The 114,701-nt window shown below is 67.6% G+C and carries 113 protein-coding genes and 1 pseudogene; 76 read left to right on the top strand and 38 right to left on the bottom strand.

What is annotated here, in order from left to right:
• Positions 1–249 precede the first annotated feature (249 nt).
• Entirely contained in the window at positions 250–618 is a 369-nt protein-coding gene (locus ACFY12_RS25210) for a 6-pyruvoyl tetrahydropterin synthase family protein (protein ID WP_390718152.1), read from the bottom strand.
• Between the two features lie 58 nt (positions 619–676).
• Positions 677–3,358, bottom strand: a complete 2,682-nt coding sequence (locus ACFY12_RS25205) for an AAA family ATPase (RefSeq protein ID WP_390718151.1) — start codon at positions 3,356–3,358, stop codon at positions 677–679.
• A 225-nt stretch (positions 3,359–3,583) separates the two neighbouring features.
• Between ACFY12_RS25205 and ACFY12_RS25200 the strand changes: the two genes are divergently transcribed.
• The 5 genes from ACFY12_RS25200 (at position 3,584) to ACFY12_RS25180 (ending at position 8,361) form a co-directional block, all read left to right on the top strand.
• Positions 3,584–4,018: a hypothetical protein gene (locus ACFY12_RS25200; RefSeq protein WP_390718150.1), complete on the top strand. Its 435-nt coding sequence runs from the start codon at positions 3,584–3,586 to the stop codon at positions 4,016–4,018.
• Between the two features lie 226 nt (positions 4,019–4,244).
• Positions 4,245–6,368, top strand: a complete 2,124-nt coding sequence (locus tag ACFY12_RS25195) for a tetratricopeptide repeat protein (RefSeq protein WP_390718149.1) — start codon at positions 4,245–4,247, stop codon at positions 6,366–6,368.
• Positions 6,365–6,547 (top strand): DUF397 domain-containing protein, encoded by a 183-nt coding sequence (locus ACFY12_RS25190; RefSeq protein ID WP_390718148.1) that lies wholly within the window; start codon positions 6,365–6,367, stop codon positions 6,545–6,547. Before ACFY12_RS25195 ends, ACFY12_RS25190 begins: the two co-directional genes overlap by 4 nt.
• A 102-nt stretch (positions 6,548–6,649) precedes the next feature.
• Entirely contained in the window at positions 6,650–7,363 is a 714-nt protein-coding gene (locus tag ACFY12_RS25185) for a hypothetical protein (protein WP_390718147.1), read from the top strand.
• Between the two features lie 305 nt (positions 7,364–7,668).
• The gene (locus ACFY12_RS25180; RefSeq protein ID WP_390718146.1) at positions 7,669–8,361 is read left to right on the top strand and encodes a hypothetical protein; all 693 of its coding nucleotides are present in this window, start codon (positions 7,669–7,671) and stop codon (positions 8,359–8,361) included.
• A gap of 113 nt (positions 8,362–8,474) precedes the next feature.
• Here the strand turns inward: ACFY12_RS25180 and ACFY12_RS25175 are convergent, their stop codons facing one another.
• Both ACFY12_RS25175 and ACFY12_RS25170 read right to left on the bottom strand, forming a co-directional pair.
• Positions 8,475–8,867 carry a DNA-binding protein gene (locus ACFY12_RS25175; RefSeq protein ID WP_390718145.1) on the bottom strand — a complete coding sequence of 131 codons (393 nt, stop codon included), beginning with the start codon at positions 8,865–8,867 and terminating at the stop codon, positions 8,475–8,477.
• Positions 8,867–9,118, bottom strand: a complete 252-nt coding sequence (locus ACFY12_RS25170) for a hypothetical protein (RefSeq protein ID WP_390718144.1) — start codon at positions 9,116–9,118, stop codon at positions 8,867–8,869. Before ACFY12_RS25170 ends, ACFY12_RS25175 begins: the two co-directional genes overlap by 1 nt.
• 103 nt (positions 9,119–9,221) lie before the next feature.
• Between ACFY12_RS25170 and ACFY12_RS25165 the strand changes: the two genes are divergently transcribed.
• Genes ACFY12_RS25165 through ACFY12_RS25150 form a run of 4 tightly spaced genes read left to right on the top strand, consistent with a single transcriptional unit; the run spans position 9,222 to position 17,508 of the window.
• The gene (locus ACFY12_RS25165) at positions 9,222–10,910 is read left to right on the top strand and encodes a TIGR02677 family protein (protein ID WP_390718143.1); all 1,689 of its coding nucleotides are present in this window, start codon (positions 9,222–9,224) and stop codon (positions 10,908–10,910) included.
• Positions 10,907–12,091 (top strand): TIGR02678 family protein, encoded by a 1,185-nt coding sequence (locus tag ACFY12_RS25160; RefSeq protein ID WP_390718142.1) that lies wholly within the window; start codon positions 10,907–10,909, stop codon positions 12,089–12,091. Before ACFY12_RS25165 ends, ACFY12_RS25160 begins: the two co-directional genes overlap by 4 nt.
• Positions 12,088–16,236, top strand: coding sequence for a TIGR02680 family protein (locus ACFY12_RS25155; RefSeq protein WP_390718141.1), 4,149 nt, complete (start codon positions 12,088–12,090; stop codon positions 16,234–16,236). Before ACFY12_RS25160 ends, ACFY12_RS25155 begins: the two co-directional genes overlap by 4 nt.
• Positions 16,237–16,239: 3 nt before the next feature.
• Entirely contained in the window at positions 16,240–17,508 is a 1,269-nt protein-coding gene (locus ACFY12_RS25150; protein ID WP_390718140.1) for a TIGR02679 family protein, read from the top strand.
• On the opposite strand, the gene ACFY12_RS25145 is transcribed toward ACFY12_RS25150, so the two are convergent.
• Positions 17,495–17,662 (bottom strand): hypothetical protein, encoded by a 168-nt coding sequence (locus tag ACFY12_RS25145; protein WP_390718139.1) that lies wholly within the window; start codon positions 17,660–17,662, stop codon positions 17,495–17,497. The genes ACFY12_RS25150 and ACFY12_RS25145 overlap by 14 nt on opposite strands.
• A 470-nt stretch (positions 17,663–18,132) precedes the next feature.
• Between ACFY12_RS25145 and ACFY12_RS25140 the strand changes: the two genes are divergently transcribed.
• A complete protein-coding gene (locus tag ACFY12_RS25140) occupies positions 18,133–18,927 on the top strand; it encodes a DUF5131 family protein (RefSeq protein ID WP_390718138.1) in 795 nt (264 codons plus the stop codon).
• Between the two features lie 84 nt (positions 18,928–19,011).
• The gene (locus ACFY12_RS25135) at positions 19,012–20,139 is read left to right on the top strand and encodes a three-Cys-motif partner protein TcmP (protein ID WP_390718137.1); all 1,128 of its coding nucleotides are present in this window, start codon (positions 19,012–19,014) and stop codon (positions 20,137–20,139) included.
• A 1,432-nt stretch (positions 20,140–21,571) separates the two neighbouring features.
• Here ACFY12_RS25135 and ACFY12_RS25130 read toward each other — a convergent pair.
• The gene (locus ACFY12_RS25130; RefSeq protein WP_390718136.1) at positions 21,572–21,802 is read right to left on the bottom strand and encodes a hypothetical protein; all 231 of its coding nucleotides are present in this window, start codon (positions 21,800–21,802) and stop codon (positions 21,572–21,574) included.
• 262 nt (positions 21,803–22,064) lie between these two features.
• Here ACFY12_RS25130 and ACFY12_RS25125 point away from each other — a divergent pair, with 262 nt between their 5' ends.
• Positions 22,065–24,449 carry a WD40 repeat domain-containing protein gene (locus tag ACFY12_RS25125; RefSeq protein ID WP_390718135.1) on the top strand — a complete coding sequence of 795 codons (2,385 nt, stop codon included), beginning with the start codon at positions 22,065–22,067 and terminating at the stop codon, positions 24,447–24,449.
• An 86-nt stretch (positions 24,450–24,535) separates the two neighbouring features.
• On the opposite strand, the gene ACFY12_RS25120 is transcribed toward ACFY12_RS25125, so the two are convergent.
• Entirely contained in the window at positions 24,536–24,901 is a 366-nt protein-coding gene (locus ACFY12_RS25120; protein WP_390718134.1) for a hypothetical protein, read from the bottom strand.
• Between the two features lie 280 nt (positions 24,902–25,181).
• Between ACFY12_RS25120 and ACFY12_RS25115 the strand changes: the two genes are divergently transcribed.
• The 12 genes from ACFY12_RS25115 to ACFY12_RS25060 all read left to right on the top strand — a co-directional run bounded on the left by ACFY12_RS25115 (position 25,182) and on the right by ACFY12_RS25060 (position 40,593).
• Complete coding sequence (locus tag ACFY12_RS25115) at positions 25,182–25,460, top strand: hypothetical protein (RefSeq protein ID WP_390718133.1); 279 nt, start codon at positions 25,182–25,184, stop codon at positions 25,458–25,460.
• Positions 25,461–25,621: 161 nt separating this feature from the next.
• Positions 25,622–26,977: a type VII secretion integral membrane protein EccD gene (eccD, locus tag ACFY12_RS25110; protein WP_390718132.1), complete on the top strand. Its 1,356-nt coding sequence runs from the start codon at positions 25,622–25,624 to the stop codon at positions 26,975–26,977.
• Between the two features lie 52 nt (positions 26,978–27,029).
• A complete protein-coding gene (locus tag ACFY12_RS25105; protein WP_390718131.1) occupies positions 27,030–28,250 on the top strand; it encodes a MinD/ParA family protein in 1,221 nt (406 codons plus the stop codon).
• A 36-nt stretch (positions 28,251–28,286) separates the two neighbouring features.
• Positions 28,287–32,261, top strand: coding sequence for a type VII secretion protein EccCa (gene eccCa / locus ACFY12_RS25100; protein WP_390718130.1), 3,975 nt, complete (start codon positions 28,287–28,289; stop codon positions 32,259–32,261).
• 82 nt (positions 32,262–32,343) lie between these two features.
• Positions 32,344–33,771, top strand: coding sequence for a DUF6177 family protein (locus ACFY12_RS25095; protein WP_390718129.1), 1,428 nt, complete (start codon positions 32,344–32,346; stop codon positions 33,769–33,771).
• Between the two features lie 205 nt (positions 33,772–33,976).
• Positions 33,977–34,309 carry a hypothetical protein gene (locus ACFY12_RS25090; RefSeq protein WP_390718128.1) on the top strand — a complete coding sequence of 111 codons (333 nt, stop codon included), beginning with the start codon at positions 33,977–33,979 and terminating at the stop codon, positions 34,307–34,309.
• A 50-nt stretch (positions 34,310–34,359) separates the two neighbouring features.
• A complete protein-coding gene (locus tag ACFY12_RS25085; RefSeq protein ID WP_390718127.1) occupies positions 34,360–34,671 on the top strand; it encodes a pore-forming ESAT-6 family protein in 312 nt (103 codons plus the stop codon).
• Positions 34,672–34,801: 130 nt separating this feature from the next.
• On the top strand, positions 34,802–35,254 hold the full coding sequence (locus tag ACFY12_RS25080) for a DUF6507 family protein (protein WP_390718126.1): 453 nt from the start codon (positions 34,802–34,804) through the stop codon (positions 35,252–35,254).
• Positions 35,251–38,049 carry a hypothetical protein gene (locus ACFY12_RS25075; protein ID WP_390718125.1) on the top strand — a complete coding sequence of 933 codons (2,799 nt, stop codon included), beginning with the start codon at positions 35,251–35,253 and terminating at the stop codon, positions 38,047–38,049. The genes ACFY12_RS25080 and ACFY12_RS25075 overlap by 4 nt, the downstream gene beginning before the upstream one ends.
• Positions 38,046–38,909: an immunity 49 family protein gene (locus ACFY12_RS25070; protein WP_390718124.1), complete on the top strand. Its 864-nt coding sequence runs from the start codon at positions 38,046–38,048 to the stop codon at positions 38,907–38,909. Before ACFY12_RS25075 ends, ACFY12_RS25070 begins: the two co-directional genes overlap by 4 nt.
• Before the next feature lie 59 nt (positions 38,910–38,968).
• Complete coding sequence (locus ACFY12_RS25065; protein WP_390718123.1) at positions 38,969–39,760, top strand: immunity 49 family protein; 792 nt, start codon at positions 38,969–38,971, stop codon at positions 39,758–39,760.
• Between the two features lie 14 nt (positions 39,761–39,774).
• Positions 39,775–40,593 carry an immunity 49 family protein gene (locus tag ACFY12_RS25060; protein WP_390718122.1) on the top strand — a complete coding sequence of 273 codons (819 nt, stop codon included), beginning with the start codon at positions 39,775–39,777 and terminating at the stop codon, positions 40,591–40,593.
• 101 nt (positions 40,594–40,694) lie between these two features.
• Here ACFY12_RS25060 and ACFY12_RS25055 read toward each other — a convergent pair whose 3' ends face one another.
• Positions 40,695–41,426 carry a hypothetical protein gene (locus ACFY12_RS25055; protein ID WP_390718121.1) on the bottom strand — a complete coding sequence of 244 codons (732 nt, stop codon included), beginning with the start codon at positions 41,424–41,426 and terminating at the stop codon, positions 40,695–40,697.
• A gap of 417 nt (positions 41,427–41,843) precedes the next feature.
• Between ACFY12_RS25055 and ACFY12_RS25050 the strand changes: the two genes are divergently transcribed.
• A complete protein-coding gene (locus ACFY12_RS25050) occupies positions 41,844–42,761 on the top strand; it encodes a transporter (protein ID WP_390718120.1) in 918 nt (305 codons plus the stop codon).
• A gap of 94 nt (positions 42,762–42,855) precedes the next feature.
• Here ACFY12_RS25050 and ACFY12_RS25045 read toward each other — a convergent pair whose 3' ends face one another.
• A complete protein-coding gene (locus ACFY12_RS25045; protein ID WP_390718119.1) occupies positions 42,856–43,605 on the bottom strand; it encodes a DNA-methyltransferase in 750 nt (249 codons plus the stop codon).
• A 610-nt stretch (positions 43,606–44,215) separates the two neighbouring features.
• Between ACFY12_RS25045 and ACFY12_RS25040 the strand changes: the two genes are divergently transcribed.
• The 25 genes from ACFY12_RS25040 (at position 44,216) to ACFY12_RS24920 (ending at position 64,700) form a co-directional block, all read left to right on the top strand.
• Positions 44,216–45,349: a C40 family peptidase gene (locus tag ACFY12_RS25040; RefSeq protein ID WP_390718118.1), complete on the top strand. Its 1,134-nt coding sequence runs from the start codon at positions 44,216–44,218 to the stop codon at positions 45,347–45,349.
• A 97-nt stretch (positions 45,350–45,446) separates the two neighbouring features.
• Positions 45,447–45,755: a DUF6112 family protein gene (locus ACFY12_RS25035; protein WP_030068283.1), complete on the top strand. Its 309-nt coding sequence runs from the start codon at positions 45,447–45,449 to the stop codon at positions 45,753–45,755.
• On the top strand, positions 45,755–46,444 hold the full coding sequence (locus ACFY12_RS25030) for a hypothetical protein (RefSeq protein WP_390718117.1): 690 nt from the start codon (positions 45,755–45,757) through the stop codon (positions 46,442–46,444). Before ACFY12_RS25035 ends, ACFY12_RS25030 begins: the two co-directional genes overlap by 1 nt.
• A gap of 31 nt (positions 46,445–46,475) precedes the next feature.
• Positions 46,476–47,861, top strand: coding sequence for an ATP-binding protein (locus ACFY12_RS25025; RefSeq protein WP_390718116.1), 1,386 nt, complete (start codon positions 46,476–46,478; stop codon positions 47,859–47,861).
• Between the two features lie 95 nt (positions 47,862–47,956).
• On the top strand, positions 47,957–49,426 hold the full coding sequence (locus ACFY12_RS25020; RefSeq protein ID WP_390718115.1) for an SCO6880 family protein: 1,470 nt from the start codon (positions 47,957–47,959) through the stop codon (positions 49,424–49,426).
• A 41-nt stretch (positions 49,427–49,467) separates the two neighbouring features.
• Complete coding sequence (locus tag ACFY12_RS25015; RefSeq protein WP_390718114.1) at positions 49,468–49,923, top strand: DUF6238 family protein; 456 nt, start codon at positions 49,468–49,470, stop codon at positions 49,921–49,923.
• Between the two features lie 18 nt (positions 49,924–49,941).
• Positions 49,942–51,450 (top strand): ATP-binding protein, encoded by a 1,509-nt coding sequence (locus ACFY12_RS25010; RefSeq protein ID WP_390718113.1) that lies wholly within the window; start codon positions 49,942–49,944, stop codon positions 51,448–51,450.
• A 93-nt stretch (positions 51,451–51,543) separates the two neighbouring features.
• Positions 51,544–51,738 (top strand): hypothetical protein, encoded by a 195-nt coding sequence (locus tag ACFY12_RS25005; protein ID WP_390718112.1) that lies wholly within the window; start codon positions 51,544–51,546, stop codon positions 51,736–51,738.
• An 85-nt stretch (positions 51,739–51,823) separates the two neighbouring features.
• Complete coding sequence (locus ACFY12_RS25000) at positions 51,824–52,537, top strand: hypothetical protein (RefSeq protein WP_390718111.1); 714 nt, start codon at positions 51,824–51,826, stop codon at positions 52,535–52,537.
• 27 nt (positions 52,538–52,564) lie between these two features.
• Positions 52,565–53,335 (top strand): hypothetical protein, encoded by a 771-nt coding sequence (locus tag ACFY12_RS24995; RefSeq protein ID WP_390718110.1) that lies wholly within the window; start codon positions 52,565–52,567, stop codon positions 53,333–53,335.
• A gap of 36 nt (positions 53,336–53,371) precedes the next feature.
• Positions 53,372–53,869, top strand: coding sequence for a hypothetical protein (locus tag ACFY12_RS24990; RefSeq protein WP_384093913.1), 498 nt, complete (start codon positions 53,372–53,374; stop codon positions 53,867–53,869).
• Between the two features lie 18 nt (positions 53,870–53,887).
• Positions 53,888–54,394, top strand: a complete 507-nt coding sequence (locus ACFY12_RS24985) for a hypothetical protein (protein ID WP_384093910.1) — start codon at positions 53,888–53,890, stop codon at positions 54,392–54,394.
• A gap of 34 nt (positions 54,395–54,428) precedes the next feature.
• A complete protein-coding gene (locus tag ACFY12_RS24980; RefSeq protein ID WP_390718109.1) occupies positions 54,429–54,854 on the top strand; it encodes a hypothetical protein in 426 nt (141 codons plus the stop codon).
• 96 nt (positions 54,855–54,950) lie between these two features.
• A complete protein-coding gene (locus ACFY12_RS24975; protein ID WP_390718108.1) occupies positions 54,951–56,744 on the top strand; it encodes a type IV secretory system conjugative DNA transfer family protein in 1,794 nt (597 codons plus the stop codon).
• A gap of 110 nt (positions 56,745–56,854) precedes the next feature.
• On the top strand, positions 56,855–57,103 hold the full coding sequence (locus ACFY12_RS24970) for a hypothetical protein (protein ID WP_390718107.1): 249 nt from the start codon (positions 56,855–56,857) through the stop codon (positions 57,101–57,103).
• Entirely contained in the window at positions 57,100–58,287 is a 1,188-nt protein-coding gene (locus ACFY12_RS24965) for a DnaB-like helicase N-terminal domain-containing protein (protein WP_390718106.1), read from the top strand. The genes ACFY12_RS24970 and ACFY12_RS24965 overlap by 4 nt, the downstream gene beginning before the upstream one ends.
• Positions 58,284–58,892, top strand: coding sequence for a hypothetical protein (locus tag ACFY12_RS24960; protein WP_390718105.1), 609 nt, complete (start codon positions 58,284–58,286; stop codon positions 58,890–58,892). Before ACFY12_RS24965 ends, ACFY12_RS24960 begins: the two co-directional genes overlap by 4 nt.
• A complete protein-coding gene (locus ACFY12_RS24955; protein WP_390718104.1) occupies positions 58,882–59,175 on the top strand; it encodes a DNA cytosine methyltransferase in 294 nt (97 codons plus the stop codon). The genes ACFY12_RS24960 and ACFY12_RS24955 overlap by 11 nt, the downstream gene beginning before the upstream one ends.
• Complete coding sequence (locus ACFY12_RS24950; RefSeq protein WP_390718222.1) at positions 59,168–60,019, top strand: DNA cytosine methyltransferase; 852 nt, start codon at positions 59,168–59,170, stop codon at positions 60,017–60,019. Before ACFY12_RS24955 ends, ACFY12_RS24950 begins: the two co-directional genes overlap by 8 nt.
• Before the next feature lie 90 nt (positions 60,020–60,109).
• Positions 60,110–60,721: a DUF4913 domain-containing protein gene (locus ACFY12_RS24945; RefSeq protein WP_390718103.1), complete on the top strand. Its 612-nt coding sequence runs from the start codon at positions 60,110–60,112 to the stop codon at positions 60,719–60,721.
• Position 60,722: 1 nt separating this feature from the next.
• Positions 60,723–61,529, top strand: coding sequence for a hypothetical protein (locus ACFY12_RS24940; protein WP_390718102.1), 807 nt, complete (start codon positions 60,723–60,725; stop codon positions 61,527–61,529).
• Positions 61,526–62,002, top strand: coding sequence for a type II toxin-antitoxin system RelE/ParE family toxin (locus ACFY12_RS24935; RefSeq protein WP_390718101.1), 477 nt, complete (start codon positions 61,526–61,528; stop codon positions 62,000–62,002). The genes ACFY12_RS24940 and ACFY12_RS24935 overlap by 4 nt, the downstream gene beginning before the upstream one ends.
• A 79-nt stretch (positions 62,003–62,081) precedes the next feature.
• Positions 62,082–62,867 carry a winged helix-turn-helix transcriptional regulator gene (locus ACFY12_RS24930; RefSeq protein WP_390718100.1) on the top strand — a complete coding sequence of 262 codons (786 nt, stop codon included), beginning with the start codon at positions 62,082–62,084 and terminating at the stop codon, positions 62,865–62,867.
• Between the two features lie 100 nt (positions 62,868–62,967).
• Positions 62,968–63,813 carry a DUF317 domain-containing protein gene (locus tag ACFY12_RS24925; protein WP_390718099.1) on the top strand — a complete coding sequence of 282 codons (846 nt, stop codon included), beginning with the start codon at positions 62,968–62,970 and terminating at the stop codon, positions 63,811–63,813.
• A gap of 29 nt (positions 63,814–63,842) precedes the next feature.
• Complete coding sequence (locus tag ACFY12_RS24920; RefSeq protein WP_390718098.1) at positions 63,843–64,700, top strand: DUF317 domain-containing protein; 858 nt, start codon at positions 63,843–63,845, stop codon at positions 64,698–64,700.
• 27 nt (positions 64,701–64,727) lie between these two features.
• On the opposite strand, the gene ACFY12_RS24915 is transcribed toward ACFY12_RS24920, so the two are convergent.
• Entirely contained in the window at positions 64,728–64,916 is a 189-nt protein-coding gene (locus ACFY12_RS24915) for a hypothetical protein (RefSeq protein ID WP_390718097.1), read from the bottom strand.
• 207 nt (positions 64,917–65,123) lie between these two features.
• On the opposite strand from ACFY12_RS24915, the gene ACFY12_RS24910 reads away from it, so the two are divergent.
• The 4 genes from ACFY12_RS24910 (at position 65,124) to ACFY12_RS24895 (ending at position 66,509) form a co-directional block, all read left to right on the top strand.
• Positions 65,124–65,498, top strand: a complete 375-nt coding sequence (locus ACFY12_RS24910; protein WP_390718096.1) for a DUF317 domain-containing protein — start codon at positions 65,124–65,126, stop codon at positions 65,496–65,498.
• A 14-nt stretch (positions 65,499–65,512) separates the two neighbouring features.
• A complete protein-coding gene (locus ACFY12_RS24905; protein WP_390718095.1) occupies positions 65,513–65,806 on the top strand; it encodes a hypothetical protein in 294 nt (97 codons plus the stop codon).
• A 62-nt stretch (positions 65,807–65,868) separates the two neighbouring features.
• On the top strand, positions 65,869–66,093 hold the full coding sequence (locus ACFY12_RS24900; protein ID WP_390718094.1) for a hypothetical protein: 225 nt from the start codon (positions 65,869–65,871) through the stop codon (positions 66,091–66,093).
• Between the two features lie 152 nt (positions 66,094–66,245).
• The gene (locus ACFY12_RS24895) at positions 66,246–66,509 is read left to right on the top strand and encodes a hypothetical protein (protein ID WP_390718093.1); all 264 of its coding nucleotides are present in this window, start codon (positions 66,246–66,248) and stop codon (positions 66,507–66,509) included.
• A gap of 33 nt (positions 66,510–66,542) precedes the next feature.
• Here the strand turns inward: ACFY12_RS24895 and ACFY12_RS24890 are convergent, their stop codons facing one another.
• Positions 66,543–66,683, bottom strand: a complete 141-nt coding sequence (locus ACFY12_RS24890; protein ID WP_390718224.1) for a hypothetical protein — start codon at positions 66,681–66,683, stop codon at positions 66,543–66,545.
• Between ACFY12_RS24890 and ACFY12_RS24885 the strand changes: the two are divergent.
• Positions 66,654–67,271, top strand: a pseudogene (locus ACFY12_RS24885) (phosphotransferase family protein); the annotation flags it as partial. The gene ACFY12_RS24890 and the pseudogene ACFY12_RS24885 overlap by 30 nt on opposite strands.
• 168 nt (positions 67,272–67,439) lie before the next feature.
• Here ACFY12_RS24885 and ACFY12_RS24880 read toward each other — a convergent pair.
• The 11 genes from ACFY12_RS24880 to ACFY12_RS24830 all read right to left on the bottom strand — a co-directional run bounded on the left by ACFY12_RS24880 (position 67,440) and on the right by ACFY12_RS24830 (position 75,760).
• A complete protein-coding gene (locus ACFY12_RS24880) occupies positions 67,440–68,183 on the bottom strand; it encodes a hypothetical protein (RefSeq protein WP_390718092.1) in 744 nt (247 codons plus the stop codon).
• A complete protein-coding gene (locus ACFY12_RS24875; protein ID WP_390718091.1) occupies positions 68,183–68,506 on the bottom strand; it encodes a PadR family transcriptional regulator in 324 nt (107 codons plus the stop codon). Before ACFY12_RS24875 ends, ACFY12_RS24880 begins: the two co-directional genes overlap by 1 nt.
• A 219-nt stretch (positions 68,507–68,725) precedes the next feature.
• Positions 68,726–69,145 (bottom strand): hypothetical protein, encoded by a 420-nt coding sequence (locus ACFY12_RS24870; RefSeq protein WP_390718090.1) that lies wholly within the window; start codon positions 69,143–69,145, stop codon positions 68,726–68,728.
• Positions 69,146–69,206: 61 nt separating this feature from the next.
• Positions 69,207–70,955: a relaxase/mobilization nuclease domain-containing protein gene (locus ACFY12_RS24865; protein ID WP_390718089.1), complete on the bottom strand. Its 1,749-nt coding sequence runs from the start codon at positions 70,953–70,955 to the stop codon at positions 69,207–69,209.
• A 2-nt stretch (positions 70,956–70,957) separates the two neighbouring features.
• Positions 70,958–71,308 carry a plasmid mobilization protein gene (locus ACFY12_RS24860; RefSeq protein WP_390718088.1) on the bottom strand — a complete coding sequence of 117 codons (351 nt, stop codon included), beginning with the start codon at positions 71,306–71,308 and terminating at the stop codon, positions 70,958–70,960.
• Between the two features lie 269 nt (positions 71,309–71,577).
• The gene (locus ACFY12_RS24855) at positions 71,578–71,802 is read right to left on the bottom strand and encodes a hypothetical protein (RefSeq protein ID WP_384093845.1); all 225 of its coding nucleotides are present in this window, start codon (positions 71,800–71,802) and stop codon (positions 71,578–71,580) included.
• Between the two features lie 103 nt (positions 71,803–71,905).
• Positions 71,906–72,916, bottom strand: coding sequence for a DUF2637 domain-containing protein (locus ACFY12_RS24850; protein ID WP_390718087.1), 1,011 nt, complete (start codon positions 72,914–72,916; stop codon positions 71,906–71,908).
• Positions 72,913–73,512, bottom strand: a complete 600-nt coding sequence (locus tag ACFY12_RS24845; protein ID WP_384093839.1) for a WhiB family transcriptional regulator — start codon at positions 73,510–73,512, stop codon at positions 72,913–72,915. Before ACFY12_RS24845 ends, ACFY12_RS24850 begins: the two co-directional genes overlap by 4 nt.
• A gap of 102 nt (positions 73,513–73,614) precedes the next feature.
• On the bottom strand, positions 73,615–74,400 hold the full coding sequence (locus ACFY12_RS24840; RefSeq protein WP_390718086.1) for an ATP-binding protein: 786 nt from the start codon (positions 74,398–74,400) through the stop codon (positions 73,615–73,617).
• Positions 74,400–75,419 (bottom strand): hypothetical protein, encoded by a 1,020-nt coding sequence (locus tag ACFY12_RS24835; protein WP_390718085.1) that lies wholly within the window; start codon positions 75,417–75,419, stop codon positions 74,400–74,402. The genes ACFY12_RS24840 and ACFY12_RS24835 overlap by 1 nt, the downstream gene beginning before the upstream one ends.
• 2 nt (positions 75,420–75,421) lie before the next feature.
• Positions 75,422–75,760 carry a hypothetical protein gene (locus ACFY12_RS24830; RefSeq protein WP_390718084.1) on the bottom strand — a complete coding sequence of 113 codons (339 nt, stop codon included), beginning with the start codon at positions 75,758–75,760 and terminating at the stop codon, positions 75,422–75,424.
• A gap of 838 nt (positions 75,761–76,598) precedes the next feature.
• Between ACFY12_RS24830 and ACFY12_RS24825 the strand changes: the two genes are divergently transcribed.
• The 7 genes from ACFY12_RS24825 to ACFY12_RS24795 all read left to right on the top strand — a co-directional run bounded on the left by ACFY12_RS24825 (position 76,599) and on the right by ACFY12_RS24795 (position 82,524).
• Positions 76,599–77,015 carry a helix-turn-helix domain-containing protein gene (locus ACFY12_RS24825; RefSeq protein WP_390718083.1) on the top strand — a complete coding sequence of 139 codons (417 nt, stop codon included), beginning with the start codon at positions 76,599–76,601 and terminating at the stop codon, positions 77,013–77,015.
• A gap of 213 nt (positions 77,016–77,228) precedes the next feature.
• A complete protein-coding gene (locus tag ACFY12_RS24820) occupies positions 77,229–77,609 on the top strand; it encodes a hypothetical protein (RefSeq protein ID WP_390718082.1) in 381 nt (126 codons plus the stop codon).
• Complete coding sequence (locus ACFY12_RS24815) at positions 77,606–78,733, top strand: MAB_1171c family putative transporter (protein ID WP_390718081.1); 1,128 nt, start codon at positions 77,606–77,608, stop codon at positions 78,731–78,733. Before ACFY12_RS24820 ends, ACFY12_RS24815 begins: the two co-directional genes overlap by 4 nt.
• Positions 78,734–78,794: 61 nt before the next feature.
• The gene (locus ACFY12_RS24810) at positions 78,795–79,982 is read left to right on the top strand and encodes an amidohydrolase family protein (protein ID WP_384093818.1); all 1,188 of its coding nucleotides are present in this window, start codon (positions 78,795–78,797) and stop codon (positions 79,980–79,982) included.
• 101 nt (positions 79,983–80,083) lie between these two features.
• A complete protein-coding gene (locus tag ACFY12_RS24805) occupies positions 80,084–80,677 on the top strand; it encodes a transposase family protein (RefSeq protein ID WP_390718080.1) in 594 nt (197 codons plus the stop codon).
• A gap of 301 nt (positions 80,678–80,978) precedes the next feature.
• Positions 80,979–82,187, top strand: coding sequence for a PP2C family protein-serine/threonine phosphatase (locus tag ACFY12_RS24800; protein ID WP_390718221.1), 1,209 nt, complete (start codon positions 80,979–80,981; stop codon positions 82,185–82,187).
• Between the two features lie 88 nt (positions 82,188–82,275).
• Positions 82,276–82,524: a hypothetical protein gene (locus tag ACFY12_RS24795; protein WP_390718079.1), complete on the top strand. Its 249-nt coding sequence runs from the start codon at positions 82,276–82,278 to the stop codon at positions 82,522–82,524.
• 208 nt (positions 82,525–82,732) lie between these two features.
• Here ACFY12_RS24795 and ACFY12_RS24790 read toward each other — a convergent pair whose 3' ends face one another.
• Positions 82,733–83,281 (bottom strand): DUF5994 family protein, encoded by a 549-nt coding sequence (locus tag ACFY12_RS24790; protein WP_390718078.1) that lies wholly within the window; start codon positions 83,279–83,281, stop codon positions 82,733–82,735.
• A gap of 185 nt (positions 83,282–83,466) precedes the next feature.
• Between ACFY12_RS24790 and ACFY12_RS24785 the strand changes: the two genes are divergently transcribed.
• Entirely contained in the window at positions 83,467–84,009 is a 543-nt protein-coding gene (locus ACFY12_RS24785; RefSeq protein ID WP_390718077.1) for a transposase family protein, read from the top strand.
• Positions 84,010–84,187: 178 nt separating this feature from the next.
• On the top strand, positions 84,188–84,748 hold the full coding sequence (locus tag ACFY12_RS24780; RefSeq protein WP_390718076.1) for a DUF5994 family protein: 561 nt from the start codon (positions 84,188–84,190) through the stop codon (positions 84,746–84,748).
• Here the strand turns inward: ACFY12_RS24780 and ACFY12_RS24775 are convergent.
• From ACFY12_RS24775 to ACFY12_RS24755, 5 genes are all read right to left on the bottom strand, one after another.
• Positions 84,745–84,870 (bottom strand): hypothetical protein, encoded by a 126-nt coding sequence (locus tag ACFY12_RS24775; RefSeq protein WP_390718075.1) that lies wholly within the window; start codon positions 84,868–84,870, stop codon positions 84,745–84,747. The genes ACFY12_RS24780 and ACFY12_RS24775 overlap by 4 nt on opposite strands.
• Positions 84,871–85,484: 614 nt before the next feature.
• A complete protein-coding gene (locus ACFY12_RS24770) occupies positions 85,485–86,537 on the bottom strand; it encodes a phosphotransferase enzyme family protein (RefSeq protein ID WP_390718074.1) in 1,053 nt (350 codons plus the stop codon).
• A 288-nt stretch (positions 86,538–86,825) separates the two neighbouring features.
• Entirely contained in the window at positions 86,826–88,352 is a 1,527-nt protein-coding gene (locus tag ACFY12_RS24765) for an amino acid permease (RefSeq protein ID WP_390718073.1), read from the bottom strand.
• A gap of 79 nt (positions 88,353–88,431) precedes the next feature.
• A complete protein-coding gene (locus ACFY12_RS24760; protein WP_390718072.1) occupies positions 88,432–89,376 on the bottom strand; it encodes a hypothetical protein in 945 nt (314 codons plus the stop codon).
• A gap of 164 nt (positions 89,377–89,540) precedes the next feature.
• Positions 89,541–89,735 carry a hypothetical protein gene (locus ACFY12_RS24755; RefSeq protein WP_263270154.1) on the bottom strand — a complete coding sequence of 65 codons (195 nt, stop codon included), beginning with the start codon at positions 89,733–89,735 and terminating at the stop codon, positions 89,541–89,543.
• Between the two features lie 345 nt (positions 89,736–90,080).
• Here ACFY12_RS24755 and ACFY12_RS24750 point away from each other — a divergent pair, with 345 nt between their 5' ends.
• The 3 genes from ACFY12_RS24750 to ACFY12_RS24740 all read left to right on the top strand — a co-directional run bounded on the left by ACFY12_RS24750 (position 90,081) and on the right by ACFY12_RS24740 (position 93,031).
• Positions 90,081–91,586, top strand: coding sequence for a helix-turn-helix domain-containing protein (locus ACFY12_RS24750; RefSeq protein ID WP_390718071.1), 1,506 nt, complete (start codon positions 90,081–90,083; stop codon positions 91,584–91,586).
• Entirely contained in the window at positions 91,583–92,302 is a 720-nt protein-coding gene (locus ACFY12_RS24745; RefSeq protein ID WP_390718070.1) for an HAD family hydrolase, read from the top strand. Before ACFY12_RS24750 ends, ACFY12_RS24745 begins: the two co-directional genes overlap by 4 nt.
• A 69-nt stretch (positions 92,303–92,371) precedes the next feature.
• Positions 92,372–93,031 (top strand): HAD family hydrolase, encoded by a 660-nt coding sequence (locus ACFY12_RS24740; RefSeq protein WP_390718069.1) that lies wholly within the window; start codon positions 92,372–92,374, stop codon positions 93,029–93,031.
• A gap of 165 nt (positions 93,032–93,196) precedes the next feature.
• Here ACFY12_RS24740 and tyrS read toward each other — a convergent pair whose 3' ends face one another.
• The 6 genes from tyrS to ACFY12_RS24710 all read right to left on the bottom strand — a co-directional run bounded on the left by tyrS (position 93,197) and on the right by ACFY12_RS24710 (position 100,080).
• Positions 93,197–94,465: a tyrosine--tRNA ligase gene (tyrS, locus tag ACFY12_RS24735; RefSeq protein WP_390718068.1), complete on the bottom strand. Its 1,269-nt coding sequence runs from the start codon at positions 94,463–94,465 to the stop codon at positions 93,197–93,199.
• Positions 94,466–94,600: 135 nt separating this feature from the next.
• A complete protein-coding gene (locus ACFY12_RS24730) occupies positions 94,601–95,743 on the bottom strand; it encodes a glycosyltransferase (RefSeq protein ID WP_390718067.1) in 1,143 nt (380 codons plus the stop codon).
• A 4-nt stretch (positions 95,744–95,747) separates the two neighbouring features.
• On the bottom strand, positions 95,748–96,701 hold the full coding sequence (locus tag ACFY12_RS24725; protein ID WP_390718066.1) for a phosphotransferase family protein: 954 nt from the start codon (positions 96,699–96,701) through the stop codon (positions 95,748–95,750).
• Complete coding sequence (locus tag ACFY12_RS24720) at positions 96,698–97,762, bottom strand: hypothetical protein (protein WP_390718065.1); 1,065 nt, start codon at positions 97,760–97,762, stop codon at positions 96,698–96,700. Before ACFY12_RS24720 ends, ACFY12_RS24725 begins: the two co-directional genes overlap by 4 nt.
• Complete coding sequence (locus tag ACFY12_RS24715) at positions 97,759–99,441, bottom strand: pyridoxal phosphate-dependent decarboxylase family protein (RefSeq protein WP_390718064.1); 1,683 nt, start codon at positions 99,439–99,441, stop codon at positions 97,759–97,761. Before ACFY12_RS24715 ends, ACFY12_RS24720 begins: the two co-directional genes overlap by 4 nt.
• A gap of 39 nt (positions 99,442–99,480) precedes the next feature.
• Positions 99,481–100,080 (bottom strand): DUF4254 domain-containing protein, encoded by a 600-nt coding sequence (locus tag ACFY12_RS24710; protein WP_390718063.1) that lies wholly within the window; start codon positions 100,078–100,080, stop codon positions 99,481–99,483.
• Positions 100,081–100,419: 339 nt separating this feature from the next.
• Between ACFY12_RS24710 and ACFY12_RS24705 the strand changes: the two genes are divergently transcribed.
• On the top strand, positions 100,420–101,070 hold the full coding sequence (locus ACFY12_RS24705; protein WP_390718062.1) for an HAD family hydrolase: 651 nt from the start codon (positions 100,420–100,422) through the stop codon (positions 101,068–101,070).
• 12 nt (positions 101,071–101,082) lie between these two features.
• Positions 101,083–101,952 carry a DUF1932 domain-containing protein gene (locus ACFY12_RS24700; protein ID WP_390718061.1) on the top strand — a complete coding sequence of 290 codons (870 nt, stop codon included), beginning with the start codon at positions 101,083–101,085 and terminating at the stop codon, positions 101,950–101,952.
• Between the two features lie 25 nt (positions 101,953–101,977).
• Here ACFY12_RS24700 and ACFY12_RS24695 read toward each other — a convergent pair whose 3' ends face one another.
• Both ACFY12_RS24695 and ACFY12_RS24690 read right to left on the bottom strand, forming a co-directional pair.
• Positions 101,978–102,529: a guanylate kinase gene (locus ACFY12_RS24695; protein WP_390718060.1), complete on the bottom strand. Its 552-nt coding sequence runs from the start codon at positions 102,527–102,529 to the stop codon at positions 101,978–101,980.
• Entirely contained in the window at positions 102,526–103,536 is a 1,011-nt protein-coding gene (locus ACFY12_RS24690; protein ID WP_390718220.1) for an AAA family ATPase, read from the bottom strand. The genes ACFY12_RS24695 and ACFY12_RS24690 overlap by 4 nt, the downstream gene beginning before the upstream one ends.
• Positions 103,537–103,987: 451 nt before the next feature.
• Here ACFY12_RS24690 and ACFY12_RS24685 point away from each other — a divergent pair, with 451 nt between their 5' ends.
• Entirely contained in the window at positions 103,988–104,206 is a 219-nt protein-coding gene (locus tag ACFY12_RS24685) for a helix-turn-helix domain-containing protein (RefSeq protein ID WP_390718059.1), read from the top strand.
• 136 nt (positions 104,207–104,342) lie between these two features.
• Here the strand turns inward: ACFY12_RS24685 and ACFY12_RS24680 are convergent, their stop codons facing one another.
• Positions 104,343–104,597 (bottom strand): integrase, encoded by a 255-nt coding sequence (locus ACFY12_RS24680; RefSeq protein WP_265885299.1) that lies wholly within the window; start codon positions 104,595–104,597, stop codon positions 104,343–104,345.
• 90 nt (positions 104,598–104,687) lie between these two features.
• Between ACFY12_RS24680 and ACFY12_RS24675 the strand changes: the two genes are divergently transcribed.
• The 5 genes from ACFY12_RS24675 (at position 104,688) to ACFY12_RS24655 (ending at position 110,102) form a co-directional block, all read left to right on the top strand.
• On the top strand, positions 104,688–105,326 hold the full coding sequence (locus ACFY12_RS24675) for a helix-turn-helix domain-containing protein (RefSeq protein WP_390718058.1): 639 nt from the start codon (positions 104,688–104,690) through the stop codon (positions 105,324–105,326).
• A gap of 2 nt (positions 105,327–105,328) precedes the next feature.
• Entirely contained in the window at positions 105,329–106,984 is a 1,656-nt protein-coding gene (locus tag ACFY12_RS24670) for a tyrosine-type recombinase/integrase (protein WP_390718057.1), read from the top strand.
• Between the two features lie 112 nt (positions 106,985–107,096).
• Complete coding sequence (locus tag ACFY12_RS24665) at positions 107,097–107,522, top strand: hypothetical protein (protein WP_390718056.1); 426 nt, start codon at positions 107,097–107,099, stop codon at positions 107,520–107,522.
• 8 nt (positions 107,523–107,530) lie between these two features.
• The gene (locus tag ACFY12_RS24660; RefSeq protein ID WP_390718055.1) at positions 107,531–109,867 is read left to right on the top strand and encodes a tetratricopeptide repeat protein; all 2,337 of its coding nucleotides are present in this window, start codon (positions 107,531–107,533) and stop codon (positions 109,865–109,867) included.
• 31 nt (positions 109,868–109,898) lie between these two features.
• Positions 109,899–110,102: a DUF397 domain-containing protein gene (locus ACFY12_RS24655; protein WP_390718054.1), complete on the top strand. Its 204-nt coding sequence runs from the start codon at positions 109,899–109,901 to the stop codon at positions 110,100–110,102.
• A gap of 154 nt (positions 110,103–110,256) precedes the next feature.
• On the opposite strand, the gene ACFY12_RS24650 is transcribed toward ACFY12_RS24655, so the two are convergent.
• Positions 110,257–112,671 carry an ATP-dependent RecD-like DNA helicase gene (locus tag ACFY12_RS24650; protein WP_390718053.1) on the bottom strand — a complete coding sequence of 805 codons (2,415 nt, stop codon included), beginning with the start codon at positions 112,669–112,671 and terminating at the stop codon, positions 110,257–110,259.
• 171 nt (positions 112,672–112,842) lie between these two features.
• On the opposite strand from ACFY12_RS24650, the gene ACFY12_RS24645 reads away from it, so the two are divergent.
• On the top strand, positions 112,843–114,282 hold the full coding sequence (locus ACFY12_RS24645) for a competence protein CoiA family protein (RefSeq protein WP_390718052.1): 1,440 nt from the start codon (positions 112,843–112,845) through the stop codon (positions 114,280–114,282).
• Positions 114,283–114,701: the final 419 nt, after the last annotated feature.

Here is a 114,701-nt window from a genome sequence, read left to right as displayed (position 1 = left end):
CAAAGGCGTCTGCGCTCCCCTTGCGCTCCCCTGACAGCGGCCTGTTTCTCAATCCTGCCTGACAGTGGCTTACTGCCCCGCGTCTCAGACACATTGTCGGTTCCGGACAAATGAGTTGAGGGCGCCCAGGGCCGGAGCGCGGTCATGTCATTGGTCCTGCCGCTTCCATCGCTGCCATCCGCTCTGACCTGCGTCAACGCCGTTCCACCTCCCGCCGTCACGTCTCAGCTCGCCAGGCAGCGTGGCCGCTCAGTCCGGTCGGTACTCAGCCCATGTCTTGGGAGTTTCGGAGACCTTTACCGCGGTGAGTTCGGGAAGCTGGCCGGTCCAGAGATCGAAGATCCAAACGGCCAGATTTTCTGCCGATGGGGAGGCACCCCCCCCCATTGCCTCATTCAAGTGACGGTGATCAAGGGTCTCATCCATCCACTTCTTGAACGCATCCAGTTCCCGGTAGTCCCGGACGAAGCCCACCTCGGTGAGATCCTCGCGACGGGCGGAGAGTTCCAGCACCACGATGTAGTTGTGACCGTGCATCCGGGCACAGGGGTGCCAGCTGGGCAGCCGGTCCAGGACATGGCTCGCCGAGAAGTGGAACTCCTTGGTGATCGTCAGCATGGCAGAACCAGTCTCCCATTCCCCTGTCGAACACCGTACGGCAGCTGAGCAGCGCACATCAGTCGATCGCCTCGCCGTTCTGAATGGAGCGGTTGAGGGGAACATCAGCGAGAAAGCGCCGCCGCATGGCGTCGTCGGTGATCAGGTCCGCTTTGCGAGCGACCACTGCACGTGCTCTGCCCAGCAGAGCTTCCGCCTCCTCCTGGGCGCCGCGCGCGCGAAGGACGACGGCGGCGCGGTACAGCACTTCCTCCGTGCGCAGGGCCGGCATGTCTCCGACCTCGTCCAGGATGCGGAGTGCTTCCCGGGCATGTTCCTGGGCGGCTGCCCCGTCGTCCTTCCGCTGAAGGATGAGACTGCACAGCGAGTGGGCGGCGATCTCGCTGCGGATCATGCCGCTGCGCTGGGTCTCGGCGCACGTGTCGATGGCGAGGCGGTGCGCCTGGTCCAGTGCTTCTCCGGGGGCTTCCGCGGTATGGAACAGCACCTCGGCATACAGGTTGCGGACGATCGGCACGAGGTTAGCCAGCCAGGTGCGCTCGGTCTCCGCCCATGCCTCCTCCATCAGGTCAAGGCCTTCGCCGCGACGGTCGGGCTCCTGGACAAGGAGATGGGCCAGGAGCGCCGCGTTGTAGGCATGCCATCCGCTGTCGCCGCCCCGGCCTTCTTCGAATGCGAGGGCTTCACGCAGCGCTTCCTTAGCCTCCCGGTACGCCCCGAGTCCCGCACATACCTGGGCCAGGTAGTTGAGCGCGATCGGCAGCTCGGCCTGTAGTGATTCCGTACGCAGCCGCTCGGCGCAGCGGCGGAGCCGGGTGAGCGCCTCGCTGAGGTTTCCGCTGTCGAAGAGGGTGATGCCGAGTTGCATCTCACCGAGGTTGCGGGCGTGCTGTAGCACCGGGTCGTCGCTGCCGCCGAGGCGCGGGTCGGAGGCATACATCCGCTCGGCCTCCCGCAGCTGGGCCAGTCCGTCCGCCAGAGTGCGCTTGGAGACCTGCCGTCCGTATTCGACGCGAGCCACGAAGAGCGCTACCGGGTCGCCGTGCTGCTCCGCCATCTCCACGGCGTCGCGGAGCTTGGTGAGTGAGGGGACGAGCCCTTGCGTCGCCAGCAGCGTCTTGCCGCGCAGCAAAGTGGTACGGACCATAAGCTCCGGTACCTGGCAGCGTAGGGCCGCTGCTTCGGCCTCGGCTGCCAAAGCGTCGATATCCGGGCCGCCTGCGGGATGGTTCTGCCCTCGCCAGCGCACCTCGGTCAGCGACAGCAGCAGCTCGATGGCCTGGATCAGTCGCTGGTCCCTGCCCTCGCCCTGCGGCAGGTCCCGGGCTGCGTTGATTGCCTCTTCGCAGTGCTGCTCAGCCTCGGTGAACGACAGGCCTTCCATCGCGGCATCACGGGCCAGCGCGTAGTGAGCGTGGGCCGATTCCGACAGGCACCCGGGACCACCGTGCCGAAGGTGGTGTGCAATTTCCAGTCGCCGCTCCAGCGGCGAGTCCTGTGCTCCACCGAGGGTGAGCGCGGCTGCGATGCGGGCATGTCGCGACCGCATCTGCTCGGCGCTCTGCTGCGCATAGACCACGCCCCACAAGGCGCGGTGCTCGAAGCGATAGCAGTCGGATGCCTCCAGCCGGGCCCACCGGGGAAGCGTCTCAGGAACGATCAGCCGATGGTCTGTTGCGATGCGCCGCAGCCGTTCCATCACCTCGTCGTGTGGTGCGCCCTTGACTGCGGCGACGGTACGCGACAGGAACGTCGCTCCTTGGGCGGCGCCGATGGCAAGTAGCTCGCGGTCCTGCTCGGCGAGCAGTCGCAGGCGGCCCTCCACCACGCGCGAGAGGCTGGCCGGCAGCGCGACACGTGCTCCGTCGTCGGGGCGCCACTCGTCCAAGCAGAGGGTGACGAAGATGGGATGCCCCAAGGTCACCTGGTTGAGCTGCTGGGACAGTGCTGGTGGCGCATCCGGGTACCGGTGCTCGACCAGTTCGGCCACCGCGTCCTCGGGTAGCCCGGTGAGTGCTCGCCGCTGCAGCAATCCTTCGGACGCCCAGCGGTGCAGCAGTTCCTCCACCATGGCACCCGGGCCGTCCCCGTGAGTGCCGTCGGTCGTGTGGCTCAGCACGACTCCGACCTGCGCGCCGGGAAGTCTGCGCAGCAGGTGGTCGAGTACGAGCAGGCTGCTGGGATCGCTGTGCTGAAAATCGTCGATCACCAGGATGGTGGGTGGCCCCTGCTGGAGCAGGTCGAGAAGTCCATCGACGATACGCACCGCGGCTCCCTGCTGGAAGGGCAGGAGGCTGTCGAAGGGCATGGATCCTGAGGCGAGCGACGCTTCGGTGACTTCCCTGCCCATGGTGAACAGCGCGCCCAGGCCGGGCACGATCGCGGAGAGCACTTCCGGGGCGGAGCGAACCACGCCACGTCCGGTGAGGCTCAGCATCCGCCGGAGGACGCTGGGCTGCTTGACCTCTTGGCCCAGTTTGAGGAGAAGGTCGACGACCGGGCCGTACATCAGCCCCGACCCGATCCGCGGATGACACTGCGTCGACACGACTCGACATGCCACCAACTCCGGCATGGCGGCGACTTCCTGTGTGAACTCCTTCAGAAGGGCGGACTTCCCCATCCCTGAGACGCCGTCGAAGGCGATCGCCTGGCCGCCTCGCCTCTCTGCCACTGCTGATACCAGCGAGCGCAGCTCGGCCATGTTCTCCACGCGGTCAACGAACTTGGTCGACACCACACGTCCCCATCTCATCCTCGGTCGACGCCCCCTGTGCCAATGTGGGCACTTGTGGCTCCACGGTAGATCAACCGATGCTTCGGTCGGCTCCGTTCATCACTGACTGCACCGGCGAAATCCAGCGCGGCTGACGTCGCACCAAACTCGCCGGCCCGGCAGGGGAGATGGGGGTCGGGATCTACAATTCGGGGTTACGCCCGTTCGGGGCGGCGGCCGATCGGAGGTATGGGGTTGATGGATCCGCAATTGGCGCAGCTCGCGCAGACCGCCGGGACGACCGTCGTCGCTCTGATGGCCACCGAAGCATGGCGGTCTACGCGGGATGGCGTGGTGACGCTGTGGCGGCGCGTCTTCCCAGCCCGTGCCGACGAGGTCGAGGCCGCGCTGGACGACACCCGTGCCGATATCGTCCTTGCCCGCGAGCAGGCCGATGCGGATGCCGAGGAAGCCCTGGCCGCCGAGTGGAACGGACGACTGCGTCGGCTGTTGGCTGCCCAGCCGGAGGTAGCCCAGGAACTGGATCAGCTACTCCGGGAAGCCCACGGACGGCTGTCGGCCGGCGAGCAGTCACTGATCGGCACCGTGCGGCAGTCGGCGCACGCAACCGGCCACGGGCGGATCTATCAAGCCGGGCGCGACCAGCACATCACCGAGCGATGAGCGCGGAGCCACGTCCGCGGTCCTTTGATGCCTCCGTATCCGGAGAGGGCCGCGCGTTTCAGTCCGGACGGGATCAGCACGTCACCGAACACCACCATCACTATGCAGGACCGGCCGCAGGCGACTGGCTGGGTCCGGTACGCATTCGGTACGAGTCCCGCTGGCGGCACCTCTGGTTTCCGCGCTGCGTGACCGGGCGGAACTCCGCGACACATTGTTCGTTTCCGTGGCGAGCGGTGAAGGAGGAACCCACGTCCTGCACGGTATGGCAGGCTGCGGAAAGACTGCCCTGGCCCGTTATGTGTTCGCAGAGGTGGTGGACAACGGAGATGCCGTCGGCTTCTGGATCGACGCCTCGTCCGCAGCCTCCTTGCGCTCCTACATGATCGGAGTCGCAGCCGACCGCGGCGCGACGCCGGACGAACTGGAAGCCGCCCACTCCGGCCGGCGCCCCGCGGCCGACCTGGCCTGGGAGTACCTGTCACGGTCCACCGAGCGGTGGCTTCTCGTGTTCGACAACGCTGACGAGCCTCGGCTACTGCAGGAAGGCGGCTGGCTACGCCACAGCACGCGCGGCACAGTGCTCGTGACCACCCGCGACACCACTTCACCGGTATGGCACGGCACACAATGTCACCCGGTGGGTGTCCTGCCGCTCGCCGCGGCCGCCCAGGTGCTGCTCGACCTCGCACCCGATGCCGGCGAGCCACAGGACTTCGAACGACTGGCACAGCGGTTGGACCGCCACCCGCTGGCGCTCCTGCTGGCCGGAAACCACCTGCGCCGCCAACTGCTGGAGAGATGGACCGTGAACGACTACATCGAACGGCTCCCCGAAGACCCCAGCGAACTGCTCGACCAAGGCTCCGACGCCACCGAGAGCCATACGCGCACCCGATTCAGCAGCACCTGGCAGCTATCGCTCGACGCTCTGGCTCGTCAGGACCTGCCGGAGGCCCTCACCCTGCTCCGGCTGCTCTCGTGCTTCGCCCCCATGCCTGCGCCCTTACCGCTGAGCCTGCTCACTCCTGCCAGGCTGGATGCCACCCGCCTATCCCAGCTCGATCCTCCCCTCACCGGCGCTCGGGCCGACCGAGCACTCCAGGGGCTGATCTCGACATCGCTGGTCAGTCTGCTGGACGCGCCTGGCGATCGAGGCAGGCGGCCGGTGCTCAGCCTGCAGACACATGGACTGCTGCTGGACACGGTGGCCGCGCGAGTGCCCGACACCGACCATGCCCCCTTGCTGCACTCCGCCATCGCGCTGCTGGACACGGCACTCTCCGACGCCCCCGATGACCAGGACCTACGGCTCTTCACGCCACACGCGACCGCGCTGCTGCGCCGGGCAGCCGCGGGCGACCCCCGCATCGCCGCAGGCCCGCTCAAGCTCGTACGTCGTCTGCGGGCTCTGCAGTACGAGCGCGGCCAGTTCACCGCAGCCCTCGAACTGGCCGAGGCAGCCGCGCGGTTCACCACCGAGTCACTCGGAGCCGAACACCCCGACTCGATCGATGGTGCCTACGAAGCGGCTCGTGCCCACACCGGAACCGGCCGCTTCACGACAGCCGAGGAGCTGCTCCGCCAGGTGGTCGCAGCCCGGGAGCGGCTGCTCGGGATCGACGACCCACGCACCCTCGACAGCGCCCATGCGCTGGGGCTCGCGCTCTACGGCCTCGGCCGCTGGGCCGAGGACGAGCAGGTGCTGCGCCACACACTGAGCGGACGAGAACACATACTCGGGACCGACCACCCGGACACGCTCGATACCCTCGGCCGCCTCGCGGAAGCCGTCGGAGAACAAGGGCGCTGGGAAGAAGCAGAGTCGCTGGCACGAACGACGCTAGAACGCTGCGAGTCCGTCCTCGGGGTCGGCCATCAGAAGACCGTTCTGAGCCGCATCGCCCACGCATGGGCCGTGGCCGGTAACGAACAGTGGGAGCGGGCGGAGCCACTTGCCAGCCGTACGGTCATGGACAGCGCTGCCGCCTTCGGCTCGCATCATCCGCGCACACTCGCCGCGCAGCACCTCCACGCCACCGTCCTGGCCCGGCTGGGCCGCTGGGACGAAGCGGAAGCCGCGCTGCGCGACGTCATCGCCGCCCGCGGCAAGATGCTCGGAACTGAGCATTCTCATACGCTGTCCGCCAGCACGGACCTCGCGGCTCTCCTCACCGCTTCCGGCCGCGCCCGTGAGGCAGTCGCCGTGGCGGCTGCGGCCTATGACGGATACGTCCGCACACTGGGCTCCGGACACCCGCGCGCCGCCCGCTGCCACACCGTACTGCGTGAGGCCCACGTTGCCCTCGGCGCCGCATCAACCACACCCCCTGGAGAGGAATCACCGTGAACGAGGCCGCCCCCTTCCGCTGGCACAAGAGCAGCTACAGCGGAGAAACCAACGGCTGCCTGGAAATACGTACCCCCCCCCCCAACGCGGAAAGACACGCATACGTGACTCGAAGGATCTATCCCAAGCAATCATCATCTGCACTGTTCAGTCCTGGTCAGAGTTTATCGGTGCAGTAAGCACCGGGGAGTTGGGGCCAATCGAGAACCCATCCCCGTGAGGCACCTCTACATCAGCCACGGAAGACAGCAGGGCCGATTCGCGGAGACGAGGCACTCACCATGAAACCGGATCAGTCCGGCGCGCCCTTGCGCTCTGCCTTCGCCGTCCACGACGAAGGCCGCATCTTCCGTGCCGAGCGCGACCAACACATCACGGAGTACCCGAAAACCGTCTACGGAGATCTGTCCGTCTCGCATCCCGCGACTGTGGTGAACAGGGTGATCAACCAAGCCAGATCACTGAGTATCACAACAACCGCGTTCAGGATCTTGGCCTCGCTTGTGGGATGTGCGACCGTCGCCGGAACCTGGCTCGGCGGCACCCCTCTCCACGGTGCAGCTCACATATGCAACTTCTTTGCCATCCCAGCGGCTTGGACAATTCCCGCCGCCGCCTGGATCGCAGAGCGCGCCGAGCCCATCGGTTTTCTCGCCACGCTCATGGTCGCCCTCGGCCTCTTCGCAACGCCGAGGCCGCGGCAGCTCAGTAGAGACCTTGGCGAAGCCTTGGAGTGGCGCGGACCATCAACGACTGTGTTGGCGCTGGCACTCGTCATGCAGAGCGACTACCTGGGACGATCACTGGTAACGCTCGTCCCACTAGCAGCTTTCGGAATCTGGGCAGCCGGCCGGAGTGGCCTTGCCGGCGACAGCAGACCAGGCCGAGTGGGAGTCGCTTTCATCGGTCTCGTTCTCGCCGTACTGTTCGTACCGCTCTACGTATTCGGCTGGCTCTACGGCCGCGAGGCACGCAACACAAACCACGAGCCCTAACGGGCTTCTGCAGGGCGCGATATCGGCCGCAACGTCAACAATTACCGGGCATCAGCCGTGTCCGCGCGGCAGTCACGGTCGATCATCATGTGCTCCCGAACTCGTGACGGCCCCCGACCAGCCACACATCTGACGAACGGACAAGGCATGCACTTGCATACACGCCTCCTGTTCCCTCAGCGCTACCACGCTCGGATGTACGTTGGGCGGAGCTCCCTCCCTCCGGCACCACCATGTAATTCAACGTCCCCCTACCAGCGATATTTCCACTTGCGCGGGGACCAGGTGCGGCAGAAGCCCCTGTCATGAACGAAGTGATAGCTGCGGTACTCGGCGCCCTGGTAGGCGGTGTACTCACTTACGCCGGAGCCAGATCGCAAGCCCGAGCTGCCATCGCGCAGGCCGAAAGTCAACGAGGCATAGCGGTCGAACAGCTCAACGCAGTCCGCCAACAGTGGGCCCAGTCCAGTCGGGCGCACGCCTGTGCAGAACTGCTCCAGGCCTCCTTCGAGTTCGAGGAAGAGATGACGCTCATCATCGGATTGCCTGACCAGGAGCCGATTCCATGGCGCTTCCTCATCCCCAGCCCCCGGCATTGGAGCCCGGCATCATGGAGCCTGCTCCTCTACCGCATCCGCGCTCATGCCAACCGCCGCCTCCGACGACACTCGTACCAGCGCAACGAAGACCGTCAACTCTTCTACAAGCTCTGCCAGCTGGCCAGGCCGATCGAGCGCTTGGAACGAGCATGCTCGTTCGCTCAGCTATACGGCCCTACTCCTCTCGCACACCAGGCTGAAGAACTTCTGCAGTGCTGCAAGGCGATCGAGGACCAAGCGGCGACCTTCGTTCAGGACTACACCGGTCCACGCGGGAATTGGTTCATCGGATACCGCGAAAATGATCTACGCCCGCACATCCCCCGGGTCCAGACTGCACGTCACCGATTCGCCGAAACAGCCCGGCATTACCTCGACGACATCAGCCCAGCCCCCTAACCGCCGCCAGCACTCCCGTTTCTCCAGCTCTGGCCGCAGAACCTGCCAACCAGGCAGGACGACCAGCCACAACCATGGCCGGAGCACTATGTGATGCAGTCGGCGCCTTGTGCTCAGACCTTGGTGACCACGACGGCAGGCCCGCACAGCAAGGTGATGTCATCGGGATCTGACGTGAGGATGGTGACGGGAGCCGGCGCGGCCCGTGCGATAGCGGCGAGGACGGCGTCGATCGCGTACTTGTGGCCGTGGAGGTGGTGGCCGCGCAGCAGCGCGGCGGCCTGGTCCGCCACGCTCTTGGTGACGTCATGGACGTCGATACGGGACAGCACCCACCGGATGCGGGCCGGATGCACGCGCTCGTAATCAGCCTCCAGGGTGGTCATCGCGGTCGTGGCCACCCGTATGCCCTCCTCCAGGGCACCCTGTACGAGGGTCACGACGATGCGGTCTTTGAGGTAGAGCTTCGACAGGCCCTCACTGTCCAGCAGCAGTGTGCCGGACATCAGGCGGCGGCTCCGCCCACGCCGCCGTGGTCATGCCGCAGCAGGGCGCGGGCCGCTTCGACCTCGTCCCGGGAGAGCGGGTCGTTGTCGGTCTCGAAGTCGGCGACGATCTCGCGGAGCTTGTCCATGGCCACCCTGTGCTCCAGGGCTTCGGCCACATAGGCGGAGAAGCCGCCCGGGCCGACATGAGCACGTACGGTCTCCGCGAGGTCTTCGGGGAGACTGATCGAGTACTTCTTACTACCAGCCATGCACCTCATGCTACCACCGGTGGGAACCCGTGGGTCACCGTTCCCAGCGGCCGGTTTCCGGTTCGCGCCCGCATTGTCAGACCGGTCTGAGAGCCTGGGACGCGTGTCTGTGAAGTCCAGTCCGAAACTCGGCGAGAAGTCCAGCGCTTCGCCGCCTCAGCCCTTCGCCTACCTGCAAGCGCCGAACGCAGCCCTGTACGGCCGAGTCCTGGACGTGTTCGCCAAAGCCAGAGAACGGTTCATCGTTCATCTGCGGCCCGAGGACGTCGCCGCGGAGCTGCGGTCCGAAGTGGACGGGGCGCCGGTGCCGGTCGAGACGATCGGCGGCGCACTGGACCAGCTGGTCGACTGGGGCAATCTCCGTGCGGACCCCGACACCGGCCGGGTGACCTCGGTTGAGGACTTCCACCGGGCGCGCTTCCTGTACCAGCTCACCCGTCACGGCCAGGCCGCGCTGCAAGCGGTCGCGGTCTACGACGAGGCGCTGGGCCGGCGCGGCCAGCTGCAGTCGGTGGCCCTGGCGGACACCGCCGAGCAACTGGCCGCGCTGCTCGCGCTAGCCCGGGAGAAGGACCCTGACCCGGCCAAGGCGCATCTCGCGCTGCTTGCCCTGGCCGACCGGTTCGGCAGCCTCGCCGACAACGCCCAGGCGTTCATGGCCTCACTGCGCCGCACCATCGACTTCCAGGACGGTGACGAGGAGGCGTTCATCGCGTACAAGGACCGGCTGGTGGAGTACATCGAGCGCTTCATCGCCGACCTGGCCAACCGCGGTGCGCAGATCGCAGACTTGCTCACCCAGCTAAGCACGGCAGGTGTGGACCGCCTGCTGCTGGCCGCCGCGCAGCGGGAGGCCGGCGACGCCGTGCCGGAGGCGGGAGCGGACGGGCAGGAAGCGGAACGGGCCCGGCTGGCTGCCTCGCAGGCCGCGCTGACCTCCTGGGAGAACCGCTGGCGCGGCCTGACCGACTGGTTTCTCAGCCGGTCCAGCCGACAGCCGTCGCAGGCGAAGCTGCTGCGCGGTGCGGCGGTCAGCGCGATCACCAGCCTGGTCAACACGGTGGCCACGCTCAACGAACGGCGTGGCGGTCGCTCCGATCGGTCGGCCGACTTCCGGGCGCTCGCCCGCTTCTTCGCGCAGGCCCCGGATGACGACGCAGCGCACCGGCTGTGGCGGGCGGCCTTCGCCCTCACCTCGGCCCGCCATCTGACGGTGGACGCCGAGACCGAGGCGGCATGGCAGGACGCGGATCTGCCGGGCACCACGCCATGGGCACAGGCGCCACCACTCGAGATCAGTCCCAGACTGCGCGAGACGGGTTCGTACGAGCGGCGCGGGCGGCCCACCCGGGTTGCCGACCGTTCCGCGGCGCGGCAGGTGCTGGCCGAGCAGGTCGAGCGCGAGGCCACCCAGACCGCCGCGGCCCGTGCCCGACTTGCTACGGGCGGCCCTGTCCTGCTGTCCGAGCTGGCCGGCCGCGACGGGCTCGACCCGCATGCGTTCCGGCTGTTCCTCGCGATGCTCGGAGACGCACTGTCCGCGCGGGCGCCAGGTGAGCATGAGTCCTCGGCAATCACTGGCGACGGCACCATGGAGGTCCGGCTGAAGCTGGTGGACCCCGACGCGGTGGTCCGGATCCCGACGGTGGACGGTGTGCTCTCCGGTCCTGAGCATGTGATCGAGATCATCGACCTCGTGTCCGAGAGCAGCGCAGGAGGGAGCGAGCCGGCCTCAGTACGTTCGATGACGCCTCCGATCACGGCCGACACCGCCGGAGGGACGAGCCGATGAGCACTGCTCCCGTCGCCGCTGCGCAGGAGGAGCGCCGCCGGGCGGCCCGCGCGCTGCTGGCCTCACCGCTGCTGACCAGTGGCAGTGAGGAGTTCAGGCTGGTCCGTAAGCACGGGGGCGAGCTGGCGTCCTGGTTCACCCACGAGACCGGCTGGCGGCTGGTGGTCGATGCCGAGACCGCCCGGCTGTACAAGACCCCCGCGCGGTTGGACGACGCGACCAGACCGGCCCGCGCACCGCGCACCAAGGTGCCGTTCACCCGGCGCCGCTACGTTCTGCTGTGCCTGGCGCTGGCGACGCTGGAGCGGGCCGACGGACAGACCACCCTGGGCCGGCTCGCCGAGGGGGTGCTGACCGGAACCGCCGACCCGGTGCTCGCGGACGCGGGAATCGTTTTCCGCATGGAGCGCCGGGAAGAGCGCTCCGACCTGGTGGCGGTCGTCCGGCTGCTGTTGGAGTGGGGTGTGCTGCACCGGGTCTCCGGCGATGAGGAGGCGTATCTGTCAGAGGCGTCCAACGATGTGCTCTACGACGTGCGCCGGCGTGTCCTTGCTGCGCTGCCGGCCGCCACCCGCGGCCCGTCCACCATCGAAGCAACGGATCCGGACCAGCGGCTCAGCGCGCTCACCTCAGAAGTCGCCCCCGACACCGAGGAGTTGCGGCTGCGAGCGCTGCGCCACCGGCTCACCCGCAGACTGTTGGACGACCCTGTCGTGCACTACGCCGAACTGCCCGAGGACGAGCGCGCCTATCTGGTTTCCCAGCGCTACGCGATCACGCGCAAGATCACCGAACTCACGGGTCTGGTGTCGGAGGCGCGGGCGGAGGGCGTCGCGATGGTGGACCCGGACGACGAACTCACCGACCTCCGCATGCCCGAACAGGGCACCGACGGGCACGTCACGCTACTGATCGCCACCCACCTGGCCGAGGCCGAGGGTCCACACGACGAAGAACAACTCAACGCGCTCATAAAAGAGTTGGCTGTACAGCACCGTTCCTACTGGCGTAAGTCCGCCGCCGAACCCGCGGCCGCCGCTGAGCTGGGGGCCCAGGCCCTGGACCGGCTCGCCGCTCTCGACCTTGTCAGCCGGAACGGCGGGACCGTCACAGCCAAGCCCGCCCTGGTCCGCTACGCCCTGGCCGCACCGACCATCCGAAAGGCCCGCTCCCGCGCATGACCGCCGCGCCGTCCACCGCTTCCGCCGCCCTGCCCGAGCCCGCCCGCAGCCGCTGGCAGCCGCTGCGCGCGGGGCTGACCGACATCTTCTACTACGACGCCGAGGAGTTCCGCTTCCACGACGGGCGGCTGCTGTTGCGCGGCAACAACGGCACGGGCAAGTCCAAGGTCCTCGCGCTCACGCTGCCGTTCCTCCTCGACGGCGAACTCGCCGCCCACCGCGTCGAGCCGGACGGCGACCGCGCCAAGCGGATGGAGTGGAACCTGCTGCTGGGCGGCAAACACCCGCACGACGAGCGCACCGGTTACACCTGGCTGGAATTCGGGCGGATCGGCGAGGACGGCCGGGCTCAGTACCGGACCATCGGCTGCGGGCTGAAGGCAGTCAAGGGGCGAGGCATCGCCAAGCACTGGTTCTTCACCACCGGCCTGCGGATCGGTCCCGGCCTGCCGCTGATGTCCGCCTCCCGGGTTCCCTTCACACGGGAACGGCTGCGTGAGGCACTGCAGGGGAACGGACTCGTCCACGACACTGCCGCCGAGTACCGCAGGGCCGTGGACGAACAGCTCTTCGGCCTCAGCCAAGAGCGCTACGAGGCGCTGGTCGGTCTGCTCATCCAGTTGCGTCAGCCGCAGCTGTCGAAGCGGCCCGACGAGAAGCTGCTGTCCAAAGCACTCACCGAGTCACTGCCACCGCTTGATCCGGCGTTGATCGGGGAGGTCGCCGAGGCGTTCCGCGGTCTGGACGACGAGCGACACGCGCTGGCCGCGCTCACCGAGGCATCCACGGCCGCCACCGCCTTCCTCACCCACTACCGCCGTTACGCCCAGATCGCCGCCAAGCGGCAGGCCGCCGTCCTGCGCGTTGCCCACAGCCGGTACGAACACCTTGGCCGCGATCTCACCGAGGCCGAGGCCGAACACGCTGGGGCGGAAGAGCGGTTGGTAACGGCAGAAGCCCGGCTGGAAGAGCTGGCGGACGCCCGGGCGGCGCTGACTGCCACCCGGGACGCGCTGAACCGCAGCCCCGAGATGGACGCCGCCCGCGAGCTGGAACAAGCCGGCAAGACAGCCGAGGCGCTGCGCGCGGTCGCCGATGACCGCGCCTCGGCCGCCCGGACCGCCCAGCGGCTCGCCGACGACTGGCGGCGCCGGGTCGCCGACGCGCAGGCTCGCAGGGATGCCGACCGGTCGACGTTCGCCGAAGCCGGCGAAGCGGCCCGACAGGCCGCTGAGACTGCCGGAATCGATCATGCTCCGGTGGCCGCGTCGTTGGACGGCGAGGACGCCCCGTTTCCGGAGTCCCGTAGGACAGGCGAGCGCGCCATTGAGCGGCGCCGGCAGGCCGTAACCGGTCTGACCCGGCTGCTCACCGACGCCGAACGAGCCGACGAGCGGGCGCGTACGGCGCAGACCGAAGCGGCCCGCGTAGGCGCGGATGCGGAAGCCGCGCAGGAGCGTGTTGCCGAGGCCGGGCAGGTCGTCAGCGAAGAGGCAGCCGGTCTCGTCGCAGCGTGGCACGCGTGGGAGGCGGGAGCGGTCGAACTGCGCCTGTCCGATCCCGACCGGGCCATCGCAGAGTTGGAAGCGTGGACGGACACCCTGGACGGTCCCAACCCGGCCGCCGAGGCCGCCGCCGAGGCCTACCGCGCGGCGATCGGCACGCTCACCCGCCGGGAAACGGAGCTCGACACCGAGCACGCCGCCGCACTGCGAGAACTCGCCGAGGCTGACGAGGAGATCACCCGCCTGGAGTCCGGCGGTCATGACACCCCGCCCCCGGCGTACACCCGAGATCCGCGCGCCCGCGTCGACCGTCCCGGCGCGCCGCTGTGGCGGGCCGTCGACTTCGACGACGCCGTGCCGGAGGCCGATCGCGCCGGGCTCGAAGCGGCACTGGAGGCCGCCGGACTCCTCGATGCCTGGATCGCACCCGACGGCACGCTGCTCGACGCCCATACCCACGACGCGCTGCTGCTGCCGGGTTCCGTTGCCGCCCCCGGCACCAGCCTGACCGCCGTACTCCGCCCAGCCGTGGACCGGGCAGACCCCCAGGCCTGCGCATTGGACGACGGCGCCGTGCATGCCGTCCTGGCCGGGATCGGCCTCGGCGCGAGCCCAGACCACCACACCTGGGTCGCCGCTGGCGGGAGCTACCGGATCGGCACCCTCACCGGGCGCTGGGCCAAGCCGTCCGCCCGCTTCATCGGTGAAGGCGCCCGGGAAGCGGCCCGGCGCGCCCGCCTCGCCGAACTGGCCGCCAGGCGCGCTGAACTCGGCGCAATGGTCGACCAGTTGGACCAGCGGCGCCGCGCCCTGCGGGAACGGGCCACGACCCTCACCGCAGAGCACCGCGCCCAGCCGCCCGACCAGGCGCTGCGCGAAGCACATGCCCGCATCGGCCATGAGGCCGAGTCCGCCCGCCGCCTGGCAGAGCGACGGGCGGAGGCCGAGCAGGACGCGGCCACGCGCCGGGAGGAAGCCGAGAGGGCGCGCCAAGAGGCCGAGGAGTACGCCTCGGACACCGGGCTGACCGCCACCCGCGAGGCACTGGACCAGATCCGCGACGCGATCTCCGGCTACGCAGCCGCCCTCGCCGCGCTCCTGCCGTCCGCCGCCGCCCGGGCGCGTTCCGCCGCCTTCGCCGCCGACGCTGCCGCAGAGGCGGAGATCGCAGCGGGTGCGCAGGCCGAGGCCGACGAGGCCGCCACCGTCGCCCGCCGGGGTGCCGACGCCGCCACCGAACGCCATCGGGTGCTGGACGACACCGTCGGGGCGAGCGTGGCAGAGCTCCACCGCCGGCTGGCCGAGACCGACACGGCGCTCGCCGCACGGGACGCCGAGGAGAAGGCGACCCGGCACGCTCGCGATGCGGCCCTGACCGCCCGGGCCCGGGCCGAGGGCCGCCGCACCGAGATCCGCACCCGCATCGAGGAGGCGACCGGTGAACGCGACCGCACGGTGGCCGCCCTGCGCTCCTTCGCGGCCACCGGCCTGCTCGCCGCCGCACTGCCCGCCCTCACCGTCCCGCCGCTGGACGAACCATGGGCCCCGACGCCCGCCGTCGCGCTGGCCCGCACCGTCAACACCGAACTCGCCGCAACGGACGACTCCGACCGCCGCTGGGAACTGATCCAGCAACGGATCTCCACCGAGCACAAGATGCTCACCGATGCCCTCGGCCGCCACGGCCACTCCGTGGGCATGACCCTGCACGACGGCATCATGATCGTTGACGTGGTCTTCCAGGGACGCACCCACGACGTTCCGGCCCTCGCCGACTCACTGCGCGAGGAGGTCGACCAGCGCGACCGGCTGCTGTCCGCCAAGGAACGCGAACTACTGGAGAACCACCTGGTCGGCGAGGTCGCCGGAGCCTTGCAGGAACTGATCGCCGCAGCCGAGGAGCAGACGGCCGCGATGAACCAGGACCTGGCCGCCCGTCCCACGTCGACCGGCATGACCCTGCGCTTGCAGTGGCAGCCCGCCCAGGCAGCCCCCGAGGGTCTGGAGGCCGTACGGGCCAGGCTGCTGCGCCAGTCCTCGGACGCCTGGTCGCCGGCCGACCGTGCCCAGGTAGGAGGGTTCCTCCAGACCAGAATCGCCCAGGACCGCGAGGACCACCCCGGGGACTCCTGGGTCGACCAGCTCACCCGCGCCCTGGACTACCGCGCCTGGCACGCTTTCACCATTCAGCGGCGGCAGGACGGCCAGTGGAAGCCGGCCACCGGCCCCGCTTCCGGCGGCGAACGGGTGCTCGCCGCTTCGGTCCCGCTGTTCGCCGCGGCCTCCTCGCACTACTCCTCCGGCAGCCCGCACGCCCCGCGGCTGATCGCGCTGGACGAGGCGTTCGCCGGTGTGGACGACGACTCCCGCGCCAAGTGCCTCGGCCTGCTCGCCTCGTTCGACCTCGACGTGGTGATGACCAGCGAACGCGAGTGGGCCTGCTACCCGACCGTTCCCGGCATCGGCATCGCCCAGCTGAGCCGGCGCGAGGGGATCGACGCCGTCCTGGTCACCCCCTGGCGCTGGGACGGCAGCTCCCGCACCCGCCACCAGCGCCCCGCCCCTTACGTCCCCATCCCCGCCCAGATGGCCATGGCCGCCGACGAACCCGCGCAGCCGTCTCTCCTGGAGGGCGAGTAACCCGTGCCGGAGACCGACCTGCCACGGCTGCGCCGCCTGCTCGGCACGCCCGAAACCGCCTGGCTGCTGGAACGCGTCCGAGACCGGATGGCCGCCGGGCGCACACTGGACACCGCCGTCACGCTGAAGGCCGCCACCGCCGAACAGCGCCGCGCGATCGAGCTGCTGCTCGGGCGACGACTGCGCTCGGGCGCTTCGCTCACGGTGCCGCTGACCGAGGTCGACCGCACGCTGCGCGAGTCGCTCACCTGCCCGGACGGCCTCGCGGCAGCGGTAGTGACACTGACCGGCCCCGTGACCAATCGACGCGCTCAGCACGCCGCCGAGGCCGTCGCCTGGCATCAGGCACTGGCCGAGTTCAACGTACCGGCAATCACCGGGCGAGCCGACCTGGCATCCTGGCGAGCCGAGCTGGAGGCGACCGGCCTCCTCAAACGCCTCTCTGGGGGCGACCCCGTGGCGGCCCGCACACTGGCCGCCGAGGCGGTACACGTGCTCTCCCAGCTCCCGGCAACCAATAGCGTTGGCCTCCCCGTCCTCGCCGCCCGCACCCTCGGGGACGCTCACGCACTGGACGAAGGCCGCCCGCTGGCCGCGCTCGTCTTCTCCGCTGTCCGTTCACTTGCCGCTCTCCCCGCGGGCGCGGCGTCCGATACCGAAGGCCGCCGGGCCGCCTGGGCGACCGTAGGGGTGGCCTTGGACGAGCTCTCCTCACGCGTCCTCGTCCTCGGCCTGCCCGGCTCTCCCCGCAGTACCACCGGCCGCATCCTCGCCGCCGCGCACGAAGGAGGCGAACCCTGCCTGCTGACGCTACGTCAGCTCACTAGGGAACCATCCGACCTCGGAGTGGCGGGACGCAAGATCTGGGTCTGCGAGAACCCCGCCGTACTCGCCGCCGCCGCTGACGAGCTGGGCCCCGGCTGCTGCCCACCGCTCGTCTGCGTCGAGGGCAACCTGTCCCTCGCCGCACGTGCCCTGCTCACCCAACTCGCCGACTCCGGCTCCCCGATCGCCTACCACGGAGACTTCGACTGGGGCGGCGTCCGCATCGCCGCAGGCGTCCTGCGCCTGCCCGGCGCCGCACCGTGGCGCTACAACGCCCCCGCCTACCTGACCGCCGTCGGACGCGGCCTCGGCACACCGCTCACCTCCGGTGCTCCGGTCCCCACCCCCTGGGACCCGGCACTCGGTGAGGCCATCGCCGAGCACGGCATACGGGTCGAGGAGGAGCATCTGCTGGACCAGCTGCTCGCGGACCTCAGCTCGGGGTGAGCGTGAACTCCTCGACACCATCGAGCGGATGACCGCCGAACCACTCCCGGAACCGGGCCCGGCGCACGCGTCCCTCGCCGCCCCGGACCAGGTCACCGTACGCGACCCCGCAGGGTGCCCCGACGCTGTCCTCGATGACCGTCTGCAACGGCACCAGCGACGATTCTCTCGTGGAGAAGGCTCTGCTGCATTTCGCCTCCTGTGCGTACCGCCGTGGCGTGTCCTTCACCGACGCACTGAAACGCCACTCCGCCCCGCAGAGGCCGAAGCGATCAGCGCAAGCGCCACGCTGACGAGCAGCAACGACGCGAGCAGGCAGCGCCGCAGCCCCACCCAGTCCACCACCCGCCCCGCCACCGGTGACAGCAGGCGGCAGCCCCGGACCCGCCGTCTACCCCCACGCCGCGTAGGCGGTAGACGCGTACGCCCGTGACCTCGCGCCTTCCTGAGCCACATGAAGCCGTGGCCACCCTCTTGCGCTCCAGCGGCTTTCGACAACACCACCCCCTATGCAGAACAAAAGTTCGACATGGATGATAGGCGGATCGCGTGCCAGTTCGGTACGCCGCTCGTTACGCAGGACGGCCGAGCCGAACACCGAACGCGAGCTGAGGCTTTCGTCTCATGGCAGGAAAGGAAGCGATGGGTGATCGCAGTTCGATCGAGTGGACAGAGGCCACCTGGAATCCCACGACGGGGTGCGATCGGATAACGCCAGGATGCGACAACTGCTACGCCTTGACGTTATCCCGTCGCCTCAAGGCCATGGGAGCGGCCAAGTACCAGAACGACGGTGACCCTCGCACCTCGGGCCCCGGGTTCGGTCTCACACTTCATCCAGACGCTCTCGACGTGCCATCGCAGTGGAGAACACCGCGGATGGTCTTCGTCAATTCCATGAGCGATCTCTTTCACGCCAGAGTCCCGCTGGCCTTCGTCCAGCAGGTCTTCGAGGTGATCGCTGACACTCCCCAACACACCTACCAAATGCTCACCAAGCGCTCCCTTCGCCTCCGCCGCCTCGCCGGGCAACTGGACTGGCCACCGAACCTCTGGATGGGGGTCTCCGTCGAGAACGCCGACCAGCTCGGCCGAGTCGATGACCTGCGCCACATTCCTGCTGCCGTGCGTTTCCTGTCGTGCGAACCGTTACTCGGACCGCTCACGGGGCTGGATCTCGGCGGAATCGGCTGGGTGATCGTCGGAGGCGAGTCAGGGCCTGGCCACCGCCCGGTGCGGGAAGAATGGATCACCGAGATCCGGGACCTCTGCAACGTCGTTGACGTCCCCTTTTTCTTCAAACAGTGGGGCGGCCACACACCGAAATCCGGCGGTAGGAAACTCGCCGGTGAGACGTGGGACCAAATGCCGAAGAAGATCCCCGCCACGGCGTCACGAACAGTGGTATCCGGCCATTGAAACCAGGCGGTCTGGTGCCCCCAGAGCGGACCATGTGACCCTCTCCCCTGAGCTGCGGTGTTCGGGTGGAATGGGGGAGCAGAAATGGCCGTGCCAAAAAACACCGTGTGGCCACGGGATCCGCACACAGCCGCCAAGCACGACCTGCTGAAGAAGTATCTGCAGCCATGGGCTCCGATCCTGCTGTCACGCAACGAGACCATTACCTACGCGGAAGGCTTCTCAGGCCCCGGCATCTACACGGAAGGGGAGCCCGGCTCGCCGATCGTCGCTTACGAGGCTTTCGTCGCAGCTCTTCGACACCGCCCGAAGAACATCCGGATGGTGCTCGTGGAAGGAGACAAACGCCGGGCAGCAGAGCTGCAGGAGCAGATCGCCCGTGCACGGGAACGGCACCCGGAAGAGGTCAACCGCCGCATCTCGGTGCAGTCCTTTCACGGAGAGTGCCACCCGACTCTCCTTGACAGGCTCCGGATATCCGGGGCTCTCCGGCAGCCCCTGTTCGTCCTTCTCGACAGTTACGGCGGCCCCGACATCCCGTTTGCCCTCCTCCAGCAACTCGCCGCGCACCGCAGCACGGAGGCCATGGTGACCTTCGCGCCGGCCTTCCTCACACGGTTTGCGCAGAAGAACGACGGGCACCGCGAAGCGGGCAATGCCGCGTTCGGGGGCAGTGAGTGGCAGGCCGTCTTCGATCAGCGCTCCGGCGACAAGTTCACCTTCCTGCGCGACCAGTACCGCGAGACCCTGCGTCGCGCCGGCTTCACGCACACGCTCTACTTCGAGATGGTCGACGAAGGCGGACGCGTGCTCTATCTGATCTTCGGCACCAGCCATGAAAAGGGGCTGGAGAAGATGAAGGAGGCCATGTGGAGCGTGGACTCCGACCACGGCGTGCGGTATCGCGACCCACGGGACGTACAACAGCAACAGCTCGCCCTTGAGCTCGAACCCAACACCGAGCCTCTCCGTCGCATCCTGCTCGAATACATCTCGTCATGTCCAAGGGGACGGTCGGTTGCAGAACTCAGGCATTACACCCTGCTCGACACCGTCTACAAGCCCACCCAAGTCACCGCCCTGGTACGCCAGATGCGTGATGCGAAAGACGTCTCCACGGAACCCCACAAGGTCACGGGCGAAACACGAGTACTGCCCTACACACCGCACCCAGAGGCCGGTCCCCGCCATGACCAGGGCGCACTCTTCTGACCTCTTCTTCAACGCGTGCCCTGCCGTCAGTGTTCACAAGGCACCACCCCTCGACCGCGGTCCAGCCCCCCTCCCCCAGCGCAACAAACGACGGCCGTCGCCTGGAGGAGGGTGAGGTTGCCGCGTAAGGACGCCGGCGAGGACCGCGATGTGGATTAGGCACAGGGGTGAACCGAGCCGGGAATCAAGGTGGCCACCAGCATCGCCCGGCTGACGGAGGGTCAGTGCGCATGGCCTGATTGCCTGCGAGTCGGCTCCAGGACGCAGCGCTGGCGTAGTCGGCTTCGGTGCAGGCCCAGGCCACTGCCACCGTCGCGCTGGAGGGGGCCAGGTGGCGGTAAGGGAGCCTGGTGGCGCCGGCCGCATGCGGTGCCAGGGTGCGGGGCGGCGCGGCGAGCCGGTGCAGGCGGCGCTGTGTGCCAAGGACGCCGGGCTGACGCGCTCAAGCCGCGGCGAACCACCCGCCTCGGAACGCTTCCCGGCAGTCAGGCGCCGAGCGGCAACCGCAATCCGCATCAGCGTGCTTCCTGGCCTTCACGTGAAATCCCGCAATCGTCGCCTCTCCGGGCTGAGTGAACCCGTTCGGCTCGGCCGGCTCATCCCACGAGCGACGGCGAAGATCGACGGCCAGGGGTCGGATCAGACGGAGCCGGGCGGGCTGCACTCACCAGCCACGTGCAGCGCACGTTGTCGTACCTCAACAAGGCCAAAGCAGCCTCAGAGAACCCTTGTTGGTGCCGCGGAAGCCCCCTCTGGTCGCGGCTTCCGCACAGCCCCTGCACTGATGCGCTCCCCTCGCGCTCCCCTGGCCTGCATGGTCCTCACGCCTCACGTGGGAAGGCTCGCAGAAACCGCAGCTCAGAGTCTGTTTTCTCGCCCATGGATACTGGCTCGCCTCGGAGTGTGAAACCTCAGACCTACGTATCCGAATACGTAGGTCATCAGGCGTCCCGACCCTAACGCTCCATGGTCAACAAAACGAAGAAACCCCAGGTCAGATACCTGACCTGGGGTTTCACCTCGGAGCCGCCTTCGGGATTCGAACCCGAGACCTACGCATTACGAGCACACTAGGGATCAGGTTGAGCTGTGCTGCGGAGTGTTGCCAGATCCCGTTTTCGCAGATCAGAGCACATGTCGCGGTCCCGTTGTTCGCGTCCCGTGTTGCACCGTCCAAAGGCGTCCGCGCTCCCCTTGCGCTCCCCTGGTCGCCTCCCGTGACACACCAGTCCCGGACAGCGACCACAGCTACCTGCCTGCAGCCGTGTTGTCAGCATCAGACAATGCAAACCAGGGGCTCACGCCGACGCCGAACTCGGCCGACGTCGACACAGAGTCAGCCGACAGCAACCCGCCGCCGAGTAACTTCCGGAGTCGACCGCTTAAGCCGGGCCCCAGGTACAGCAATCCGGAGTGCTTCGTTGATCATCACTCACCGGACGAGCGAGCGCAGCACCGGCACACTGGCGCCAGCAGCAGTCAGCCCGGCCGCGACAGCACCAGCGGCCGACGTGCCTGCGAGGGCCGTGAGGCAGCCGAGCACAATGCCGATGACAGCGGCGGCGAGCAGCACCACGGTGGTGTGCAGGGACAAGAACGGCGGATCCGGCTCCGGCGGCTGGGACGGCGGGTGGGTCGGCTGGGCGTTCTGCGTGTTCGTCATGCCTCGACTCTGACCGCCTGCACCCCGTTGACCTGCGTAGATCGAACGAACCTGCAACAAGCTGATCAGTAGAGCACGATCGTTCAGGGGAAGCGAAGTTCAACCGAACACCGTCTGTTCGGCCCTGTTCAGGAAAGTTCACCCGTCTTACGCCGGCAACGGCCTAACCTGCAGAGCACCACTCAACGGGGCAAGGGACATGTCGCTACAAGGGATAACAGAGGGCAGTTACGAAGACGCGCTCGCGGACTTAGGGAACCGTTTGACGCGGCTCAAGGCGCAACGAGGCAAGCCGTCGCTGCGTGCGATCGAGGCTCGCGCGAAGCAGCTGTTCGGCGCGAAGGCGGCGTTGCCGATCGCAACCCAGAGCGCCGCCTTCAACGGTCGGCACGTCAACATGGACAACCTAATCCTGATGGTACGTACCCTGATGTCTTGGGATGAATATGGCGAAGAGTGCATACCGCCCGAACGTCGAGCACCAGAGCTCGACGAATGGCGTACCTGGTGGACCGCCGCGGTAGCCCTGCGGCCGAGGCGTCGGCAGCCCTCCGCGGCCGTGAGACCCGCCCTTGCTACACAGGTGGAGGAGCACCGAGCCCCGGAGCCTCCGCTCCCCCCAAGTACTGAGGTGACATCGCCATACGCCGCGCCCATCCGCATCCGCGACAAATACGGCCTGCCGGTACCTGCCGACAGCCGCGCGGACTATGGCGTGGCTTTCTCTCCGGACGAGATTCTCCTGGCAACTTGCAGCGCAGACGGGAGGATTCAGCTATGGGACACCAGGTCGGTGCGAGGCGGAGGCGAGTTACAACCTTTCCGGGACCCACTCATTGGTCACGATGGGCCGGTCTACGGAGTGGCCTTCTCCCCGGAAGGGCGCTACTTGGCTTCTTGCGGCGCAGACGGCACGGTACGTCTGTGGGACGCCTACACGCGGGAGCCAGTCGGCGATCCAATCACCGGGCACAAGGGGGCGGTCTACACCGTGGGGTTCTGGGGCAGTGGAACCCGCGTGTTCACCGGCGGTGCAGATGGGGTGGTGCGGCAGTGGGACACCTACACCCTGGCTCCAGCTGGTGAGGCACTCCAAGGGCATGGTGGGCCGGTGATGGCGCTGGCATTCCCTGGTGCATACCTTGCAGTCGGCGCCGCTAACGGGTCTGTAAAATTGTGGGATCGGCCAGTGGGTGGGCCCGCCGAGACGTTCTTCACCGAGCACGGCCCCGTATACACGATGGCGAGCACTGCATTCACCCTCGCTGTCGGGCATGCGAACGGCGCGACATATCTATGGGATGTACGGAAGCCGCATACCGAAACGACTCAGATCAGCGCGAGCGGCAGCGCTGTCTACACGCTGGCACACGGAACCCCTAATAAGTCCCGGGCACTGGCAGCGGGCAGCCCTGATGGGACGCTGCGGCTGTGGCATCAGAGGCATGGCGAGCCGACGACGCTCGCCGAGGCGCCCGAATCCCACGAAGGCCCAATCTTCGCGGCAGCGTTTTCACCGGAGGGTAGTTTCCTCGCAACCGGTGGAGCCGATGGAGAAGTTGCCCTGTGGCACCCGACCGCATTGGACTTTCTCGGCGCACCAGGTGCGGCGGCGAGGGAGCCGAGCATGCCGCCTCTCTCGCTTGAGAACGATGAACCGAGCCCGGAATCATCGCTTGCCGCGAAGGCGGTGCACTACACCTTGCAGCGGGGGCACCACGTCTCCCTGCCACCGCTCGTTTGTGGACAGGGCGCCCGAGCGGTTGCCTTCTCACCGGACGGCCGGTTGTTGGCCACCGGCGCAGATGACGGGGCGGTTCAGCTATGGAACCCCGTCACGCGCGAGCCCATCGGAGGCAGACTCACAGAGCGTGGCGGCATGATCAGGTCGCTGGTCTTTTCGCCAGATAGCAGCCTGCTGGCTGCCGTCGACGCCGGAAAACCGGTGCGGATGTGGGATACCGCGACTTGTAAGCCCGTCGGTGACCTGAGTGGCGTCCTCACTGGGTCAATCAGATCGGTGGCCTTTTCGCCAGACAGCAAAGTGCTGGTCACGGGTGGGGACGACAGTACGGTACGCCTTTGGGACACGGCCACACAGGATCCTGTCCGCCTACCGCTCAGCGGTCACGGTGCAAAGATCGTGTCGGTGGCGTTCTCGTCAGATGGGCTTCTGGCTGCGATCGAAGAGGCCCGGAAGGTATGGCTCTGGGAATTGGCCGATGATGAGAACGACCTGAGCCTTTTCTCCAATGCCGGTTCCTCTGCCACTGCCATAGCGTTTTCACCGAACGGCAGTGTGCTGGCCGTAGGTGGGATTCGAGGCGAGGTGTGTCTCTGGAGTGCGGACACTCTCGAACACACTGAGGCTGAGCACCCGTTCACCAGCATCGGCGGCCCAGTCAGAGCTCTTGAATTTTCACCGGACGCGTGCTCGCTGGCCGTTGGAGGAGAAGACCAGACCGTATGGCTGACGCGAGACGACGGTAGGAACGAGCCGATCAGCATCGCACTCACCGGCCATTGCGACGCGGTCAGTGGGGTGGCGTTCTCGCCGGACGGCTCGCTGCTCGCGACCGCGTCCAAAGATCGGACAGTACGGCTCTGGACAGTCCCCGTTGACGGCTCGGCAACGGGTAGAACGTGATTTCAGCTGAAGCTGGTCGGCACGGCTCCGGATCTCGGAGACCGATCGCACGAACGTGGGCGGTCATCTGCGGCGCATTCTGCTCGTCAGCGCTGTGGGCGGCGGAACCAGTCGCCGGACTGACGCTGGGAGAGCGTTGCCACGATGGCAATCCCCAGGCCCAGCTGGATGGTGCCGGCTGGTATGCCGCGTCCCAAGGCGCCGAGGCCAAAAAGGATCATGAGCGATGCGAAGACGATCGCTGTGACCTTCGCGCCGTTTCCGGACCTGGCAAAGCGCAGCGCGCAGATGAAGACGCCGATGACCGGTATCGCAGAGCCCAGTGCGGCACCCGCCCCGGCAGGACCCGCCATCGCCCCGGCGACCACCGTTCCGAGCCCGGCGAGCCCCGCCGCGACATACGCCAACACCCGTGCGGCACGCACCGATCCCGGCATGGGCAGCTGGGCCATGGGATACGACTGGTAGGAGCCAGGAGGGTACGGCGGCATACCCTGCTGGGGGTTGGGCGGCGCGTTCCAGCCAGGCTGATTCTGATACGACATATTTAGCAAAATACCCTGTGAACAGTGTGTCTTCGTGCCCAGACTGGCTGCGCGACGACGGACGCAGAAATGCGCCATCATGCGAGGCGGAGGACCCCGGAGCAGCGGCCAGCGTGCGGCCGCTGACGGCCGAGGGTTCATCGGCCGTGACTGATGCGGCGGACGACTGAGGCGACGGGGCGAGGGAATGGCGCGGGATTACGACAGTCAGCTGCTGGAGTCGGTGGCGGTACGCCGCCGCAGGTTGCGGGATGCCCTGTTGTTCGGTGCGCAGCGGGGGCGACGCACGGCGGACGAACGGCTGGGGAAGGTCTTCGCGGGCATCGCGATCACGGCTGTCCTGTGTGCGGGGTGCGTGGGGTGGTCGTTCCTTCAGCACACGCTGGCCACACAGAAGGCTGAGCAGGAGAAGCAGCAGCGTCAAATGCAGCAATACGAACAGCCAACGAGGTCGGCGACACCCTAGAAGCCCCGCGGATCAGATTCGGACAGAGTTTGCTGCATTCCTGGGGAATGCGCGAAGAGCTCCCCGTGGCGGGAAGAGGGTTCCCTGACCCTGAGCCAGGGTGGGAGCATGTCCAGTTTGACCAAAATTTTCGTCAACCTCGCGATGATAGGTTCCGGTAAGTGGTGAGCAGAGCAGCGAGTTCCCTGGGGCAACTGAGCCGAGTGACGTTGGTCGGCGAGCGACGCCGGGCCGATGTCGTCCTGCTCTCCGACACGCCAATAGGGCAGCTGATACCGGATGTCCTGCCATTGCTGGGCGATCGGCCCGCATCGAGGCCCACAGCACGGCAGTTGATTACGTCCGACGGCTCCGTCCTACCGCACGACAGCACGCTCGCGTCGGCCGGGATAGCCGACGGCGCCGTGCTCCGGCTCGTCACGACGCACTCTGCGCCGCCCGCTCCCGTTGTGCACGACGTGACCGACCAGGTGACTGACGACCTTGACTTGCGTGCTTGGCGCTGGCGTCCCGCTGCGCGCCGGGCCACTGCGGGTGTGGCGACCGTCGCCTTCGCCGTGATCGCCGCGCTGCTCGCCCGCCGTGAGTTCCCGCTCGGCGCCCTCGTTGGTGCACTGTCAGTCGTATCGCCTGTGCTCCTGGCTGCCGGTGCGCTCGTCGCCAAGATCGGACGTGGAAACCGGGGACTGGCGACCGCGCTCCTACTCGCCGCCGGCGGGCTTGGTGTTCTCACCGCGTGGACGGCTGCCGATGCGTTCGGCTGGCCGGGCACCGCTCGGCTTGCTGCCGTCGCGGGCGCACTGGTCGTGACTCTTATGTCCCTTGGTTACTTCTCTCCGCTGGGCAAGGGTGGGCTGGTTGGTGCGGTGACCACTGCCACGCTCGCCATTGCGTGGGAAGCAGTAGCCGCTGTTCAGGGTGATCCGGCCCGGCTCGGTGCCGTCATGGCTGTCTTCTCGCTGGTAGTGCTTGGTCTGCTGCCTCGGCTCGCTCTGATGGCGTCGGGGCTCACCGCGCTCGATGACCGCCGCTCGGGTGGCGTCTCGGTCAGCCGTCACCAGGTGGGTACCGCGCTTGCGGCGACGCACCGCGGCCTTGCCCTCTCGACGATCGTCACCGCGCTTTCGGCAGCCTCCGCCGGCTGGCTCCTCACCCTGGCTGAGCAGCCGACCGTATGGACCGTGGTGCTGGCAGCACTCGTTGTCGTGGTGCTGGTGTCGAGGGCGCGAGCGTTCCCGCTGGTCGCTGAGGTTGTTGCGCTCTTCGCTGCCGCGTCGTGCCTGGTGGTGCGCCTGGTGACGTGGTGGATGGAGCAAGCGGGGGGCGTCGGGCCACTGGCTGTGTTGTGCGTGGCTGCGGTGCTGCCATTGGCCGTTTTGGCGGTGAAGGTGCCCGAGCATGTGCAGGTGCGGCTGAGGCGCGTGGGCGATCTGGTCGAATCCATCGGGATGGTGGGGCTCTTCCCCCTCGCGTTTGGTGTGTTCGGTGTATATGGGCAGCTGCTCAACCAGTTCTGAATCGATGTGCAGGCGCTCCGGGCGGGGCAGCAGTTGGGGGTGAGAGGCAGGCATGCCGAGCGGAGACGGCTGGCAGGGTGACGTATTGCGCGACCTGAGAGGCGGTGCCCACCAGGGTGCGCAGGGCCCCGATGGGCAGGCGTACCGCCCTCCCCCGCAAGGAACCCAGGCGCCAGGCACCGCCCACGGCGGTGGCGCGCCGCAGCAGGCCGGCTACCCGTACCGGGGGCAGGAGCAACAGGCGGGTCATCCGGGCAGCTGGCCACAGCAGGCTGGGTACCAGGAACAGCGGAAGGAGCAACAGACCCCGGCTGCGTACGCCCCGGGCCCCCAGCCCCAGAGCGCTCCCGGTTCCCGCCCCGTGGTGGACGAGGGCCTGGTCGGCACGCTACGCAGCAAGCCGCGGCACGGCGAGTCGTTCGCGGCGCGTGCCGCACGTGCCCTGCGCCGTACGCTCTCCTCGTCAGCCGCGCGAGAGGTCGCCGAGATCACCCGCACCGCTGCGGTGCTGCAGCAGCCCGTGACGACGGGTCGGCAGATCGCCGTCACCTCCATCCGGGGCGGCTCTGGAAAGTCGACCGTCGCCGCGCTGCTCGGTACCACGTACGCGCACTACCGGCAGGACCCGGTCCTCTTCCTGGAAGCCGATCCGGCGCTCGGCTCGCTGCCGCTGCGGCTCGGCGCCCAGACGCTGCGCTGGACCACCAGCGAGATCGCGGACATCGTCAAGCCGGACATGTCGCTGCTCGACGTCACCGGTTATCTCGTCCAGCTGCCCAACAACGCCTGGCTGCTGCCCGCGAGTCAGGGTCAGATCGGCGTGAAGCTGGACAGCCGGGCGTACGAGCGGGCCGTGGTCGCGCTGCGGCGCTACTTCGGTGTGATGGTCATCGACTGCGAGACGCTGCCCGCCGAGGTCGCCCGGGTCGCACTGGCCGCCGCTCATGGCCGTGTTCTGACCACGCCCGCCACGCCTGAAGGCGTCACCAGTACGTTCTCGGTGCTGCAGTGGATGCAGGGGCTGCCGCGGCATGTGATTGCCGGCACGGTCGTCGTGCTCACCGAATTGGTACCCCACTCGGGAGTCGACCTTGGCGAGGCCGTCCAGAGGCTCACGTCCACCGGGGCAAGCGTCCAGGTTCTGCCGTATGACCGGCACTTGGCAGCCGGTGGGCCAGTCCATCCCGAGCTGCTGGCTCACCCGACCAGGGAAGCCGCCGCCCGCCTCGCCGCGGACGTCTTCCAGCTCTCCCTCTCCCAGCAGCGCCACTGACCAGATGCCGAGCCCGATCGTGAATGACGGACGACGATGAGTACCCGACTGATACACCGCCCGGCCAGGGCCACCCGGCCTCCGGCCGCCTCCGCGGCGCGCGTCATCGAGGCCCCGCCCAACCTCCCCGAGGGGAAGGCGGGCAACATCGCGATGTCGCTGCTGCCCGTCGCTGGCGTCATGTCGTCCGTGGTGATGATGACGGTGGTGCGCAACAGTCAGTTCGCGGGGCTCGGGGCGATCATCCTCGTCGTCACCGTCATGGGCTCCGTCGCGCTGGTCTTCTCGCAGCGTGGCAAGGCGCAGCGCACCCGCCGCACTCAGCGCGAGGCGTATCTCGCCTACCTAGAGGATCTGCGCGAGGAGCTCTCTGCCGAAGAGCGCCAGAGGCGTGAGCGCGCCGACGTCCTCAACCCTCCCCCGCCCGCCCTGTACGACATCGTGCGCGATCCGGCTCGCCTGTGGGAGCGCCGCCGTGTTGATGGGGACTTCCTGCGCGTGCGGGTCGGCACCGGTGAGATGCCTGTGCGCGATTTGCAGATTGCTCAGCAGGGGTCGTCGGTCCTCACTCCGCCCGACCGGTTCATGCTCAATGAGGCGTCGGCGCTGATGGCCCGCTTCCGTACCGGCACCGAACTCCCGCTGACCGTCCCGCTCGACCGCGTCGGCAACGTCAGCGTCATCGGCCCGCGCGAGGACTGTCTGCGCGTCGCACGCGCCCTGCTTGTCCAGGCCGCCGCCACGCACGCTCCCGACGACGTGGCGATGGCACTCGCCGTGCCCGGGGACCGGCTCGACGATTGGGCGTGGGCCAAGTGGATGCCGCATCTGCTCGACACAGAGCAGTACGACGGTCCCGTCGCCGCTCGCCGTATCGCCCCCTCGACTCTCCAGCTCGCCCGGCAGATCGGCCCTGAATTGCGCCGGCGCGCCTCCTACGCGGCCGAGGTGCGCCGCGGACTGTCCGGCGATGATGCTCTGTCCATGACGTCCCGGCTACTCGTCGTCGCCGACGGGCATGGTGAGGACGCCGTCGACCTGCCGCGCCCTGACGAGGCGGTCGGCCTTCGGGAGATGGGCGTGACCGTCCTGCACCTGCTCGAACATCGGGTCCAGGAGCCGGGACATGTCGGCGTCCGGATCACCGTCCACGGCGATCAGGTATTCATCGAGGACTTGCGCCAGCAGGAGCCGGTCAGCGCCCACGGCGTCGTGGACGAGGTCAGCATCCCGTTCGCCGGGGGCCTTGCCCGGATGCTGGCACCGCTGCGTCTGTCTGCCGAATCGCTCACCGACGCCCCCCTGACCGGGCCCGTCGACTTCGCCGAGCTGCTCGGCGTCGACGACGTGGCGCAACTCGACCTCTCGCATCTGTGGGCGCCGCGCGGCGAACGTGCCTTCCTGCGCGTACCCATCGGCATCAACGACTCGCACGAGCCGGTGCTGTTGGACCTGAAGGAGTCGTCGGAGCTCGGCATGGGCCCGCACGGTCTGTGCGTCGGCGCCACCGGCTCGGGGAAGTCGGAGCTCCTGCGCACCATCGTCCTCGCTCTGGTGGCCACCCACCCGCCTGAGGACCTCGCGCTGGTCCTGGTCGACTACAAGGGTGGTGCGACCTTCGCGCCGTTCGCGGACCTGCCTCACGTGGCCGGTGTCATCACCAACCTGGAGAACCAGGCCGGTCTGGTCGAGCGCGTCCACGCCTCGCTCGCCGGCGAGGTCAAGCGCCGCCAGCAGGTCCTCAAGGACGCGGGCAACATCGCAGACATCGGTGACTACGCCGCGCTGCGCGCCAGCCGTCGGCCCGATCTGGAGGCGCTGCCGCACCTGTTCGTCGTCATCGACGAGTTCGGTGAACTGCTCACCGCCAAGCCTGACTTCATCGACCTCTTCCTGTCCATAGGCCGCATCGGCCGCTCGATCGGCGTGCACCTGCTGCTGTCCAGCCAGCGCATCGAGGGCGGCCATCTCAAGGGCCTGGACACCTACCTCTCCTACCGGCTCGGCCTGCGCACTTTCTCCGCCGATGAATCCCGTACGGTTCTGGACACTGCGGACGCCTTCCACCTGCCGCCGCTGCCTGGATTCGGTTACCTCAAGGTCGACACCAGCCACTACGACCGTTTCAAGGCGAGCTATGTCTCGGGCGCCTACCGCGGCCCCGTGCACCGCGAGGACGACGAGGACGCAGGGCCCCTCGCCCTGCCCTATGACACCTTCAACACCCTTTCCACCGAGGAGGATGTGGACGCGCAGGAGCCTGCGGTGCGGCGCCGCGAGATGGGGCCGACCGAGCTGGGCGTCATGGTCGAGCAGCTGGCGCGCGCCGCTGGTCCGGTGCGCCGCATCTGGCTGCCCCCGCTGCCCGACGCGATCGCCCTGGACAAGGTCGCCGGCCCTCTGGACGTCGGGGCGCGCGGTATGCAGCTCGCGGGGCGCCGCGGCCCACTGGAGGTGCCACTCGGCCTGCTCGACGATCCGGCTCGGCAGTGGCAGGGCCAGTGGTACCTGGACCTGACGGTGGCGGGTGGTCACGCCGCCGTCATCGGCGGCCCGCAGTCCGGCAAGACGACGCTCCTGCGCACCCTCGTCCTCTCGCTCGCGCTGACCCACACTCCGCAGGAGGTCGGCGTCTACGGACTCGACCTGGTCGGCGGCGGCCTGGCGGCCCTGTCGAGCCTGCCGCACGTCGGGGGTATCGCGGGCCGCGTCGACCGTGAGCGGGTGGCGCGCACAGTCGACGAGGTACGGCACATGCTCGCGGCCCGTGAGGACCTCTTCCGCGCGCATGGCATCGACTCCGTCGAGCAGCTGCGTGCCCTGCACGCGGCGGGCCGGCTGCCGCAGCTGGCCTCCGCCGAGATCGTGCTCGTCATCGACGGGTTCGGCGCGCTGCGCGACGACTTCGAGGAGCTGGATGACGCCGTTGCCGACATCCTTCAACGCGGCAGTGGTTACGGCATCCACGTGGTTGCGGGCATGCTCCGCTGGAACGACGTGCGCATCGCTGTCCAGTCGAACTTCGGCACCCGCGTCGAGCTGCGGCTGAACGACCCCAGCGAGTCCAGCATCGACAGCAAGCTGGCAGCGACCCTTTCGCCCGACGAGCCCGGCCGCGTCCTAACCGGCGGCAAGCTCTTCGCGCAGGTCGCGCTTCCCCGTACGGACTCACTCGCCGACACTGCAGACATGGGGGCAGTTCTGAAGCGTGCGGCCCGGACGATCCGCGCCACTTGGTGCGGCGAGGTCGCCCAGCCGGTCCGGGTGCTGCCGCACCTCCTGGAGCCCCATCTCCTGCCAGGCACGGTCGCCGAACCCCAGCGGGTGCCGATCGGCCTGGACCAGACGGCCCTCGACCCTGTTCTGCTCGACCTGTTCCAGCATGACCAACACCTGCTGGTCCTCGGCGACAGCGAATGCGGCAAGACGAATCTCCTGAAGACCATCGCCGGCGGCCTCATCGAGCGCTACAGCCAGGACGAGCTGGTCTTCGCCGTCATGGACCCCCGGCGCAGCCTGCGCGGCGCGATCCCCGAGGAGTTCAACGGCGGCTACGCGTACAACGCCAAGCTGTGCGCGGGCCTCGCCGCTGGTATCAGCACTGTCTTGGACAAGCGGTTGCCCGATGACAGTGCGCGCCTTGAGGACCTGGAGCCGGGCAGCTGGGGCGGCGGTCCGCGGATCGTGGTCCTCGTCGACGACTACGACATCCTGACCACGGCCGGCCAGGAACCGCTGGCTCCGTTCCTGCCGTACATCCCGTCCGCGGTGGACATCGGCTTGCACTTCGTCCTCACGCGCCGCGTCGCAGGCGCCTCACGCGGCATCTACGAACCCCTGGTCCAGGGCCTGCGCGAGTCGGGCTCCTCAGCGCTCCTCATGGCAGGAGACCGCGGCGAAGGCCAGCTGTTCCCCGGCGTCTATGCCTCCCAGCAGCCGCCAGGTCGCGGTGTCCTCATCCGCAGGGGCCAGCCCAACCGCCTGATCCAGACCGTGTACACCGCCCAGTGACGTACTAGGGAGAGTCCTCCCCGCACACGCACACGAGAGCCGCGGCATCCATGCCACGCCAGACGAAGGACCAGACGAGAACATGACCAAGGACGTCATCGCCCTCACCCAGCGCATGCCCAACCCAGCCACCATGCTCGCGGGCCTGCTCTCCGGCGGCCCCGACAATCTCGTCGACACGACCGGCGAAGGAGCCGTCATACGCCTGTGCGACGAGGAGGGCCGGCCACTCGTCTGCGTCGAGGCCCCACTACTCGTCCACGTCCCCGGCGAAGCCGAACGGCTCCTCGGCGCCACCCCACCCGCCGTCCCGTATTGGTGGACGGAGGCTCGCGCCACCACCGGCGTCGAGCACGCCGAACGCCTCGCGGGTACCTTCGCCGCCCGGCTGGCCACCTTGGCCGATGGCTCCGCCTGGCCCCCCGAAGCCGCCCGCAACCTGGCCGTGGTCAAGACCGACGGCGTAAGCGTCGCACCCACCCCCGCCGACCCGGCCGCTGGTCAGGCCACCGTCGACGTCCTTACCGAAAAGATCGCCGTCGTCATCCAGGACCGCCCCGTGGTCGCCATGACAGCCTGGCTCTCGCACGCGTACCAGACAGCCGCCAACGCCGAGCTCGGCCTGCAGATCGTCACCCCACCCGGAACCACACTCTCCCCTGCCATACGCGACAGCCTGAGCAACTGGCCCTCCCGCTGGGTCCTACAGGATGAGCGCGACGGCTACTACGACGGGCTGAACGGAGCCGTACTGTCCTGGCAGGACGGCATGTTCGCCCCCGTAGCGTCGCCCGACGCCACCGCCGACGCCCCCAGCACTCTGCTGGCCGCCTCCTATCAGGAAGTCACCGTCACCGGTGAGCGCCAGCTGGCCATCACCTTCCGCACCACCCACCCCGCGGAAGAACGCCTGGTACTCGGCGGCGCGCTGGAAGCGATATGGCGCGAACTCACCGGCGAGCCCCCGGCCGGATGGGGTACCGCGGAACCCGCCACCCTCCCCTGGTCACCACGCCAGCTGACCGACATCGCCTACGAGCGGGCACCTGCGCCGACCTGGTTCGTGGTGGTCGGCAGCCCGGACCGGCCCGGCCTCGCCACCATCCGCGTCAAGCGCACGAAGGCAGGCGTGGAGGAATACGTCACGCTGACCTTCGGTTACGGGCCCGACGAAGAACCTCCGCTGGACGCCCTGCCCAGGGCCGCGGAACTGCTCGCCACCCGCCACCGCCTCACCTCGATGCTCATACAGATCCGCAAAGCCCGCCGCGACCTGGCCGTGCCGCCCCACTTCGAAGGACCCGGCGTCCCCTTCGCCTTCGTGCTCGGCGCGGAGGAAGTCCACCAGATGCCCGGCGACCGCGCCCGGCGCACCCCCCTTTCTCAGCCGCCCGTCCCCCTCGGCCCCAAGGCCCGCCCCGCGCTGTACTATCCCCTGCCGGGCGATCCCTCGGACCTGTCGGGCTGGCAGGACTTCGAACGCCTGATGCGGCACTTGAAAGGCGAGTGAGAGCGCCTGGTCGCTCGGACCGGCACCGTGGAGGGATGCTTCTCCGCGCTCAGCACATCGCCGCAGGTGACGGGTGTGGCTCCCGGCAGCTTTGAGCCATTGTCACACCCTGCTCATAACATAGTGATTGTGAATTGCACCGGCCATGACCCGGTTGATAGGCATGACCGTACATACGATCGTCAAGGCTGGCAGGGGGAGTCCGATGAAGTTCGACATGGGAGCGCAGACGCTCTCGACGCTTCGGTCGAAGTCGCAGGGGTCGGGTACGGAACTGGGGACTTTGATCCACCAGCTCGTGCAGGCAGCGCAGCCGCTGGAGGGCAAGTTCAACGGCGCGGGCAAGGCGGCGTTCGACTCGTTCAAGTCGAATGCGGACGAGATCACGGCGGCGCTGAACAGCGCGCTGTCCGCGATTGTGGGCGGCCAGTCGGGCATGGAGACGGCGTTCGGCTCGGGCGTGCAAGAGCAGGCCGACAACGCCCGGCAGCAGATGGCGGCGGCGAACTTCGACGCCGCCCGCTTCTCAGGCCGCTGACAGCCCGGTAGCTGCGGAAGTACACAGATCTTTGAGGGGGAGTGATTGTGATGACTGCTGGCATGGACCGTCGTTCGTACGACTCGGGTGCATCGGCGGAGGCACAGGGCAACATCCAGGCGGTGATCGGCCGTCTGGAGCAGGTGATCACGGCGCGTGATGCGCAGGTCAAGGCGGCGATGGCGGATTTCACCGCGGATGGTGTCGCCGAGGAGTACCACAGCAAGGAGCAGCGCTGGAACCGCGCCTCGCAGGAGGTCCGGAGCATCATCCAGCTGCTGAAGACGACGCTGGAGAAGAACGACTCCACCGCGCACCAGACACTCGCACGCGCAAAGGCCGCAGTCGACAACATCGGCTGAACCAGCCCCAGCGCAGCAGACGGAAACACTACTTTGCGGTGCGCCCATGGGTTGTCGGCCTCCATGGAGGCGGCGGTGTCGCGCGGGTCGTGGTGTGTGGATGCAAGAGAGAGGAATGCGGGGGGCATTCATGACGTCATGGGATATTCAGCCGCAGGGAGTGCAGGGCCAGTTGAAGGTCGTCGGCACGCACGCCGAAGACCTCGGCAAGACCCTCAACACACTGCTCGCCGACATCCAGGAGGCAGCCCAGGCAGCCGGTACGGCCGTGCCGGGCACACAGGCCCAGACGATGCCGAACGGGATGGTGGCGCCGCCGGGGTACAAGCCGGTGGGACCGGTGGCCCCGGAGCTGTTGCCTCACAAGGCAACGGGCCCGGTCGCCGCCGCGCTGGTCGAGTACGTGAACGGCCGCCGCAAGGCCATGAAGGGGATGGCCGATCGCTGCCAGGCCGCCGTCCTGGGCGCCGCCAAAGCCACCAATGAATACGTCCAGGGCGACCTGGAAGCGGCCAAGAACGCCCAAAGCGCTGCCCACGCCGTGCGGCTGGAGGCTCTCAAGGACTTCGGGGGGAAGAAGTGAGCGGCGGACCGGTCCACCCGGACGACGTACCGGTCTTCACCGGTAATCTGCACGTTCTCGAATCCAAAGTAAAGGCGCTCTCCCGCGGCGGCTCCGCGCTCGAAACCGCGGGCTCGGACGTCCACAAGTCCTTCGGCGGGCTTGCCGCCTTCTACAAGGCACCCGAGGCGGAGCAGCTGTTCGGCGTCACCAAACCAGTGGCGGACACCGCGCATGAACTCGGCGAGGACATGCGCGTCATCGCCAAGGCGCTGGGCACCTACGCCCGCGAGATCACCCCGCTGATCGAGAAGTTCAAGCAGCTGAAGAAAGAGGCTGCCGACTTCCAAGCCAACGAGGCCGCCGAAGACGACTGGAGCGAAGACGGCGACCTGACCGACGAGAACCTGGCCCGCCGCAACAAGATCGCCGAAGTCTGGACCGCGTTCCAGGAAGCCGAACGCAACTGCTACACCAAGATCGTCGGCCTGGTCGGCGGCAAGGCGCTCCACGTCATCGACGCTACCCACAAGACGGGTTACGGCTACAACGCCGAAGACCTCAAGCAGGCCAAGAGCCTGCCCTGGGGCGACGCGGTCGAGGAATCCATTCCCGGGTGGCAGGTGTGGGAGCACGCCTGGGAATTCGGCAAGGGCTTCGTCGTCGATGGCGGGTTGGCTGGCGCCAAGGCGCTGAAGACCCTGTTCGGCGGGTACGGAGGGGATGCCGCCGGCGAGGCGTGGCTCGGTCTGGCCAAGCTCTCCACCGGCATCACAGTCACCACCACCATGCCCTTCCTGGCCCCCGCCTTCTTCGCGACACCCGGGGACATGCTTCCCTCCTGGCTGCGGGAATCGCGTACCGCGATGGTCGAGACCGGCAAGGCGTTCGTCGCCTGGGACCAGTGGGGGACGAACAACGCTCGGGCTGCCGGCGCGGTCACCTTCAACGTCCTGAGCGCCGTCATCACCCGGGGCGGCGGCAGCGCCGTGGCGGGCGTGGGTAAGGCCGCCACGGCAGCCAAGGTCATCTCCGTCGGCAGCAAGGTGGCCCAGGCCATCGACCCGATTACCTACGTCGCCAAGGGCGCAGGCTTCGGCCTGACGAAGCTCCGCGGCGTAATGGTCGGCCTCAAGGACGCCGGCCACCTTGAGGTCCCGAAGATCTCCGACGGCGCCTTCAGCCTGCCCGAAGGTGCCCAAAAGCTGCCGGACGGCACGATCCAGCTGCCCAAGGACGCCGCCATCCCAGAAGGGGCGACCAGGCTCTCGGGCGGCAGAATCAAGCTGCCCGAAGACACGGTCGCCCTCCCGCCGGGCACGGTGGAGAGCCCATTCGATGGCCCGGGGAAGTACGTGGGCAGCGATGGCTCTCTGTACAGGGAGGACGGGAGCCTCCTCCAGAAGGGCGATGAGGCCAGGAAAGAGAATGTCCCCGACCCGAAGGCGGGCGCGGACAATCCACGGACCGAGAACCCATCCCACCAGAAACAGCCAGCCTTGGCCGGCGTCGGCGGACGTGGCGACGACGTCACACGCGTCGGCTCGGAGATATCCGACCCGGGCCACGTCGGCGAGAACGCGGGCCACCGCGACGTTGGTTCGGGTGACAACACTTCCCGGAGCCGTGCTGGCGACCACAGCGCCCCGGGCAACCACACGCCCAGCAACAGCCTGGACAACAACCCGACGGGTGGCCGCCCGGGAGACAACACCCCGACCACAGGCGGTGGCCGCGACCTACCAGGCAGCTCCGCCACCGACCACGGTGTCCGCGGCGGCTCTATGGCCGACACCCACCTGTCGGGCAGCTCCGGCCACCCCGAGCCTCGGGGCGGCGCTGGCGGCGATATGCACCCGTCAGCCGGAGATGGCGCTGGCGCTCCGCAGCACAATTCTGCACCGCGTCCCAGCTTCATGCGCGAAGGCGATAACCCCTACGGCCCCCGCGGTTCGCTCACGCACGAGCAGATACAAGAAATTCAGGTCTATCGCGCCAATCACGAGCCGGGGTACCGCGAGCACTACTACAGAAAGGATGGAACGCGCAGAGACCTGGATTTGTACGATGAGAGCGGGCAAACTCCGCCTCAACTCACGCGACTGTCAGAAAACGCCCCGTGGATCCGTGCCAAGGATGCCCCCGAGCCCCCAAAACCGCATTTCCTTGACCGGGATTACATCAGCGTGGGGGCGGACACTGTCACAAGCCCGGCCAGGCGAGAGATTTTGGAAGAGGCTGCACGAGAACGCCATTTCGCCGTCCAATGGGACAATATCGTAAGCGACTGGAAGGCGGAGACCGGAAAGGCTCACGAGATCCACGGCACCCCCGAAACAGCCGCACATTGGGGAGAAGCTAGGGGTACGTACAAGGAATCCCACACCGCAATGGGTGACGCTACCGAGGCATTCGGCGAGAAGGCGGCCGAATACCACTACGTCGCCGAAAAATACCCGGACTTTGACAAGCAGACGCTCCTCGGCCCAAAGAACGGAAATGACCAGTTCGACCAGGTATGGAAACATGAGGATGGTCGAATAGTCGTAGTCGAGGCCAAGAGTAGCGCTGATACCGAGCTGGGAGGTCGCACCCTCCCGAACGGTAGGAAAGTGTCCCAGGGAAGTAGAGAGTACTTCTTCGACATCCTCAAGGCGATGGAAAAGCGAGGCGAAGACGATCTAGTCGATGCCCTGGAAAAGGCGCTCGATGAGGGCAAGCTAGACTACGTCGTCGTCAAGGGAGAGAAAAACACAGGAAAGTACACTGGCTACCAGTATCGACGGTTCGACATCAGCAAGGGGACTCTTCCGTGACCGTGACTGTTGCCCGGCATGAACTCCCAGCAGGACCCGACGCCGAGCGGTTCGCGGAGCGGCTTAGCAAGCGAGTGACCAGGCGCATTGACAACCTTGAGGAGTCAGCAGGCTCGATCGACTTCGCGTTCAGCACCGCCGTCATGGCGCTACGCGCTCGCTGCGTCATTGACCCACGCGCAGCGAAGGTGGAGACCTGGGAGGCCACGGTCAACGCGATGCAGCTGGGTTCAGCACTTTTCGCCGTGACAGGTGCAAGTGAGGGAACCGTCGAATGCCGCATCGACCGGAAGCTGCGAGCTATCCGGGCGATCGGCCCGCTGTCGTCTGCCGACGCGGGGAATTGGCTGACGGCGTTCTGGCTGGCCGTCATTTGCCGTGAACAGCAGCGGATGACGCAGCTGTGCGAGATCCCGTTGGAGCGCCTTCGCGCCCCGGAAGGGCAGTACGACGAGTACATCTACCACTGGGTGGACACCCTGCAGACGTACTGGCTGCGGCGGCCGGGCCTGGTGGAGAAGCTCACCGCCGCGCTCCAGACGTCGCATCCCGAAGTGGCACGGACCGCCCCGCGGGACCTGCTTCAGGGTTTGCTCTATCCACCGATCAACCTCTTCTACCACTTCGTAACCAAAGACGAAGCCGGCTTCAGCCCCGCCCTAGCAGAGGCACTGAAGCTGCACCAGACATACTGGACGCTGACCGAGGAGCGGAAGGCCGACATCGACGGCAGCATCGCCCTGGGCCCTCTTGCGATCGCCTGCCTGGCCTTCGACGGGGAACTTCCGATCGAGGTCGAATCCGAGTACCTGCCCAAGCATCTCTTGCACCACGGTTGGCTCGGCGAGTTCCCCACGTGAGCCATACGAGCGTTTCCCGCCACCCCTTTCCCACGGGGAACGCGGAAGAGGGCCTCGCCGTGCTCCAGAACAGCGCACAGAAGCTGATAGACGGGCTGGAGGCGCGCTCCACCAGACTGGGCGATGCCCTGGGCACCACACTCACGCTGGCCAAGGCGCACTGCCTGATGGACCCGAGGGCGGCGATCTTCCCCACGTGGGATGCCTGGGTGAATGCGATGCAGGTCGGCTCCGCAGTGTTCGCTGCCGCGACCACGACCGAAGCGCGAGTTGAGTGCCGCATTGCGCACAAGGATCGGATGCTCCAGGCCACCGGCCCGCAGTGGTACGTGCACCCGAACACCTGGCTCACCGCCTTCTACCTGGCCGTGGTGTGCCGGGAACGGGACAGGATCACGGCCCTGAGCCAGGTGCCGCTGTCCCTGCTGCGCGAGAACGGCTCGCGTTTCGACGAGTTCCAATTCGCCTGGATCGACACCCTCCAGACCTACTGGCTCGGCGGCCCCGACCTCGGCCAGAAGCTGGTGGCCGCGGTGGACGGCACGGACCCGGAAACCGTCACCGATCCGGAGACGGTGGGCAAGCTGATGTACCCGGCCATGGAGATGTTCCACCGGATCGTCCGCAAGGACCATGTCGGCTTCAACCGTGCACTCGTCGCCGCCCTCCAGTGGCACAAGGAGTACTGGACCGAAGAGGACCGAGCCGCCACAATTCCGGGCCTCGTCGCGCTCGCCCCCCTCGCCATGGCCTGCATCGCCCACGACGCGGGCATCCCCATCGAGGTCGAGTCTGAGTACCTTCCCGCCGTCCTCATCAAACGCAACTGGTGCGGCGAGTTCCCCACGTGAGACACCTGGAACAGATGGCAGCCGTGGTTCCCGTCATGGAGGAGTCACTGTCCTATTCGCTGGAGAAGATCGAGACCTCGCACAACTCCAGGTCGGAAGCGGTCATGGAATCGCTGAACGTCGCCCTCGTCCGCTGTGTCGGGGACCCCACTGCCGGCATGTTGGAGACCTGGGAGTCCTGGCTGCTGGCCATGCAGGTACATTCGGCCGTCTTCGCCGCCGCCGATCCCAACCGGGAAACGGTCACGTGCAAGATCCGCCATGAGGAGCGCCACCTCGCCACCACCGGGCCGCAGACCTACCTCAACGCGAACACCTGGCTCAATGCCTTCTACCTCGCGGTCATCTGCCGTGAAGCAGCCCGCCTCGACATGCTGGCCCGGATCCCGGTGTCCCTTCTGCGCGACTTCGGCGGCGCCCTGGACGAGTACACCTACGCCTGGGTGGAAACCCTCCAGAGCTTCTGGCTCCACCGAGACGACCTGCGCACGCACCTGGTGCGCGCCGTGGACCTGAGTGCTCCCGAGCACGCCCGAGTCGTCGACGCGGAGACAATGATCAAGCTCAAGTACCCGCCGATCATGATGCTCTACCGCTACCTGCGCAACGACGTCGCCGGCTTCAACGACGCCCTTGCCGACGCCATCCGCTGGCACAAGGCGTACTGGACCGCTGACGAAGACCGCACCGAAAACATCCTCGGGATCGTGGCCCTCGCTGCACTGGCCATCGCCAGCCTCGCGAAGGCCAACGGCATCCCGGTCGAGGTCGAGACCGACTACCTCCCCAAGGCCCTCCTCGACTTCGCTTGGGAAGGCGAATTCGACGCGTAGCCCGTAGCGAAGGCCCCTAGATCTGGGAGAGCAGCCGGCTCTGCGCGCTGATGATTCCGCGGAAGCCCAAATCACGGGCCCCCTTCGCTTCGGGCGGCGGCTCATTTGCCTGGGAACAGCAGCGGGTAGAGGAACGCAAGGACGCCGAGACCAGCCATGGCTGCCCTGCGATACACCAACGCTGCCGCGATCACTGTGCTGGCGACGGCGATCTGGTTGGGCAAGTTCATCGCCTTAGCGATCAGAGCGAGCCCTGCAACAAGACCAACAGCGAATGAAAGCCGTAGCGCCTCATGCCGTGGCTGTGGGTCTGGAAGGTCACCTGGGTCGAGCAGGGCACCGACCTTCCCCTGTGCATAGCGCTCACTGATCTTCAACATCATGCGGGCGAGATTCCGCGCAGCCTCCTCCGGCTCCACGTCAAGCCCAGCCTCGGCAGTCCGTAGCGCCATCACCACGCGTTCGGCATGTTCCTTCGCCTTACGGCGCCGCCAGGACGATCCGATGGTGTTTCGTGCCCAACATGCGCCACGTACCCGCATGACCGGAATACGCAAGGACAGGGTGCGTAAGTGGTCGTCCCGGTCACGGCCTGATCGGACTATGTCTGCACACTCGCGGATGACGGCCGCCCACTCTGCGACGCGCAGAAACGTCCAGGCCCGCAAGTCGAATGCGTACGTGATGGCGCGCAGAGTGACCCGCGCAACCAGCCCAAGCGTGACGATGAAGATCCAACTGCTCGCGAACTGCAACCATGCTGCACGAGTTGTCAGCATTGCGTTACGTTCAGCAAGATCGCTCAGCAGCCATGACGGTGCGTGGGCGTGCAAGCCCCATTTCATAAGCCGCCCGACGAGCCACCACTCGGCCACAACGATGGGTATCAGAACGGCCCACATTGGGAGTGCTGTTTGATAGCGCACCCGGAGCGCTACCCGTACCGGTCCTGGCACCGGACCAAGGTCAAGCACTGTGGACGCTTCGCATAGCTTGCGTATCGCTTCGTCGGCCTTCTTCCTTTGCCGACGGGTTAGTTGGCCCCGTATGCGTTCGATCACCCATTGAGGATGACAGCCAGCGTCGGCACATGTGTCGTCTGCAAGGTTCTGTATAGCTGAGCGCGCTGTTTCAGCCCTGGCGAGATGTGCTCACGGTTTGGTGGGAAGGCAGCGAGGTCCTGCCGGAATAAATGCCTCCTGGGCTCGATTGTTCGTTCGCAGTGATCGAGGTGGAGTCGGGGGTGGCGTATGAGCAACTTGAAGGTGTTCCGGGTGCGCGGCGGGCAGGCCACGGAGATTGCGGGCTCGTCCATGGCGCTGGAGCGCCAGTTGCAGACGCTGGTCGAGGACAACATGGAAGCGATGCTCGGCATCCGTTTCCTGGCGAGCGAGTACGCGACGGGTCGACATCGGGGCCGGATCGACTCTCTGGGTCTGGATGAGAACGGGACGCCGGTCATCGTCGAGTACAAGCGCTCCCGTGACCAGAACGTCACGAATCAGGCGCTGTCGTATCTGTCGTGGCTCCATGACCACCACCACGAGTTCGAGAGCCTGGTCAAGGAGAAGCTGGGCACCGAGGCGGCCGAGATGATCGACTGGAGCAATCCCCGGCTCGTATGCGTCGCTGGGGACTTCACGCACCATGACACGGTGGCCATCGAGATGATCGGCCGCCGCATCGACTTGGTGAGCTACCGGGTCTTCGACGATGTGCTGACGCTGCAGCTGGTCGCCTCCGTTGCCGGCTCCGCCTCTCCGGCTCGGGGAAAGTCACCCACCACGTCCCGAGTCGCCAGTGCGGCTTCGCCGAAGTCGGTTCAGCAGTACCTGGACGAGTCGCCACAGGTCCTTCAGGATCTGTACGCGGACCTCGACGACATTCTCCTGTCGCACGAGGAACTGCAGAAGGAGACCCAGCTGCACTACATCGCGTACCGACGGATCAAGAATGTCGCCACGGTGCGCGTCCAGCCGCGGAACCGCATGCTCGTGGTCAACCTGAAGCTGGATCCGGATGCTGTGGAGCTGGAGGAGGGTTTCTCTCGGGACGTCCGCGGGCTGGGGTGCTTGGGAATCAAGGACGGCGTCGAGGTGCGTATCAGATCGCGCGAGGATCTCGCACGAGCCGGTGACCTCATCCGGCAGAGCGTCGAAGCAGGCTGATCTCGAACGTCAAGGGCGGTTGCGTCATCGGGTATTCGATGACGCAACCGCCCTTCTTCTGTGTTCTGGCCCGGTCTTCCGGGGCGTGTCGCTCTCACTCTTCGGGCCCGGCGAGTGCGAAGTCGTCCTGGGTCAGGATGTTGCGGAGGCGTTGTTCGGCGATGTTGGCGTAGTGGTCGGAGAGTTCGACGCCGACGAAGTTGCGGCCTTCCTTCAGGGCGGCGATGCCGGTGGAGCCGGAGCCGGTGAAGGGATCGAGGACGGTGCCGCCTGGCGGGCAGACCTGGACGAGCTGCTGCATAACCTCCACTGGCTTCTGCGTGATGTGGACGCGGTCCTTGCGGGGCTGGGAGGCGATGAAGTGGCCGGGCAGGTAGAGGTCGCGGGTGTTGTCCAGGGTGCCCTTGACGCCCCAGAGAATGAACTCGGAGTCCTGCTTCGGTCCGCCCTTGCGGGGCCGTGAGGCCGGCTTGATCCACGGCATCTTCCCGTGCCAGGTCCAGCCGGCCATCTGCAGGGCATCGGACGTGGTGGGGTCCTGCCTCCAGTCAGAGAAGACCATGACGACGGCGTGTTCGCGGCTGGCTCGGTATGCCTCGGTGAGCAGCTCGGTCAGCCAGGCGCGGTAGGAGCGTTGGTCGCGGTTTTCGCCAGGGAAGTTGGCGAGGTCGTGGCGGGCGTCGCCGCTGGTGTACTTCGCTCGTGCGGTGCGGGCGGTGCGTTCAGAGCTGGTGCGCCCGCCGGAGTTGTAGGGCGGGTCGGTGATGACGGCATCGACGCTCTCGTCCGGCAGGGACTTCAGGACGGTAAGCGCGTCGCCTCGGTGCAGGGTGTACGAGGACATTCGGCGGATCTCTCTTTCTGGAAGACGACTACATGCACGCACTCGTGGACCGGAATATGCGTGCAAGTACTGCTCGGGGCAACCGCGCAGGTGGCTGACCGGGCGGGCAGTGGGCTGGAGGTTAGCGCCTTTTTCCGGCCGCACCCAATGGCGTGATCTTGCCGGTCCCTTTTCATGATCGCGGCTCGTTTGGTGCGGCCGGATTTTGTCTCTACAGTCTCGCCGTGTTCGCAGGACGGGTCCTAGCCCCGGCCCTGTTGAGCTGTGCTGATGCGTGTTGCCTCGTCCATTCGGCAGCCCGTTCAGCACCCGTGAAAGACCTTGACGAATGCGTGGGAGACGAATTCATCGTGTGGCGTCTGAGATTACGAGCGCGGCTGGCTGCCGTGTTGCGATAAAGGGTCCGGCGCTTCGGAGTTAGCAGCTCTGAAGCGCGCGGCCCTCCCTTCGGGGACTTTCGAGTGTTTAACCGGTGTGGTGCCGGTGGCCTTTTCGACGAGAACGCCGGCGCCACGCTGCCTACGAGTAAGGAGCTGCTGATGCAGCATGCCCAGGCACGCCCCTCGCCCGAGCCGGATATTTGGATACGCCGAGCGTCCGGTGGTCGGCTGTGAAGAAGGTGGCTGCGATAGCCGGGGGCGTCGTCCTCGCCCCAGTGCTGCTGATCGCGCCCATCGCGGTCGCCCTGGCCGGTGCCAGCAACGCCCAGGCTGCCTGCGGCGAAGCCGGTGGTGGCGGTGCGGTGGATGCCAAGGCCGTGGCCGAGCAGGTGGAGTCGATCCTCAAGGGCGGCGGCAAGGGTTCGGCGTCCGTTGCGGGGCTGGACAACCCGAAGGAGCAGATACCGAACGCCAAGGAGATCCTGGCCACCGGCGTCGCGATGAAGGTGCCTGCGCGCGGGCAGGTCGTTGCGCTGGCGACTGCTTTGCAGGAGTCGGGGCTGCGGAACTTGGACTACGGCGATCGGGATTCTCTCGGTCTGTTCCAGCAGCGTCCCAGTCAGGGCTGGGGCACCGCGCAGCAGGTCCGGGATCCGGTGCACGCCTCGACGAAGTTCTACGAGGGGCTGTTGAAGGTCTCGGGCTGGCAGTCGATGACCATCGCCCAGGCCGCGCAGGCGGTCCAGGCGAGCGGGTTCCCGGACGCCTACGCCAAGTGGGAACCGCTGGCCACGGCGCTCCAGAAGGCCATCGCCAAGAACCTCCCCGCCAAGGGCGGTTCCAGCAAGGACGCCGGCAAGGACGCCCAGCCGGAGGTCTCCTCTAGCCGATGCGGGACGGGAGGCGATGGGAGCGGGTTCGGCCCGATCCCGGCCGGGTCCGTCCCCAAGGGCTACAAGATCCCGGCCGACGCGCCCAAGCCCGTTCGTACGGCGATCCGTTGGGGGCTCGGTCAGCTTGGCACTGCGTACCAGTGGGGTGGCAGCTGCACCGATCCGCACGGCCAGGACCCGATGGGCCGGTGTGATTGCTCGTCGCTGATGCAGGCGTCGTACAAGGCCGGTGGGGTCTCGATCTCCCGGACCACGTACACGCAGGTCAAGGAGGGCAAGGCGGTCAGCGTCGGTGCCCTCAAGCCTGGCGATCTGCTCTTCACCCGCGGCACAGCAGCGGTGCCGGAACACGTTGGGATGTTCATCGGCGAAGGGCTGATCTTGCAGGCCCCCAAAACCGGCGACGTGGTCAAGATCTCGACCCTCGCCTCGTGGCGGCCGGACATCCTCGCCGCCCGCCGAGTCGCCTGACCGGCCTCTCCCCCTCCCCCTCCCCTCCCCCTCACTCCCTCTTCTCTCTTCCTCCCCTTCCGGGCCTTCGCATGCCCAAATTCGCACTGGAGTTCCCATGAAGCTCATGCAGCACGCCCAGTACCTGGCTTACAACCCCGGCGTTACGCCGAAGCAGGGCGGGCTCCCCGGTCTCGATGTCCTGAAGAACGTGATAGGCAGCATCAACCTGTTCGGCATCATCGCCACGGTCGGCGCCTTGGTCATCTCCGCAGTCGTCTGGGCCTGGGGCCACCACAGCGGCGGCCACCAGGCCGAGCAGAACGGCAAGAAGGGCACGGCCATCGCCGCTGGATGCGCCCTGCTGCTGGGTGCCGCAAACGGCATCGTCGCGTTCTTCTCCGCCATGGGAACGCAGGTCCACTGATGCCGAAGAAACGTCTCCGCAATGCTGAGGAGCGCACGTACGGAGAACCGACCTCGGTCCTGCGGCGCTCGCTGATCGGCGGCATCATCCTCGCCGTGCTGCTGGCCGTCGCCGGTCTGGTCGCGTATCTCAACCGTACGGACAGCCCGGCCTCGGCCAAGCCCTCCCCACCATCGACGTCCGCCCAGGAGCCGTCACCCTCACCCGAGGCGACTGACGGCAATCGTGTCGCTGTCGCGGATCCTCCGAAGACGAGCGATCCGATCGTGTTCGCCAAGGAAGCCACGAAGGTTCTTTGGACGTACGACACCCGCCCCTTCTCCCAGACCGAGCACCTGGCCGGCCTGAAGCGGTGGATGACCGGCGAGAAGAAGTACGCCGACTGGAAGTCCATCACCGACCAGGTGCCCAGCCCGGTGCTGTGGTCGCGGATGCACGACAACCACCAGCACGCGAGCGCCACCGTCGGCGAGGGCCACTTCCCGCAGGCGTTCAAGACCGCGCTGGCCCAGGATCCCGGTGCGATCACCCAGGCGTACGTCTACGCCGTCACGGTCACCGGCAACCAGACCCTCGCCTGGAAGGGCTCGGGAGCCGGGGCCGAGGCCCGCTCGATGACCCTCGCCGTCCAGTGCCGGCCGCACCAGAACTGCGCGCTGGCCGCCGTCCTGCCCAACGCCGCGCCATGAACGCCCTGATTCCGGATAAGGAGGTGCCCTGATGGGAGCCTGCGACCTTCCTCTGATGAATACGGTCTGCGACGCCGTCGGTGGCGTCGTCAGCTCCACCGGCAAGGCGGTCACCGACGGCATCGGTGCCTGGATCGCCAAGTCGATGGGCGAGGTGGCCCAATCAGCTGCCGACCTCGCGTCCAAGGCTGTCGATCAGACCACCGCCATCGATCTGAACGCCGAGTGGTTCCGCAGCAACTACGAGCTGCTGTTGCCGATCGGGTTGATCCTGACGGTTGGCACGTTCTGTCTGCAGCTGACCCGTGCTGCCTGGCGCAGGGACGAACGTGCCCTTGCCCAGGCCGCGTTCGGGACCATGGTGGGCGTCTTCTTCGCCTTCGCCGCCATTGCTTGCACCACCGTCGCGATCACTGTGGTCGATGCGCTCAGTGCTGGTCTGTTCAAGGCCGCCAACAGTTCCGTCGATGATGCGGTCCGTCGCATGATCAAGGTGAACGAGTTGGGGGCGATGTATGGCCTGGGCTGGGGTGTTCCGTCGATCATCGCGCTCGGCTGCGCGATCGGGGCGTTCTTGTACTGGGCCGTGATGGTGGCCCGCAAGGTCGGCATCCTGGTCCTGGTCACGCTGGCGGTCTTCGCCGGGGCCGGCGGGGGCTGGGAGGTGGCCCGGCGCTGGCGCCGCGGCTGGGTCGAGGCCACGGCCACCCTGGTCGTCAGCAAGTTGCTGATGACGATCGTGTTCTTGCTGGGTGTGTCGGCCATGGGCAAGTCCGACTCGCACGGTGGGCTCGCTGCCCTGTCGGATGCGATCGCGGGCATCGTCGTGATGGTCCTGGTGATGCTGTGCCCCTACGCCACCTACAAGTTCATCCACTGGGCCGCTGACGGCGGCGGCCACGATGACCTGCACCGCACCGGCGTCGCCGGTATGGCGGTGGCGGCGGGCGCGGCCAAGACCGCAGGCCAGCTCGCCATGCAGGCGGGCACCGGGACGCCTGCTCCGCAGGGTCCGTCGAAGGTGCCGGGCCAGGGCACGGATGGCGTCGCCTCCGGTATCGATCCGACCGGCGGTGCGAGCGGTGGCGGGAAGCCGAAGCAGACCCGATTCCGCTACGGCGAGGACCCCAACGCCACGGGCGACAAGGGCCGGCCGCTGATCCAGCGGCCCCCCACGGACGGCGACCGCGGCCAGCCCCTGATCCAGCGCCCCGGCCAGGCGACCGCCTCAGGCGCGGCGGCAGCTTCGGCGCCGGTTTCGTCCACGCCGGGCGCCTCGGCTGCGGCGGGTACGCGGATGGATCCGCCGGCGCCACGGCCCAGCGGGCCGCCACCGGCGAGTGGGCCTCCGCCCCAGGGCGGCACCACGCCGCAGCGGTGGATCTACCCCAAGCCACCGGGTGGATCGGGCTCGTAGCCCTCATCTGACGGGGGCGGGCGCCTGCCTCGCTCGGCCCGCCCGCCCCCGTCTCCCCTTCCTTCTTTTCACCACGTTCCAAGGACGGCTTTGCCATGCATCCCGACGCTTCTCTGCCTGACGGCCCGGCTACCGTGAAGTTCCCCCACCGCTCACGTCGAGGCGTACTGCTCGGCCTGTCGGTCGCCCAGCTCGTCGTCGTCACTCTCACCGGCCTTGCCCTGCTCGGGGTGCTGATGCAATCCGGCGTCACCGGTGCGCTCAAGCTCATCCCGCTGTGGGCGGTCATCCTGGGGGCGGTCTTCATCCGCCACCGCGGACGTTCCCTGGCCGACTGGGCGCCCATCGCCCTGCGTTATGCGCTGCGGCGTTTCAAGGGCCAGCTCATCTGGCTGGCCCGCCCCTCCCGCCGACCGCGGCGTGAGGGTCTACTGCACCTTCCCGGCACCGCTGCTTCCCTGCAGGTGGTCACCTCTCCGGGTGGCGGCTTCGGTGCGGTGCACGATCCTCACAACGGCACGCTGACCGCTGTGGTGAAGGTGTCCTCCCGTGCCTTCGCCCTGCTGGATCCAGCCACGCAGACCAGCAACGTCGCAGGCTGGGGCCGCACCCTGGCCGCGCTGTCGCGCACTGGTCACATCGCTCGTGTCCAGGTGCTGGAGCGGACCGTGCCCGACTCCGGCGACGCGCTCAATCGCTACTGGAGCGAGCACGGCAACGCCGACACCCACCTGGCCGGCCCCATCTACAGCGACCTGCTGGCCGCCGCCGGTCCCGCAGCAGCCCCGCACGAGGCGTACGTCGCGCTCGCGCTCGATCTCAAGGCCGCCCGGCGCCTGATCAACCAGGCCGGCGGCGGACTGACCGGTGCCTTCGCCGTGCTGGCCCAGCTGACGTCCACCTTCGACCAGGCTGCCCGCAACTCCGGTCTCACACCGGGCGGCTGGCTGGGTGCGAGCGAGATCGCCGCCGTGATCCGCACCGCCTACGACCCCAAGGCGTCCGCCGCTCTGGATCAGTGGTCCGAGGCCGGCCGCCCGCAGGCCGATCCAGCGGCTGCCGGTCCGGTCGTTCTGGTGGAGAAGGCCGACCGGATCCAGACCGACTCGGCCCGCCACGCCACGTACTGGATCGAGAACTGGCCCCGCATTGAAACCAGCCCCGGCTTCCTGCACCAGCTGCTGTTCACCTCCGGCGTGCGGCGCACCCTGTCGCTGACCTACGCACCCAAGGGACTGGATGCAGCGCTCAAGGACGTGCAGCGCAAGAAGGCCACGGTGATCGCGGACGCGGCCGAGCGGCAGCGCAAGGGCCAGGTCGACTCCGAAGAGGACTCGGTCGAGTACGCCGACATCAAGCAGCGCGAGCGCCAGCTGATCGCCGGCCACGCCGACGTCGCCCTGACCGGCCTGCTCACCGTCAGCGCCGATAGCGACGACGAACTCAACTCAGCCTGCGCCGCCATCGAGACGGCCGCGGTATCCGCGCTCCTCGATCTGCGGCCGCTGACCTGGCAGCAGGCCGAAGCCTTCACCAACGCCGCCCTCCCGCTGGCCCGCCCCTAGCGCACCAGCTCCACCAGCGCGCTCCACGAAGGGCCTCCCCCATGCCGACCGAACCCCTGCCCGACCTGGCTGCGGACTTCGTTCCGTTCGCCACCGCGGCGCTCGACTTCCACCGGGCGATCAACGTCCCCGCCGGGCCCATGGCCGCACACCGCACCGAGCTGGACGCCCTCCACGCCCACCTCACCGCCCTGTACGGCCTGCTCGACGCCCACACCGCCCGAACCTCTCCGGTGGCCGAGGCCGAGGGCGATCACCTGCGGGCCTGCCGGATCCGGCTGTGGCAGGCCGCCGAACACCTCCACGATGCCTACCACGCAGCCGCCCACCCCGGCACCGGCCGACCCCGCACGCGGGAGGCGTGCCGGGCGCGGCTTCCCGAAGGCGCGCCCGAACTGACCATCTGCCAGCGCCACCTGGCTACCGCCGCGCACGTCCGCCGTGACCACACCCCGGCTGATCTGCGCGACCCGTTCACCGGCCTGACCCGCCACTGACCTGCTGGAGCACCCGTCATGTCCAACCACACCCGAGACCGCGCCAGCGCCAGTCCGCTGTTCGTCCCCCGCAAAAGCGACCGCCGCACCGCCCGCACCGCCCGTGTCCAGTTCGCTGCCGCCCGCGACCAGGCCCGCCATGCCGCACGTCCCCAAGCCCGCCGCGCCGAACCGGGCATCGACCCCGAGCTGCGAGCCACCTACCCAGCCGCCGGCCGACCCGGCCGGTACTCAGCCCGCGGCGGCCATCTCAAGCTCCCCGCCCACCGGATGACAACTGCCACCGCAAGCGGCGCGTATCCGTTCCTCGCCGAGGGCGGCCTCGGCGCCCAGGGGATCTACATCGGCCGCGATGTCCACGCCGAGGCGGCCTTCACCTACGACCCGTTCGCGCTGTACGGGCGTCTCGACGGGTTCACGAATCCGAACATCCTGCTCGCCGGGATCATCGGTATGGGCAAGTCCGCCCTGGCCAAGTCCCTCGCCCTGCGGGCCGTGGCCTTCGGCTACCGGATCTACGTCCCCTGCGACCCCAAGGGCGAGTGGACCGTCGTCGCCCAGGAGCTGGGCGGCCAGACCATCGCCCTCGGCCCCGGCCTGCCTGGACGCCTCAACCCCCTGGACGCACCCGCCAGGCCGCACGGCGTCAGCGAGGAGGACTGGGCCAACGAGGTCCGCAAGCGGCGCCTGCTTCTTCTCGGTTCACTCGCGAAGACAGTCCTGCGGCGGGATCTGCACCCGATGGAGCACACCGCTTTGGATGTGGCGCTCGACCAGACCGTCGCTCACGCCGAGGCCAACGGCACCACCCCGCTGCTGGGCGATGTCGCGCACGTGCTCGGTTCCCCTGAGCGGCTCGACTGTGCGCTCGGCGAGCTGACCGGGCGGCTGGGGCACGCCGCCGAAGACCTGGCCCACGCGCTGCGCAGGCTCGTGCACGGTGACCTGGCCGGGATGTTCGACACCCCCAGCACCGTGGCCTTCGACCCCAGTGCGCCGATGCTGTCCATCGATCTGTCGCGCCTGGGCGGTGCCGGCGACGACACCGCGCTCGTCCTGGCCATGACCTGCGCCTCGGCATGGATGGAGTCCGCACTCGCCGACCCCACTGGCGGACGGCGCTGGGTGATCTACGACGAGGCATGGCGCGTTATGCGGCACGTCGCCCTGCTGGAGCGCATGCAGAGCCAGTGGAAGCTCTCACGTGGTCTGGGCATCGCCAACCTCATGGTGATCCACCGCCTCAGCGACCTGCTGACCGCAGGCGATGCCGGCTCCCGGGGCCGGGCACTGGCCGAGGGTCTGCTCACCGACTGCTCAACCCGCATCATCTACCGCCAGGAAGCCGACCAACTCACCTCCGCCGCGGCCCTACTGGGGCTGACCGGCGTCGAGACCCAGGCCGTGTCCGCCCTCACCAAGGGGCGTGGCCTGTGGAAGGTCGCAGGCAGGTCGTTCATTACTCAGCATCTCCTCCACCCGCGCGAACGCGAGCTGTTCGACACAGACGCCCGGATGTCCGCCTGACGCATCCGCTGGCCGGCTCATGCCTCGGAGGGAGCCGAAGCCGCACTTCGGCTCCCTCCGCCGTCTCTACCAAGCATCGAAGGAATCGGTTCCATGCCTTTGCAGTCCACCATCCGCCGTGCCGTACGTCGGCTCGTCCAGCTGTACGTCGACGCGGCGAAGGACAACGCCTCCCGCGGCGACATCCCTTTGGCCACACGCCCGTTCAGCAACATCCCCACGCCAGCGGAGTCCGCCGCGCGACCCATCGCCCTGCGGGGGCACGGCCGTCGGCCTCGCTCGCGCTAGCGCATTTTTCCGGCATCACCAAACCCGTCTTCGGGCCGCATCCTCGTCGTCCGCACGGCCCCAACCTCTGCGAGGTGCACTTCTCGTGGCAGAAACACGTCCGCACATCACCGTCAGCCACCACGACCGCTTCGGCGTCGTGGCAGCGGCTTCGCACGAAAACCACGTCGCCGACCACATGCTGCGGCGGGTCGGCTTCGAGCGGCTGCCCGGCAGCAATCTCTACGCCCTCACCGAGCCGAACCGCGATGCGACCCGCCGAGGACAACAGGCAGTCCAGTCCCTACGCGCGGCGCAGTACACCGTCACCTCCGACGCCACATACGACATCAATCCCCACACCCCGCTCACCACCAGCCAAGGTCTTGGCCGACTGGAGAATCGTTCCGCCGCACAGCTGCCCAGTGCCGGGCAGGCGGCCTTCGCTTCCGCCCGCGCTCTCGACGCTGACATACGGGCTGCTCAGATCGTCGTGCACGACCAGGTGCGTGACCGTGAGGGCACGCTGCACGCGGTCGGCACCGACGTACGTACCCGCGAGGGCCTGCTGCTCCGTGGCGAAGGCGATCTGCGCTACGTCGAGGCACGGCTGGAGCACACCGGCCGCGCGTTCGACGCCTTCTACGCGCTGCCCGGCAACGAGCGTCGTGACCCGAGGCTGTCGATGATGCAGCACCGCGCTCAGGCAGCCACCGCCATCTCCCCGGCCCGTGCAGGCGCCGCACTGCCGCAGCAGCCAGCCGCCACCGTCGCTTACCGCCCGCCCTCCACCACCCAGCAGCCGGTCCGCGCCCGCTAACGCCCCTGCCTCGAAGGAGCCTTCGCGATGAACCTCCCCAACAACCCCGACGTCGCCTTCGGATTCCACCCCGATCTTGGTGTGGCCGCCGCGGTAGTGGATGACCGGCCGCACCTGGGCGAGGTCCTGCGCAAGCACCACTTCCGCTACAGCCATGGCCTGGATGTCTATCTCCTGCCGGAGGGCACACCCCACAACACGGCGGTCCGGACCGTGGCCGCCGCCACCCGCGAATTCCAGGACGCCGGCCATACCGTCGCCGCCGATCCCCGCATCATGGTGCCGCCTCCCGTCCCGACACCGGACGGCGTGGCTGCGCGCAAGACGCAGCCTGGGCAGTCGTTGACCGCGCTGACCGGCGAGCTGCACGAGCTGCGTCGTTCGGCCGACGTCGCCGAAGTTCTGGAGCAGATCCTCGATGAGCACCACGGTGCCGTCGGCGATCTGGAGGAGTTCATCGACACCGCCGCCGCCTGGTGCGAACGACTCGATACCCCGGGCGGCCGGGAGCTTGGCCAGCACCTGCGCACGATCGCGCACCATGTCGCCTTCCTCGGCGACCGGTTGGCCGACGCACAACTCGACCTGTCGGTCACGCCGGATGTGACACCCAAGGATGCCCCGCCTCTGGCGGACGTACCGCTCCCGAAGCAGCACAAGATCCCCTCCGTCACGCACACCGCCCGTGCCCGCGCGGCCGTGAGGTCCTCACCGAAGCGACCAGCCGACCTACCTGCGGCCCCGGAAGAAGCACCCCGCTCCACAGCCGCGCCGCCCAGCCCCCGCCGTACACGCTGACCACCCCTTTCGATCACAGAACAAGGAGTCCCTGTCATGCCCGTCAAGACACTGTGGACCATCGACCACACCTGCGGACACACCACCGAGGCCGACCTCTCCGACCGTCCGGCCGACCGGCGTGCCGGCTACGCCCGCTGGCTCTCGGCACGGGACTGCACCGACTGCTGGCGGGCCACCCGGGGCGAGGATGCCGAGTCGAAGGCCGAGTGGCTGGCGAAGAAGCGGGCCGCCGAGCAGGCCGAGGCCGATGAGTGGTCCGAGCAGTACCGCATGCCGCCGCTGGAGGGCACCGACCGTGCCGTCGCCTGGGGCACCCGCTGCCGCCATCAGCTCGTCTCCGCCGCCTACGCCGCCCTCGTCCTCGAAGGCACCACCAGCGAATCCGAGTGGGAGGCCATCGAGGACGCGGTGCGACCCCTGACCCGCGCCAGCTGGTGGATCGACCAGCGCGACGCCGACCCCGCCGACCTGCCCGAGCTGCTGGCCGCCGCCACCGAGAGCGACCGGCCGAACGAAAACCCCCACTTCTAACCCCCGAAAGGCTCTGCCGTGCATCCGTCCTTCGACTGCCACATACGGCGCTCCGCCGACACCGCAGCACTCCTCACCACGCTCCACGCCAACCGCGAGGAAGGCTTCGAGCCCTACCTCCTCGCCGCCTGGTCGCCGCACCTGGAGGCGGCGAACGCGCTCTCCCTCACGCACCTGGCACAGCTGCTCGATGAGCCTCTCCATGCACGCCAGCAGCGCACCGGACGACGGCCGACCCGTCCCGCCTGGCACTGCTCCGTGGTCAACGACACCGGCCGCGTCCTGTCCGACGAGCAGTGGGCGGCACTGGTGAAGGACATCGTCGCCGCCACGGGGATCGAGCCCGTCGGCGACACGGCCGCCTGCCGGTGGCTCGCGCTTCGCTGGGGGAACCGCTCGGTGGATCTCGTCGCCAACGTGATCCGCCAGGACGGGCGCTGGGCCCGGATCCATCAGGACACCTTCCACGCACGCTCCGCATGTGACCACTACGCCGGCGCCTTGACCGCCCAGCTCGCTGCCTGACCCGCCACCAGCTCTTCTTCAGAAAGGCCGTCCGATGTCCCGCATCAGCCGATTCCTGTCCCGCTGCATCTCCTCCCTGAACGAGGTGTACGGACGGGAAGCCGAGATCTACCGCGACCCGACCAGCGGAGCGGTCATCGCCGACTGCCGCAACAACTGCGCCCGCCGGATCTTCCTGGCCTGCGGCTTCGAAAGGACGCCCACGGCCTTCCGTCTGCGCGTGCCCGAGGGGCTGAGCGAGGCGGAGCAGAAGGCCCGTGCCACCCAGGCCATGGTCCATCTGTTCCATGCGGGCCACTACACCGACATCGCCTCCTACCTCGTCTGCGATTCCACGCTCGCCGCCACATGGGCCGAGATCCGCGAGCGCCGCCTGGACCACCTTGGCTGGCCCACCAGCCCGACCACCGACACGCACACGGCGACGAGCACACAGACCGCCGCCTCCCGCCGCCCGTAGACCACCTCCTTCAACAACCTCCAGGAGCCCTCGTGATCACCAGAACAACGCGCCGCCCCGCCATCCGTCACCGCGCCGCGCCACCTGGAACTCACCTTGTCGTCCCCACGCACCAGCACGCCCTCGACCACGACCGGTACCGACCTCCTCCTCTACCTCCTGCTCGCCGTCGCCGGGCTCGGCATGGCAGGAGGCTCACTGGCCTGGCTGTTCGGCAACCTCACCAACGCCGTCGCAGGATCCGATCCTTGGGCCGCCTACCGCCCTGAAGAAACGTTGCTCCATCCGGCGCGGGTCTGGCCTCATCTGCCGCAGCCCGCCCTGATCACCGGCTGCTACGTCCTGCCCGCCCTCGTCCTCATAGCCACCGCCGTCGAAGCCGCGAAGGTCTGGCTGCGCTTCCGCAACAGCCCGTCGGGACTGGCCACCCGACGTGACCTGGAGCCTCTGCTGGCCAAGCAGATCGCCGCCAAGGCCATCGACCTGCGCCCCAGCCTCGCGGGCAAAAAGCCCAAGGACATCGCCCCCGACGACCGGGGCGTCCTGCTGGGCACCTTCAAACCGGGCAAGGACGAACTCCGCTCCTCCTGGGAGGACGTGATCCTGGCGATCATGGCCCCCCGCTCCGGCAAAACCTCCGGCCTGGCCATCCCCGCCATCCTGCGCGCCCCCGGCCCCGTGCTGCTGACCTCCAACAAGGCGGCACGCGACGCCTACACCGCAACCATCGACGCCCGCGCCGAGGTCGGTACGGTGTGGACGCTGGATCCGCAGCAGATCGCCCACGCGCCACAGACCATGTGGTGGGACATCCTCGCCGACGCCCGCGATCTCGCCGGGGCCCGGCGGCTCGCCGGGCACTTCGTCACCGCCTCCGTCGACGAATCCAGCGCGGGCGACTTCTGGTCCACGGCCGCCGCCAACACCCTCACCGCGTTCTTCCTGGCCGCCGCCCAAGCTCGACGCCCCATCACCGATGTCCTGACCTGGCTGGCCTCGCCGGCCGACCGCACGGCGATCGATCTGCTCCAGGACGCCGGGTTCGACGCAGTCGCCGCCCAGCTCCAGGGCACCGTGGCCGGCGCCGTCGAAACCCGCGACGGCATCTTCGAAACCGCCCGGCAGTACGCCAGCTGCCTCCTCGACCCCGGCATCGCCGCCTGGGTCACCCCGCCCAAGAGCCTTGCCAAGATACGGGAGTTCAAGCCGGAGGCATTCGCGACCAGCAAGGACACCTTGTATCTGCTGTCGAAGGACGGCGGTGGCTCCGCCTCGGCGATCATCGCCGCAGCCGCCGACGCCGTCATGCGCACTGCTGTCGCCCAGGCCGAACGCGATGGCGGGCGTCTGGATGCTCCGCTGCTGGCGATCCTGGACGAGGCCGCCAACGTCTGCAAGATCGCCGACCTGCCGGACCTGTACTCGCATCTCGGCTCCCGCGGCGTCATCCCGATGACGATCCTCCAGTCCTACCAGCAGGGCGTCCGCGTCTGGGGCCAGTCCGGCATGGACGCCCTGCTCTCCGCCGCGACGATCAAGGTGATCGGCTCGGGCATGGACGACGCCGACTTCGCCGACAAGATCTCACGCCTCGGCGGTGAGCACGACGTCCGCACGGTCTCGGTCTCCACCGGCGAGTCGGGCAAGTCCACCTCCGTCTCGATGCGCCAGGAGCGCGTGCTCCCGCTGGACGTGCTCCGCGCGATGCCCAAGGGCACCGCCGTGTTGATGGCCACCGGTATCCGCCTCGCACGCATCGACCTCAAGCCCTGGTACAAGGGCCGCGACGCCAAGAAGTTGGGCGCCGCGTCCGCCAAGGCCACGGCCGCGATCAGCGAACGCGCTGCCGCCAAGGCACTGCGCCAGGACGACTTCACTCCCGCGGCATGACCGGCTCCGCTCAACTCCGTACCCGGGCGAGACCGCGCGGCGCGGCCCTCGCGCCGCGCCGCCCGCCCGATCCACTTCTTGGCCTTCGCCTTCTTCACGAGGTGCTCTCCATGCCACACCCCGCACCGTCCTGGGCTTCGCTCAGCCAATCCGAGCGGCTGGCCGACGCTCCCGTCGTACGCCGCGGCGGCCGTTGGTGGCTCGTATCGCCCTCCGGAGCCGTACTCACCTCCGACCCGGCCTTCACGGGCGAACTGGACCGCTTCGCCACCGACATGGCCGCCGCCAACCGTGCCGTCGCTGATCTGCCCAACGGACGCGAAGCTTCCGACACTCCCGTACGCGAGGTTCAACGGTGACGCCGCTCGTCCAAGCCGAGCAGGCAGTCCTTGGAGCAGTCTTCCTGGCTCCCGGCCAGCTCGACCAGCTCTCCCCCTGGCTACGGCCGGAGCACTTCTCCCGCCCGGCACACGCTGCGATCTACACCGCAATGCTCAGGCTCCGATCCGACGACCACCCCGCCTCGAAAACCGAGGACGCCGGCCCCGTACCGATGTCATGGATGACCGACACGGTCACCGAGGCCAGCAAGCACACCCGGGGCCTGACCGCCTCCTACGCGCACTCCCTGGTAGCGGCTTGTCCACGTCCGGAGCACGCAGCGATCTACGGACGGATGGTGCTGGAGGGTGCCATCCACCGCAGCGTCGCCCAGCACGCCACACGACTGCACCAGACCGCCCGCGCCGACGCCATCCGCGGCGGCGCTGAGGAGACGGTGCACCACGCCCACGTTCTGTCCGAGGTGCTGGCCGATCTCGCACGCCGCTGGGGCGGCGAGCCCCGGCCCATAGCACCCCCAGCATCGATACCGCCTCCTCCTGCTCATCCACAGGCGGTGGATGAACAGCTCCTGGCCAATGAGGAGTTCCTCCTCGGATGCCTCAGCGCGCGTCCCCAGAAGCTGGACGAGGTCGTGGGCTGGCTCCACCCCGGCGATTTCGCCGACGCCGGCCATCAGCAGATCTACCGGTCCCTGGGGGCCCTGCACCACCGGGGCGAGCCCATCGACCAGCTGACCGTGCTGTGGGAGACCCAACGCCGCGGCGCCCTGGCCGACCGAACCCTCGATGCCGGACGCGTGCTGCGGATCTGCGACCCCTCGGCGTTCGCAGGGTCGGCGGAGTACGTCGGCGAGCAGGTCGTGCGAGCCTCCCTCGTGCGGACGGCAGCCGCCTCGGCCCGCCAGGTGCGGGCGCTGGCCGACGACGAGTCGCTGGCACCGGGGCAGCTGATCGGCTACGCCCTCCACGCACTCGGTCCGCTGGAGGAAGTCCGCCGCCGCTGGCGCATCGCCACCGGAACCCAGGCCGAGCCGAGCCGCGCCGCCGGCCAACCGGCCGCCGCCCCGCCTGCTGCCCGCATCGAAGCGGCCCGATCGCGCAGCCGCCCTCGCCTCTCAAACGCCGCCCCTGCGGCGGCATCCACCGCGGCCTCGCGTTCCGCTGTCCTCGACCGTCCTCACCGCCGGAGTCAGTCATGACCGATCACACTGGCCGAGCCGGCCTGGAGCGAGAAGAGCTGTACGCCGTTGCCCACGAGTTCGACGAGCTGCGCACCGAAATCAGCGTTCCCGGGGCACCGAGCGGGCTTCCCAATCTCACGACCGCATCCAAGCAGCTGGCCACCCTGGCGGGATTGACCAAGGACTTGTCGGAGGCCGTCCGGTACAGCGCGGAATACGACTCCCCCGAGCTCGACCTCGGACTGGTCATCGACGCCTACACCTCGGCCTCGGTACCCGCCGGACGCGCCATGGAGAACTACACCCAGGCATACGCCCAGCTCGGATCCCTGCGCCGCTTCGCCGAAGCCCCCGCCACCGCGGACCTTCGGGATGCCCGGCTGGCCGCATTCTGCGTCTTCCAAGAGCGGATGATCTACGTCCGCGACGATCTGAAGGAAGCCGCCAACACGCTGCGGGGCTCGGCCGACCGTATCGACGGCACTCCGCCACGCATCCTGGCAGCACTGAGCCGGTCAGCCCGCCCGACGAACTCGATCTACCGGATCCCTCCCGAGCCCAACGCCCCCGCACCAACGCCCACCCGGCTCGCCGACACCCCTGCCCCCCGCCATGCCCGCTGACCTGACGGTGCCGCCGCCCTCGCCGTTGATCGGGAGTCTGTGCTCCGGATACGGCGGCTTGGACCTGGGCGTCCAGGCCGCCCTGGGCGGCGGCACGCTTGCTTGGCATGCCGAGATCGATCCGGGGGCGTCCCGGATCCTGTCCCGCCATTGGCCGGCCGTGCCCAACCTCGGCGACATCACGACCGTCAACTGGGCCGACGTCCCCGGAGTCTGCGTCCTGACGGCCGGTTTCCCCTGTCAAAGACGTTTCGGTCGCCGGCCGCCGCGCCGGACTGGCTGACGGCACCCGGTCCGGCCTGTGGAACCACGTCGTCCGTGTCATCGACGCCCTCAACCCGTGCCTGGTGGTGATCGAGAATGTCCGAGGACTCTTGTCCTCCCCCGCCGGTTCCCCTGGCGACGTGGAACCCTGCCCGTGGTGTCTGGGAGACGGCACAAGCCCGCCTCCTGTGCGCGCACTCGGTGCCGTACTCGGCTCCCTGGCCGACCTCCGGTTCGATGCACGCTGGTGCGTGCTTCGCGCCTCCGACGTCGGAGCCCCCCATCACCGAGCACGGGTTTTCCTCGTCGCTTGGCCCTCCGGACGAACGGCCGCTGCTCAAGACGCCGACGAGCAACCTGGCGACCAATGGCGGCAGCCAGCACCCGTCGAAGCGGAAACAGGGCGGTCACGGCCCGAACCTGGCGGACGAGGTCGAGTGGCTCCTGCCCACCTCAGCGGCCCGGCCCTCACACCTGTCCGGTGCGAAGGGCATGCTCACGGGGCGGGGACGGAAGGGCGCCGTCGGCGAGGCATCACTGACGGAGGTGCTGTCGCTGTTCTCGGATCCGGCGGATGCGGAGTCCGGTCCGGGGTCTGGGGGCCATACGGCGCCGCCATCGCTCGATGGGAGAAGATCACCCGCCCCGCGCCGCGGCCGACCGATGACGCGGGCCGCCTGAGCCCACTGTTCGTGGAGTGGATGCAGGGCCTTGACCACGGCTGGGTAACCGCCACGCCAGGGCTCGGACGCCCTGCCCAACTGGCCGCCTTGAGCAACGGTGTTGTGCCGCAACAGGCCGCCCGCGCCCTGCAGATCCTCGCCCCACCACGGCCGCCCTGCCGCCACCGCACAACGCTCTGACCTGCGCCGTCTACACCAAATTCCCGGCATGGCCAAACCGTGCTTTCTCCGGAACCTCGACACCCCACACGTTCACGCCAAGGGGTATCGATGTCTGAACCCGCTCACGACAGCGAGCCGGTACGCATACCGGACCACAACCTGGACGACCTCGTCGCCACCGTCACAGAGCTCGTCACGGAGAGCCGCAAGCAGGGCGAGACGCTCGCTCGGCTCACCGACGAACAGCCACCCCGGCAGGACGGCGAACACGACGAGCCCGTTCACACGGAAGAGAACACGCCGGCCTCGGCCCCGGCGGGCAGCGATGCGGCTGCCCCCGGGGCTGAGGGGCCGTCCTCCATCTTCATCCTGGCGCTCGACGGCAAGGCGTACGCCGAGGAACTCGCCGCGCTGACGACCTGGGTGCACCACCTGCTGCTGCCGGTCTACGGGCGGGAAATCACCACCGGCCGCCCGTGGTGCCAGCAGTGGCACGAGCACCCCGAGGCCGTGGCCCGGCTGCACGCCCTGTGGCTGGCCTGGCAGCAGCTCACCGACGTCGAGGCCGGCCTGGCCGGACCCTCCACCTGGCACCGCGACCACCTCGACCCGGCCCTGCTGCAACTCCGCACACCGGACGGCCCGTTCGGTGCGTGCACCACCAGCCCGGCACGGCCCAACCACCGCCTGCTGGCCTCGCCCGAGCCTGCCGGGGTCTGACATGGCCAACTCCTACGAACCACCGCGCCCGGACTACCAACTCGACGGCTTCGAAGCCGCCACCGAACAGACCGAGGACGACTTCCGCTCGGTGACGCTCTCGGACGACATGCTCGTGCCTCATGCCGAGCACCACAGCGCCGATGGCCGCGACACCTATCTACTGCTGTACGACCGGACGGCGATCTGGGACATCCCCGGTACGGCGGAGTACGTCACGCTGCACATCACCCGGGACACCGCCCAGCGCACGTTCGACTTCGCGCACGAGCGCCACCCTGTCATTCCCCTGGCGCAGAACTGGCTCATCCGCCAGGGCTGCCCGGCCGAATCGGCGGAGGTGTCCAAGAACCACGGGCCGCGGCCAGCCGACGTGCTCACGGCCCGACTTGAGGACATGCTCAGGGCCAATCCGGACGATCGGTACACGGTCCTGGACCACTCCACCGACAACCCGTGCTCCTTCGACTTCGGCATCGAGGTCAGCACCCTCGTCCACGACAGCCACCCCGCCTCCGCGCACGCGCCGTACCGGGTCTTCCTCGAGGAGACCACCAAGGACTTCCGCTCCTACACGGTGCGGGAGGGTGCCTTCCCCTCCGTCGAAGCCGCGGACACCTGGGTGAGGGAGCGATCCACTCCCCTTCCCCTGGCTCCGGCTCCCGACGGCGCGGTCGGCCTGCGGGCCGAGGCTGCCCGTGCCCGCTCGACGGTCAACTCCGGTGGCCTCGCCGTGCCGCCGGCTGCCGTCATACCGCCTCGATCGCCGTCGGCTGCGCCGGCACGTGTGCGTCGGAGCGCGCCGTGAGCCGGGCCCGGTACGCCTTCGCGGCTCATCCCGAGGCCCTCGCCGACCTGCGGTCCGTCCCGGAAGACACCCGTGACCTGGCCCTGCTGGAACTGCAGCACCTGGTCCACGGCAACGAGCGCGGCGCCGCTCTGCACCGCGAGCTGGCGGGCTGCCACAAGGTCTACGTCGATCCGGAGACCCGGTGGCGGCTGGTCATCCAGTATCGCGACGCCCCGGCCTCCTCCCAGCACAAGAGGGAGATCTACCTCCTGGCCGTCGGCGAGCGCCAGGACCAGGCCGCCTACCGCACCGCAGCGCGCCGACTGGAGCGCGAACGGGAGGCATCCGCCGCCACACAGCCTCTCGGACGTCGCGCCGAGGCCGCCAGGGCCCGCTCACCCCACGGCAGCAGCGGCAGCCGGACCACCACCCATCCGCAGACGCCGGCGACCCCCGCCACACAGCCACGGGGCCGGCGCACCCGCTCCTGATCCCCCGAATTCACCCGCCCTGCTGGGCGCTCTGCGCGCTCCCGCGACAGCGCCCCGACCGACTCCCGGAGAACTGGACATGCCCGACCACCGCATATCGGCACACGACGCCACACTCGTCAGCAAAGCGATCGACCGCCTCGCTCCCCGCTGGACGACCTGGACGCTCCAGACCGTCGCGCAGCACGGCCAGATGCGCTTCACGAAGATCGCCGCGGCGCTGCCGTGGCTCAGCACCCAGAACACGCAGCAGATCCTGCGGCGAATGCACGCCAACGGCCTGCTGGACCGACCGGGGCACGGGGTCTACGAAGTCTCCCCCTGGGGCCGGAATGCGCACAACGTGCACCGCACGCTCGCTTCCTGGCACCGCACACACGCCGGTGGAAGCGGCCCGGCGGTCGCCGAGGCGGAGCGCACGGAGGACGCCCTGCGCCAGCTGCGCGGCGAGGGGGCTGTCGAGGTCCTCCACGCCCTCTCGGAACACGGCCCCCTTCCGTACGGCGAACTGCGAAAGGCGTCGGGACTCGCCACGGGCACCTTTCATTACCGCCTCCAGCAGCTCCAGGAGGATCAGCTCCTGACCCGCAACGGCCCCTCGTTCCGTGCGGCGTACGGCCTGACGCCGGCCGCCCAGGCACTCGGGCCGGTCTACGCGGAGCTGGCCGCTTTCGAGTCGGTGGCTCCCTCCGTCGCTGTGCAGCGCACCCCCGCCGAGCCGGCAGCGGCCCGCACGACGCGGGCCAACGCGGCCGTACAGCGAACCCCCTTCGCCTTCCCGGGGTTGTTTTCCCACGCCCCGGCACCCCAGCCACCTGTCCCGACACACATCACGGCGCTCTCCCACCCCTCACGGACCAGGTGATCGACATGCCCACCGCCAGACCCTGCCGTCGCACCGGCGCCCGCACACGTTCCCGTGCGAGCTGCGCGGGCGCCCGTGCACCCCCTCCGGAGCTGTTCTCATGCCCACCACCGACCCCGATACCGACGTCCTGATCGCCCCCGTCTACCTCGCCGGCCCCGGCACCGGTCACGCCGTCTTCAACGCCCTTGATTCCGCGGCAGGCTGGACCAAGGTCCTGGCCTTCGGCAGCGACACGTACTACACCAGCCCCTGCCAACGGGTGCGCATCGCCAACGCGGTGGAGAGCCACTACGGCGGCTGGACGATCTCGTATGCCGAGGACCCGCTCGGCGTACCGGACTGGATCACCACCTTCGACCGCGACACCCCCCAAGAGATCGTGGCGGCCTTCACGGACACGCTCGTCGCCGGGCTGCCCAACCACTTCGCCGACTACCTCAGCGGCGGCGAACACCACACCGGGCACACGCCTGCCACCGTGCTCACCAGTCATCAGTGGGAGGCCGTCCGTGGCACGCGGCCGTTCCGCACGGTGTCGCCCGACGGTCACGCCGCCTTCCGGATACGCAGCGGCTGGCTTCACGAGTACGACGAGCTGCTCGACACGGCGAAGTCGACATGGCGGATGTCCGCCGGCCCCGACCCCATCACTAAGCCGAGCTGGCAGGCGTACTTCAGCCGGGCCACCCCTGAGCACCTCATGATCGCCGCGGCCAACGCCCTGACCGACCCAAGGCCCGTCGTCCGCGCGGCATTCCTCATCCCCGACCGCCACCGCTCCCTGGTCAAGACCCAGCCCCTGCGACCCGACCAGGCGCGGTCACGCAGCACGGCTGCGCTGGCCCGCAGTTCGCCCACCCACGCGGTGCACCAAGTCCAGCCTGCACCAGCCGCATCCGCTCCCGTCACGCCCGTCATCGCCGGCTCGCGCCGTCAGCGCTAACCCCACACCGCACCCGGAGATCCAAACCCATGCCCGCCCACGCTCCTGACGGGGACTTCTACGTTTCCCCGGTCTACCTCGCCGGCAGCACCTTCACCGGTGATCCCGCCCTCCAGCCGCTCCTCGACCAGGGGTTCCGCCTCCACCACGACGAACTGGCGAACGTCTACGTCACCTCGCCCGAGCAGCACATCCGGCTCGGCTACCTCCCCGAAGGCGAAGACACCGCCCTGTGGAAGATTGCGGTGCACTCCGATCCGTTCGGCCCGCCCCGCTGGCTGGCCACCTTCGACAACAACACGCCCACGGAACTCGTCACCGCCTTCACCACCGCCCTCGCCCACGACTACGCGCAGGGCCACGACACCTACCTCTACGGCGGCACCGGCCGGGACCACGGCTTCCAGCCGCTCGTCGAGGCCGGCTGGCGCACCGACAAAGGGCCACACCTCAGCGTCTCCGTCGCACCCGACGGCCTGGCGGAAATGAACCATGTCCGAGGGACGCTGGATCATCAGGCCGAGCTGTCCGGCTACCAGTACCGATGGAGCGCCAGTGGCGGACGCGACGGCTACCGCTCCAGCTGGCACGCGACGTTCACCACCCACACCCCCTCGCACCTGATCGCCGCCACCGCCACCGTCCTCGCCGACCCCGCCCCGGTGCCTCGGTACGAGGCCGAGATCCCCAAGCGCAACCTCGCCGCGGCCCACGTGACGCCGGTGCCCCCGCCGGTACCGACTCCGCTCGACGTCCGCCGCGCAACGGCAGCCCGTGCCCGCTCCGCCGGTCATCGTGCCCTCGCCCACACTCCGGCGAAGGCGATGGCGACGGCCGCCAGCAGGCCGAGCGCCGCGCTGCCGACACATGCCTCCCGCCGCCGATGACAACAACGAGGTGCGCTCGCCCCACCGTTAGACGGCGCCGACCGCACCATGCGGGCCCCTGCCCGGCTCACCCGTGGCTTCGGCACCGACCAGCTGCACCAGCTCATCCACGGTCAGCTCGATCCGTCTGCCGTCGGCCATACGGGCCCGGCCCAGGGACGCGGCCTCCGCATCATCGACCGCCTCGGCGTACGTACGGATCTCTTCGCTCTGCACCCAACCTCCCACAGCGATCGGTCGCCCCCGGAACAGCCACGCGGGCGACCGATTCATTCCCCCTTGCGCGGACATCGGCGGCCCACCCCCTCGCCAGTTCGCCGACGGCAGACGCACACCGCCGGACAGGACTGGAGACCCCCTCCCAGACCATGCCAACGTATGGACGCCGCGGAAAGCCGCAGGTCAACGAAGGGATTGCTGCTCGTGACGCTCACCGCTACCGCCCCGTTCCAAGCCCCCGCCGCTCTTCCGTTCGCCGCCCTTGGCGAGCGTGAGTGGCCGCTCGACTGCCACTGCGCAGGCCCCGTCACCGACCTCCTCAAGAACCAGGGGTGGGACGTCGTCTCCGACCCGGACTGCAACGTCCACTGCTCCAGCCCCGACCAACACGTCTACGTGGGATTCCTCCCCGAGAGCCCGGCAGCGGCACGCGGCGAGCTGTGGCACATCCACGGCAAGGGGACTAACGGCACAACCGGCTGGCACCAGAGCTTCGGGCCGGACACCCCGGCACAGGCCGTCGCCGGATTCCTTGCCGCCCTCATCTCCTCCCCCAGCCGCTACTGCACCTGCATCTGACCAGGAGATCCCGCATGCCTCGCCACTCGATCACCGTGACCGCGTATCACGCCGACGGCACCATCTGCCCGTCCGAGCATCGGCACACCACCGGCGGTAGCCCCCTCACCGCGGGATGTACCGGACGGGAGCGATTCCTCGCGACCTGCAGCTGCAAGCAGTGGACCAGCGGCCCCTCGTCCACCAAGTCCTACGCCGCCGAGCAGGGCAGACGCCACCGCTCCAACCAGCTGCCGGCGAAATCCGCACCACCGTCGAAGAGCCCTGCCGTAGTGCGCCAGCTCCTGCGCTTCGACGCAGCGGACTGACCGACCCCTTGCACGCTTCGCCCGTTTCCCCTCCCCGCTCACTCTTCCTCACGGAGGCCACTTTGTCGCACAAGATCACCGTCCGCCAACTGATCCACCAGCTCCAGACCGTCGACCCCGACCTGCCTGCCTACCTCGCCATCAATCCCGACTGGCCCTACGCCCACTACATCGGCCGCCTCGTCGAAGTCCCCGGCCCCAACGGCGCCGTGTACCTCGCCGAAAACGGCCAGGAGGGCGTACTCCCTCCCACGGTCCGCACCGAACTCGGCTGGGCGGCCGTATGAACCACCGCGCCCCTGCGCACCTCTTGGCGAAGGCGATCGGCCCGGCCCCGCACCTGGACCTCAGCAGTCTTGTTCGCCGCCCCATGTCCGCGTCGGTGCGCGGTGCTCTCTTGCGCTCCGTCCCCCCACACCCCACCGAGCCGATCCGCGCTATGTGGGACACCGCCCGGGGACCTGAGCCGCTCCAGCCCGGCGCGATCCTGCTGAGCTGGAAGCCCGGCCGTGACGGCGGCATGGACGTGACCGCGCGCCTCGGGCTGGCCGCGACCACCGTCCTCCTCGCCACCTGGCCCAGCCTCCACGGTGACTGGACACCCATCGTCCATCCCACGCTGTACGAGGTCACCGGTCTTCACGCCGCGCTGACCGTGGCCACCGACGCCTTGCACCTCGCCAACCACCTGGCATCTTCCTAACGGCTCCTAACAAACGTGGTGGGCTTGCCCTGGTCAGCGGTCGGTGTCGGGCACGAGGCCGCCGGGTAGCGGGACGCGGTCAGCCGCGCGATCGCACGCAATAAACCAGGTACCGTCGACGGTCGCCCCGGGATACTGGTCGCCATGGATGAGGTCAAGGTCGTCGTCGCCCATTCCGAGCGACCCCGCGTGTCGGCGACGTGTTCCTGAAGGTGGACGCCGATCAGACGCGCTTCGACGTCGAGGTCAAGGCGATGGCCCTGGCACCGGTGTCGACCCCGGAGGTCCTGTGGTGCAAGCCGCCAGTGCTCGCGATCGCCGCGGTCCCGGGGACGGCGCTCGGCCGCCTCGGCGAGCCGTCGACCGCATCGCCGGTGGCGTGGGCCGCGGCGGGTGCCGCCATCCGCAAGCTGCACGACGCGCCATTGCCGTCCTGGCCCGGCCGGGGCGGCTGGGGCCCCGACGAGTTGGCGACGGATCTCGACGGCGAGTGCGAGCGGCTCGTGATGAACGGCCTCCTGCCCGCCGACCTGGTCACCCGCAACCGCCAGGTCGCCGAGGCCGCGAACCGGCCGTGGACCCCGGTCTTCACGCACGCGACCTGCAGTTCACTCACGCGTTCGTCGACGGCGACGAGATCGCGGGCATCATCGACTGGTCGGAGGCAGGCCAGGGTGATGCCCTGTTCGACCTCGCCCCTTGACACTCGGACACGAGGAGCACCTCGGCGACGTCGTCGCCGGCTATGGCACCGACGTCGATCGACAGAGTGAAGTGGCTGACTTCCCTTTGGCGTTCTTCCCTGGTCGCTGAGGGAAAGCCCCAGAGGTGTGATTTCGCAGGGCACTAACAGCGGGGCCTCTGAACCCGTCCAGCCGGTCGCTTGACGAGGTTGGACGGAGGACCGGAGGCCGCATCCTCTCGTCTGAGTCAGACATTGGGGTGCTGCATGCGGGTCGTCGGCTTGCGGATTCTGGCTAGGACAATTTCCGACACGATGAGGAGGGCTTGGAGGAGCCGGGAGGCAGGCGAGTAGGGAACCTGCTTGATCTTTAGGGCCCTGCCGTCGCAAGTCGCAACAGTGAGGGTGGCTCTTCTTGACCGCAGGGAGCTGATACCCGCCACGATCAGGGAGAAGTAGCTCAGCCCGTTGACTCCGATCGCCACCCAGCTCAGCAGCGAATGGCGGCCCAGCGCGAAGGCGACAAATGAGCCGAGGAAAATCGTGACCAGGCCACAGATGATCACGCGATGACGTCGCCGCGGTTCGATAGTGACGGAGCGAACTGCCAAGAATCTGCCGTCGATAGTGAAGGCAGCCGGACGCGTCGTTATGTTGTGGTTCACCGGGTCGGTGCCGGGCTGTGCCTCTTGGGGTCGCTGATAGCTCGCGGTCGGCACCGATGCAGGCCCCTGCTGGCGGTGTATGGCCCGTAGAGGCCAGGTTGCGCGCAGAGCGATCCAGGAGGCCCAGAACAGCTTCAGCAGTTTGCCCGGCCGCTCCTCCAGGAGGGCGACCCATTCGGCCTCGTAGCGCTCGGCCGCCTCAGCATCGCCCAGCTGCCGCGCGGCGAGCCGCAGGATCCCGCGAGCGAGCCAGGAGCAGACCTCGGTGAACTCGCCGATGGCCAGCCCGACAACGGCAGGGATCAGTATTCGGAGCGCGTCGTTCATCAGGCCCCCGTCCAACGCGTCAGGAACCCGAACTCGGGCCTGGGGCGGGGTTGCTCGACCGCAGGGCTTGGCAGCTTGCCGCGGCGCTCCATGATGACGCTGCGTGCCTCCTGGGCGCCGTTCGACGTCAGCACGTAGAAACGGCGGCGGGGACGGCCCTCCTTGGGGTGCTCCGTCTCCCAGTGGCTGTCGAGCCAGCCGGCCTGTTCGAGGCGGGCCAAGATCGGATAGATGGAGCCGGTTGGTTTGCCGGCGGCTTTGGCAACCGCGAAGCCATGGAGCTCTTCGCCGGACACCAGGAAGGCTTCGAGCACGTCGAGCATGGCCGACGTGATGCGAAATGGGGGTCCACTCATAACTCCTAACTCTATATATGCAGGGGAAGGGGTTAGGCGGAATGCGACAATCCCCAAGTGAAGGTGGAGAGAGCAGCGGGATCAGCTGGGTGACATCGTTGCAGTTGCCGCCGGTGGTGCTCGTGGCGAGCGAGATGCCGTGCCTCGACGATCAGGTGTCCCCGGCATCAGATCAGCGCGCCAGCTTCACTCCGGGCGGGGTTCAGCGAGATAGGTGCCAGCCAAGGTGCCGTCGTAGCCCGCAGCTTGGGCTGCGTCCTCCAGGCTCGGGTAGTCCTGGCCGATGCCTTCGCCGATCATCGCCATGTAGTCCGCGCGAGTCAGTTCGCGCTCGACCCACTGGTGTGCGCAGCGGCAGCGGATGCTGATCTCGTTGCGGTCGCAGATGACCATCCAGTCGCGCCGGGCGCCGCACTGGGGGCACATGACGGTGATGCCGGTGATGCGGATTTCCTCGGGGTGCGTGGTAGCGCGTAGACCGATGTTCCCGCCCGCAGGCTGCGTCTCCTGCTGGAGCCGCAGCAGCGGGTCATCGCCGGATGCCGTCTGGGGCAGCAGGGTTCTCGGGTCCTGAAGGTTCTCGCTGAGCATCCGCATCGTCTCCATGTCTCTCTTCAACCAGCCGTAACAGCCATGGCTGCCGGTGTCCAGCCCTTTGCGGTGCTGGTCAACGCCTTGCCCCTCGGGTACGGGGAGCGCTGGGATTCGTTCGGGCGGTGGTGCCGGGTGTCGTGTGCTTCGGTGCCGGGGGTTGCGGCTGGGACGTGCGCGAGCTCGTCCGCGTGCGGGGCGATTCGGTGGTGGCGGGCAGGTTCCCCAGGCGCCGCAGTCGCCATACGAGGACGTCGGTGATGCTGTCGGCGGTGTCCAGTTCGCGCCAGGCGATGGCCTGCTGGAGTAGGACGTCGGGGTCGTGTCCCGCTCGCTCGGCCTGGTCCAAGGTGGCGGCCAGTGCATCCCAGCCGGGCTCGCGCAAGAGGTGGTCCGCGTGCTGTGGCAGGGCGGCTTCAAGGGCCCCGACGTGCCGCTGTCGTACGGGTTCGGGGAGGCGGCGGCCGTTCTCGCGCATGGCCGTCATGGGGGTGGTGGCCGCGGTCCGGTAGGCGGCGCGCAGGTGCTGGGCGGCTTGTTGGGCTGCGGCTGCCTGTTGGGCGTGGCCGCGGGAGGAGTGCCAGCGGGCGGCGGCGATGGTGACGAGGACCATCGTGGACAGGAGCATTGCGGTGGCGCCGCCGTCCTCGCCCTTGCCGAGGGCGTTGCCGGCGCGGACGATGCCGCGGGCGGCGGAGCGGATGGCGCGGTTGTCGGCGCGTTCGGCGCGGATGTGGGAGCGGGTGGCGCGTTCGAAGGCGCGGGCGGCCTCGACGAGTTCCTTGCGGGTCGAGGCCGGCGAGGTCTGGGCGACCGCGTCGAGCAGCTCGCCGACGCCGACCAGTTGTGCGGCGGCGTCGGCATCGTCGTCTCCGCTCAGTACCGAAGCTGCCCGCTCAGCGGCAGGGGCAGCCTCACGCCGGGCGTGAGCCGGGCGTGAGGCTCGTTCGCCGGAGCGGTCGACAGCGGATGTGTCACTGTCGGGAAGTCCTGCGTCGAGGCGCTGGCGGATCTTGGGGAGGGAGAGGTCCGGGGCGAGCTTCGAGCCGGGGAACCAGATGGGTTCGCCGTGGCGGTTGCGGTCGCCGGGGAGGGCGACCTTGTAGCCGAGGGTGTCGCCGGAGGGGGCGAGGCGCTTTTCGACGCGGAGGCCGGCCTCGGCGAGGCGGCGGAAGAACTCTTCCTCGCTCGCGGCTCCGGCCACCGCCTGGCGGACGCGCTCGCGCAGGGTCTCGCGTGGCGTCTCGGTTCGTCCGACACGTTCGGCCTTCGAGCGTTCGGCGCTGGTGGGTCGCTGGGCGGCGGTGCGGTCGCCTTCGTTGAGGATCTGCAGGCCCCATTCCTTCTCGATCTTGCGGCATTCGGCCTGGGCGCGGATGCCGTCCTCGTGGCGGCGGGGGCTGCGCCCGTCCTCGCGCTTGAGGGTGGCGACGATGTGGATGTGGTCGTCGGCATGGCGTACGGCGATCCAGCGGCACGCCTTGTCGTCGCCGTGTTCGGCGATGCCGGTGGCGTGGACGATCCGGCGGGCGACTTCGGCCCATTCGGCGTCGGTGAGGTGACGGTCTCCGGGGGCAGTACGGACGGGGCAGTGCCACACGTGCCGGGCCGGTCGTCGGTGCTTGGGCAGGGCGAGGACGGGCAGGTCGAGCCGGTCGGTGAGCTGCTTGAGCGTGGCGGCCGGATCGCGTCCCGGGTCGGGGGCGAGTTCCGGCATCCAGGCAGCTACCAAGTGCGGGTCAGTGTGCTCTTCGCGCCGACCGGGACCGTAGAGGTAGTTGAGCAGTCCGTACGTGCGGCTGCCGGTGGAGATGTCGGGCACCATCGTCAGCGCCGCGCGATCTCGATGGCAGCGTCTTCAACACGCACGGCGGCACGCAGAACCCGGGCCACTGCCTCGTCCACGTGATCGACATGGCCACCGGAGTTGAGGATGCGGGCGACCTGGTTGAGGTTGTTGCCGACGCGAGCGAGCTGTGCACTGGCGGCCATGAGTTCTTCCACCCGGCCTCGCTGGTCCAACAGCCAAGCCTTGGAACCGCCTTGGGCCTGGGCGACAGCGACCGCAGCGTCGGCGAGGAACCCGGCGGTCTTCAAGCCGACGGCTTCGGCGGCTCGGGTGACGGTGTCGAGTTCGTCTTGAGTCAGGCGGACACTGCGGACTTGGTCACGGTGCACGCTCTGACGCAGACGAGGACGCGTTCGTGGCGCGGCGTGCGCGTGCGGTTCCCCTCCTGGCTGCGGTCCGCCCTCGGTCGCAGCCCCAGAGCCTGGCACCCCCTGGTGCCGGGCCTCCCCCGCTCCCTCCGGGGCGGGGGCAAGCCCTTGCGAAACTCCTCCGCTGCCCTTGGCTGCGGAGGAGTTTCGGAAGGTACAGCTTGCTCGGCCTCGTGCCGGGCAGTGGCATCGCTGCAGTTCAGGGGTGGTGCTGGACGGTTCGGAGGGGTTCATCGGGGCGTCTCCGCTGTGTGGCCGCGCACGTCGCGGAGGATCTCGGCGACGTAGTCGAGCGCGAGGACTGGGTGGTGGAGGGTTCGGGGTGTGCTTGCCCGGGTGCGCTGGACGGTCCAGCTGCCGTCGGGGCCGGGTTCGGCGCGGTGGAGATGGCCGTGGTCGCGAAGCACGGTGATCCAGGCGTCGGCCTCGGCGTGGGTGGCCGCTGTGGTGCGCATCGTGGTGCCTCCGCTGTGTGAAGAGGTCGAGGGTGTGGCGCGCGGGGCCGGTGACCTGGCGCTGCGGATAGGTCAGGTCACCGGCCATGCGTCGTGCATTCGGTCAGCCCGTCTTGGTGAGCGGCGTCGTGTTGGCCTCGGCGCGAAGGCGGCGCATCAGGACGGTCAGCCGATCGTTGCCGAGCGGGAGGTTCTGTCCGCGGATGGCCTCGGCGACGACCTGACGGGTGGCCTTACCTGCCTCGTTGACCGCCCGGCGGGCGATCAGCAGGAGTTCCTCGGTCACCGGATCGGTGTCCGGAAGAGGCTTGCCCGCACTCGCCGCAGCGGTGACCGGCTCAGTCTCCGGCTGTCCGGCAGGCGGTGTGACCGGATGGATGCGGGTGACCGGGGCAGGTCTGCTGGCCGGATGTCCGCCCAGGTCAGCGGTTCGACCTTCGTGCTCCGGCTCGGCCAGACCGTCCTGTTGTCCGGGCGGGTCCTGGGAGGCACCCGTCTCCTGGGTGTCCTGGCGAACCGTGACCGCTGGGCGGTTGGTCTCCGGGGCGGGCAGCTCGACCGGGTGCCCGGAGCCGACCGGCGACGGCCGGGGCTCGTCCTGACCGACGGGAATGTCCTGGCGGTCGGCGGTGACTCGGTCGGCTCGGACACGGCTGGTGTCCGGCTGTCCGGCAGGCTCGGTGACCCGCCGGGCGATGAGGATGTACAGGTGGACGGCTCCGGCCAGGGCGAGCGGGGCGAGGGTGGACAGGATGCCGACGGTGATGTCGCCGAGCCGAAGCCCCGCGCCCTGCAGCTGCTGCTGGTTCAGGCGTACGGCGTGCAGGGCGTTCGCCCAGATGCTGGCGGCCGTCGCGGTGCCAAACAGCAGCCAGACGTAGCAGCGGGCAGCGAGCGGTGCGGTGCGCAGGACCAGCAGGGCGCGTACTCCGTAGGCGATGAAGCCGTCGATGACCAGAGGGAAGACGTAGGTGAGGAATCCGCGGATGTGGATGGCGATTGCCATCTGCTGCAGGGCGTCGTAGGAAAGGGCGCATCCAGCGCCACCGAGGGCGACGATGGCGGCCCGGTCCCAGCCGGTCATCCGCGCGGGTATCGGCGCGATGTGGCTCACGCGGCCGTCCCAAGGTCGTCACGGGATGTCTTCGCCCTGGGCTTCTTGAGCGCCGTGGTCCGGCTCTCGGGCTTCGTCGACTTGTTCTTGCCCTTGTTCGCCTTCTTCTCCTGTTCGACCGCACGGTCGCGGATCTGGCGGCGAGTCTCGCGGTACCGCCTCTGGGCGTGCTCCTTCGTGATCTTGAGCATCCGGGCGAGCTGCTCGGCCGGAGTCCCGGCCTGGTAGGCAGCGAGGACGACGGCGTCGCGCTCGGCATGCGTCAGGTGGACGTCCTGGCCGGCCAGGACCGCATTGACGCGGGCGTAGTTGAGGCGCCGCTGGATTTTGCGATGCAGGTCGGCTCGTTCCTCTTCGGTCATACCGCCCCGGATGCCGATGCTGTCGCCGTTTTCGAGGGCGGCATCCAGGCAGGTGTTGCGGACGGGGCACTGGGCGCACAGGGCTTTGGCAGCACGTATGCGGTCCATCTCATCGGGCTCGGGGAAGAAGTCGTCCGGATCGACCCGGTGGGGGCCCGCGGCACGGCAGGCGGCTTCGTCATGCCAGGCCAGGTCGCCGAGGGTGCGCAGCATGTCGTTCTCGGTGTGGTGCATGGGTATCTCCGTTGCCCCAGGGCGCGTTCGGGCAGGGGAGTCGCGTCGTGGGGATTGGTGCGTGAGGGGAGGCGATCGGTAACGGCGGCCGCGAGCTGGCCGTTAGCGGCTGAGGTGGCGAGCAGCCGATACCGCGGTGGCAGCAGCTGGTGCGGCGGGTTCAGTGCGTGTCCGCGGCGCAGTGGTGGCAGCGGGGCTGCGGCGCTGGGCTGCGATGGCTCTTCTGCGGTCGGGGCCGTCGAGGATGACCTTGTCGGTCATCTCGGTCAGGCGGGAGGCGACGCGGTCGCCGATGTGGGCGCGCAGGTCGGCCATGCCGAGGTTGGTGGTCACCAGCGTCGGGAGCATCTCGTTGTAGCGGCGGTTGATCAGCCGCATCGTGATCTCCTCGGTCCACTCGCTGCCCTTGGCCGCACCGAGGTCGTCGATGATCAGCAGTGGGCAGCGCGAGAGGTCCATCAGCTCCCGCTCGCCATCGTGGCCGGGGCGGGGCCGCAGCTCCGCGTACAGGTCGGCGGCCGTGATCGCCTTCCACCGCAACCGGACACCGACCAGCAGCAGGGACCGGACCGCGCCGTACGCCTGGTGGGTCTTGCCGGTGCCGGTGGTGCCGACGATCAGAAGCGAGCGACCCTGGGCGATACCCGGAGCCCCCTTCGGCCCAGGGCGTCCCGCTTGAGCGACCTCGCGGACCCAGGCGGCGACCGCGGGATGGTCGGCGACGGCCTCCTGGTAGCGAGCCGGGATACGGGCCTGCGCCGCCTGCAGGGCAGGGATCGGCTCGGCCGGGTCGGTGAGTTGGGCATTCGGATCGATGCCACGGGAGGTGAGGATGTGGGCCAGGCGGCGGGCGATGCCGCCGACGGGCTGGGCGTCGTGGTCGCGCATCACAGCTCCTCGGCGTAGGCGGCGGCAGGGTCAGCGGGATTGGCCCAGGCCCGGTGACCGGGGAGGTTAGACCGCGATTCCGGCCGCACCAAACCGGCCGGCGAGGCGTTCATGGCCTCGTTGACCATGCTGGTCAGCACGCTGGGGTGCTTCGGGTTGGCTGCGAAGCGCTGCAGCCCGGCCCGGATGTGTTCCGGGGCGATGCCCTCGCCCAGGAGCTTCCTGGTGATGCGACCGAGGTGGCCGATCACGTCACCCGGCGGGCGTTGGACGCATGCGGCGACGTACTCGCCGACGAGATCCTGCGCCGACGGGCTGGGTGCGGGCGCTGTGCGCCCCGAAGGATTAGTAGATCCAGGATCCAAGATCCTAGATCCAGGCGCCGAACCTTCGGGGAGGGTTCGGGGAGCCTTCGGGGATGCCTTCCCGACAGGCTTGTGACCTGCGGTTTTCTTCGCGGTTCGCTTGGGCGCCTCGATGGTGCCGTCGAGCGTCGCCTGCTGGCCGCTCGTGCTCGCGGATTCGTTGGCGGGAGGCGTCACGGGCGTCTTCGTCGGCCGATCGAGGGTGCGGGGAGCCTTCGCCGAGGTTTCGGGGAGTCCTCGGGGAGTGTTCGCCTGGCTTTCGGCGAACACGGTGCAGGTGCCCTTGCAAGTTCCGCAGCGTTGGGTGGCGTGGTGGTCCGGGCAGGCCGGGACACGGGTCTGCGACGGCTTATCGATCTTCTGGTGCTCGAACCAGGTGACGATGTGGAGGTACCGGCGGCCGTTGCAGCCGGTGTACCGGCAGATCAGCCCTGCATCGGCCAGCTGCTGCAGGTCGTCCTCCACGTGCACTGCGGTGTGCTCGGCGCGCAGCGGCCAGAGCAGGCCAGCGATGACGGCCGGGTTGTCGCGGAAACGCCCGTGATCGTCGGCCAGGGTGAAGAGACCGGCGAACGTCCGCTCGGCGTGAACGCTCACCTCGGCGAGCGACTCGCTCGTGAAGAATTCGGGCTTGATGGTGCGGATCCTGGCCATGATCAGCGGCCCCCGCCCGCTGCGCGGAGGGTGCTGGTGGCGAGGTCGAGATCGTACGTCTCGTCCCAGGGCACGTAGGGGTGGGTGCGGATCACCCAGCGGGCAACCGTCACGCGCTGGGCTCGGTTGAGGGCTATGAGCTGCCCTTGGGCGTCGTATGCGCGGGCGTACGGGCTGGGCCAGTTCTGACCGGGCTGCTGCTGCGAGACGCGGACGGTGCGGGCTCCGGGCACCATGTCCGAAAGGAGCGCGGCCAGGCGGTGCCGGCGAGCGTCGGCGGTGGGTTCGTCGTCTTCGGCCTGCTGGGCAGCGAGAGCCCTTCCGCTTGGCGACTTGGGCATGCGAGAATTCCTCACTCGTAGGCGAGGTGAGACGGCCGTTCTCGTCGAAAAGGTCAGCCGACTCGCCCCGGTTATGTATCCGCCCCCTTCGGGGTGGCGGTGTCGGCGCCCGGAAGCTGCTAACTTCTGGGCGCCTTCTTCATTCCCCTTGGCAATCTGGGATTTGACGCTTACTCAGCCTTCTCCCCCCTTCCTGATCATTGGCTCCCGTTTCGGCTGTCCCGCCGAGGGACCAGCAACATATGCAGATTCCGCGCCAAGATCCAGTGATAGCTGGAAGGGCCTCACAACGCCCAGCGAGAGGCCACACCACCACTCCACCGTCCGCACCCGCACGTGGGCTGACGGTTCACGAACAACTTCGAGGGGTCCATCACAGCGCGCAGAGTTCCCGTGCAGTTCCCGAAAGTAATTCGATCTTCTTGCGGCGCTGGTCGTGGCGATTTCACATCGAGATCCCTTGCCTCTCAGCGCAGGCAAAAAGGGCGATTTATGCCGAGTGTCCGCAGCCGGGCGAGATCCGCCCGCCGGGCGAGAGATGGCAAGGTATTCACCGGAGCGCCGGGGGCGACCCGGGCGGGGGCTGGCCATCGCAGCCAGGCCACCCCGCGTCGAGCACTGGCGCTCGAATCGATCAGACTCTTCACTCATATACAAGATCATCACCTCCAGACTTTCACGTCAGTGGAAGACGCTGATGGGGACCTTATACCTGGACCGCCACCAGCTCAACTGACGTGAAAGGCTCACCCCTCGCACCATCCACTCGTGTACTAGACTGGTAGATGGACTCTCAGCGAGAGGAGGGGAAGTAGTGGGCGAGGAGACAGGTCGCTCCTTGACGGAGAAGATCAACCATCTGTTCGCGACGATCAAGGACGACGACGGCAGGGAATACAGCAACGAATACGCGGCGAACGCCATCAGCCAGACGGGGATCAACATCTCCATGAGCTACATCTGGCAGCTACGGAAGGGTAAGAAAGACAACCCAACCGTGCGCCATCTGCAGGGTCTGGCGAACTTTTTCGGTGTGCCGATCTCGTACTTTTTCGACGACGCCGTAGCTAGGCAAGTCCATGGCCGACTGGTTCAAATGGAAGCCGAGCGGGCGAGCGTCAACGAGGCACTCGAAGACCGCGATGTGAAGTTGATGGCAATGCGCGCCGGCGAACTGTCGGAAGCGCGAAGAAAGCAGGTAATGGACCTGCTTGACGTTGTCTACAAGTTGGAGCAGGCAGAGCACCGCGAATGATGCGCCGTCAACGGCGTGATTCCGCGGCGAGGGGGTGCTGTTGCCGCGACACGTGTCGTGTGCGGGAGAATGACGGTGAAAGAGCGAGAGCTTCGCAGGCGTTGTAAACGGGAACTGCGAGCCCTTGACATCCAGCCCCCCTTGCAAGTGGACGTGCTCTGCCAGCAACTAGGGGAACGGCGGGGTCGCCCCATCCGGCTGGTGTCGCACCCGATGCCGGTGCCAGGGCCGTTCGGCGCGTGGATCGCCACCGCGTCCACCGATTACATCCTGTACCAGCAGGAGACCACCGCGAGTCATCAGCGGCACATCATCCTCCACGAAGTCGGCCACATCCTGGCGGATCACCAGAGCGATGAAGTTGACGACGTCGCTCTCTGGAACACGGCAGTCCCCGACCTCTCAGCAGGGTCGGTCAAGCGGCTCCTGCGGCGGACTTCGTACGACGAAGAGCATGAACGCCAGGCCGAGTTGGTCGCCACCATCATTCTGGAGTGGGCTTCGGTCTTGGACCGGGTGGCCCTACGACGGGCCTCCAACCCCTCCCTGCGTCGCGTGCAGGCGGCCCTCGGTGACCGGCAGGGGTGGCTGTGACCGGTCTGCTCTTGTCGGCTGTCATCCTTGACCTGGCCGTGGTGTGGAAGCTCATTCAGCTCGCCCGGGATCCTCGCGATCTCCCTCTCCGCGCTGTGACCCTGTGCCTCATCTGCACCCGTGCTTCGTTTGCCCTCGGCCTGGATGGCGCGGCACGTCTCGTGGACAACCTCACGGGCCCGGGATCCGCGCGGTTGGTGCAGAACGCCCTGCTGCTCGGCGCGGTCTACTGCCTGATGTGCGTCTACCTCTTCTCCGCGGAGGAGCGGAAGCGTGCCACCCGACGGGCCCGATGGGAAGCCCTGCCATTGGCATCGGCCATCATCGCCCTCACACTGACGACCATCGCCACGCCGGTCAGTGTCAGGGGCAGAGATTTCGCCACCGCTGACGTGACGACAACGCCCGTGGCCTTGTTCTTCATGGCCGCGCTTCTCTACCTCGTCCACGCACTCGCTGCGGCACTGTGGTGGACCTTGCGGCATGCGCGGATGTCCCTCCGCCCGCTGTCCACGGGGCTGTGGCTCACGGTAGGGGCCCTGGCCGGCATGGTGATGGCCAACATCGGCCGCCTCGCTATCGATGTGATGCGATGGCGTGGTGCGAACGTCCCAGAGTGGCTGCACCACGGCACGCAGGGCCTCCTGGCTCTTGCGGTCCCGGTGTTCATCATCGGCGTCATCTATTCGGGCGCCGCCATGCGGTTGGCGAGAGTGCGGGTCTGGCTGTGTCACCGCAAGGCGTACCGGCGTCTTCGCCCACTGTGGGAAGCACTGCACGAGGCGTTTCCGCAGGACGCCCTCACCCGCGTACCCACCAGCGGCTGGCGGGAGTTCCTGTCCCTGCGCGGCACCCACTACCGCCATTACCGCCGGGTGATCGAATGCCGGGACGGCCTGGTGAGGATCAGCCCATACCTGGCACAGCAAGGAGTGACCGATGGGACATCGCATGCGTCTCTGGCCGGCCACCTACGACACGCCCTGCGCGCCCAGGCCAACGGCGAAGCGGCGTCGTCACAAGCTGTTGCCGTAGCTCTCCCTGACGAGGACAACCTCGATGCCGATGTCTGGCAGCTGATCGAACTGTCTGACGAACTCAAGCCGCACGCAAAAGCGCGGTAGCCGATACCAGGACAGCAGCCGGACCCGACCGACAAGCGACCCCACGACGAGGAGTGACACCATGACGGACACGTTGATCACGGCTGGCCGGGTCATCACCGGACCCAACGGCACCAGCGTCACCGATGGCGCCGTTCTCGTCCGCGGAGACCGAATCGCCGCGGTCGGCCCGCGCAAGGAACTCGAGCAGCTCGCGCCCCACGGACTCCGTACCGTGTCCTTTCCGGACGGCACAGTGCTGCCGGGCCTGATCGATGCCCATACGCACCTCATCTTCGATGCGAGTGCCGACCCTGTGGCTGCCGTCCAGGCCAGCAGCGACGAGGAGCTACTGGAAGGCATGGCCGAGCGCGCTGAGCAGCTGGTCCTCAGCGGGGTAACGACCGTCCGGGACCTGGGCGACCGCAACGGCCTCGCCATCCGCCTGCGCAATTCCATCGCCTCGGGGGCCCTGCCAGGGCCGCACATCCTGTCGGCGGCAACACCGCTGACCTCCCCCGGGGGCCACTGCAACTTCTTCGGCGGAGAGGTCGAGGGCGAGCAGGCCATCCGGGACATGGTGCAACGCAATGCCCGTCTCGGAGCGGACGTCATCAAAGTGATGGGCACGGGCGGTGGAATGACCAAGGGCGGCCCTGCCATCTGGCAGAACCAGTTCACCGAAGCCGAGCTGCGCATCGTGGTCGAGGAAGCCCAGCGCCTCGAACTACCCGTCGCCGTCCATGCCCACGGCACCGACGGCATCGCCGCCGCAGTTGCCGCCGGCGTGGACACCATCGAACACTGCACCTGGATGACCGAAGGCGGCGAATTCGACCTCCGAAACGATCTCCTCGCCGAAATCAAGGCCCAAGGCATCTACGTGTGCACTGCGACCAGTCCCAACTGGAGGGCGTTCGCCGAACGGGTTGGCCACGACCGCGCGGAGTACCTGTTCTCCTCCATGCGCTGGATGGCTGATGGCGGGGTGCCCATGATCGCGGGTACTGATGCCGGGGTGACACGGGCGGTCTTCGACAAGTTCGTCAACAGCCTGGAGTTCTACCAGTACCTGGGGATTCCCAACGCGAAGATCCTCGACATGGCCACCACCGACGGAGCACAGGCGCTAAGGAGCACCGACACCGGCCGCCTGGCCAAGGGGCTGCGCGCAGACGTTCTCGCTGTTGACGGAAACCCTCTCGACGACATTACCGCCCTGCGCGACATCCGCCTTGTGATCGCCGACGGCAAAACCGTCCGACAGTGAGACGTTGATAGGGCTCTTTGAAATTGGCTCTGGCTGCGATTCCGTGAAGCCGCAGGTCAGCAGCAGGAACGCAAGATCGTTTCGCCCGGGCCTCCTGCTCCGTGGTGATCAAGGAGTTCGAGGAAGTCCTCTTCCCCGGGGTCGGCGTGCAGGTATGCGGCATCCGGTCCGCACGTGACGAGATTGTGGTGGAGGTGGCGTCCACAGGTCGGCCTGGCCGGTGCCCGGACTGCCGACGCCGGGCGAGCCGGGTGCACAGCTCGTACCAACGTCGCCTCGCCGAAAGGCCAGTGGGGCCACGGCAGGTGGTGGTCAGGCTCACGGTCCGCAGGTTCTTCTGCGACGGCAAGTCCTGCCCGCGGAAGACCTTCGCCGAGCAGATCGACGGACTCACCGAGCGATACCGCAGGTCGAGTGTCGCGCTGAAATCCTGGTTGAAGACGATCGCTGAACAGCTGGGCGGACGCGCGGGCGAGCGTCTGTGCCGCCAGTTACGGCTGACCGCCGGCCGGACCCGACTGCTTGGACTACTGGAGGCTCCGACAGTCCAGGACCGGGCACCCCGGGTATTGGGCGTCGACGAATTCGCCTTCCGCAGAGGCCGGACCTACGGCACGATCCTGGTCGACGTCGAGACTGCCCGCGTGGTCGACGTGCTGCCGAACGCACATCGGAGACCTTCGCCACCTGGCTGAGAGCCACCTGTCCCGACCGGGTGTGACATGCCGCTTTTGGCGTAATGAGCCCTTTAGGCTAGTCGGCCGCGTCACTCTGTGCGGGTTGATCACGGTCGGTCAGGAACCCGTGTGTACAGATCGCGTGAGTGGGTCTTCGAGCGGATCTGCAAGGTGAGCCGGGTCTGTCCCAAGCCCCAAGGCCGAGGCCGGCCGCCTGGTGAGCGGCCCCTTGGAGAGGCCCGCCCAGCGGGCGAAACCGGCTCTGCTGTGGTGAAAGGGAGCGGCTGTGGCGGACGGTGGGCGGCGGCCTGACAAGGCCATGCTGGACCGGTCGGAAGGGTTCGGTGAGCGGCTGCTGGGGGTGCTGCTGGACCGGGCGCACGAGATGCCACCGCAGCTGATTGCCCCGCTGATCGCGGAAGAGGTGGCCAGGGTCGGTGGCCGCGACGTCTCAATCCTCCTGCAGGACTACGGCCAGCGGGTGCTGGTGCCTCTGCCGGGTAGGCGGCTGTTCGTCGGGGAGCCCGAGCCGATCGGTGACTCCCACGCCGGCACGGCTTTCCTGTACGCGACCCCTGTGGAGGTACCGCAGGCCGACGGCGTCCGGATGTACTTGCCGTTGCTGGACGGCAGCGACCAGGTGGGAGTGATGGCTCTCACCCTGGACACCGCCGATGACGACGACCGGCGGCTGCTGCGCAGACTCGCCGGTCTGGTCGCCGACATGCTGGTCACCAAACACAGCTACACCGACCGGTTCTTCCTGGCCCGGCGCCGCGAACCGATGAGTGTGGCCGCGGAAATCCAGTGGTCCCTGCTGCCGCCAGTGGCCATGTCCACCCCGCAGGTCGCGGTGGCCGGAATCCTCGAACCCGCCTACAGCGTCGCCGGAGACAGCTTCGACTACGCCCTCAACGACGACATTCTGCACGTGGCCACGATCGACGCGATGGGTCACGGCCTGGACGCCGCCACCATGGCAACCGTCGCCATCGGCGCCTACCGCCATGCCAGACGCGCCGACGTCGGCCTGTCCGAGATCTACGCGTTCATGGACCGGGCCATCGCCGAGCAGTTCGGGCCCGACCACTTCGTCACCGCGCAGATGATGCGCCTGAACGTCGCAACCGGCCACCTGCAACGGGTCAACGCGGGCCATCCGGCACCGCTGCTGATCCGCAATCACCAGGTCGTCCGGCAACTGGAGAGTGCGACCACCCTGCCGGTCGGCTTCGGCGGTGAACAGCCCCGGATCAGCGAGCAGACGCTCCAGGTCGGCGACCGGGTGCTGTGCTTCACCGACGGCCTGATCGAGGAGCACGAAGCCGGCGGGAAGCAGTTCGGCGTGGAACAACTCATCGCTTGGGTCAACCGCATCGAGCACGCCGAGAAGGGAGTGCGGGCGGTGGTGCGCTCTCTCTCCCACGCCCTGATGGAGGAACGGGGCGGCACGACCAGGGACGACGCGACCCTCTTCCTGATCGAGTGGCGCGGGGGGGCCGCCGACCGCCTTGCCACCCTGGACTGAGCCGATACCGCCCGACTGGTGGTGCGGCCGTTGGCGGTGAGATCTGGCATGTCACGCGAGAAAACCGCGAGGGATTTATCGTCAAGGTATGAGCGTGTTCATCAAGCTGGTGGAGAACCGGCCCCCGAAGGAATACGCGGAGCTGGTGGCTGCGGATGTCTCCTACGACGACATCACCGACGGTGAGTCGCCGGTGGCGTACGAGTACGACCTGCTTCCGAGCGGCGCTTTGCGGATCCTCAGGGTGGCCAAGGGCGAAGCCGCTGTGGTCGATTCGATCTACGCTCCGGGACTCTGGTTCCGCGTCCACGGGCAGTGGCACGGTAACGCGGAGTAGCGCAGTACCTTGCCGGTGGGCCGGGGGCGGCTGCCGAGCCCGGTCATCGGTGCTTCAGGTCCGAGCGCAATGTGCGCCACGCTTCGCGTCAGCCTGCGGAACTCGTCGGAACCGACCTGCAGGTATACCGTGGATTGTGGGTTGCGCACTCTCACGTGTTGCGCCTGAAAGGACGGCCCCGGCGGTTTCACCGGGGCCGTTTCGAGGTTCACACCGAGCGTGCTGGTGGGGTCACACGGGCGCCATGGCCGCCCTCGGAATCCCAGACCGCTTCTCGGGCCTGGTCGGCTTCTGCCACGATCCGTTGGAATTCGGCCCTCTCCAGCAGATCACTCGCTGTGTGGCTGCGCAGCGGACCGGTAGCGGCGGTCATCAGCCAGGCGGCGATGGCCGGATCTGTTTGCGGCGGAATCACCAGCAGGTCCCAGCGGCCGACGGTGTAGGACAGCAGCATCAGCTTGTGGGGGTCTTGCTCGGCCTTGAACCAGCCGACTCTCACCACGTGCCCATCAACGGGCACCTTCCGTGGGATGACCGGCCACAGGGTCGGGTTCACCGTGACATGCGTGATGCGCCCCCAAAGGGGATCCAGTACCGATGTCAACGCAGGAAGTTCCGCCGCCAAGTCGCGGGAGCGGGGCCACCAGGCACCGTCCAGAAGAGCACCCGGGGTGTCCGTTGCGGCGAGCGCGAGACGCAGCGGCAGCGAAAAGGTCCGCTTCTCGACCGCCGACGTATACAGAATGGTCGCGGTCATGACGCGGACCTGTCCCCGGGCCGGTGTACACCGGCCCGGTGTCGTGAATCGCCGAGAACGACAGGAGCTAGAAACTCTTATGCGAAATGTCCTCGGTAATTTCAGGGTACTCCCGGATACAGCCCGCCGGGCGGTTTCAGGGTGACGGATATCAGGGTGTTTTGACGGGTCTTCGAACTTGAGCGGTGCATTCGGCTGGCGGTGCTGACGGTGGTGGTGGTTGTCGGCATCCGAATGCAGAGCGCCCGTGGTCATACCTGATCTTTTCTGTTCTCGACGCAGAACGATCACGCAGGAGCCACGGGCTTGGTCAACGATACGAGGTTGCTGCTCGACCTCGAGGGGGTGTCCGTCGCACGTGTCGAGCGGCCCGAGGGCGGCAGACGCCGGGTCCATCGGTCACGGCGGACGAGTCGGCGCGGGCTTGTCCGGCCTGCGGGGTATTCGCCTCCCGGGTGAAGGGCTCGGCGGTGACCCGGCCCCGCGATCTTCCCTACGGGGACAGCGGCCTGGAGTTCTTGTGGCACAAGCGCCGCTGGTTCTGCCGTGAGCCGCGGTGCCCCCGGCGGTCGTTCACCGAGCAGATCCCCCAGATTCCGGCCGGCGCGCGGCTGACCGGCCGGTTGCGTGGTGCGGCTGGGCGGCGCGTACGTGATGCATCTCCAGCGCACGACCATGATCAATCTCGGCGCTACTTCCTGTGCCTCAACTATCACACCCGGAGCTAGCAGGGGGAGATCGTCGGGCGGGCTCTGCGGGACCGAACTACCTGAGCGCGGGCCCCGGCCCCGCCACCGGTTGCGCGGAGTATATTTGCAGTCACCAGGACGTTTCACCGTTGGCAGCCGAGTCGGCGTCGCCCTAGACCAAACCGGTTCCGTCGAGAACCGAGACGGGCGGCACGCCATGTTGCCGAACCACAGCACTGCATTCGCATGGGGGCGCTCCCCCAACCTCTTCCCGCGGCCGACGGCGCCCTCGGCAGTCCGGCTGACCCTGGAGCCTACGCTGGCCCGCGCGGGGATGTTCGATGGCGCGTGGTGGCCGCATTCCCGCGATGTCCGCGCCGAGCTGCCCGGCCTCATCACCGCACTGAGCGCGCACCTCGGCGCGATCCTGCGCGTCGGGCTGGACCAGGACGCCTGGGACGACATCCCACGCAGCCTCACGATCGACGGCCGCGTCGTTCACATCGGCTGGTTCACCGCCAGCGATGACACGATGAGCGTGACCCGCGGGTTTAACGACCACTTCATGCTTCTCGTGGTTCCGCCGTGGGCCACCACGCCGGCCGCGGCGGCGGCCATGGCGATGGCCGCGCGGACCGGCAACCGCATGCCGGCTGCGACGATCCTCGCCGCTACCGGCACCACCCCCGAAATCCCCGACGCGGCGCCCCTGCTGGCGGTCGACGCGGAGGGCCAGCGGATCCAGGAGTCCGAGGGTGGCGCCGCAGGCCCTGTTTAGCCCGCACCGGTCAGCACCTCGATGCGGAGCGCCACCGAGTTCGACCCACCCCGCCTGGCCTCGGACCGCCAGTCGCCCGTCATCTGCACGACCCGGCTGACTTCACCGAGATGGACCTTCATCCCCTCCACTCCACAGCCCGTGAAGCTCTTGGCAGGTGCACGATGGATCTCACCGAACGGATGCCAGTAGTGATCGCCGTGTGGCCGCCACCCTGGCCGCCACCCTGGCCGCCACCCTGGCCGCCACCCTGGCCGCCACCTTTGCCTCAGCCACCGCCGTGGCCTCAACCGCTACCGCGGGGGAGAGATGGGCGAGGTTACCTCTCTGACACCAGCCACCAAGGAACCCACGCGTAGTTGATGGCAGCGTATGGCGCGGACCGCGACGCCAGCGGTGCCCAGTTCTGTCACAGGGCAGCGTTGGAGGCATAGCGGTGCAGCGGAGCAAGGGGGCTGCCGCACATCCGGCATTCGCGCGTCGAGCCATCACCGCCACAGCCAGAAATCACCCGATCAAGGTGGCTCTCAATCTCATTGCCGATCATGGACTTGCGTCGTGTCCATCCCCACCACGGATGGGGCAACGTAGCTCTCGACCTAGTGCCGGAGTGGCTCCCATTCATCCTGCCGAAAACACTCACCTCGCCGTGATCAACGCTTCACGGAATCGCGGCCAGAACCAAAATCGCGAATCCCCATCAACGTCGAGGGTCCCGCGACCGAACGCTTTCTGGTCATAGCCTGTCCCACCTGCCCGGCCGGATCTCTGCGAGAGCGGCTTCGATGTCGTCGAGCTCGTCGAGGAGTCGTCGGATGGTGACCTGCCGTTCGGCCCAGTGACGTCGCAGGTCGGCCTCCGCTGGCACGGGAAGCCCATATGCGGCTGTGGCGGCCCCGTACAGGCTGAACAGCAGATACAGCAGAGTGACGCGGGCGCAGGCCCGTACGTCGGCATAGGGCAGCCGCGGGTTCTCCACGAGGTAGGCCCCTACCAGGCAAATGGCTCTCTGCCGCCAAGACGGGCTGTTCGCCACAGTGCGCGGGTCGAACGCTGCGCGTCCCAACTCCCATGCGGGCAGGCAGGTCTCTCCCTGGAAGTCCAAGACCGCAGTGATCACATCTTCCTGAGCCAGGAGGTTGGTGCGGGTGAAGTCGGCATGCCCGGCCTGGAGCACCAGCTGGTCAGGCAAGCGGCTGCGGAGGCGAGGCACATGGGTTTGCAGGTCATCTCGGCGCTGCTCCAGCTCCTCACGCAGCTGGCAACGTCGCGGATCGTGTTGTTCAGTCGCGCGAGCCAGGCCGGCCTCGGTCGCCGCGAGCGCGGTATCGAGGGGCGCGGTCCGCCATCTGGTTTGCCGGATGCGCGCCGGCGGTGGATACGAGGCCAGGACGAAGTGCATGCGGCCGAGCACCAGACCGATGTACTGGGCGCGCGGTACGGTCATCGGCTCGGTCGCGACACGGCCGGGCATCTCGTCGGTCACCACCCAGGCGGTGCCGTCGACGTGGGTGAGGATCTCTCCGTCCCGGTTGGCCCAGACTGGTGGGGTGGGGACGTGGCCGTTGCGGCAGAACTCCGACATGGTCCACGCGGTCTTGGCTTGCCGTAGGTCGGCGGACGAGAGGTACTGCTTGACGAAGATCCGGCGAGAGTCGGAGAGAGTGACGCGCCGGTTGATGGTCTCGGTACCGATCGGCACAAGTTCAGCGGAGCCCACTTCGACGCCGTACCGATCGGACAGAACCTTGGCGAGGAGCTCGTCGCCGCGCACTGTCTCGTCGTGCATGTGCGTCACCAGGCGGCAGTCGTGTGGGGGCGCTCGGCCCGCAGGGTGTCGGTCACCGGGGGCAGCAGGCTGCGGTACGCGGTGGGAAGGGGCTTCACGGTGGTGCACCTTTCTGTTCACAACAAGACCCGTATGGCGCCACTGGAATCAGCTGCCGCACGGGGTCGTCCAGGTCACGGTTGCCTCGTCAGCCCCACGAACGGGAGGCCGCGGCATTGCCGGGGCGGCGGCAGTGCAACGCCGCCGCCCCGCCGTCTGCCACCTACAGGAGGTGGATCAACGTGCCGGCTAACGTGTCGCTCCCTGCGAGGCTGGCAGCGGCGGAGTGCTGTTCTTTGGGTGGGTCGGGCTGAGGAACCACCTTCTGGCGGTGGCAAGCCACCATGTGCCGGAGAAGGCGAGCACGACACCGACCGCGATGGGCGCGTAGTTGAATGTCTCGATGGTCACCGGGGCGGCCTGCGGCAGCATGAACAGCACGGTGATCACTACGACCCAGGTCACCGCGAGCACGCCGACGGGCTTGGACCAGCGGCCCAGGTGCCACGGGCCGCGTCGGAAGGATTCCCCCTGACGCAGCCGCAGCAGCGTCGGGATGACGTAGGCGATGTAGAGGCCGATCGTCGCGATGGAGGTGACCGCGGCGTACGCGGTCGTGTTGAACAGGTAGGGCAGGCCGAGGACGAAGGCGCCGCCGGCGGCGAGCCAGACCGCGTTGGTCGGGGTGCGAGTCCCCGGGTGCAGCTTGTGCCACACCTTGGAGAAGGGCAGGGCACCGTCGCGCGAGAAGGCGTAGATCATCCGGGAGTTGGCCGTCACCGATGCCATGCCGCAGAACAGCTGGGCGCCGATCACGATAAGCAACATCATCTTGCCCGCGCTCTCGCCCAGAGCATCCATGAAGATCTGCGCCGGCGGCACCCCCGTCTTCGACTCCAGTGCGCCGGTGTAGGACTGGATGGCGAATGTCAGGCCGAACAGCAGGACAAAACCGGCCGCCCAGGAGACAAGAATGGAGCGGACGATGCCCTTCGGTCCCTCCACCGAGGCGTTCTTCGTCTCCTCCGTCATGTGGGCGGAGGCGTCGTACCCGGTGAAGGTGTACTGGGCCATCAGCAAGCCGATCAAGCCGACGTAGACGGCAGAGCCCCAGCCAGTGTTGTTGACGAACTCGGTGAACACGAACTTCGGGGACTGGTGGTGGTCGGGGACGAGCAGGAGCACGCCGACGATCACTACCACGCCGATCAGGTGCCACCAGACACTGACAGTGTTGAAGAACCCCACGATGCGCACACGGAGGGTGTTCACGAGGGCGTGCAGCACCAGGATGATGCCGAAGAGCGTGATGGTGTGCCCGGGGGTGGCGGCGTAGCCGAACTGAAGGTTCAGGTAGGCGTTGAGGAATGAGGCGGCGCCGAAGTCGACGCCCGCGGTTACGGCGATCTGGCCGAGGGTGTTGAACCAGCCGGTGAACCATGCCCAGGCGGCCGCCGACCTGTGGGGAGCGAGCTTGTGGGCCCAGAAGTACAGGCCGGCGCTCGTCGGGTAGCTGGAGCAGACTTCCGCCATGGCCAGCCCGACGAAGAGCGTCATCAGCCCAACGATGGCCCATCCCCACATGATCAGGGCAGGTCCGCCGGTGTTCATGCCGAAGCCATACATGGTCAGGCAGCCGGAGAGGATGCTGATGATGGTGAACGAGACGGCGAAGTTCTGACGCCCGGACATCGAGCGGTCCAGGGTCTGGGTGATGCCGAGTTCGGCGAGGCGCTCTTCTTCCGAAGGCGTAACGCTTGGTATATCCAGGGGCATTCGGATGATTCCTTCATCTTCGTCGGCGCTAACTGGTGGGACGGCAACAGAGGCTCCGGCTCTGTCCCGGCGGTACGGACTACGGCGCGGAGGCTTTGACAGCCCAGGCGCGGTGGCGGTCGAACAGCATTGGGGCGTCTCCGCAATAGCTCCATGGCACGTCGGTGGCGTACGGGCCGATGGCGTCGAAGACCTCACCGGCTTCGCGATGCCGGTTCGCGAATGACAGCGCGTGGGCGAGGTAGTTGGCGTCCTCGTGGAATGCGGCGTGAGGACGGTTCGGGGCTCGATAGGACCACCAGTTGTCCCACGCCTGCCAGGTCGACGGATTGTCCGTCCAGGGGTGAACGGTCAGTCCGTAGCGGTGCCCCTCCACTTCCATCCGCTGCCGGTGCGACTCGGCGAGGGCGACCAGGGGCAGGACATGCGCCGGCACGCCACGCGGGGCGTGAGTGCACCGTTCTTGCACCCAGTGGAACATCTCCCCTCCGGTGCCGTGCCAGGAGGGGAACAGGTAGGTAAGGAGCTCGTGGTGCGCCTCCCGGTTCCAAGGGTCGCGCTCTATCACCTGCTGCCACAGCTGTCGCACCGTCGCGCGCCACTCGGGGGCCTGGGGAGGCGAGTGAAAGCGGGTCAATGCGAGCATCACCACGTACGGTGAGGGGTCGCTCGGCATCCCGTCGGCGGCTGCGTCACAGACGTCCCATGCCTGCTCCATCGCCTCACTGCGGCCCCGTCCTCGACCGCCGGCCATCGACCGCAGAGCAAGCACATGGGCCAGAAGGGCAAGAGCGTGCGGCGACTGCGGTTCGGCTTGCGCCCACGTGTCAGCAAACGTCAGGCGCGCGCCTACACGGGCGAGGACCTGAAGGCGGAAGATGCGCCGGTCCCAGTCTGCGCCCGTTGCAGCCAGCAGTCCCCGGGCCCCTTCCCAGCGGCCCATCGCCGTGTCCTCGACCACCACCCGTAACTGAGCGTCGTCGCGGGCCGGATGCCGGTCCAGAGCCGGTTTACGACTACTCACGACGCCCTCGCTCGGCGGTGGCCGTACCTACAGCCAGGCCCAGAGGCACAGTTGGTATCGGCTTCATCAAGAGTCCTCGCGTCACGTCCGGAAGTGGAAAGACCGTCAGGGCTCAGGGGTAAAGGGAGGGGATCCAGAACCTCGCCAGCGCCCCGACGGCCGGTCTAGAAGTCGATCTCTTTGATCAGCTCGACCGCGCCCTGCACACCGTCCCTGATGCTCGGCGCTGCGGAGCTCCCTGCCAGGAAGAAGCCGAACAGGACGCACACGATGGCGTGGCCCATGTTCAGGCCGCCCTTCTTCACCAGGAGAAAGACGATCACGCCCAGGAACACCACGGCTGAGAAGCTAACGATCACGGGCCACCTCTGAGGAGATCCGCTTGCCACAACGCGGGAGGGGCCGCCACGCCGTCTTCCGCTGGCGATCCAGCGGCAGGGACTGTGCCATCCGTACGTACGGGACCGAGGACACCTTCGACTCCGGTGGACGAGTTCAGGGACAACAGGTGATCCACAGCAGGAGAGCTACGTCCGTCCGAATCATCCACTCTCGGGCGGTCCGCCAGCGCCGTGCACTGCGGGAGTCCCAGAGTGATGGGGAAACGCCCGGTGCACACATTTCCGAGGTGATATCACTTGAGTGATTTCGGTTTTGCCAGGGCAAGTTGAGGTCGCATGAATCTCTTCAAGGGGGAGGCATAGGTGCTTGCGCAGTCGCCGCGAGGCTGCGAACAGTGCGGCTGCCGACTGAGCCAGTACAACTCTGGGACGCTGTGCTCGGCCTGCGTTCGCTCCCGCACCCTGAACCAACACGCCCTCTCCGTACCAGAACGCGTGTGGCGCAGCCAAGAGATCCAACGAGCCCTAGCCTCCTGGGACTTCGGCAAGGCCACCCGCCTGATCCGCCAGCAGGGGTCGCTGCGTCAAGACGACATTGCCCATCTGACGGGCCTGAGCCAGGCGTTCCTCTCCATGCTTGAGTCAGGGCATCGCCGTCTCACCAACATCGACAAGATCGTCGAGTTCCTCACTGGTCTCGGCGTTCCCCCCGAACTGGCCCCGCTCCCGCTTCCCCGCCCCCTCCGTCCCTCCCGGGACCTGTACTCCGGCGATCTCGACCCGGCCTTGCCATGGACGGCGAGTCGTATGGTGACGGCGTTAGGCACTGCAGTTGGAGGGAGCGCGATGGACCGCCGACGGTTCCTTGCGGTGAGCGGCCTGGCGCTCACCGCCTTCGTGCACCACTGGAGCACTGCCGAAGCGGAACCGCTCGTCCGCGCCGCGGAGGGCAGCCGGCTCACACACAAGCTCCTCGACAGCCTCCAGGAGACCACGGACAACCTGCGCAGTATGGACGCGAGCGCTGGCAGCGGCACGTTGGCCGACCTCGGCAACGCTCATCTGCTACTCCTCAAGCGACTTGTTGAGCAGGCTTCCTACGACGAGGGCACGGGGCAGCGACTCGCTGCGATCACCGCGGACACCGCCATCCAGACAGGATGGTTCACCTTCGACTCCGGAGATCGAGACCGAAGCCCTACCTACCTGTTCGCTGCGCTCCGCGCCGCAAAGGCATCCGGCGACGTGCGGCTCGGCGTCGGAGCTCTCTCCTACCTGGCCATCCACGGCTACTCCACGGGTGCACCACGCAATGCGGTTACCGCAGCGCGAGGTGCTCGCGAGAAGATCAAGAACCTCGGCGCCCCGGCCCTGGAGGCAATGCTGCTGACGCGGCAAGCCCGCGGGCACGCAAAGCTCGGCGAACGGCAGGAGGTATTCACCGCGCTAGGTCAGGCAGCTGAACTGTGTGCTCAAGGACGTACCGAACGCGATCCCCACTGGTTGTATTGGATCAACGAAGGTGAGATCCACGGCCAAGCCGGCAGCTGCTACCTCGATCTGGGTGAGCCGCAGAAAGCCGTCACCAGCTTCACGCAGGCGCATGACTCGCTGAACCCCTCAGACCAGCGCACGCGGGCCCTGTTCCTGTCCCGGGCCGCGTCCGCTCACGTACGTCAAGGGGACGCTGAAGCAGGGTGTGACACCGCGCACCGGGCTCTCGACCTGGCCGAGCAGCTCCAGTCCGCGCGACTCAACGAGCACGTTGAGTCGATGCTCAGCGACCTCGAAGCAGTAGGGGACGCCACATACGCTCAAGATCTACTGGACCGTGGCGCCGCCGTGATGGGAGCGAGGAATTGCACGTGACCGACAACCAACAGACCCTCGTCCTCTGGGACATTGACCGTACGCTGCTCTACGTTGGTGACATCGACCGTCAGGTGTATCGCGAAGCCTTCGCCGAAGTCGTCGGCCGCCCAGCCGAACACCTGCCGGCCCGCGGTACGGGCGTCACCATGCCCCTCGCGATCCGGTCGCTGCTCCTGGACAACGGTGTGCCCGAGACAGTTGTCCCTGACCTGTTGCCGCGCATCGTGGAGCTGCTGCCCAAGCTGCTCGCGGCTCACAGCGAAGATCTACGGCAGCAAGGGGTTCTCATGCCCGGTGCGAGGGCCGCACTCCAAGCTGTCCACGACGACCCGCGCTTGGTGCCAACGGCCGTCACCGGCAATCTCAAGCTGAATGCGCTGCTGAAGCTCGCGGCCTTCGACCTCGACGGCTACCTCGATATCGAGATCGGCGGATTCGCCTCCGACGACGACCATCGGCCCGCGCTCGTGGGCATCGCACAGGGACGCGCACAGGCCAAACACGGGACGGCCTTCACTCGTTCGAACACGGTGATCATCGGAGACTCCCTTGAGGACGTCCGCACGGGCCTTGAGGGCGGGGCCTCAGTTCTCGGTGTGCCCTCGGGCAAGACCTCCGCACAGGACCTCAAGGAAGCGGGGGCCGACGTTGTTCTCGACAGCCTGGAAAACGTACAGCAGCTGGTGGCTGCGATCGCTTCCGTCACACCCTGAACAAGCACCCTTCGTCTGGAGAGCGACAGTCCTGTCAGGCCCATACGCCGCGGGTCTACACTGCCGATCATGACGCAGAGCCCTGTCGAGCTGGTGATCTTCGATTGTGACGGCGTACTGGTGGACAGCGAGCGGATATGCGTCAAAGTGGACGCGATGATCATGGCTGAACTGGGATGCACGTTCACCGAGGACGAGATCATCGAGAAGTTCGTCGGCTCGTCCACCGAGGTCTACACGGCCGCCGTAGAGGAACAGCTCGGACGGCGCCTGGAGAAGGACTGGCTGCAGCAATACGAGCATCTGTACCAGGCGGCCTTCGACGCGGAATTGACCGCTGTCGATGGCGTCGCAGAAGCCCTGAGCAGCCTCACCACACCCGTCTGCGTCGCATCGAACACTCACCACGCCGGCATCCGGAGAAACCTGGAGATCGCCGCACTGAGGGACCACTTCGAGGAGCGCATCTTCAGCGCAGACGATGTCCCCCGAGGCAAGCCTGCCCCCGACCTCTTCCTGCACGCTGCTCGCTCCATGGGCGTGGAGCCCGAGCGGTGCGCGGTGATCGAGGACAGCGCGTACGGAGTTCAGGCAGCACGTGCCGCCGGCATGCGGGCCTTCGGCTACTGCGGCGGCCTCACACCGGCCACGCGACTGGAAGGCCCAGGCACCACCCTGTTCGACGATATGCGCGACCTACCCAAGCTGCTGGCCACCCCGACGCACTGAACAGCAGCAGTGCCTCGCAGGCAATCGGACCAGCCGCTACGCCATTCACGACCGGTCCGCGGGTTGTTGCCGACGGGCCTGCTTGCTCACGGTAGCCGTAGCTCAGGCGCGTGAGCCGGAGGTACTCCTCCGGCTCACGGCTGAGCTTCCATCTCCCGGGCCGCTTCAGGCCCCGGTGACCTCGATCGCCGACAGGTTCTTCTTGCCCCGGCGAAGCACCAGCCAGCGTCCGTGCAACAGCTCGTCAGCCGTGGCCACCGTGTCCTCGGAGGCCACCTTCACGTTGTTCACGTAGGCGCCGCCCTCTTTCACGGTGCGGCGGGCGGCCGACTTGCTTGCCACAAGGCCAACCTCCGCGAACAGATCGGTAACCAGGCCGAGTTCGCTCACCTTGGTGTTCGGGAGCTCGGAGAGCGCAGCGGCCAGTGTCGCCTCGTCGAGGTCGGCGAGCTTGCCCTGCCCGAACAGCGCCTTCGACGCGGCGATCACCGCGGCGCACTGGTCGGCGCCGTGCACCAGCGTGGTCAGCTCCTCGGCGAGCGCACGCTGCGCGGTGCGGGCTTGCGGTCGCTCCTCAGTCACCTTCTCCAACTCCTCAAGCTCCTCGCGGGACTTGAAGGAGAGGATGCGCATGTACCGGGAGATGTCCTGGTCGTCGGTGTTCAGCCAGAACTGGTAGAACGCGTACGGCGTGGTCATCTCCGGGTCAAGCCACAGCGTGCCCGTCTCTGTCTTGCCGAACTTGGTGCCATCCGCCTTCGTCAACAGTGGCGTCGCGAGCGCGTGCACCTCGGCGTGCGGCTCCATGCGGTGGATCAGATCCAGACCGGCCGTGAGGTTGCCCCACTGGTCGCTGCCGCCTGTCTGGAGGGTGCAGCCGTACCGCCGGTACAGCTCCAGGAAGTCCATACCCTGGAGCAACTGGTAGCTGAACTCCGTGAAGCTAATGCCCTGGTCGGACGCCAGGCGCTGGGCGACCGAGTCCTTGGTGAGCATCTTGTTCACCCGGAAGTGCTTGCCGATGTCCCGCAGGAACCCGATCACGGTCAGACCCGAGGTCCAGTCCAGGTTGTTGACCATGGTCGCCGCATTGTCGCCCTCAAAGGAGAGGAACGGCTCGATCTGCGCGCGCAGCCGGGTCACCCACTGGGCGATGATCTCCGGGTCGTTCAGGGTGCGCTCGGCGGTCGGTCGAGGGTCACCGATATGGCCGGTCGCGCCGCCCACGAGTGCCAGCGGCCGGTGCCCGGCCTGCTGGAGCCGGCGAAGGGTGAGCACCTGGACGAGGTGGCCCACGTGCAGGCTGGCCGCGGTCGGGTCAAAGCCGCAATAGAACGTGACGGGACCATCCGCGAGAGCCTTGCGCAGTGCGTCCTGGTCAGTGGCATGGGCGATCAGCCCGCGCCACTGGAACTCGTCGACGATGGCCGTCACGGTCCTGTGTCTCCTAGAGTCGCGTGTGTCAGTGTGGCGGCCAGTGTAGTGCTCCAGGCTGCCATCCGTGTTTGTACTGGTCAGCGGCCGTTTACGTGCAGTGACCGGGTCGCCGCACACCCGGAGTGTCCTGGTTCACGCCATCCCGAACCATAGGTCGAGTAGTCGACCGATCACAGCCTCGCTGTGATCGCGATAGTCACGTACGAGTGCTTTGCCGCCGGCCACGAGCCGGGTACGGAGCGCGGGATCATGATCGATCGCGTCGATGATCTGCCCGAAATCCCGTGCGGCCCGGTTGATGTCGTCCGGAGAAACCCGGGGATACAGCACATTGCCTTCGAGCTCGTAGCCGGCGATCGGTGGCGGGGAGACGAACATCGCGGCATTTCCCAGCTCGGGCAGGCTGCCTATCCGGTGGGCCACGACAGGTACTCCTGACTCCATTGCTTCAAGCGCGACGCGTGGGAGACCTTCCGGGCCGAGCGACGGCACGAGCAGGATCCTGGTGAGGTTGTAGATCGTGGCGGGGTCCGGGCTGAAGGCGGCCACCTGGACGTTCGGCGAGGGCGGCGCGTACGGCGGGACATCGGGCCAGGTCTCCACGACAAGGTAGGCGTCTCCGGGGCGCTGACGAACGAGTGCGTCCCAGACACGCCGGCCCTTGATGGGGTGGTGATTGATCAACGTCAGGGACCGGCCCGCCGCGCCTACGGATGCCGGGCTGACTCGTCGCTCGGGCAGGAGGTTGGGGAGCACCTGCGCTGGCACACCGGTCTGGCCGTGGAAGGCGTCGGCGATCGTCTGGCTGACCGCGTGCACACTGGCCTGCCGCATCAGATCGTAGTAACCCCGGACCTCGTCGGCGGGGTGGTCATGGCTTGTGGGGTAAAGCTGGTCGGTGACGAGCACCGCTACATGCCGACCACTCGCGAGGCATTCGTCCAGCACGGCACGATGCGCTTCGTTGAGCCGGACCGCGCAGGAGTTGAGCAGGATCACGTCGGGGTCCAGCTCCTTCAGAAGATCTTGAAGCGCCTGCCGGTACGCGCTCGCTGGCCCCGGGGCACCGATGAAGGTTTCGTGGACAGTGCAGCCCTGGACGGTCCGGGTTCTGCGTTCGGTTCCGGGATTCCTGTGTTGAGCGATGCAGGCGAGGCTGGCTGGGCGCCCTCGGCTCTTGACGCGTTGCAGTAGCTCGCGGACTTGAAGGAACAGGCCATTGGTGAAGCCCTCGCGGGTGAAGTCGTCGAGACTCACGAAGACGGTGCCGGGCATGGCGTTACTCCTTGTGGGCCGCGGCGGCGGCGAAGAAATCGAGCAAGGTCCAGAGCCGGGTGGCGATCGGGCTGCCAGCCGAGGGCGGGCCGCTGACGCTGAGGGGACTCGGGGAGAGCATCTTGAGGCTGGCGATCGCTGAGTACAGATCGAATATGCGCTGCCGAATGGGGCCGACGCACAGTGGCGCGGCAACCCGTTCGATGCACTCCGCCTCCGGCCCACGGGCCAAAAGGCCGGCGCGAGCGACGCCGAGGGGGTATAGGGCGTCACCGAACCCGAGCTCGTCGAGGTCGACGATCGCCGTGACTCTCCCACCATCCACCAGCACGTTCTGGTGGGTGGCGTCGATCAGGTAGGGCAACGGTTCGATGCGTTCGAACTCGGGGCGTAGCTCGCGGATGGTTCTGCGGATTTCTCCGATGGCCGGCCTCTGCCGCTGCGAGGGCGTCAGCTGATCGATTGCGCCGGTGAAGTACTCCCAGAGCACGTCAGACCAGCGGGAGTGGCAGCGCAGGTCGCTGTAGCTGGCGATGCCGCCGTATCCGGGACCGGGTGGAAGGCCGCTCATGCGGTGCCGGATGGCGAGCAGGTCGTCGGCAACGGCGTGCTTCTCGGCGGCCGTAAGGTCGGTGTAGACGTTGCAGAGATCATCCCCTGGGGCTTGCTCAAGGAGCATGATCGGCCAGGGCAGTACGGTCCCGGTGAGGTCCATGGACAGCACGCGGGGGACGGGCACTCCCACCCGAGCGAGCTGGCGCCGCCAATACGCGAATCCCGCGAAGCACTCGGCGCGGTCGTGTCGAGTGATCCGCGCAATCACGGACTCACCGGACTTCAGCCCCACCGTGAACACGAAGTGGCTGCGGCCCATCGAGATTCGGCGGGCGGTCACGGCCTCTTGGCGCAGGCACCGACTGGCCGCCTTCAGGGCTTCCTGCTCTGTGGGGGGCTTCATGGGAGAAGCAATTCTGTTGCCGCGAGCGGGATAACGCTGAGGCTGGCGTAGCCACGAAAGAATGCCCAGGTCGTCTCGAAGTCGTCGGTGCTGACGATCAGGCCGGGAACGCCGAGGTAACCCGCGAGGTGGCCCAGGCCGCTGTCGCACCCCACGAAAAGGCGGCATGACAGGAGACGGGTGACCATCTCGGGAAGCTCTGCCCGTACGTAGGTCAGGTCGTCGCCGAGGTAGTCCTGGGTGTCAGGGCCGCCGAGGATCTGGACTTCGCCGTGTGCTGCAACCTGGCTCAGGAGCCGTCGGGCCGACTGTCGCGGCAGCGGGGTGCTGGAACGCGCATCGAGCTGGCAATACACCACGTCTTCTTGGCCACTGGGCGTTGGAGCTTCACGGAGCGGAAGCGGCGGCACTCGGTGGCGGACTCGTCCCCCGAAGGTGTCGGTCACGGCGTGGTTGAACCGGTCAAGCCACGGGAGGCTCCATGAAGACCGGGCGAAGATCGCGTCGCCATTGATCGCTTCGCTGGGCGAAGGGACGTAGCTCACTCGCCCGCATGCGAACACCTCGACAACTTCGGCGAGGATGGGCGAACCGGTGACGGCAACTGATGCTATGGCGTTGTCGCGGCAGTAGTGCTCCAGGCCGGTGACGATGCCCAGGGCATCGCCGAGACGATTGTGCCGGGCGAACCGCATCACGGACCCGCCGGGGAGCGTCGTCGGCGGCGCCTTGTCCGCCTCGGACGGAAGTCTTGCCGCGTCCGCGAGTTGTTCGCTTAGGCAGCGCAGCCCACGTTGACCGCAGCGCCAAGTGCGGGGAGCCGCCGGGATATCCACTGCGGGCTTCCGGCGGCCGTCGACATATCGCACCTCATCGAAACCGAATTCCTCGATGAGTTCACCGATCGCTGGTGGCCCGCTCACCTCGACTTGGGATAGTCCGTGTCTCCGGGCGTAGGAGGCCAGACCAGCCGTCAACTCGACGCAGTCACGGATAGGGAGGTCGGCGGCGGCGAAGTGCGTCGGCAGTTCTTCTCGGCCATTGATCGATGGTTGGTTCACCGGGTCCCCTCGTGCACATCTGTATCCGGATGAATGGCGTCGAACTGTCGCTTGCCCTTGAGGAGGCGCACGACCAGCTCCCTGGCGTGCGAGTCGGAGAAGTACGGATTGAGGGAGTACACCCGCAGAGCCACGACCGGCTCGCCAGCCGGCGTGTAGAAGGCCGCGGAGGTTTTGCTCAGCGCGATCTGCTCGGCCTCCGGTACGCGTTGACGCGATAGCCACGCGAACAGGTCAGAGGTGTACTGGTTTATTCGGCGCACCGAGCTGGTGTCGCTGAAGTCCTCCTCGGCAGCGGCCGGGTCATCCGGCGGGTAACAGCGCAAGAACACATCCGGGCCGTACGAATGTTTGTTGATGGCTGTCACGTCGCCAGCTGCTACGTCATCAACGTGGCGTCGGAGCGCTTCGGCTGTCTCAAGCGCGTGACCGAGAAGTTTCCGCATTCCCTGCTTGCCCAGGGCCTGCAGGCCAACCCAGGTCGCGACCATGTTCGCCGCTGACCTGGAAGTTTCCAGCGTGAAGGTCCCAGGGTTGTACGCATCCTTGTCATGGAACAGCGGAGTCATGACTCCGCCGTCGCGACGTAGCCGCGAGAAGTCTCGCCCATCTCGCATGATGATCATGCTGGACGTGTACGGCGCGAAACCGGTCTTGTGGAAATCGGTTCCGAACGAGTCGGCGTGCCGCACTGTCTTCAGGCGCTCCACAAGCCGTGAGAGTTTCGCCACCACAGGCGGGCTGAATTCGAGGGGATTGCGATGCAGGTCGTAATCGATGAAGCAGAGATAAGCCCACCCGATGACCGTGTCCGCATGCACGTGGGGCGTGTAATCCAATCCATATTCCGCGGCCAGCCGATCCCGCATCGCAGCGATCTCGCCGAAGTCATCGACGGCCATATTGGAGGTCGTCCCGCCAGCGCCCATGATGCATGCAAGTCGGTGCCCGCGTGCCAGCACGTCGCGGCAGGCCGCTTCCATCGACTCCAGGTCTGTGGTCTGGTCGGGCAGCGACGCAGCGGATATGTAGTTTCGGGTGCCGATACCAAGCCACGCGCACGCGGACTTCTGCGAGTAGTGCGCCGGCCAGGAACCGACGACGGCCATCCCAGGCTCGATCCCCCGCTCGGCGTGGTCGGGCTGCGCCTTGGAGATGCCGACGTTGATCGCGTACAGGTTGGTCGCAGTGCCCCCGAAGGTGAACAGGCCACCTGCCTGATCCGGGTCGTACCCCGCCAGCCGCGCCATCGCCTGGGCACAGGACAGCTCGGCGGTAAGGGTCTCGGCGGCGTCCTCTCCAGTGACGCCGTTCGGCATGAACAACGACACCGCGCACAGCGCTGCCAGGTTGACGAACGACGGCGGCGGAACGACGTTCTTGGCGAACATGTGGTGGTGCACCTTGACCGATCCAGCCAGCCACCAACGCAGTTGGCTGAGAACCGTCTCCGCGGCGACAGGGTCCTCCAGCAGGTGTCCACCACCCACCGGTGAACGCCCGTCTTCCTGGTCCCAGCGCGGATACACGGGCCCTGCACCCTGATGGCTCAGCGCCTCATCGAGTGCACCGCGGATGAGCTCGACAAGCACGTCCGCGTTGTCGCCATCGGGGCGTAGAAACAGGCCATTGCGCCAGTCTGCGAAATCATCCCCATACCCGGAGCAATCAGTTGTCATGGCGGACCCCAGTGCCTTGGAGGAGCAACCCGACCGCGCTCATCGTCCGGGCTTCCCGTAGAGCTTCATGCGCTCAGGTCGGGGCGTGCGGCGTCGGCCGGAGGCAAGGTCCTCACAAGCGACTGCGATAGACCACACGAGATCGTCACGCTGACGACGCAGAATCGCGACACGTTCCGCCGCGCCGGCATCACCCTCGACGAGTTGCTCGGTATGCATGATCCGCAGCGTCTCCACCGACAGGCGATCCAGAGCCGAGCCGATCGACTCGGTAAGGGGAGGTACGTCTTGGTCCGCACCCCACGCCGCATCAAAGATTCGATCAATCTGCTCGATGAGTTTGTGGCGACGGCCGTTGAGTTCGTCGATCTCCCGCTTGATGGCCGGAATCTGCCCGTCTCCAGCTCGCCGCACCCGATCTTCGGCATCCCACTGCCGGCTGTTGTTCGCATACAGCCGGTTCAGCGGCTCCAGCAACTCCGGCGAGCGAGGAAACGGCATCCCGGCGAGAGCATCCTCGCACCACCCGTGCTGCCCATTTTGTATGCCGACGCAGGACTTACCCTGAATCATTACAGTTCGCGGGTCTGGATCCCGCTCGCCCGTATCTAGATCCAGCTGAGCAGGCATATTCGTCATCAGCGGTATCCCCCTTCGGTACCTCGTTGGATCAGCCCCTGCCGACGATCACGGGAGACAGCCGTGAGCGCGAGCGGAGGGTGGATGCAAGAGTGGCTCATCGGCGCGAGTCGATCACATCACCGTTGTGATATGCCCATGCCCTGCGCGCCGATCGATCGCTGAAGGGCTGAGCAGCGACGCTGTGAACGTCACGGCATAGAGCAGGACTTGGCGAATCGGGTCCGCCACGTCATCGACGCACCCGCCGGCCGGTCAGCCCACGCTGCGCGAGACCTCGTCATCATGGCGCCCAACTGCGCGTTCCGGGCAACTCACGGTCCCGTAAGGTCTGCTTCCATGCAGCGGTTGGCGATCTTCGATCTTGATAACACCCTTGTTGACCGCCAAGGTCCCCTGACGGACTGGGTCTCGGCATTCTCCTCGCAGTACGCCCTGAATGATCACGAACGAGCGGATCTGCTCCAGGTGGTGCACGCACGTGCCTACCCCTCGACCTTCGAGACGATCCGTGCGCAGTACGGCCTTGCCCCTTCGGCCGAGGCGTTGTGGCGTGACTACTGCGCATACATGGCTCGCTCAGTCAGCTGCCCTGCTGATGTGCTTGAGGGCCTGTCCACGCTCCGACGTACCGGCTGGAAGATCGCCGTCGCCACGAACGGCGCCAATGAGATCCAGACCGAGAAAGCGGCCATGTCGGGGATCGTCGATCACGTTGATGCGGTGTGCGCCTCTGAGGCAGCCGGAGTGCGTAAGCCGGAGGTAGCGATGTTCGAGAAGGCGGCCGCCTCATGCGGAGCCGACCTCGCGCTCGGCGGCTGGATGATCGGCGACGGCGTGGACACCGATATCCGCGGCGGCAGAGCGGCCGGACTACGCACCATCTGGGTCAGCGGCGGCAGGTCCTGGCCCGGGGACGACGCGGAGCCGGACCACGCCACCACTGATGTATGCCAAGCGATCGATCTGCTGCTCACCACCGTGAGCTGAGAGGACCTCGTCGTGAACTCTGAAGCGATCACGGTTGGGCTGCTGCATCCCGGCAGCATGGGCGCCGCCTTCGGCGCCCAGTTGCGACGGCGCAACGTGCGGGTTCTGTGGTGCATGGACGGCCGCAGCAGCCGGTCCCGGGCACGGGCCGAGGATGCCGGCCTCGAAGGCGTACAGAACCTTGCGCAGCTCGTGGCGCATGCCGATGTGCTGCTGTCTCTGTGTCCGCCTGCCGCCGCGGTGGATGTCGCGCAGCAGGTGGCGACCTGTGGCTTCGACGACGGGTTGTATATCGAGGCCAACGCGATCACGCCGCATCGCGTCAGGGAGGTCTCAGGGCTTCTTCCTGGCGCCGTGGTCATCGATGGCGCGGTGGTCGGCTCCCCGCCGGTGGGTGGCAAGCGGCCCACGTTGTATCTGTCCGGAGCTCCTGACGGCTGCTCTCAGGTCGCGTCCCTGTTCGCCGCGAGTGACGTGAAACCCCATGTGCTGGGCGCCGAGGTGGGTACGGCCTCTGCGCTGAAGCTGTCGTACTCGAGTTACCAGAAGGTCTCCCGCATCCTGGCGGCGCTCGCCTACGGCGTCGCTGATGCGAACGGCGTTGCCGACGAGCTCGTCAAGATCGCTGGGAAACGGGGTGGCAGCTACCTGACCGAGACCGGCTACATCCCCAAGACTGCCTCCCGTGCCTGGCGCTGGGGCCCTGAACTGGACGACGCAGCAGCTCTGCTGCGGGAGGCCGGGCTGCCGGACGATCTGATGCGAGCAGCCAGCGGAGTTCTTCACCAGTGGGCGAGCGCCCGAGACCGTGAACTCACCGTCGCCGAGGCGCTCGCGCTCCTGCATGTCGACCACGGTCGTGAGGGGCATGGCGAACCGTAGCCGGGTCCGCGCGGTTCGCCCGCGGTCAGATGCCGCGGCGAATCAGCAGATCGATCTCGTGCGCCGCCTCTGTAGGCGAGATGGCGTCGGTATCGAGCCGTACGTCCCAAGCGAAATCCGTGCTGGTCTCGATGTCCTGGGCCGTCGCGTCCCAGGCGGAGAGGCGGGCCTCGGTATCGCTGTCGCCGCGCCCCTTGGAGCGGTTCGCGGTACTCTCCCGCGAACACCACAGGAGCACGCTGGTCCACGAGGCGGGGAATCTCTCCACCACCGCCTCAATGCCTGCGATCTGCCCGAGATGCAGGATGGGAATGCGCCCGTCCTGCATGGCCTGGGTAAGGCCGGGACGGTCTACGAGGTAGATGTTGCCGTACCTGTCGTTGCGGTAGATCACGTCTCCGCGTACCTCAAGCTCTACGAGCTCATCGGCGGTCCCCATCCGGTAGCCACGAGTACGGCCACTACCAATCTTGAGACGCATGAACGCGCGATAGGCGTCGTTGAAGTCGCACAGTGCTGTGGTGATGGTGTCCTTCCCGGATGCGGGTGGACCGTACAGCAGAATGCCCTGGCTCATGCGAACACCGTCCCGAAGACCTGCCGAACCTGATCGGTGAGGGATATTGCGGTACCGAGACGGTTGTCGACCACCAAGTGCGGTACGACCGGCCGCAGTTCCGGATCAATCGTCGCCGCGTACTCATCCCAGTTCTGCAACTTCCAGCTGTCGCGGGCTGCCGAGCGGAAGCTGATGTACTCGTGCATGGTCTCAAGGTCACACTGGATCCAGATAACCGCCACCGTCACTCCCCGCGCCTCGCACCGGTTGATCAAGCGGCGCATCCACCGCTCGTCGCTCACCTCAGCAACGAACGGTGCGGTGAGCACAGTGCTGATCGAACAGTCGACATTGGCGTAGGCGGTCTCCAGCAAGCACTGGTACTCCAAGGGCCGCACTTTCTCCCGATATACCGGGGAGTGGCGGTCGTTTGCATCGCTTCCCATCTCAACGAGCAGCCGCTCAACAAGCGGACGGGTGATGGGATCCTTATCGAGGACCGGCCACCCGGTGAGCCGCGAGATGAACCGTGAGAACTCCGACTTCCCACTGCCGGCGAGGCCGCCCACCATCAATAGCGTGGGCTGATTCGGGTCGCCGCCCGTGTGACGGCGTCTCCACGCGTCAATGATGCGCTGCTGAACCTCCTGACCGTTGCTGTCGGCATTACCCGGAGCGATCTGCAGCACCGCGCGCTCAACGGCCAGCACATGGTCGCCGAGCGGCTCCACCTTCGAGGGCGTGAGCCGGAGCTGAGTCTGCTCACCCGGCAACGCCTTCCGGAACCCCAACTCAGGCTCGGTAGCCCGGTACAGAAGGCAGTAGGCCCGGCGATAATGCGGGCCGGGGTACACCTCACCCTGCTCGTGCTGCCACAAGGTCTGGAAGTTCGCCGCTGGCACTGTGAGTCCGGCAGCGCGCGCCACCTCACGTAGCCGCTCACCGGCACCCTCAAGCGTCAGGCCATGTGCTTCGCGCATGGAGCGAAGCTGGCCCGGTTGCCACCCCGCACGGCTCTTCGCCATGACTGCTACCGCCTGCCCGTTACTCACCATGATCGGGACACTAAGTCTGCCCCGCGCGAACGCATGTGTAAGCGGATGTTGAAAAGTCACGTCGCCCGATGATGAGCGGCTTGGCCAAGCACCAGTGATACTCCGCGGCACCGAACGCAGATGTGATGGGCCCCACCCCGGCGGAGTACTTGCCGGAGCCAAGGTTGATCACTCGGCGAGGGAGACGATCACAGTGTCAAGACGGCGAACCACCGAGGTAGCTGCTGCGTGGGGCGGTCGCCGGTGTACCGCCTGCCGGTGCCGCTTGAGCCGGTATAACAGCGAAACCGTCTGTTCCGTCTGTAACCGCAGTGGGACGGCGGCACAGACAACATGCCCCTTCGTCCCGACCCAGGTCTGGACGTACGAGGACGTCAAAGGCGCCTTAGTTCAGCGGGACTTCGGCAGGCTATGCCAGCTCGTGCGAGAACGCGGCCATCTCCGTCAGGAGGACATGGCGCTCCTGACGGGGCTGAGCCAGGCTTTCCTGTCGATGCTGGAGTCTGGACAGCGGCGGCTCACGAACATCGATCGCATCATCGTGCTTCTGGACGGCTTGAATGCACCCGCTGATCTCACAGGCCCGATGCTCCGTCCTGTCCCCCTCGCGCCGACCCCACCGTTCCAAGCGGTGTCCTGACCCGGCCGCGGGCACGAGGTCGCAGCATGGCACCCACAAACCTCCACAGGCATGCCCACCCCATGGAAGGGTTCGCCTCCACGAGCCCCGCGCTCCGCGCTCCGGCATCCAGGCCAGGGGACAACGTCCCCGACGATTACGTGGAAGGGGCACCGCACCCGACCGCCTCCTCCGGCTGTACGCCGAGGAGCCGGTGCAGCTCCGCAGTAACCACGCGGTACGCGTTCCCAAGCTTGAGGACGGTGACCGGATACTCGTCCCTCTTCGCCAAGGCGTATCCGGTGCTCCGGCCGATCGTCAGCGCCTTGTTGGCTGTGTCGAGGTCGACGGCAGCCGGCAGCGCGAGCAGCTCTTCGTAGGTCATCCCTCGTACAGCTTTGCGTGTAGTCATGATGTATTCCGATCAACAAAAGTTGCCCTGACGGCGAACTGTGTACCACGAATGTTGCTGCAACACATTTCCCTGTCGTAAGTTGTCACCATGACAAACAGGGAGTGGTCACCGGCCTTCACCGCCCGCGTCGCCGAGCAGATGCGCCGTGCGCGCAAGGCCGCCGGCCTCACCGTCACGGAGGCGGCCGAGGCATGCGCGGCTCTGGGCCTGGCGGTCCCGAAGACGACGATCACGAACTTGGAGACAGGGCGCCGCAGCTCGATCGACCTCGCGGAATTCCTCGTCCTGGCCGAGGTCTACAAGGTCCCGCCGGTCAGCCTGCTGTTCCCCCTCGGCCTGGAAGCCTCCGTCGAAGTGCTTCCAGACCGGGAGGTCTCGACCTGGGATGCTGTGGCCTGGTTCACCGGTGAGACACGGCTGGAGAGGCCCGCGCCGGAGGAGTCCGCCCGCGGCGTGCTGGACACCTTCCGCGCCCACAGCGACGCCGTGGCAACAGCCCTGGCTTCGACCCGCTTGGCCAAGGAGCGCCGCCGGAAGGCCAGCACCACCCTCGACTCCGGCCGCCGTGAGGCTCTGCTTGAAGCCGCGGGCGCGTACGAACAGCTCGCCTTCGACGACTGCAGAGAGCTCCGGGAGTTCCGCCTCACGATGCGGCAGCGCGGCCTCACCCCACCGTCCCTCCCCACCGAACTCTCCTTCGTCGACGAGCACGATCCCGAGGACTAGCCTTGGCCAGCACCACCTCCGGCGGCACGGTCACCCGCCGCTGTTCCTGCCGCAACCCCGCGACGGGCAAGAACTACGGCAAGGCGTGCCCCAAACTTGCCAATCGCCGCCATGGCAACTGGTCCATACGCCACGAACTGGTCAATCGATCCGATGGCACTCGGCGGGAATTCCGCCGCAGCGGTTTCGAGTCCTCGACCGACGCCACCAAGGAACTGGGCAAGGTCCGCGCGCTGCTCGCCATACCCGATGAGGACGACCAAGCGGGGCATCTGGCGATCAGCGACATGCTGGAGGACTGCTCCAAGAAGAAGGAGCCGCTGCCGGACTACGACGAAACGCGTCGGCGGCTGTCGGCAGGTCAGGCGCTGAACTCGAAGATGTCGGTGGCTGAGTGGCTCGACCTCTGGCTCGCCGGCAAGAAGCGCCTCCGTGTGGGCGGCTACAAGCGGTACGAGTGCGACGTCCGCGTCCATCTCAAGCCCCACCTGGGCGAGATACGCCTGGACAAGCTCAACGTGCCCCATCTGGACCGGATGTTCGACGCCATTAACGAGGCGAACATCGAGATCCAGGAGCAAAATACCCAGCGGCGTTCCGCTCTGGAGGAACTCAAGACCATCCCGTGGAAGGGCGCGGAGAACCGAGCGCGCCGCAAGTGGTTGAAGGCCGCCATCGACCAGATGCCGCCCTTCCGCCGCGTCACCACCGTCAACACGCAGCACCACATCAAGGCCACGCTGCGGGCGGCGCTCAACACCGCTATCGCCCAGCGGATCATCCCGAACTACAACCCGGCCGAGCACGTCGAGTTGCAGCCCGGCACCAAGCCCAAGGCCCTCGTCTGGACCGACGAGCGCGTCGCGCACTGGCTGGCCACCGGCGAGAAGCCCAGCCCGGTGATGGTGTGGACGCCGGAGCAGACCGGCAGGTTCCTGGACCACATCGTCGGCGACCGTCTGGAGGCCATGTGGCGGATGATCGCCTTCCGCGGTCTGCGGCGCGGCGAGGGCTGTGCTCCGCGCTGGATCGACTACTCGAAGAAATCGCGGTCGCTGGAGATCGCCACGCAGCTCGTCCAGGACGGCTGGGAGATCCTTGAGGGGCTCCCGAAGACCAACAGCGGCATCCGGTCCATCGCGCTTGACGAAGAGACGGTTGACCTCATCGAGCTGCGCAAGGTCGCCCAGGAGGAGGAGAAGCGCAAGTGGGATGACGCCTGGCAGGACACGGGCCGCATCTTCACCGAGGAGGACGGATCCCTTCTGCACCCAGGCAAGATCTCCGACCTCTTCGAGCGCCTCATCGCCGAGGCTGGCCTGCCGCCGATCCGCCTCCACGACCTGCGCCACGGCGCCGCGACCCTCATGCTCGCGGCCGACGTCGACATCAAGGTCGTCTCGGAGACGCTGGGCCACAGTGACACCCGCATCACCCGCGACATTTACCAGTCCGTCCTCGACGACCTGGCCCGCGCGGCGGCGGAAGCGGTGGTCAAGCTCGTGCCCCGTGCTCCCCGATCGATCCGTACGGCGATCGAGCGGCGCGCTTCGCGGCCTGGACCCGCCATCGGCACGGTAGAGGGGTGCACCTGTTCGTGTACCTGCGGGGCCGCTGGGCGAGAAGGACGCATGATCGTGGCTGGAGAGGCCGGCTGATGCTTGTTCATACACCCGCCGCGTCATGACCTTGGAGCCGATCAGGGCCCGTTCATGCCAACAGCCGCTTACCATGGGGCAGATGCGAGGTACAGCTGGTTTGGGGGGGAGCATGGATCCGCAGTTGACGGCGATGGCGCAGACCGCGAGCGCCACCGTCGTGGCCCTGATGGCGACCGATGTCTGGCAGCACACCCGTGACGGCGTCGTCGCGTTGTGGCGCCGCGTGCGCCCTGGCCAGGCCGAAGAGGTCGGCAATGAGCTGGAGGCGACCCGGGCGGAGATCCTGGCCGCTCGGCAGGATGGCGACACCCTCGGCGAGCAGGCTCTGGCGGGTGAGTGGCAAGGGAGGCTGCGCCGCCTGCTGATCGCCGATCCGGACATCGCGCAGGAGCTGCTCCGTGTCCTGGAGGAGTCTCGCGCTCTGCTCCCCACAGGGCAAGAGATCCAAGCTCCGGTGGTCCACATGCGTGCCGAGGTCTCTGGCAGCGGCCGGGTCTACCAGGCCGGTCGTGACCAGCACATCACCGAACGGTGACCGAGGGCGTGGAACCGAACTCGCCCGAGGCGCCGGTGCCGCGCACCGCCGTGAGCGATCACGGCCGGCTGTTCCGCGCCGAGCGTGACCAGCACATCACTGAGTACCACACCCACATCGCCGCGAGCCTCGGCGCCCTGGGGGATCAGCAATGGGCGGGGCCGGACTCGGTACGCGTGCCTCTAGCCGCCCGGATGCACTCGCCGATCCGGGACCGGCGAGACCTCCGACGCGCGCTCCTGGCCGCAACGCTGGGCAGCGAGCCGGAGCCGCAACGGATCCACATCGTGCACGGCATGCCGGGCTGCGGGAAGACCGCGGTGGCACTAACCGTGTTCGACGAGGCGGTGGGCGGCCATGACATCACCGGGCTGTGGGTCAACGCCTCCAGCACCACCTCGTTCCGCGCGGGAATGCTCGCCGTGGCCTCCGACCGGGGCGCCTCCCAGGACGAGGTCGACGCCGCCCGGGCCGGCCGGCGCCCTGCTGCGGACCTGGTCTGGCACTACCTCGACCGCTCGGCCGAACGCTGGCTCCTCGTTCTCGACAACGCCGACGAACCCGCCATCTTCCAGGAGCCCGGGTGGCTGCGCTCCAGCCCACGCGGGACCGTACTCGTCACCACCCGGCACGGCACCGCTCCGCTGTGGCACGGTGCCGCATCGCACCCCCTCGGCGTGCTGGACGTGTCGGACGCTGTGGAGGTGCTGCTGGACTTCCAGGTCGGCGACACGGACCTGGCCGCGCTGGGGCAGCTGGCCCACAGCCTGGGATGCCACCCGCTCGCCCTGATGCTGGCCGGCACCTACCTGGGCCAGCAGGTCCTGGAACCGGTGACCGTACACGACTACCTCCACCGCCTGCGGCACGATCCGGGCACCGTCCTGGACCTGGGCGCCGAGCCCGGCGAACGCGATCTGCGCCGCTTGATCAGCAGCACCTGGCAGCTGTCGCTGGACGCCCTGCACCGGCAGGGTCTCCCCGAAACGACCACGGTGCTGCGGCTGCTCTCGTGCTACGCACCCGACCCCCTGCCGGTCGGTCTGCTCGCCCCACCCCGCCTGGACGCCACCGCCCTCGCGCAAGCGGATCCGGCTCTGACCGGCGACCGGGCCAATGCCGCCGTCATGGGGCTGAAGTCCCAGTCACTCATCTCCCTCCAGGAGGTCCCCGGAGATTCAGGCCGACCCACCGTGCGTACGGTGCAGGCTCATGCCCTGCTCCTCGACACCGTCGCCGCCCGGATCCCGCTCGATCAACGCGACCTCGTGCTCACCGCCGCGGCCGAACTCCTCTCGCAGCTCCTGGCCACGAGCGACGGCCAGTACATCGACAGCCAGAGCCTGCGCCTGTTCGCTCCGCACGCGACGGCACTGCTGCGGCGCTCCACCAGCGCGAGCAGCCGGGCATTGGCGCCCGCGCTGACCGTCGTCCGCGGGCTGCGCCTCCAGAGCTACGCCCGCGGCGACTACGCCACCGCCCATTCTCTGGGCGAAGCGGCTACCGCCGCCACACGGGACGACGCGACGCCCGACGCGCTGACCGACCGCCACGAACTGGCCCGCGCTCTCACGGGAGTTGGCCGGTTCACCGAGGCAGCCGATCTCCACCAGGAAACCCTGGACGCCCGGCAAACCCTCCTCGGCGCCGACCATCCCGACACCCTGGCCAGCGCCCACGCCCTCGGCCTCGCGCTGTACGGACTCGGCAGATTCGCCGAGGACGAGCAGCACATGCGGCATGCGGCAGACGGACGCCACCGAGTCCTGGGGCCGGAGCACCCCGACACCCTGGAGAGCCGGGCCTGCCTCTCGGACGCCATCGGCGAACAGGAGCGCTGGGCGGAGGCCGAAGACCTCGCCCGGCCCAACCTCGCACTCAGCGAACGCGCCCTGGGCGCCGAGCATCCACACACCCTGCAGAGCAGGATCTCCCTGGCCTGGGTGCTCTCCAGAAGCGACCAGCTGGACGAGGCCGAAACCCTCGCCCGGGCCACCGTCAGCGGCAGTAAACACGTCCTGGGTCCAGAACACCCACGAACCCTCAACGCCCAGGACCTCCTGGCCGGCATCCTGCTCCGCCAGGGCAACTGGCACGAGGCGGAGGACGTCGCCAGGAGCGTGGCGGAAGTCCGCGAACGCATCTTCGGGCCGGAACACCCCCACACCCTGGCCATCCAGACCCGCCTCGCCCGCATCCTCGTCGGCGCCGGGCACCGTCAGCAGGCGCGGGATCTGGTGACACACACCCTCACGGTCAGCACACGCGTACTGGGTCCCAAGCATCCCGGCACGCTCAACTGCCGTGAGGTGTATGAATTAGCCACCACCGAAGAGCACACATGAACGATTCCGCCCCCGGTGAGGACACGCAGCCTTGAACGAAACGATCGTCCGCGTCTGGCGCAAGAGCAGCTATAGCGGCAACGAGAACGCCTGCCTGGAAATGCTTACCCCCCCCCCACCGGGCCAGGCTCCTGTCCGCGACTCCAAAGACCCTGACGACTCAGTGATCGTTTTCAGAGCGGAAGCATGGCTGGACTTCATAGCCGCAGTCCGGCGAGGAGAGTTTCCGATGTAGGCACCAGGCCGCTCAGCCTGGGTCTGCAAGTTGCGGACCGATCGTGGCGTGCGGTGCGGGTGGGCGGAATGCGCCACTTATCTGACGGCGGAGCACCAAGGAAGTTCTTCGATCTTCAATGCTCGGGCTATTCCGAGGGCTTCATCGATGGCGTTCAGTCCCAGGCGAGCTGGCCGGTGGCCGTATTCCGACGTGGTACCGGCACGGTCGGCTGAGCGACCGTGATGCGATGGGTCAAGGCGGTGTTGCGCCGGAGAGTGCGATTGTTGGCGATCGCTCGCTCGACTGCCTCGGCATGCCCGATGAGCAAGACTCCTTGGCGAGCGCGAGTGACAGCGGTGTACAGCAGATTTCGCTGGAGGAGCAGATCGCCGGTCTCTCTGATGACCGGGACGATCACGTACGGATACTCGCTGCCTTGTGAGCGATGAACAGTCAGTGCGTAAGCGTGAATGAGCTCGTCAAGTTCCGCGAACGGGTAGATGACCTGTTCTGAATCGTGGAACGTGACGGTAAGCCGATGGGCCTCCAGGTCGATGGCGGTGACGGTGCCACTGCTGCCGTTGAAGATGCCGTTCTCACCGCGTTGGGGTTTGTTGCGGATCTGCTGAACATGGTCGCCGAGACGAAAGATGATTCCGTCGTGGTAGTGCTGGGGCTTATCGTCAGCGGGCGGGTTGAGCCGGAGTTGTAGGCGCAAGTTGAGGTCAGTCATGCCGGCGATGTTCTTCTTGCCTGGGCACAAGACCTGGATGTCGGTGGGGAGCACGCGGAAGTGGCGAGGCATGATGTCGGCGACCAAGTCGACTACACGTTGGGCTACTTCATCTGGGTTGGGGACGTGCCTGTTCCAGAAGGCATTCCGGTCCTCCTCGGGTAGATCGCCGCGGAGAATGCGGTGGGCGTTTCTTACGATCGCGGCGCTGTCATCGTGCTGGCGGAAGACTCGGGTCAACCGTGTGCGGGGGATGTCGACCACGTCGAGTAGGTCGCGCAGGACTCGCCCGGGGCCAACGCTGGGCAGCTGGTTTACATCGCCGACCAGTAGCAGGTGGCAGCCGTCGCGAATAACGGCGGTGAGCTTACGGGCGAGGTTGACATCCAGCATGGAGGCTTCATCGATCACGATGAGATCGGCTGAGTCGAGCGGGCTGGAGTGGTCGAAGAGCGTTTCGCCATCCGCGGGCCGGATGAGGCGGTGCACGGTCATCGCATCCCGACCGGTGGTTTCTTCCAGCCGCTTTGCAGCCTTTCCAGTGGGAGCCGCGAGCACAACGCACGCCCGGGCTTCGTCGGCAATCTCGACAAGGGTGCGCAGGGCGTGGGTCTTTCCGCAGCCAGGGCCACCAGTAAGGATGGAAATGGGGCTTGTCAGAGCAGTGAGGATCGCTTGGTGTTGTTCCTCGGTCAGCCCGGCCGTCTCGGTGGTGGTCAATCCAGCGAGACGCTCGGCCCAAGGGGCGACTTCGGCCAGGAGGGACCTGGCGTTGACCAAGCGCCTTACGTGATGGGCGAGCTGGGTCTCGTCGCGGTGCAGGCGTGGGAGTACAGCGATCTCGGTGTCCACCAGAGTGCCGCTGCCGTCCCTGGCAGGCAGCGGCAGAGTTTCAATGATCAACTCGCCCTGGTCGCGTAGAACTTTCAGGGCATGGCGCAACACCACGTTGTCCAGGAGCTCGGCGGTCGCCGGGTCGTCGTCCTTCAGCAGCATGCGGGTCCGGGACAGCAGAACCCGTACGGGCAAGTGGCAGTGTCCTGCCTGGCCGGCAGCGAGGTCGAGTTCGTGCGTGAGCGCGGCCTGCAGACGTTCATCGCTGTGTTTCGGGACACCCACGGCAAGGGCGATCTTGTCGGCTTTGTCGAAGCCGATGCCGCGCACATCGCGGCAGAGCCGATAGGGGGTGTGCCGGACGATGTGCATGGGGTCGTCGTCGGTATCGGCGTATGCGGTGTAGATCTTCACCGCGAGTGCAGGAGTGATGCTCAGGCCCTGCAGGAACACCATAATCTCGGCGATGGACTTTTGTTCCTGCCACGCTCCGCTGATCCGTGCCAGCCGAATATCGCCGATGTTGTGGACTTCCAGCAAGCGCTCCACTTCGGTGTCAATGATCTTTAGGGTCTGGTCGCCGAACCGGTCCACGATCGCTCCAGCGAGTACCGGCCCGATGCCCCGGATCATGCCCGACGCGAGATACATCCGGATGGCCCGTTCGTCGGCGGGCATCGTGCGATCACAGCGCTCGGCCATGAATTGACGGCCATAGCGGAGATGATCAGCCCATCTGCCGCTCACGCGCACGCTTTCCCCTGGCCGCACTCCGAAGAGCGCCTTTCCGATCACAGTGATGCCAGGGTCGTCGTTCGCCGTACTGGTCAACCGCAGCACCGTGCGCTCGTCGTAGCTGACGTGCAATAGGTGCTCGACTACCCCCTCGACTACATCGGGGAGGCTCGAGTCCGGTTCATCAGACACAGGTTTTACCTCCGGATGTGCGAGCGACGAGTCTTGCGGAAGGCTGTTCTTTTCAGGATGGAGCAGCGCCGGGAGCTTGATGCCAGATGTCACCTGACCTGGCGAATGTTCTCAGCTGAACGAGCGGTTACAGCACCGAGGCAGCACATCTGCGCTGGATCGCCTGCCCGGCCAGGCATCTGGCCACCACCGCCATCGCGAGATCGATTGTCAGTGCCCGCTGCTAATTCCGTAGGCATCCAAACACGGTGAGCAATTACCTGGATGAACCTGCGAAGGAGCAGTTCCATGGCATTCACTGCCACGCACCCAGAACTCGGGCGGATCGACGCCACGATGCTTGACCTCGGCTGTGGATTGGACTGGGGCCGGGTGCACCGCGTTCGGCCGCGCGTCCTGCTGACGTGTCCCGAGTGCGGCCACGGGGTCCACGCCAAGCTGTCGCCGCGCCGAATGCGGTACTTCGCCCATGATCCTGGTCGCCCCTCCGAATGCGAGCTGTCTAACGAGTCGCTGGAACACCATCTGCTCAAGCTGGAACTGGCGACCGTGGTCCGGGAGGCCGGCTGGCACGCCGACCTCGAAGTGCGTGCCGAAGACGGCGCGTGGCGTGCTGACGTGCTCGCGTCTTCACCGGACGGAGCGCGTCGTATGGCCTGGGAGGCACAGCTGTCAGCCATCACCCATGACGAGGTGCGAGAACGAACGGCGCGCTACGCGGCAGAGGAGATCGCGGTCTGCTGGGTGTCGCCCCGGGACTGGGTGCCGTGGATTGACGCCGTGCCGGCGATCCGGGCGGCTCCGCGCGACGGTTCCCACGGATGGAGCGTCGTTGAGGGGCTGGCACGTTTCGACTACCAGGAGGGGCTGTGGATCAGCACGCCCGCCCGGCTGACTGTGTTTGTGCGGTGGGCGCTGGAGAAGCAGGTCTCCCCCTGCCACGTCCTGAAACGCTACCGCCGGATCTACTTTCCCAAGGAGCAAGGGCTGGCCCGGCGCTGGAGCGTGTGGACAAGCGCGAAGTCGGCCGCCTCGCAGGAGCGTCACGAGCAGATGCGGCAGCGCCAGGAGGCTTGGCGAAGGGAGCAGGAGGCTCGCGAAAAGGAGCGCGCCGAGGAAGCCGAACGGCGCCGGCGCGAGCGGGAGGAAGCCGAACGACAGGAGCGGGAGCGCCGACAGCAGCAGGAGCGGGAGGAAGCGGACCGGCGCTGGAGGGAGCAGATGCGCATCTGGGAGATGGAACGGGCGAAGCTCACGGCGCAGCAAGAGGCGGAACGCCTTGCCCGAGAAGAGGAGGCTCGGCTCGCCGAGCAGCGCCGGCTGGAACGCGAGCACCGTGAGCGGCAAACCGCCGCGCGCTGGTGGGCGGAGCTATCGGAAGCCCAGGTCCAGGAGCTGATCGATGCTGTAACGGCACTTTCCTGGAAAGAAAACGGCGCCCGAGCGGAGATCCGGTCTCCGCTGGGCGGCGTGGCGGAGTTCGCGTACGGACTGGCCATGCACAGGGTCGGCAGAATCAGCCAGGTGTACGGGATCGTCCGGCCGTGCCCCGAGCTACTGTGCCGGGCACCCCAGCTCCTGACCATGCGCATCTTCCTACGCAACGCCCGGGAGGCCGCCCTCCTGACGAGCCTCGGCGTGCTGGATGCGGACCGGATCCACCACTTCGACCTGCCCGACCACGAGCAGATGTGGTTGTGCTGACGCTGGTCGGCAGGGCTGACCATGGGGGGAAAGTGCCCCCAGCCCAGCTCCTCGTGTGTTCGGCTGAGGCCCCTCACGACTGCGCCGCCCCCGAGCGGCAGCAGCCCTGCTCGGGCCGCCAGGTGCAGAGCACGGCGGCCACTGCCTGTCCCTCGTCTCGGTGAACAACTCGACGGCCGGCTTCTCCGATGGCGCTGTGCATTCGGGAACATCAACGGAATCAGTCACCCGTACGGCGTACTCGGAGCGACGTACTCTCCCGATCGGTGTGGCCGCCTCCAATCAGGCTGCGACCAACTTGGCCCTGGCCCACCAGGGTGCACGACAGCACGCGGTACGACTCAGCGAGGCACGTTATGGGCAAACGCGAAAGGCGCCGGCGACGCGAACGTGAACGACAGCAAGCCGCTGGCGGGAGC

The sequence above is a fragment of the Streptomyces sp. NPDC001339 genome, from assembly GCF_042895955.1.
Taxonomy (GTDB): Bacteria; Actinomycetota; Actinomycetes; order Streptomycetales; family Streptomycetaceae; genus Streptomyces.
This window is presented reverse-complemented; position numbering and strand designations above follow the sequence as displayed.

Coding starts and splice junctions, on each gene's coding strand:
- ACFY12_RS24730 (WP_390718067.1), bottom strand. CDS start 95,743: ATGCCCGGCACCGTCTTCGTGAGTCTCGACGACTTCACCCGCGAGGGC.
- ACFY12_RS25160 (WP_390718142.1), top strand. CDS start 10,907: ATGAGCACTGCTCCCGTCGCCGCTGCGCAGGAGGAGCGCCGCCGGGCG.
- ACFY12_RS25085 (WP_390718127.1), top strand. CDS start 34,360: ATGACTGCTGGCATGGACCGTCGTTCGTACGACTCGGGTGCATCGGCG.
- ACFY12_RS25175 (WP_390718145.1), bottom strand. CDS start 8,867: ATGTCCGGCACACTGCTGCTGGACAGTGAGGGCCTGTCGAAGCTCTAC.
- ACFY12_RS25050 (WP_390718120.1), top strand. CDS start 41,844: ATGAGCAACTTGAAGGTGTTCCGGGTGCGCGGCGGGCAGGCCACGGAG.
- ACFY12_RS24995 (WP_390718110.1), top strand. CDS start 52,565: ATGAACCTCCCCAACAACCCCGACGTCGCCTTCGGATTCCACCCCGAT.
- ACFY12_RS24865 (WP_390718089.1), bottom strand. CDS start 70,955: ATGGTGCCCGACATCTCCACCGGCAGCCGCACGTACGGACTGCTCAAC.
- ACFY12_RS24955 (WP_390718104.1), top strand. CDS start 58,882: ATGCCCGCTGACCTGACGGTGCCGCCGCCCTCGCCGTTGATCGGGAGT.
- ACFY12_RS24905 (WP_390718095.1), top strand. CDS start 65,513: ATGCCTCGCCACTCGATCACCGTGACCGCGTATCACGCCGACGGCACC.
- eccCa (WP_390718130.1), top strand. CDS start 28,287: ATGAGTACCCGACTGATACACCGCCCGGCCAGGGCCACCCGGCCTCCG.
- ACFY12_RS25020 (WP_390718115.1), top strand. CDS start 47,957: ATGCATCCCGACGCTTCTCTGCCTGACGGCCCGGCTACCGTGAAGTTC.
- ACFY12_RS24775 (WP_390718075.1), bottom strand. CDS start 84,870: ATGAAGGTCCATCTCGGTGAAGTCAGCCGGGTCGTGCAGATGACGGGC.
- ACFY12_RS25045 (WP_390718119.1), bottom strand. CDS start 43,605: ATGTCCTCGTACACCCTGCACCGAGGCGACGCGCTTACCGTCCTGAAG.
- ACFY12_RS24890 (WP_390718224.1), bottom strand. CDS start 66,683: ATGGGCGACGACGACCTTGACCTCATCCATGGCGACCAGTATCCCGGG.
- ACFY12_RS24835 (WP_390718085.1), bottom strand. CDS start 75,419: ATGGCCAGGATCCGCACCATCAAGCCCGAATTCTTCACGAGCGAGTCG.
- ACFY12_RS24680 (WP_265885299.1), bottom strand. CDS start 104,597: ATGACTACACGCAAAGCTGTACGAGGGATGACCTACGAAGAGCTGCTC.
- ACFY12_RS24945 (WP_390718103.1), top strand. CDS start 60,110: ATGTCTGAACCCGCTCACGACAGCGAGCCGGTACGCATACCGGACCAC.
- ACFY12_RS25025 (WP_390718116.1), top strand. CDS start 46,476: ATGGGAGCCTGCGACCTTCCTCTGATGAATACGGTCTGCGACGCCGTC.
- ACFY12_RS24695 (WP_390718060.1), bottom strand. CDS start 102,529: ATGAGCCAGGGCATTCTGCTGTACGGTCCACCCGCATCCGGGAAGGAC.
- ACFY12_RS25210 (WP_390718152.1), bottom strand. CDS start 618: ATGCTGACGATCACCAAGGAGTTCCACTTCTCGGCGAGCCATGTCCTG.
- ACFY12_RS25115 (WP_390718133.1), top strand. CDS start 25,182: ATGGCGCGGGATTACGACAGTCAGCTGCTGGAGTCGGTGGCGGTACGC.
- ACFY12_RS25090 (WP_390718128.1), top strand. CDS start 33,977: ATGAAGTTCGACATGGGAGCGCAGACGCTCTCGACGCTTCGGTCGAAG.
- ACFY12_RS24820 (WP_390718082.1), top strand. CDS start 77,229: ATGCCGGTGCCAGGGCCGTTCGGCGCGTGGATCGCCACCGCGTCCACC.
- ACFY12_RS24980 (WP_390718109.1), top strand. CDS start 54,429: ATGTCCCGCATCAGCCGATTCCTGTCCCGCTGCATCTCCTCCCTGAAC.
- ACFY12_RS24665 (WP_390718056.1), top strand. CDS start 107,097: ATGGATCCGCAGTTGACGGCGATGGCGCAGACCGCGAGCGCCACCGTC.
- ACFY12_RS25120 (WP_390718134.1), bottom strand. CDS start 24,901: ATGGCCCAGCTGCCCATGCCGGGATCGGTGCGTGCCGCACGGGTGTTG.
- ACFY12_RS24880 (WP_390718092.1), bottom strand. CDS start 68,183: ATGAACGACGCGCTCCGAATACTGATCCCTGCCGTTGTCGGGCTGGCC.
- ACFY12_RS24830 (WP_390718084.1), bottom strand. CDS start 75,760: ATGCCCAAGTCGCCAAGCGGAAGGGCTCTCGCTGCCCAGCAGGCCGAA.
- ACFY12_RS24925 (WP_390718099.1), top strand. CDS start 62,968: ATGCCCACCACCGACCCCGATACCGACGTCCTGATCGCCCCCGTCTAC.
- ACFY12_RS24725 (WP_390718066.1), bottom strand. CDS start 96,701: ATGAAGCCCCCCACAGAGCAGGAAGCCCTGAAGGCGGCCAGTCGGTGC.
- ACFY12_RS24920 (WP_390718098.1), top strand. CDS start 63,843: ATGCCCGCCCACGCTCCTGACGGGGACTTCTACGTTTCCCCGGTCTAC.
- ACFY12_RS24845 (WP_384093839.1), bottom strand. CDS start 73,512: ATGCACCACACCGAGAACGACATGCTGCGCACCCTCGGCGACCTGGCC.
- ACFY12_RS24855 (WP_384093845.1), bottom strand. CDS start 71,802: ATGCGCACCACAGCGGCCACCCACGCCGAGGCCGACGCCTGGATCACC.
- ACFY12_RS24810 (WP_384093818.1), top strand. CDS start 78,795: ATGACGGACACGTTGATCACGGCTGGCCGGGTCATCACCGGACCCAAC.
- ACFY12_RS25200 (WP_390718150.1), top strand. CDS start 3,584: ATGGGGTTGATGGATCCGCAATTGGCGCAGCTCGCGCAGACCGCCGGG.
- ACFY12_RS24715 (WP_390718064.1), bottom strand. CDS start 99,441: ATGACAACTGATTGCTCCGGGTATGGGGATGATTTCGCAGACTGGCGC.
- ACFY12_RS24780 (WP_390718076.1), top strand. CDS start 84,188: ATGTTGCCGAACCACAGCACTGCATTCGCATGGGGGCGCTCCCCCAAC.
- ACFY12_RS25105 (WP_390718131.1), top strand. CDS start 27,030: ATGCCGAGCGGAGACGGCTGGCAGGGTGACGTATTGCGCGACCTGAGA.
- ACFY12_RS24875 (WP_390718091.1), bottom strand. CDS start 68,506: ATGCTCGACGTGCTCGAAGCCTTCCTGGTGTCCGGCGAAGAGCTCCAT.
- ACFY12_RS25130 (WP_390718136.1), bottom strand. CDS start 21,802: ATGACGAACACGCAGAACGCCCAGCCGACCCACCCGCCGTCCCAGCCG.
- ACFY12_RS24770 (WP_390718074.1), bottom strand. CDS start 86,537: ATGCACGACGAGACAGTGCGCGGCGACGAGCTCCTCGCCAAGGTTCTG.
- ACFY12_RS24990 (WP_384093913.1), top strand. CDS start 53,372: ATGCCCGTCAAGACACTGTGGACCATCGACCACACCTGCGGACACACC.
- ACFY12_RS25035 (WP_030068283.1), top strand. CDS start 45,447: ATGAAGCTCATGCAGCACGCCCAGTACCTGGCTTACAACCCCGGCGTT.
- ACFY12_RS25080 (WP_390718126.1), top strand. CDS start 34,802: ATGACGTCATGGGATATTCAGCCGCAGGGAGTGCAGGGCCAGTTGAAG.
- ACFY12_RS24645 (WP_390718052.1), top strand. CDS start 112,843: ATGAACCTGCGAAGGAGCAGTTCCATGGCATTCACTGCCACGCACCCA.
- ACFY12_RS24675 (WP_390718058.1), top strand. CDS start 104,688: ATGACAAACAGGGAGTGGTCACCGGCCTTCACCGCCCGCGTCGCCGAG.
- ACFY12_RS24970 (WP_390718107.1), top strand. CDS start 56,855: ATGCCACACCCCGCACCGTCCTGGGCTTCGCTCAGCCAATCCGAGCGG.
- ACFY12_RS25155 (WP_390718141.1), top strand. CDS start 12,088: ATGACCGCCGCGCCGTCCACCGCTTCCGCCGCCCTGCCCGAGCCCGCC.
- ACFY12_RS25030 (WP_390718117.1), top strand. CDS start 45,755: ATGCCGAAGAAACGTCTCCGCAATGCTGAGGAGCGCACGTACGGAGAA.
- ACFY12_RS25140 (WP_390718138.1), top strand. CDS start 18,133: ATGGCAGGAAAGGAAGCGATGGGTGATCGCAGTTCGATCGAGTGGACA.
- ACFY12_RS24795 (WP_390718079.1), top strand. CDS start 82,276: ATGAGCGTGTTCATCAAGCTGGTGGAGAACCGGCCCCCGAAGGAATAC.
- ACFY12_RS25010 (WP_390718113.1), top strand. CDS start 49,942: ATGTCCAACCACACCCGAGACCGCGCCAGCGCCAGTCCGCTGTTCGTC.
- ACFY12_RS24710 (WP_390718063.1), bottom strand. CDS start 100,080: ATGACGAATATGCCTGCTCAGCTGGATCTAGATACGGGCGAGCGGGAT.
- ACFY12_RS25060 (WP_390718122.1), top strand. CDS start 39,775: ATGGCAGCCGTGGTTCCCGTCATGGAGGAGTCACTGTCCTATTCGCTG.
- ACFY12_RS25170 (WP_390718144.1), bottom strand. CDS start 9,118: ATGGCTGGTAGTAAGAAGTACTCGATCAGTCTCCCCGAAGACCTCGCG.
- ACFY12_RS24960 (WP_390718105.1), top strand. CDS start 58,284: ATGACCGATCACACTGGCCGAGCCGGCCTGGAGCGAGAAGAGCTGTAC.
- ACFY12_RS25135 (WP_390718137.1), top strand. CDS start 19,012: ATGGCCGTGCCAAAAAACACCGTGTGGCCACGGGATCCGCACACAGCC.
- ACFY12_RS25095 (WP_390718129.1), top strand. CDS start 32,344: ATGACCAAGGACGTCATCGCCCTCACCCAGCGCATGCCCAACCCAGCC.
- ACFY12_RS24895 (WP_390718093.1), top strand. CDS start 66,246: ATGTGGGACACCGCCCGGGGACCTGAGCCGCTCCAGCCCGGCGCGATC.
- ACFY12_RS24690 (WP_390718220.1), bottom strand. CDS start 103,536: ATGGCGAAGAGCCGTGCGGGGTGGCAACCGGGCCAGCTTCGCTCCATG.
- ACFY12_RS24800 (WP_390718221.1), top strand. CDS start 80,979: ATGCTGGACCGGTCGGAAGGGTTCGGTGAGCGGCTGCTGGGGGTGCTG.
- ACFY12_RS24790 (WP_390718078.1), bottom strand. CDS start 83,281: ATGACCGCGACCATTCTGTATACGTCGGCGGTCGAGAAGCGGACCTTT.
- ACFY12_RS24740 (WP_390718069.1), top strand. CDS start 92,372: ATGACGCAGAGCCCTGTCGAGCTGGTGATCTTCGATTGTGACGGCGTA.
- ACFY12_RS24870 (WP_390718090.1), bottom strand. CDS start 69,145: ATGGAGACGATGCGGATGCTCAGCGAGAACCTTCAGGACCCGAGAACC.
- ACFY12_RS25015 (WP_390718114.1), top strand. CDS start 49,468: ATGCCGACCGAACCCCTGCCCGACCTGGCTGCGGACTTCGTTCCGTTC.
- ACFY12_RS24930 (WP_390718100.1), top strand. CDS start 62,082: ATGCCCGACCACCGCATATCGGCACACGACGCCACACTCGTCAGCAAA.
- ACFY12_RS24940 (WP_390718102.1), top strand. CDS start 60,723: ATGGCCAACTCCTACGAACCACCGCGCCCGGACTACCAACTCGACGGC.
- ACFY12_RS25185 (WP_390718147.1), top strand. CDS start 6,650: ATGAAACCGGATCAGTCCGGCGCGCCCTTGCGCTCTGCCTTCGCCGTC.
- ACFY12_RS25180 (WP_390718146.1), top strand. CDS start 7,669: ATGAACGAAGTGATAGCTGCGGTACTCGGCGCCCTGGTAGGCGGTGTA.
- ACFY12_RS24840 (WP_390718086.1), bottom strand. CDS start 74,400: ATGCGCGACCACGACGCCCAGCCCGTCGGCGGCATCGCCCGCCGCCTG.
- ACFY12_RS25005 (WP_390718112.1), top strand. CDS start 51,544: ATGCCTTTGCAGTCCACCATCCGCCGTGCCGTACGTCGGCTCGTCCAG.
- ACFY12_RS24705 (WP_390718062.1), top strand. CDS start 100,420: ATGCAGCGGTTGGCGATCTTCGATCTTGATAACACCCTTGTTGACCGC.
- ACFY12_RS24765 (WP_390718073.1), bottom strand. CDS start 88,352: ATGCCCCTGGATATACCAAGCGTTACGCCTTCGGAAGAAGAGCGCCTC.